Annotated in this window: 105 protein-coding genes (1 of these 105 cut by a window edge); 54 read left to right on the forward strand and 51 right to left on the reverse strand. The window is 69.7% G+C overall.

Features of this window, described 5'->3' with window-relative positions:
* From ACYVGI_RS02660 to ACYVGI_RS02695, 8 genes are all read right to left on the reverse strand, one after another.
* On the reverse strand, window positions 1-883 hold the 5' end (the start) of the coding sequence (locus ACYVGI_RS02660; protein WP_460631105.1) for an FAD-binding and (Fe-S)-binding domain-containing protein. It extends 1,910 nt beyond the left edge of the window; only the first 883 of its 2,793 coding nucleotides appear in the window; it begins with the start codon at window positions 881-883; its stop codon lies beyond the left edge, outside the window.
* Window positions 880-1,569: a PIG-L deacetylase family protein gene (locus ACYVGI_RS02665; protein WP_460631106.1), complete on the reverse strand. Its 690-nt coding sequence runs from the start codon at window positions 1,567-1,569 to the stop codon at window positions 880-882. The genes ACYVGI_RS02660 and ACYVGI_RS02665 overlap by 4 nt, the downstream gene beginning before the upstream one ends.
* Before the next feature lie 48 nt (window positions 1,570-1,617).
* On the reverse strand, window positions 1,618-2,502 hold the full coding sequence (locus ACYVGI_RS02670) for a carbohydrate ABC transporter permease (RefSeq protein ID WP_055898708.1): 885 nt from the start codon (window positions 2,500-2,502) through the stop codon (window positions 1,618-1,620).
* Window positions 2,502-3,470, reverse strand: coding sequence for a carbohydrate ABC transporter permease (locus ACYVGI_RS02675; protein ID WP_082581583.1), 969 nt, complete (start codon window positions 3,468-3,470; stop codon window positions 2,502-2,504). Before ACYVGI_RS02675 ends, ACYVGI_RS02670 begins: the two co-directional genes overlap by 1 nt.
* 97 nt (window positions 3,471-3,567) lie before the next feature.
* Complete coding sequence (locus ACYVGI_RS02680) at window positions 3,568-4,872, reverse strand: extracellular solute-binding protein (protein ID WP_460631107.1); 1,305 nt, start codon at window positions 4,870-4,872, stop codon at window positions 3,568-3,570.
* A 32-nt stretch (window positions 4,873-4,904) separates the two neighbouring features.
* Window positions 4,905-5,879, reverse strand: a complete 975-nt coding sequence (locus tag ACYVGI_RS02685) for a GNAT family N-acetyltransferase (protein ID WP_460631108.1) — start codon at window positions 5,877-5,879, stop codon at window positions 4,905-4,907.
* A 132-nt stretch (window positions 5,880-6,011) separates the two neighbouring features.
* Window positions 6,012-7,214: an exo-beta-N-acetylmuramidase NamZ family protein gene (locus ACYVGI_RS02690; RefSeq protein WP_460631109.1), complete on the reverse strand. Its 1,203-nt coding sequence runs from the start codon at window positions 7,212-7,214 to the stop codon at window positions 6,012-6,014.
* Window positions 7,215-7,280: 66 nt separating this feature from the next.
* Complete coding sequence (locus ACYVGI_RS02695; protein WP_460631110.1) at window positions 7,281-8,150, reverse strand: MurR/RpiR family transcriptional regulator; 870 nt, start codon at window positions 8,148-8,150, stop codon at window positions 7,281-7,283.
* Window positions 8,151-8,308: 158 nt separating this feature from the next.
* Here ACYVGI_RS02695 and ACYVGI_RS02700 point away from each other — a divergent pair, with 158 nt between their 5' ends.
* The 9 genes from ACYVGI_RS02700 (at window position 8,309) to mgrA (ending at window position 16,414) form a co-directional block, all read left to right on the forward strand.
* Window positions 8,309-9,229: an N-acetylglucosamine kinase gene (locus tag ACYVGI_RS02700; protein ID WP_460631111.1), complete on the forward strand. Its 921-nt coding sequence runs from the start codon at window positions 8,309-8,311 to the stop codon at window positions 9,227-9,229.
* On the forward strand, window positions 9,222-10,163 hold the full coding sequence (murQ, locus tag ACYVGI_RS02705; protein ID WP_460631112.1) for an N-acetylmuramic acid 6-phosphate etherase: 942 nt from the start codon (window positions 9,222-9,224) through the stop codon (window positions 10,161-10,163). Before ACYVGI_RS02700 ends, murQ begins: the two co-directional genes overlap by 8 nt.
* Window positions 10,164-10,311: 148 nt before the next feature.
* On the forward strand, window positions 10,312-10,896 hold the full coding sequence (locus ACYVGI_RS02710; RefSeq protein ID WP_460631113.1) for a GNAT family N-acetyltransferase: 585 nt from the start codon (window positions 10,312-10,314) through the stop codon (window positions 10,894-10,896).
* Window positions 10,897-10,976: 80 nt separating this feature from the next.
* The gene (locus ACYVGI_RS02715) at window positions 10,977-12,248 is read left to right on the forward strand and encodes a sensor histidine kinase (RefSeq protein WP_460631114.1); all 1,272 of its coding nucleotides are present in this window, start codon (window positions 10,977-10,979) and stop codon (window positions 12,246-12,248) included.
* Window positions 12,245-12,919, forward strand: a complete 675-nt coding sequence (locus ACYVGI_RS02720) for a response regulator (RefSeq protein WP_460631115.1) — start codon at window positions 12,245-12,247, stop codon at window positions 12,917-12,919. The genes ACYVGI_RS02715 and ACYVGI_RS02720 overlap by 4 nt, the downstream gene beginning before the upstream one ends.
* A gap of 91 nt (window positions 12,920-13,010) precedes the next feature.
* A complete protein-coding gene (locus ACYVGI_RS02725; RefSeq protein ID WP_460631116.1) occupies window positions 13,011-13,895 on the forward strand; it encodes an ABC transporter ATP-binding protein in 885 nt (294 codons plus the stop codon).
* The gene (locus ACYVGI_RS02730) at window positions 13,892-15,016 is read left to right on the forward strand and encodes an ABC transporter permease (protein ID WP_460631117.1); all 1,125 of its coding nucleotides are present in this window, start codon (window positions 13,892-13,894) and stop codon (window positions 15,014-15,016) included. Before ACYVGI_RS02725 ends, ACYVGI_RS02730 begins: the two co-directional genes overlap by 4 nt.
* A 24-nt stretch (window positions 15,017-15,040) precedes the next feature.
* Window positions 15,041-15,301 carry a LapA family protein gene (locus ACYVGI_RS02735; protein WP_460631118.1) on the forward strand — a complete coding sequence of 87 codons (261 nt, stop codon included), beginning with the start codon at window positions 15,041-15,043 and terminating at the stop codon, window positions 15,299-15,301.
* 75 nt (window positions 15,302-15,376) lie between these two features.
* Entirely contained in the window at window positions 15,377-16,414 is a 1,038-nt protein-coding gene (gene mgrA / locus ACYVGI_RS02740; protein WP_460631119.1) for an L-glyceraldehyde 3-phosphate reductase, read from the forward strand.
* A gap of 261 nt (window positions 16,415-16,675) precedes the next feature.
* Here mgrA and ACYVGI_RS02745 read toward each other — a convergent pair whose 3' ends face one another.
* Window positions 16,676-17,383, reverse strand: coding sequence for an SOS response-associated peptidase (locus ACYVGI_RS02745; protein ID WP_460631120.1), 708 nt, complete (start codon window positions 17,381-17,383; stop codon window positions 16,676-16,678).
* A gap of 525 nt (window positions 17,384-17,908) precedes the next feature.
* Here ACYVGI_RS02745 and ACYVGI_RS02750 point away from each other — a divergent pair.
* From ACYVGI_RS02750 to ACYVGI_RS02770, 5 genes are all read left to right on the forward strand, one after another.
* The gene (locus ACYVGI_RS02750; RefSeq protein ID WP_460631121.1) at window positions 17,909-19,429 is read left to right on the forward strand and encodes a sugar transferase; all 1,521 of its coding nucleotides are present in this window, start codon (window positions 17,909-17,911) and stop codon (window positions 19,427-19,429) included.
* 62 nt (window positions 19,430-19,491) lie between these two features.
* Entirely contained in the window at window positions 19,492-24,210 is a 4,719-nt protein-coding gene (locus tag ACYVGI_RS02755; protein WP_460631122.1) for a PKD domain-containing protein, read from the forward strand.
* Window positions 24,211-24,218: 8 nt separating this feature from the next.
* The gene (locus ACYVGI_RS02760) at window positions 24,219-25,370 is read left to right on the forward strand and encodes a glycosyltransferase (protein WP_460631123.1); all 1,152 of its coding nucleotides are present in this window, start codon (window positions 24,219-24,221) and stop codon (window positions 25,368-25,370) included.
* Between the two features lie 73 nt (window positions 25,371-25,443).
* On the forward strand, window positions 25,444-26,787 hold the full coding sequence (locus ACYVGI_RS02765) for a hypothetical protein (RefSeq protein WP_460631124.1): 1,344 nt from the start codon (window positions 25,444-25,446) through the stop codon (window positions 26,785-26,787).
* 121 nt (window positions 26,788-26,908) lie between these two features.
* Window positions 26,909-28,453: a tyrosine-protein kinase domain-containing protein gene (locus ACYVGI_RS02770; protein ID WP_460631125.1), complete on the forward strand. Its 1,545-nt coding sequence runs from the start codon at window positions 26,909-26,911 to the stop codon at window positions 28,451-28,453.
* A 294-nt stretch (window positions 28,454-28,747) separates the two neighbouring features.
* Here the strand turns inward: ACYVGI_RS02770 and ACYVGI_RS02775 are convergent, their stop codons facing one another.
* The 4 genes from ACYVGI_RS02775 to ACYVGI_RS02790 all read right to left on the reverse strand — a co-directional run bounded on the left by ACYVGI_RS02775 (window position 28,748) and on the right by ACYVGI_RS02790 (window position 32,600).
* Window positions 28,748-29,434 carry a DUF4352 domain-containing protein gene (locus ACYVGI_RS02775; protein WP_460631126.1) on the reverse strand — a complete coding sequence of 229 codons (687 nt, stop codon included), beginning with the start codon at window positions 29,432-29,434 and terminating at the stop codon, window positions 28,748-28,750.
* Entirely contained in the window at window positions 29,431-30,276 is an 846-nt protein-coding gene (locus tag ACYVGI_RS02780) for a CDP-alcohol phosphatidyltransferase family protein (protein WP_460631127.1), read from the reverse strand. Before ACYVGI_RS02780 ends, ACYVGI_RS02775 begins: the two co-directional genes overlap by 4 nt.
* Window positions 30,276-31,496 carry a DUF1972 domain-containing protein gene (locus ACYVGI_RS02785; protein WP_460631128.1) on the reverse strand — a complete coding sequence of 407 codons (1,221 nt, stop codon included), beginning with the start codon at window positions 31,494-31,496 and terminating at the stop codon, window positions 30,276-30,278. Before ACYVGI_RS02785 ends, ACYVGI_RS02780 begins: the two co-directional genes overlap by 1 nt.
* Before the next feature lie 198 nt (window positions 31,497-31,694).
* Window positions 31,695-32,600, reverse strand: coding sequence for a glycosyltransferase family 2 protein (locus ACYVGI_RS02790; RefSeq protein ID WP_460631129.1), 906 nt, complete (start codon window positions 32,598-32,600; stop codon window positions 31,695-31,697).
* A 72-nt stretch (window positions 32,601-32,672) separates the two neighbouring features.
* On the opposite strand from ACYVGI_RS02790, the gene ACYVGI_RS02795 reads away from it, so the two are divergent.
* Both ACYVGI_RS02795 and ACYVGI_RS02800 read left to right on the forward strand, forming a co-directional pair.
* On the forward strand, window positions 32,673-33,614 hold the full coding sequence (locus ACYVGI_RS02795) for a glycosyltransferase family 2 protein (protein WP_460631130.1): 942 nt from the start codon (window positions 32,673-32,675) through the stop codon (window positions 33,612-33,614).
* A complete protein-coding gene (locus tag ACYVGI_RS02800) occupies window positions 33,611-34,339 on the forward strand; it encodes a polysaccharide deacetylase family protein (protein ID WP_460631131.1) in 729 nt (242 codons plus the stop codon). Before ACYVGI_RS02795 ends, ACYVGI_RS02800 begins: the two co-directional genes overlap by 4 nt.
* On the opposite strand, the gene ACYVGI_RS02805 is transcribed toward ACYVGI_RS02800, so the two are convergent.
* Window positions 34,336-35,400 carry a glycosyltransferase family protein gene (locus tag ACYVGI_RS02805; RefSeq protein ID WP_460631132.1) on the reverse strand — a complete coding sequence of 355 codons (1,065 nt, stop codon included), beginning with the start codon at window positions 35,398-35,400 and terminating at the stop codon, window positions 34,336-34,338. The genes ACYVGI_RS02800 and ACYVGI_RS02805 overlap by 4 nt on opposite strands.
* Window positions 35,401-35,548: 148 nt before the next feature.
* Here ACYVGI_RS02805 and ACYVGI_RS02810 point away from each other — a divergent pair, with 148 nt between their 5' ends.
* Complete coding sequence (locus ACYVGI_RS02810) at window positions 35,549-36,685, forward strand: glycosyltransferase family 4 protein (RefSeq protein WP_460631133.1); 1,137 nt, start codon at window positions 35,549-35,551, stop codon at window positions 36,683-36,685.
* Complete coding sequence (locus ACYVGI_RS02815) at window positions 36,682-38,043, forward strand: oligosaccharide flippase family protein (protein WP_460631134.1); 1,362 nt, start codon at window positions 36,682-36,684, stop codon at window positions 38,041-38,043. Before ACYVGI_RS02810 ends, ACYVGI_RS02815 begins: the two co-directional genes overlap by 4 nt.
* Before the next feature lie 171 nt (window positions 38,044-38,214).
* On the opposite strand, the gene ACYVGI_RS02820 is transcribed toward ACYVGI_RS02815, so the two are convergent.
* Window positions 38,215-40,683 (reverse strand): right-handed parallel beta-helix repeat-containing protein, encoded by a 2,469-nt coding sequence (locus ACYVGI_RS02820; protein ID WP_460631135.1) that lies wholly within the window; start codon window positions 40,681-40,683, stop codon window positions 38,215-38,217.
* A gap of 534 nt (window positions 40,684-41,217) precedes the next feature.
* On the opposite strand from ACYVGI_RS02820, the gene ACYVGI_RS02825 reads away from it, so the two are divergent.
* On the forward strand, window positions 41,218-41,802 hold the full coding sequence (locus tag ACYVGI_RS02825; protein WP_460631136.1) for an arsenate reductase/protein-tyrosine-phosphatase family protein: 585 nt from the start codon (window positions 41,218-41,220) through the stop codon (window positions 41,800-41,802).
* Between the two features lie 111 nt (window positions 41,803-41,913).
* On the forward strand, window positions 41,914-42,336 hold the full coding sequence (locus ACYVGI_RS02830; RefSeq protein WP_460631137.1) for an adenylyltransferase/cytidyltransferase family protein: 423 nt from the start codon (window positions 41,914-41,916) through the stop codon (window positions 42,334-42,336).
* Between the two features lie 91 nt (window positions 42,337-42,427).
* Here the strand turns inward: ACYVGI_RS02830 and ACYVGI_RS02835 are convergent, their stop codons facing one another.
* From ACYVGI_RS02835 to ypfJ, 3 genes are read right to left on the reverse strand one after another with little or no spacing between them, the layout of a single operon-like run.
* A complete protein-coding gene (locus ACYVGI_RS02835) occupies window positions 42,428-43,612 on the reverse strand; it encodes an amidohydrolase (RefSeq protein ID WP_460631138.1) in 1,185 nt (394 codons plus the stop codon).
* 5 nt (window positions 43,613-43,617) lie between these two features.
* Window positions 43,618-44,574, reverse strand: coding sequence for a prolyl aminopeptidase (pip, locus tag ACYVGI_RS02840; RefSeq protein WP_460631139.1), 957 nt, complete (start codon window positions 44,572-44,574; stop codon window positions 43,618-43,620).
* Between the two features lie 41 nt (window positions 44,575-44,615).
* Window positions 44,616-45,506 (reverse strand): KPN_02809 family neutral zinc metallopeptidase, encoded by an 891-nt coding sequence (ypfJ, locus tag ACYVGI_RS02845; RefSeq protein ID WP_460631140.1) that lies wholly within the window; start codon window positions 45,504-45,506, stop codon window positions 44,616-44,618.
* A 46-nt stretch (window positions 45,507-45,552) separates the two neighbouring features.
* On the opposite strand from ypfJ, the gene ACYVGI_RS02850 reads away from it, so the two are divergent.
* Window positions 45,553-46,563 carry a malate dehydrogenase gene (locus tag ACYVGI_RS02850; protein ID WP_460631141.1) on the forward strand — a complete coding sequence of 337 codons (1,011 nt, stop codon included), beginning with the start codon at window positions 45,553-45,555 and terminating at the stop codon, window positions 46,561-46,563.
* Between the two features lie 96 nt (window positions 46,564-46,659).
* Here the strand turns inward: ACYVGI_RS02850 and ACYVGI_RS02855 are convergent, their stop codons facing one another.
* On the reverse strand, window positions 46,660-48,765 hold the full coding sequence (locus tag ACYVGI_RS02855; RefSeq protein ID WP_460631142.1) for an acyl-CoA dehydrogenase family protein: 2,106 nt from the start codon (window positions 48,763-48,765) through the stop codon (window positions 46,660-46,662).
* 196 nt (window positions 48,766-48,961) lie between these two features.
* Between ACYVGI_RS02855 and ACYVGI_RS02860 the strand changes: the two genes are divergently transcribed.
* From ACYVGI_RS02860 to ACYVGI_RS02870, 3 genes are read left to right on the forward strand one after another with little or no spacing between them, the layout of a single operon-like run.
* Window positions 48,962-49,390, forward strand: coding sequence for an SRPBCC family protein (locus tag ACYVGI_RS02860; protein WP_460631143.1), 429 nt, complete (start codon window positions 48,962-48,964; stop codon window positions 49,388-49,390).
* 31 nt (window positions 49,391-49,421) lie between these two features.
* The gene (locus ACYVGI_RS02865; RefSeq protein WP_460631144.1) at window positions 49,422-50,030 is read left to right on the forward strand and encodes an ArsR/SmtB family transcription factor; all 609 of its coding nucleotides are present in this window, start codon (window positions 49,422-49,424) and stop codon (window positions 50,028-50,030) included.
* A complete protein-coding gene (locus ACYVGI_RS02870) occupies window positions 50,027-51,373 on the forward strand; it encodes an MFS transporter (RefSeq protein ID WP_460631145.1) in 1,347 nt (448 codons plus the stop codon). Before ACYVGI_RS02865 ends, ACYVGI_RS02870 begins: the two co-directional genes overlap by 4 nt.
* Window positions 51,374-51,532: 159 nt before the next feature.
* On the opposite strand, the gene ACYVGI_RS02875 is transcribed toward ACYVGI_RS02870, so the two are convergent.
* Window positions 51,533-52,003, reverse strand: coding sequence for a DapH/DapD/GlmU-related protein (locus tag ACYVGI_RS02875; RefSeq protein WP_460631146.1), 471 nt, complete (start codon window positions 52,001-52,003; stop codon window positions 51,533-51,535).
* Window positions 52,004-52,151: 148 nt separating this feature from the next.
* Here ACYVGI_RS02875 and ACYVGI_RS02880 point away from each other — a divergent pair, with 148 nt between their 5' ends.
* Window positions 52,152-52,721 carry a YdeI/OmpD-associated family protein gene (locus ACYVGI_RS02880; protein ID WP_460631147.1) on the forward strand — a complete coding sequence of 190 codons (570 nt, stop codon included), beginning with the start codon at window positions 52,152-52,154 and terminating at the stop codon, window positions 52,719-52,721.
* A 310-nt stretch (window positions 52,722-53,031) separates the two neighbouring features.
* Window positions 53,032-55,515: a lamin tail domain-containing protein gene (locus tag ACYVGI_RS02885; RefSeq protein ID WP_460631148.1), complete on the forward strand. Its 2,484-nt coding sequence runs from the start codon at window positions 53,032-53,034 to the stop codon at window positions 55,513-55,515.
* 338 nt (window positions 55,516-55,853) lie between these two features.
* Here ACYVGI_RS02885 and recQ read toward each other — a convergent pair whose 3' ends face one another.
* Entirely contained in the window at window positions 55,854-57,923 is a 2,070-nt protein-coding gene (gene recQ, locus ACYVGI_RS02890; RefSeq protein ID WP_460631149.1) for a DNA helicase RecQ, read from the reverse strand.
* A gap of 100 nt (window positions 57,924-58,023) precedes the next feature.
* On the opposite strand from recQ, the gene ACYVGI_RS02895 reads away from it, so the two are divergent.
* The 8 genes from ACYVGI_RS02895 to ACYVGI_RS02930 all read left to right on the forward strand — a co-directional run bounded on the left by ACYVGI_RS02895 (window position 58,024) and on the right by ACYVGI_RS02930 (window position 65,723).
* On the forward strand, window positions 58,024-58,587 hold the full coding sequence (locus ACYVGI_RS02895; RefSeq protein ID WP_460631150.1) for a dihydrofolate reductase family protein: 564 nt from the start codon (window positions 58,024-58,026) through the stop codon (window positions 58,585-58,587).
* Window positions 58,587-59,462: an EamA family transporter gene (locus tag ACYVGI_RS02900; RefSeq protein WP_460631151.1), complete on the forward strand. Its 876-nt coding sequence runs from the start codon at window positions 58,587-58,589 to the stop codon at window positions 59,460-59,462. Before ACYVGI_RS02895 ends, ACYVGI_RS02900 begins: the two co-directional genes overlap by 1 nt.
* Window positions 59,463-59,511: 49 nt before the next feature.
* The gene (locus ACYVGI_RS02905; RefSeq protein WP_460631152.1) at window positions 59,512-61,092 is read left to right on the forward strand and encodes an amino acid permease; all 1,581 of its coding nucleotides are present in this window, start codon (window positions 59,512-59,514) and stop codon (window positions 61,090-61,092) included.
* 114 nt (window positions 61,093-61,206) lie between these two features.
* The gene (locus ACYVGI_RS02910) at window positions 61,207-61,905 is read left to right on the forward strand and encodes a helix-turn-helix transcriptional regulator (RefSeq protein WP_460631153.1); all 699 of its coding nucleotides are present in this window, start codon (window positions 61,207-61,209) and stop codon (window positions 61,903-61,905) included.
* Window positions 61,906-62,039: 134 nt separating this feature from the next.
* A complete protein-coding gene (locus tag ACYVGI_RS02915; RefSeq protein ID WP_460631154.1) occupies window positions 62,040-62,429 on the forward strand; it encodes a VOC family protein in 390 nt (129 codons plus the stop codon).
* Between the two features lie 32 nt (window positions 62,430-62,461).
* Window positions 62,462-63,085 carry an ECF transporter S component gene (locus ACYVGI_RS02920; protein WP_460631155.1) on the forward strand — a complete coding sequence of 208 codons (624 nt, stop codon included), beginning with the start codon at window positions 62,462-62,464 and terminating at the stop codon, window positions 63,083-63,085.
* A 5-nt stretch (window positions 63,086-63,090) separates the two neighbouring features.
* Complete coding sequence (locus ACYVGI_RS02925) at window positions 63,091-64,929, forward strand: ABC transporter ATP-binding protein (RefSeq protein ID WP_460631156.1); 1,839 nt, start codon at window positions 63,091-63,093, stop codon at window positions 64,927-64,929.
* The gene (locus ACYVGI_RS02930; protein ID WP_460631157.1) at window positions 64,926-65,723 is read left to right on the forward strand and encodes an energy-coupling factor transporter transmembrane component T family protein; all 798 of its coding nucleotides are present in this window, start codon (window positions 64,926-64,928) and stop codon (window positions 65,721-65,723) included. The genes ACYVGI_RS02925 and ACYVGI_RS02930 overlap by 4 nt, the downstream gene beginning before the upstream one ends.
* 196 nt (window positions 65,724-65,919) lie before the next feature.
* Here the strand turns inward: ACYVGI_RS02930 and ACYVGI_RS02935 are convergent, their stop codons facing one another.
* The 3 genes from ACYVGI_RS02935 to ACYVGI_RS02945 all read right to left on the reverse strand — a co-directional run bounded on the left by ACYVGI_RS02935 (window position 65,920) and on the right by ACYVGI_RS02945 (window position 68,716).
* A complete protein-coding gene (locus tag ACYVGI_RS02935; protein ID WP_460631158.1) occupies window positions 65,920-66,372 on the reverse strand; it encodes a DUF1801 domain-containing protein in 453 nt (150 codons plus the stop codon).
* A gap of 145 nt (window positions 66,373-66,517) precedes the next feature.
* Window positions 66,518-66,973, reverse strand: coding sequence for a MarR family winged helix-turn-helix transcriptional regulator (locus tag ACYVGI_RS02940; RefSeq protein WP_460631159.1), 456 nt, complete (start codon window positions 66,971-66,973; stop codon window positions 66,518-66,520).
* Window positions 66,974-66,988: 15 nt separating this feature from the next.
* Window positions 66,989-68,716, reverse strand: coding sequence for an MFS transporter (locus ACYVGI_RS02945; RefSeq protein WP_460631160.1), 1,728 nt, complete (start codon window positions 68,714-68,716; stop codon window positions 66,989-66,991).
* Between the two features lie 63 nt (window positions 68,717-68,779).
* On the opposite strand from ACYVGI_RS02945, the gene ACYVGI_RS02950 reads away from it, so the two are divergent.
* A complete protein-coding gene (locus ACYVGI_RS02950) occupies window positions 68,780-69,052 on the forward strand; it encodes a hypothetical protein (RefSeq protein WP_460631161.1) in 273 nt (90 codons plus the stop codon).
* Here ACYVGI_RS02950 and ACYVGI_RS02955 read toward each other — a convergent pair.
* The gene (locus ACYVGI_RS02955) at window positions 69,013-69,771 is read right to left on the reverse strand and encodes an esterase/lipase family protein (protein WP_460631162.1); all 759 of its coding nucleotides are present in this window, start codon (window positions 69,769-69,771) and stop codon (window positions 69,013-69,015) included. The genes ACYVGI_RS02950 and ACYVGI_RS02955 overlap by 40 nt on opposite strands.
* Before the next feature lie 84 nt (window positions 69,772-69,855).
* Here ACYVGI_RS02955 and ACYVGI_RS02960 point away from each other — a divergent pair, with 84 nt between their 5' ends.
* Window positions 69,856-70,626 carry an alpha/beta hydrolase gene (locus tag ACYVGI_RS02960; protein WP_460631163.1) on the forward strand — a complete coding sequence of 257 codons (771 nt, stop codon included), beginning with the start codon at window positions 69,856-69,858 and terminating at the stop codon, window positions 70,624-70,626.
* 90 nt (window positions 70,627-70,716) lie between these two features.
* Here ACYVGI_RS02960 and ACYVGI_RS02965 read toward each other — a convergent pair whose 3' ends face one another.
* Window positions 70,717-71,694, reverse strand: a complete 978-nt coding sequence (locus ACYVGI_RS02965) for an aldo/keto reductase (protein ID WP_460631164.1) — start codon at window positions 71,692-71,694, stop codon at window positions 70,717-70,719.
* 163 nt (window positions 71,695-71,857) lie between these two features.
* Between ACYVGI_RS02965 and ACYVGI_RS02970 the strand changes: the two genes are divergently transcribed.
* Window positions 71,858-72,298 (forward strand): MarR family winged helix-turn-helix transcriptional regulator, encoded by a 441-nt coding sequence (locus ACYVGI_RS02970; protein WP_460631165.1) that lies wholly within the window; start codon window positions 71,858-71,860, stop codon window positions 72,296-72,298.
* A gap of 43 nt (window positions 72,299-72,341) precedes the next feature.
* Here the strand turns inward: ACYVGI_RS02970 and ACYVGI_RS02975 are convergent, their stop codons facing one another.
* On the reverse strand, window positions 72,342-73,283 hold the full coding sequence (locus tag ACYVGI_RS02975; RefSeq protein ID WP_460631166.1) for a diacylglycerol/lipid kinase family protein: 942 nt from the start codon (window positions 73,281-73,283) through the stop codon (window positions 72,342-72,344).
* Between the two features lie 134 nt (window positions 73,284-73,417).
* On the opposite strand from ACYVGI_RS02975, the gene ACYVGI_RS02980 reads away from it, so the two are divergent.
* Window positions 73,418-74,149, forward strand: coding sequence for a GNAT family N-acetyltransferase (locus ACYVGI_RS02980; protein ID WP_460631167.1), 732 nt, complete (start codon window positions 73,418-73,420; stop codon window positions 74,147-74,149).
* Window positions 74,150-74,188: 39 nt separating this feature from the next.
* On the opposite strand, the gene ACYVGI_RS02985 is transcribed toward ACYVGI_RS02980, so the two are convergent.
* Window positions 74,189-75,520: a serine/threonine-protein kinase gene (locus ACYVGI_RS02985; RefSeq protein ID WP_460631168.1), complete on the reverse strand. Its 1,332-nt coding sequence runs from the start codon at window positions 75,518-75,520 to the stop codon at window positions 74,189-74,191.
* 108 nt (window positions 75,521-75,628) lie between these two features.
* On the opposite strand from ACYVGI_RS02985, the gene ACYVGI_RS02990 reads away from it, so the two are divergent.
* The 3 genes from ACYVGI_RS02990 (at window position 75,629) to ACYVGI_RS03000 (ending at window position 76,673) form a co-directional block, all read left to right on the forward strand.
* Complete coding sequence (locus tag ACYVGI_RS02990) at window positions 75,629-76,111, forward strand: MarR family winged helix-turn-helix transcriptional regulator (RefSeq protein ID WP_055898551.1); 483 nt, start codon at window positions 75,629-75,631, stop codon at window positions 76,109-76,111.
* A gap of 123 nt (window positions 76,112-76,234) precedes the next feature.
* Complete coding sequence (locus ACYVGI_RS02995; RefSeq protein ID WP_387237647.1) at window positions 76,235-76,399, forward strand: hypothetical protein; 165 nt, start codon at window positions 76,235-76,237, stop codon at window positions 76,397-76,399.
* A 16-nt stretch (window positions 76,400-76,415) separates the two neighbouring features.
* A complete protein-coding gene (locus ACYVGI_RS03000) occupies window positions 76,416-76,673 on the forward strand; it encodes a DUF6458 family protein (protein ID WP_055898548.1) in 258 nt (85 codons plus the stop codon).
* Window positions 76,674-76,754: 81 nt separating this feature from the next.
* On the opposite strand, the gene ACYVGI_RS03005 is transcribed toward ACYVGI_RS03000, so the two are convergent.
* On the reverse strand, window positions 76,755-78,140 hold the full coding sequence (locus tag ACYVGI_RS03005) for a pyridoxal phosphate-dependent decarboxylase family protein (protein WP_460631169.1): 1,386 nt from the start codon (window positions 78,138-78,140) through the stop codon (window positions 76,755-76,757).
* Between the two features lie 131 nt (window positions 78,141-78,271).
* Between ACYVGI_RS03005 and ACYVGI_RS03010 the strand changes: the two genes are divergently transcribed.
* The gene (locus ACYVGI_RS03010) at window positions 78,272-78,790 is read left to right on the forward strand and encodes a hypothetical protein (RefSeq protein ID WP_460631170.1); all 519 of its coding nucleotides are present in this window, start codon (window positions 78,272-78,274) and stop codon (window positions 78,788-78,790) included.
* A 16-nt stretch (window positions 78,791-78,806) separates the two neighbouring features.
* On the opposite strand, the gene ACYVGI_RS03015 is transcribed toward ACYVGI_RS03010, so the two are convergent.
* From ACYVGI_RS03015 to ACYVGI_RS03025, 3 genes are all read right to left on the reverse strand, one after another.
* Entirely contained in the window at window positions 78,807-79,718 is a 912-nt protein-coding gene (locus ACYVGI_RS03015; RefSeq protein WP_460631477.1) for a nucleotidyl transferase AbiEii/AbiGii toxin family protein, read from the reverse strand.
* 5 nt (window positions 79,719-79,723) lie between these two features.
* Complete coding sequence (locus tag ACYVGI_RS03020) at window positions 79,724-80,257, reverse strand: type IV toxin-antitoxin system AbiEi family antitoxin domain-containing protein (protein ID WP_460631171.1); 534 nt, start codon at window positions 80,255-80,257, stop codon at window positions 79,724-79,726.
* 189 nt (window positions 80,258-80,446) lie between these two features.
* Window positions 80,447-80,887, reverse strand: coding sequence for a MarR family winged helix-turn-helix transcriptional regulator (locus ACYVGI_RS03025; RefSeq protein ID WP_460631172.1), 441 nt, complete (start codon window positions 80,885-80,887; stop codon window positions 80,447-80,449).
* 63 nt (window positions 80,888-80,950) lie between these two features.
* Here ACYVGI_RS03025 and ACYVGI_RS03030 point away from each other — a divergent pair, with 63 nt between their 5' ends.
* Window positions 80,951-81,319, forward strand: a complete 369-nt coding sequence (locus tag ACYVGI_RS03030; protein ID WP_460631173.1) for a VOC family protein — start codon at window positions 80,951-80,953, stop codon at window positions 81,317-81,319.
* Window positions 81,320-81,327: 8 nt separating this feature from the next.
* Here ACYVGI_RS03030 and ACYVGI_RS03035 read toward each other — a convergent pair whose 3' ends face one another.
* From ACYVGI_RS03035 to ACYVGI_RS03060, 6 genes are all read right to left on the reverse strand, one after another.
* A complete protein-coding gene (locus ACYVGI_RS03035; RefSeq protein ID WP_460631174.1) occupies window positions 81,328-83,628 on the reverse strand; it encodes an exo-beta-d-1,3/1,6-glucosidase in 2,301 nt (766 codons plus the stop codon).
* A complete protein-coding gene (locus ACYVGI_RS03040) occupies window positions 83,625-84,725 on the reverse strand; it encodes an ABC transporter permease (RefSeq protein WP_460631175.1) in 1,101 nt (366 codons plus the stop codon). Before ACYVGI_RS03040 ends, ACYVGI_RS03035 begins: the two co-directional genes overlap by 4 nt.
* 2 nt (window positions 84,726-84,727) lie before the next feature.
* A complete protein-coding gene (locus tag ACYVGI_RS03045; RefSeq protein WP_460631478.1) occupies window positions 84,728-85,750 on the reverse strand; it encodes an ABC transporter permease in 1,023 nt (340 codons plus the stop codon).
* Window positions 85,751-85,788: 38 nt separating this feature from the next.
* Window positions 85,789-86,601 (reverse strand): ABC transporter ATP-binding protein, encoded by an 813-nt coding sequence (locus ACYVGI_RS03050; protein ID WP_460631176.1) that lies wholly within the window; start codon window positions 86,599-86,601, stop codon window positions 85,789-85,791.
* The gene (locus ACYVGI_RS03055; RefSeq protein ID WP_460631177.1) at window positions 86,598-87,422 is read right to left on the reverse strand and encodes an ABC transporter ATP-binding protein; all 825 of its coding nucleotides are present in this window, start codon (window positions 87,420-87,422) and stop codon (window positions 86,598-86,600) included. The genes ACYVGI_RS03050 and ACYVGI_RS03055 overlap by 4 nt, the downstream gene beginning before the upstream one ends.
* 87 nt (window positions 87,423-87,509) lie before the next feature.
* Complete coding sequence (locus ACYVGI_RS03060) at window positions 87,510-89,171, reverse strand: ABC transporter substrate-binding protein (protein ID WP_460631178.1); 1,662 nt, start codon at window positions 89,169-89,171, stop codon at window positions 87,510-87,512.
* A gap of 169 nt (window positions 89,172-89,340) precedes the next feature.
* On the opposite strand from ACYVGI_RS03060, the gene ACYVGI_RS03065 reads away from it, so the two are divergent.
* Both ACYVGI_RS03065 and ACYVGI_RS03070 read left to right on the forward strand, forming a co-directional pair.
* Window positions 89,341-89,991, forward strand: a complete 651-nt coding sequence (locus ACYVGI_RS03065) for a TetR/AcrR family transcriptional regulator (RefSeq protein WP_460631179.1) — start codon at window positions 89,341-89,343, stop codon at window positions 89,989-89,991.
* 16 nt (window positions 89,992-90,007) lie between these two features.
* Window positions 90,008-90,913: an aminoglycoside phosphotransferase family protein gene (locus ACYVGI_RS03070; RefSeq protein WP_460631180.1), complete on the forward strand. Its 906-nt coding sequence runs from the start codon at window positions 90,008-90,010 to the stop codon at window positions 90,911-90,913.
* Between the two features lie 74 nt (window positions 90,914-90,987).
* Here ACYVGI_RS03070 and ACYVGI_RS03075 read toward each other — a convergent pair whose 3' ends face one another.
* The 11 genes from ACYVGI_RS03075 to ACYVGI_RS03125 form a co-directional block, all read right to left on the reverse strand.
* Window positions 90,988-91,848 carry a patatin-like phospholipase family protein gene (locus ACYVGI_RS03075; protein ID WP_460631181.1) on the reverse strand — a complete coding sequence of 287 codons (861 nt, stop codon included), beginning with the start codon at window positions 91,846-91,848 and terminating at the stop codon, window positions 90,988-90,990.
* Between the two features lie 80 nt (window positions 91,849-91,928).
* Window positions 91,929-94,175 (reverse strand): DEAD/DEAH box helicase, encoded by a 2,247-nt coding sequence (locus tag ACYVGI_RS03080; RefSeq protein ID WP_460631182.1) that lies wholly within the window; start codon window positions 94,173-94,175, stop codon window positions 91,929-91,931.
* Between the two features lie 271 nt (window positions 94,176-94,446).
* Window positions 94,447-94,950, reverse strand: coding sequence for a hypothetical protein (locus ACYVGI_RS03085; protein ID WP_460631183.1), 504 nt, complete (start codon window positions 94,948-94,950; stop codon window positions 94,447-94,449).
* Between the two features lie 97 nt (window positions 94,951-95,047).
* Window positions 95,048-95,401, reverse strand: a complete 354-nt coding sequence (locus ACYVGI_RS03090; protein ID WP_460631184.1) for a VOC family protein — start codon at window positions 95,399-95,401, stop codon at window positions 95,048-95,050.
* Window positions 95,402-95,446: 45 nt separating this feature from the next.
* Complete coding sequence (locus tag ACYVGI_RS03095; protein ID WP_460631185.1) at window positions 95,447-96,304, reverse strand: MurR/RpiR family transcriptional regulator; 858 nt, start codon at window positions 96,302-96,304, stop codon at window positions 95,447-95,449.
* On the reverse strand, window positions 96,301-97,152 hold the full coding sequence (locus tag ACYVGI_RS03100) for a metallophosphoesterase (protein ID WP_460631186.1): 852 nt from the start codon (window positions 97,150-97,152) through the stop codon (window positions 96,301-96,303). The genes ACYVGI_RS03095 and ACYVGI_RS03100 overlap by 4 nt, the downstream gene beginning before the upstream one ends.
* Before the next feature lie 9 nt (window positions 97,153-97,161).
* Window positions 97,162-98,082, reverse strand: a complete 921-nt coding sequence (gene phnE / locus ACYVGI_RS03105) for a phosphonate ABC transporter, permease protein PhnE (RefSeq protein WP_460631187.1) — start codon at window positions 98,080-98,082, stop codon at window positions 97,162-97,164.
* Entirely contained in the window at window positions 98,079-98,879 is an 801-nt protein-coding gene (gene phnE, locus ACYVGI_RS03110; RefSeq protein WP_460631479.1) for a phosphonate ABC transporter, permease protein PhnE, read from the reverse strand. The genes phnE (ACYVGI_RS03105) and phnE (ACYVGI_RS03110) overlap by 4 nt, the downstream gene beginning before the upstream one ends.
* Window positions 98,880-98,884: 5 nt before the next feature.
* Window positions 98,885-99,685: a phosphonate ABC transporter ATP-binding protein gene (gene phnC, locus ACYVGI_RS03115; protein WP_460631188.1), complete on the reverse strand. Its 801-nt coding sequence runs from the start codon at window positions 99,683-99,685 to the stop codon at window positions 98,885-98,887.
* Window positions 99,686-99,769: 84 nt separating this feature from the next.
* Window positions 99,770-100,801 (reverse strand): phosphate/phosphite/phosphonate ABC transporter substrate-binding protein, encoded by a 1,032-nt coding sequence (gene phnD / locus ACYVGI_RS03120; RefSeq protein WP_460631189.1) that lies wholly within the window; start codon window positions 100,799-100,801, stop codon window positions 99,770-99,772.
* A gap of 68 nt (window positions 100,802-100,869) precedes the next feature.
* Window positions 100,870-101,613, reverse strand: a complete 744-nt coding sequence (locus tag ACYVGI_RS03125; protein WP_460631190.1) for an HAD family hydrolase — start codon at window positions 101,611-101,613, stop codon at window positions 100,870-100,872.
* Window positions 101,614-101,711: 98 nt separating this feature from the next.
* Here ACYVGI_RS03125 and ACYVGI_RS03130 point away from each other — a divergent pair, with 98 nt between their 5' ends.
* From ACYVGI_RS03130 to ACYVGI_RS03155, 6 genes are all read left to right on the forward strand, one after another.
* Complete coding sequence (locus tag ACYVGI_RS03130) at window positions 101,712-102,095, forward strand: hypothetical protein (RefSeq protein ID WP_460631191.1); 384 nt, start codon at window positions 101,712-101,714, stop codon at window positions 102,093-102,095.
* 103 nt (window positions 102,096-102,198) lie between these two features.
* Window positions 102,199-103,740, forward strand: a complete 1,542-nt coding sequence (locus ACYVGI_RS03135; RefSeq protein WP_460631192.1) for a phytoene desaturase family protein — start codon at window positions 102,199-102,201, stop codon at window positions 103,738-103,740.
* 4 nt (window positions 103,741-103,744) lie between these two features.
* Window positions 103,745-104,185, forward strand: a complete 441-nt coding sequence (locus tag ACYVGI_RS03140) for an SRPBCC family protein (RefSeq protein WP_460631193.1) — start codon at window positions 103,745-103,747, stop codon at window positions 104,183-104,185.
* A gap of 109 nt (window positions 104,186-104,294) precedes the next feature.
* Window positions 104,295-104,567 carry a DUF2277 domain-containing protein gene (locus ACYVGI_RS03145; protein ID WP_055898457.1) on the forward strand — a complete coding sequence of 91 codons (273 nt, stop codon included), beginning with the start codon at window positions 104,295-104,297 and terminating at the stop codon, window positions 104,565-104,567.
* Window positions 104,568-104,642: 75 nt separating this feature from the next.
* A complete protein-coding gene (locus ACYVGI_RS03150; RefSeq protein ID WP_460631194.1) occupies window positions 104,643-105,119 on the forward strand; it encodes a GNAT family N-acetyltransferase in 477 nt (158 codons plus the stop codon).
* 53 nt (window positions 105,120-105,172) lie between these two features.
* The gene (locus ACYVGI_RS03155; protein ID WP_460631195.1) at window positions 105,173-106,339 is read left to right on the forward strand and encodes a S1C family serine protease; all 1,167 of its coding nucleotides are present in this window, start codon (window positions 105,173-105,175) and stop codon (window positions 106,337-106,339) included.
* A 9-nt stretch (window positions 106,340-106,348) separates the two neighbouring features.
* On the opposite strand, the gene ACYVGI_RS03160 is transcribed toward ACYVGI_RS03155, so the two are convergent.
* Window positions 106,349-107,107 (reverse strand): IclR family transcriptional regulator, encoded by a 759-nt coding sequence (locus ACYVGI_RS03160; RefSeq protein WP_460631196.1) that lies wholly within the window; start codon window positions 107,105-107,107, stop codon window positions 106,349-106,351.
* Window positions 107,108-107,300: 193 nt separating this feature from the next.
* On the opposite strand from ACYVGI_RS03160, the gene hutH reads away from it, so the two are divergent.
* From hutH to hutI, 3 genes are read left to right on the forward strand one after another with little or no spacing between them, the layout of a single operon-like run.
* Entirely contained in the window at window positions 107,301-108,848 is a 1,548-nt protein-coding gene (hutH, locus tag ACYVGI_RS03165) for a histidine ammonia-lyase (protein ID WP_460631197.1), read from the forward strand.
* A gap of 40 nt (window positions 108,849-108,888) precedes the next feature.
* Window positions 108,889-110,544, forward strand: a complete 1,656-nt coding sequence (gene hutU, locus ACYVGI_RS03170) for a urocanate hydratase (protein ID WP_460631198.1) — start codon at window positions 108,889-108,891, stop codon at window positions 110,542-110,544.
* A 2-nt stretch (window positions 110,545-110,546) separates the two neighbouring features.
* Window positions 110,547-111,782 carry an imidazolonepropionase gene (hutI, locus tag ACYVGI_RS03175; protein ID WP_460631199.1) on the forward strand — a complete coding sequence of 412 codons (1,236 nt, stop codon included), beginning with the start codon at window positions 110,547-110,549 and terminating at the stop codon, window positions 111,780-111,782.
* Between the two features lie 141 nt (window positions 111,783-111,923).
* Here the strand turns inward: hutI and ACYVGI_RS03180 are convergent, their stop codons facing one another.
* Window positions 111,924-112,835: an arginase family protein gene (locus tag ACYVGI_RS03180; protein ID WP_460631200.1), complete on the reverse strand. Its 912-nt coding sequence runs from the start codon at window positions 112,833-112,835 to the stop codon at window positions 111,924-111,926.
* Window positions 112,836-112,881: the final 46 nt, after the last annotated feature.

Consider the following 112,881-nt stretch of genomic DNA (forward strand, 5'->3'; position numbering starts at 1 on the left):
CGGTGGCGAACCCGGCGGCGGCCAGGACGCTCGTGGCGGCCGCCGCGTCCGCGAGCGTGCGGAAGACGGCGAGCCCCGTGGCGACCGAGGTGAGTACCGGAACGGTGCGGAACGTGGCGGACGAGATGAAGCCGAGCGTGCCCTCGCTGCCGATCAGCAGGTGCGCGAGGATGTCGACGGGACGCTCGAAGTCGAGCAGCGCGTTCACGCCGTAGCCCATGGTGTTCTTCCGGCTGAACAGCCGCTCGATGGTGGCGACGGAGGCGGGATCGCCGAGCACCCGCTCGCGCAGCCCCGTGAGACCGGCGTGCAGCTCGGGTTCGGCACCGGCCAGGGCGGCGTCGGCGTCCGGCAGGGCCGTGTCGACCACCGTTCCGCTCGGCAGCACCACGACCATCGACTCCACCGTGCGATAGGAGTTCTGAGTGATGCCGCACACCATGCCGCTTGAGTTGTTGGCGAGGACGCCGCCGATGGTGCACGCCACCTCGCTCGCCGGATCTGGGCCGAGTTTGCGGCCGTGCCTGGCGAGGGAGGCGTTGACCTGCCTGACGGTGGCTCCTGGTCCGACGCGCACGCGCATCCCGTCGTCGAGCACCCGGATGGCGCGGAAGTGCCGGCGAGTGTCAGCCAGCACCCCCGCGGTCGAACCCTGTCCGCCGAGGCTGGTTCCGCCGGAACGGAAGGTGAGTGATGCGCCCGATGCGCGCACCCTGCGCATCAGGTCGACCACCTCCCCCACCGTCTCCGGCGACTCCACCGACGACGGGATCAGAAGATAGTGCGACGCGTCGTGCGCGATCGCGTGCCTCCTGGTCGCGCCGGTCGCGCCGGTCGCGCCGGTCGCGCCGGTCGTGCCCTCGGCAGGGGCTGCGACGCTCACGGCCCGGCGAGCTCGAACTTCGAGCTGCCGCCGACAGTGAAGCCGCAGGCGCGCTCTGTGCCGACGAGGCAGCCCTTCGCCGACATCATCGCCGTGTAGTAGTCGATGTAACGGAAGCCGTACGTCTCGCCGCGCGCGAACGCCTGGTTCTGGATGGCGGCACGCCAGATGTCGAACGCCTCCTGCGGGATCGGGACGTACAGGTCGGGCTGGAAGCCTTCCGCGTCCTCCCAGTTGTCGGCGTGCAGGACCTGCTTCACACCGTGACGGCCCAGCGGGCTGTCCAGCGGGAGCGAGGCGAGGAACCTCGCGCGCTCGGCGAGGATCGCCGCACGCTCGTGGTCCCTGTGGATGCTCGTGGTCCAGTGTGTGATGATGATCTCCGGCTTCTCCGCCCGGATGATGTCCGCCAACTGCTCGGCGGCCTCGTCGTCGTCGGGCAGGAACCCGTCCGAGTAGTCGAGCACCCGGAACTCCGCGCCGATGTCGGCGGCGAACTGCTCGCCCTCGCGCACCTTCTGAACGCGGTACTCGTCCGGGCTGAGGGTGGGGTGGCCGCGCTCGCCGTACGTGCACGCGACGATGATCGCGCGGTCGCCGTCAAGCACCATCTTGGCGAGGGTCGGCCCCGCCGTGAGGTCCATGTCTCCGATGTGCCCGCCGATGGCGAGGACTGTCCTGCTCACGTAGTGCTCCGTTTCTGGTTGGTCCTGCGAGTCGAGGTGCGCATCCCGCTATTTCATGCCGCTGAGCATCACGCCGCGCACGTAGTACTTCTGGAAGAACAGGAAGATGATCAGCACGGGGATGGTGCTGATGACGATTCCGGCCATGACGATGGGCATGGTGCGGTTGGGGTCGATGAAGCTCTGCAAGAGCTGGATGCCGACGGGCAGCGTCATCAGGTCGGAGTTGGTCGACGCGATCAGCGACGTCCAGATGTAGTCGTTCCACTGGCCGACGAAGGTGATCAGGCCGAGGGTGATGGCGACCGGCTTCGCCTGCGGAAGCACGATGTTGTAGAACAGGCGCCACTCGCCTGCACCGTCGATGCGCGCCGCCTCCAGCATCTCGTTCGGCACGCTCACCATGAACTGCCGCATCAGGAAGATCCCGAACCCGCTCACCAGGAACGGGAGCATCAGCGAGACGATGTTGGTCGTCATACCGCCGTCTCCGCCCTGGCCCAGGATGTTGTTGCCGCCGACGAGCGGCCAGTTCACCATGATCAGGAAGTCGGGGATCAGCAGCAGGAACGGCGGGAGCATCATCGTGGCCAGGATGAACCGGAAGATCACATCCCTGCCGCGGAAGCGCAGCTTGGCGAGGGCGTATCCGGCCATCGCCGAGGTGATCAGGACGGAGACGGTCACCACGACGGTGACGATCACGCTGTTCATGAACAGGCGCCCGAGCTGCAGCTGGTCGAACGCGGCGCTGTAATTGCTCCAGGTGAAGTCCTCCGGCAGGAAGTGGTACGGCAGCACGCCATACTCGCCAGGACCCTTGAAGGAGCTGAACAGCATGTCGAGGAACGGCAGCGCCATCACCACGCCGCCGATCGCGACGAGGGCGTAGGAGAACCAGGGGGTGCGGACTCGTTTGTTACGCGCGGCCATCAGTCGTCGTCTCCCGAACGTCGGCTGACCCAGAGCTGGATCAGCGTGATGATGAAAATGATCACGAACAGCACCATGGCCATCGCGCTCGCTGTTCCCCACGCACCGAACTTGAAGGCCTGCTGGTACATCTCGAATGCCGCGACGTTCGTGGAGTTGACGGGCCCGCCGTCCTTCGTCATCACGATGATGAGGGCGAACGACTGCAGTCCGGCGATCACCTGGGTGATGAAGACGAAGACCAGGGACGGCCGGAGCAGAGGGAGCGTGATGCCCCAGAATGTCTGCCAACTGTTGGCGCCGTCGATCTCCGCCGCCTCGTAGACGGTGCGGTCGATCGACTTGATGCCGGCGGTCAGGATGAGCACCGCGGCGCCGATGGATGCCCACGCCTGCACCACGGCGACGGACGGAAGCGCGATCTTCGGGTCGGAGAGGAAGCCGATCGAGTTGATGTGCAGCGCATTGAGCAGGCCGTTGATGAGGCCGGACGGCTGGTACATCATCTTCCAGACGTTGCCGATGGCGACCACGGTGGCGACGACAGGCAGGAAGTAGAGGAACCGCCAGAATCCCTGGAACTTGAGCCGCTCGATGCACTGGGCGACGAGAAGGGACCCAGCGACGGCGAGCACGACGGACATCGCAGCGAAGACGAGCGTGTTCACCAGGATCGGCGACAGGAACGTGCTGTTGAAGTTGAGGATGTCCGAGTAGTTCTCCACCCCGATGAACTTGATCTGGGTGAGGTCGTACCCTCCCCACTGCGAGAGCGAGAGGAAGATCGCGAAGAACGACGGCAGGATCAGGAAGATCAGGAAGAAGAGGAGGGACGGCGCCAGGAACAGGTAGCCTGCGCGGCCCTCCCTCCTGAACCGCCTGGATCGTGTCTTGGACGGCGCTGACAGCTCCGTCTGGCCGAGTTGGCTCGTCGCTTCGCGCGTCGCGCTCGCGTACATTCCAGTCATATGTCGTCTCCGCCTGTCGGGGCTGGGTTCGCCCGGTGGGCTGTTCGGGGGTAGAGGCCGGGCAGGGCGGCGGGGGCCGCCCTGCCCGGCCGGATTGCTACTTGCGGTCGATCTCGGCGTTCAGGTTCTTGAAGGTCTGATCGACGGGAGCGTTGTTCACAAGAATCTCGTTGAGCGCGTTGTGCAGCGAGGTCTTCGCCTTATACGCGTTGGCGGCGTTGGACTCCGCCATCGCGTAGCTCGCCGCGTCGTAGATCGGCGTCAGGTTCGCATCCTCTGCCTGCAGCTTCGGGCCGAGGATGTCGGCGTCGGCCTTGCGCGGCGGGATGAGGCCGTTGGTGGCCAGGAAGTCGCCCATCTCCGTGACGCCCTCCTTGTTCTTGTTCGAGTTCAGCCAGGTCAGGAACTCCCAGGCTTCCTTCTTGTGCTTGCTGCCGGAGTTCACGCCGGTGAAGAAGGAGTACGCGAGCGAGCCCTTCTCACCCGCCTTCGGGCCGGGAACAGGTGCGGTGCCGACGTTGGAGTACTCATCCTTCATCTGGGCTTTGAGGCTGCCGATCCACCAACCGGCCTGGATCGCCATCGCGACTCCGTTGCTCGGGAAGGTCTTGGTCGGCATGATCGACGTCGTCGTCGCGCCGGACTTGGCGAGGTCGGCCTCAAGCTGCATCGTCTCCTTGGCCTTGCTGTTCAGCGCGGAGTCGCCCTTGTCGTTCAAGAACTTCCCTCCCGCCGAGTCCAGCAGAGACAGGAACGGGTGAGCCGTCTGGTTGTCGCCGTCCTGGATGAGGGAGATGCCGACGACCTGGTAGTTGCCGGAGCTGTCCTTCTTGGTCGTTTTGTTCGCGATCTCCTTGAGCTCGTCCCAGGTGGCGGGCGGCTTGTCGTAGCCTGCGTCGGCGAGGATCTTCTTGTTGTAGTACAGGACGTAGGTGTTGAACTCGGTCGGGTAGCCGAAGACCTGGCCGGTGCCGCCGGTGACCGACGCAGCAGCCGCGGTGCTGTAGTTGTCTGTGATGTCTTTCGCGACCTCGGCTGACGGCTTGTCGAGCACGCCGTTCGCGGCGAGCTGGCCGCCCCAGAGCGAGTACGAGCTCATGATGTCGGCGCCCTTGCCGCCTGTCTGACGCACGTTGAGCGTGGTGAGGAGATCGTCGAAGTTGACGGTCTGCTGCTTGACCTGGATGTTCGGGTGGGATGAGTTCCACTCGTCGATCATCTTGGTCATGCCGCTCTTCATCGGGTCTTGGCCGTAGTGGCTCAGAAAGGTGAGCGTGACCTTGCCGTCGTCGCTGCCGGACGAACCGGTACCGCTGCAGGCGGACAGCGCGAGCGCTGCCGCCCCGACGACGAGCGCCGCCTTGGCGATTCGGCCTCGACGGCCGAACAGTGCTGTTCTCATGGTTTTCCTCTCGGTGGTGGTGACGCTGCTGTTCAGGCAGCGAGCGGCGCGTGCAGGATCGCGAATGAGCGAGTGATGGTGAAGCCGGTCTTCGTGTACAGGTATCCGGCTGCGGAGGTCTCCTCTGTCCAGAGGAACCAGGCGCTGTGGGCGCCGAGGGCGCGCATCCGTTCGAGTGTGAGGTGCAACAGGATCTCGCCGAGGCCGGTGCCGCGGCTCTCCGGCAGCACGCCGAACGGGCCGAAACGCTCAAGCACGTTCTCGTAGGTGCCGTGCATCGCCCAGCCGAGCATCACGCCCTCCGGGTTGCGAACCGTGACGATCCGCTCGAGCGACTGACCGCCGAGCACTCCCTCGCGGATGCCGCGGGACCAGTCGGGGTTGAAGCGGGAGCCGGCGATGTCGATCAGGTCGACGAGGTCGTCTCCGGTCGGGGACCCGAACATCCAGCCGTCCGCCCGCATCGTTGCGACCTTCTCGCGGATGCGCTCCGGCAGCTCGTAGTCGTTGAGCGTTCGATCCATGGCCACCGACTCGTACTGCGTGGTGAAGCCGAGCGAGGCGAGCAGGCGGGCGGCCTCCGGATAGCGGGCTGCGTCGAGGCCGGGGAGGAAGTAGTTGGGTGTGTACGAGGAGAAGTAGACAGTCTTCGCTCCAGTGCCCGCGAGCCAGTCCATGACGCTGCGGACGAGGGCGGTGCCGAGACCCTGCGTGCGGTGGCCTGGCGTGACGAAGAAGAAGGGGATCCAGCCGGAGTCCGGTTCGAGGTCGGCGCCGTCGGCGGCGATGAGGCGGCGGACGCCGTACGCGGCTCCGACGATCTCGCCGTCCGCCTCCGCGACCAGGAGGCCGGCAGCGTCGAAGTTGCGGTCGAGGAGGAACATGTCGCGGAACCGGGCGTATGTGATTCCGTCTGCCGATGCCGCGGCCGTCCAGGCCTGGGCGATCTGGGGGCCGTCGCCACTCTGGAAGGGTCGGATCGTCGCGGTGGACGTGGACTGCTGCATCGAATCTCCTCGTGCCTTTTCACTTCGGTGTGCTGGCGCATCCTGGCCTTGGACCGAAATTACCTTCATTGATAGGACTATGTCAAGTATTTTCAACCACCGCTAGCAATGCGGTAATCATTTACGCGCCCGTTACACGGCGGAAACGCGCGGATACAGCAGAACGTCGTCCCCGTAGACGTCCTGGACCGGCACGACGCCGGGATTCAGGGCAACGGTCGGCTCCCCCGCTCGCACCGCGTCGCGCAGAGAGGTCGACCCCCAGAGCCGATCGATGGCGTAGCCGTGCTCGCCGGACTCCACCCGCTGGCCTGGCTCGAGGAAGCGGAACTGGTCGGGATAGAGCTCAGCGAAGGCGTCGAGCACGGTCAGCCCGGCCGACACAGGATCGAACGCCGAGCGATCGACGATGTGGAGCTGCACGCCCCGCAGGGTCTCCCCCGCGTACTTGTGGAAGGTCGGCGTGAACCAGATCTCCCTGAACAGCACGCCGGGGACACCGGCATCCCTGAGCCGCGCGGCGAGCCTGCCGTCGACGTACGGCGCCCCGAGCATCTCGAAGGGACGCGTCGTCCCCCTGCCCTCGCTGACGTTGGTGCCCTCGAAGATCCCGGTGCCCGTGAACGCGTACGCGGTGTCCAGGGTCGGCATGTTGGGCGACGGCGGCACCCAGGGCAGACCGGTGGCGTCGAAGTCCGCCGCCGCATCCCAGCCGGTCATCCGGATGACGTCGAGGTCGGCGGAGATCCCGCCCGCCGGCAGGTCGCGCGCGTTGAACAAGCGAGCCAGCTCGCCGGCGGTGAGACCGTGGCGCTGGTGCACGTCACTGCGCCCGACGAAGCTGCCGAACCCGGCGACGTCGAGGCCCGGCCCGGAGACCACAGCACCGCCCAGTGGATTCGGGCGGTCGAGCACCACGAATCGCACCCCCGTGCGAGCAGCGCTCTGCAGGCAGTCGTAGAGCGACCAGACATACGTGTAGTACCGGACCCCGAGGTCCTGCATGTCGAACACCACGGTGTCGACGCCGGACTCCTCGATCACCCGGTCGAGTTCGTCGCCGCTCTTCAGATACGTCTCGACGATCGGCAGGTCGGTCCGTGCGTCGTGCGTGCTGCTCTCCGTCTCACCGGCCTGCACGGAGCCGTTGAGACCGTGCTCAGGGCCGAACAGCGTCGTGATCGGAGCGCCTGCATCCATAAGGGCGTCGACGGTGCGGCCGAGATCGCGGGTCGTCCCGGTGAAGTTGGTGAGCAGACCGATTCTGCTCCCGCCGAGAAGCCGGGGCTCCTCCGCGACGATGTCGATGCCCGTGCGGGCGCGCTGCGATGCCATGCCTATCCTTCCGTGGGCGCGCGGCATCGCACCGGCGCACTCATGCGCACCCGGCGGAGTCGGCGCTCAGTGTTCTTCTCGGAGTTCCCTGACGATTTCGTATGTGCTCTTCAGCGCCTGCACCGTGCGGTCGTACCGACCGCGGGCGACGCCGACGAAGATGTAGTCGACGAGCGTGAGCTGTGCGATCCTGCTCGCCATGGCGCCGGAGCGGAACGTCGTCTCGCGCACGGCCGTGCGGAGGACGTCGTCCGCGTGCTCGGACAGGGGCGAATCGGGCACGTTCGTGATGGCGACCGTGTACGCCCCTCCGTTGTGCGCTCCGCGCAGGAAGGCGTTGGTCTCCTTGGTCTTGCCGTTGTGCGAGAACCCGATGGCCACATCCCCGCTGCCGATCAGCGCCGCGGAGACGAGGGCGTCGTGCGCGTCGGTGAATGCGAGGGCGATATGCCCGATCCGCAGCAGCTTCTGCGCGAGGTCCTGGGCGCCGGCGTTGCTCGCGCCGACACCGAAGACCACGACCCGCTTGGCGCGCTCGACCTTGCGGACGACGCGTTCGAGCACGGCGAAGTCGATGCTGTCCGCCGTCTCCCTGATCCCGAGGATCTCGCTGCTGGCGATCTTCGACACCATCTCGGCGAGCGTGTCCGTCGGGCTGATGTCCGCACCGTACGTGCCGGTGCCGTTGCCGCCGAACTCGGCGGACTCCTTGCCGAGCTCGGCGGCGAGTTGCAGCTTGAGCTGCGGGTACCCGGTGAGGCCGAGCGACTGGCAGAAGCGCACGATCGACGCCTCGGAGGTGTTGCACGCCCTGGCGAGTTCGGTGATCGTGTTCTCCACGACGATCTGCGGCCGCTCGAGGATCGCGTCTGCGACGCGACGCATAGTCGGCGGGAACGATTCGACGTGCGCCTGGATGTTGGTCTGGATGCTCACAGGGAAGACACTAATGACACCGTTCGCCATGTCGGCTCCCTCCGCTCGTTTTGGTGCTTGGCGAGTCACGCTATCGACGCGCCGAAGCATTTGTCAATCATTTACTTTGGATTGATGATCCATGTAAATTGTCTCTATCACCGACGGATAAGGACCACGTGAGCACAGAAGCCGTACCGAGCCACATCGCGGTCGACCTCGGCAAGACCAACTGCCGGGTGCGGATCGACGACGGCCGCGCATCCACCGAGCTGCGCGGTGCAGGATTCCCCGGACTCGCGGCAGCGGGAGGGGCCGCGCTCGCCATCGACGCGATCGCACCGCTGGTCTCCTCTCTCGGCCAGGACAGGCTGTCCGGGGTCGCCGAGCTGGCCGTCGGCGCAGCAGGGGCGGACTCCGATCGGGACGCGGCCAGAACCGCCGCCCTGCGCGCCCGCGAACTCTGGGGGTTCGGTGTCACCATCGCCTCCGACGTGCTCACCGCCCACATCGGCGCTTTCGCCGGGGCGGCCGGAACCGTGCTCATCGCCGGGACGGGAGCCGTGGCCTTCCACGTTGCAGCGCACGGAGCAGCAGAGCGATCGGACGGCTGGGGTCCGTGGCTCGGCGACGAGGGCAGCGGACGCTGGATCGGCCAGGCAGGACTCATCGCCGCCCTCCGCTCCTCCGACCGCCGGGGACAGCGCACCGCACTCGAAGAGGATGCACGCGACATCGCGGGCGACCTCACCGGCCTCCCCCGCACGATCATGGGCGGTCACGACGTCGCCAGGTCGCTCGCATCGTTCGCCCCCACCGTGCTGAGACGCGCGGCAGCAGGCGACGAGGTGGCGCAGGCGATCGTCGACGCCGCTGTCGGCCACCTGGTGACCACCGCGTCCTCTGTCGCCGCTCCAGGCTCGCCGGTCAGCGTCATCGGCGGCCTCACCGACGACCCAGAATTCCTCCGGCTGCTGCTCGACGAGCTGGCCAGCCGCGAACTGTCCCCGCGCCGTCCAGCCGGATCGTCGCTGGACGGAGCGGCGATCCTCGCCGTCCGCCGCGACCTTCCCCACGAAAGGTATGCCATCCGTGTCTGACATCCTCAACAGAGCGAGGCGCCCGCGCGATCTCCTCCGTGCCGAACTCTCCACGCTCACGACCGAAGCGGTCGTGGACGACGAGCGCGACCTCGACACCCTCAGCACGTCCGACCTCGTCGCGCTCATGAACAACCACGACGAGAGCGTGCCGCCCGCCGTCGCCGCCGTGCTGCCCACGATCGCCGCATCCATCGACGACATCGCCGACCGGATGCGCGAAGGCGGCCGTCTCATCTACATCGGCGCCGGCACGCCCGGCCGCCTCGGCATCGTCGACGCGAGCGAGTGCCCGCCGACGTTCAACGTCGACCCGTCCCTCGTCGTCGGCATCATCGCAGGAGGCGACGGCGCGATCAGGACCGCCGTGGAGAACGCGGAGGACGACCCGCAGGGCGGCGCGGACGCTCTGACCGAGATCGCGCTCACGCCGCTCGACATCGTCGTCGGCATCTCCGCCTCCGGTCGCACCCCGTACGTGGTGGGTGCGCTGGAGCACGCGTGCGGCGTCGGCGCCCTCACGGTCGCGATCGCGTGCAACAGCAACTCGACGATCGGCGGCATCGCCGACCACGCCATCGAAGTGGTCGTCGGTCCCGAACTGATCGCCGGTTCGACCAGGCTCAAGGCAGGCACGGCGCAGAAGCTCGTGCTCAACATGATCTCGACCATCGCGATGGTCCGCCTCGGCAAGACGTACGGAAACATCATGGTCGACCTGCGCGCCACCAACGAGAAGCTCCGCGCGCGCGCAGAGCGCACTGTGATGCTGGTCACCGACTGCAGCCCGGCGGAAGCCGCAGAGACCCTCGCCCAGAGCGACGGCTCGGTCAAGATCGCGATCCTGATGCTGCTGCGCGGCCTCAGCGCCGACGACGCCCGCGCCTCCATGGAGACCGCCCCGAGCCTCCGCGCCGCCCTCGGCGCCGCCTGACCGTGGCGACGCTCGTCCGGGTGCTGCGAGCGGTGCTCGACGCGCATCGCCCCGGTGTCAGCCTGGGGAACGTCATCGCACCGCTGCCGACGGATGCCCTGCCGAAGGGTGAGCGTGCGTGATCCGGCCGTTCACACCGGATGACGCGGTGTCACTGTCCAGAGTCTGCCTCCTGACCGGCGACTCCGGCGGCGACGCCACAGGCAAATATGAGGACGACACCCTCCTGGCGGACATCTTCCTGCTGCCGTACCTCCGGCTGGAACCCGCGTACGCCCACGTCGTCGACCTCGGCGGCCGCGCGGTCGGCTACCTCGTCGCCACTCCGGACAGTGCGGAGTTCGCCGAGCGCTACGAACAGGAGTGGCTTCCGCGGTTCGCGGCCGCGCATCCACTGGTGGAACCCGCCGTCACCCCCACACAGGCGCTCGTGCGGCTCGGCCACTCGACAGCGCATCTGATCGGCCCCGACCACGCCCTGTATCCGGCGCACCTGCACATCGACCTGCTGCCGGAGGCCCAGGGCAGCGGCTGGGGCAGGAGACTCATCGGCGCGCTGCTGCAGCAGCTCCGGGATGCGGGCGTCCCCGGCGTGCAGCTCGGCGTCGGCGAGCGGAACACCGGCGCGCAGGCGTTCTACCGGCGGCTGGGGTTCGCGCCCCTGCCGTCCGCGCCGGACGACGGGCTGCGGCTGGGGATCCGGACGGACGCGCCGCTCGCCCAACATCGCTGACCCAGCACCGGCGGCCCACCGCTGCCCGCCTCCCCCGCGCGACGGATCCGCGCCGGCGCATCCACCAGTAGCGTTGACGCATGACCAGCGCCCCTGCGACCGAGTGGCACCGGCCAGCCCCCGATGCGCGCGGCCTCCGCCGGGACGTCGTGCTCGCCGGGGTGATGACGGTCGCCATGATAGGCTCCGTGTTCCTCTATCAGCGCACGGGGCTGTACGGGAGCGCCGAGGTCTGGGTCAGCATCCTGTGGGCCGTCGTCAGCGGGGGGATGCTCGCCGTGCGGAGACGCTGGCCGGAGGCCGTCGCGCTCGGCTCCGCTCTCGCGTTCTGGTGGGGTGGGGAGTTCCGGATCGGGGAGTATCTGTTCTCGAACATCGCGCTGTTCATCGCCGTCTACACGCTCGGCGCCTGGGGGCGCAGGCGCACCCTGGCGACGGTGCTGCGGCTGGCGATCATCGCCGCGATGTTCGTCTGGCTGTTCTGGAACCTGATCGTCACGGCCGGGATGACCTCGCTCGTCCCCGAGCTCTCGCGGGAGGGGACGCTGTCGCCGTATGTGGCATTCGGGCTCATCCAGATCATCATCAACCTGCTCTACTTCGGCGGCGCGTACTACTTCGGCGAGGCCGCATACCGGTCGGCGCGCGGACGGTTCGAGCTGGAGACGCTGACCCGCGAGCTGGCGGAGGAGCGCGAACGCACCCAGCAGCAGGCGATCGCGCTCGAACGGGTGCGGATCGCCCGCGAGCTGCACGATGTGGTGGCGCACCACGTGTCCGTCATGGGGGTGCAGGCCGGGGCGGCACGCCTGGTGCTCGACCGCGATCCGGATGCGGCACGCGCGTCCCTGCTGAACGTGGAGTCGAGCGCCCGGACGGCGGTAGACGAGCTGCGCCTGCTCCTCGGCGCCCTGCGCGACGACGAGCACGCGCCGACGGACAGGACCACGAGCACGCGCGGCGTCGAACACCTGGACGAACTCGTCGGAGACGCGGCGGACGCCGGACTCCCCACCCGCCTCCAGGTGATCGGGACCCCGAGGACGATCCCTGCGACCATCGGGCTCTGCGTGTACCGCGTGGCGCAGGAGGCGCTCACCAACACCAGGAAGCACGGTGGCGCCGGCGCGACAGCAGAGCTTCGGCTCAGGTACGAGGATGACGGCCTGGAGGTCGAGGCGTCGGACACCGGGCTCGGCCGTCCCGGCCCCGTCGCTCCGAGCTCAGGCCTCGGCCACCTCGGGATGCGCGAACGCGTCGCCTCCGTCGGCGGAAGCATCGACATCGGGCCGCGCAGCCGCGGCGGCTACCTGGTGCGCGCCCGCTTCCCGCTTCCCGCGGAGGCGCGATGAGCATCCGGGTGCTGCTGGCCGACGACCAGGAGCTGGTGCGCGCCGGCTTCCGGATCATCCTGGAGACGGACCCGACGATCGAGGTGGTCGGCGAGGCAGGGAACGGCCAGTCCGCCGTTCGGCTCTGCGAGGAACTGCGGCCGGATGTGGTCTGCATGGACGTGCAGATGCCGGGCGTCGACGGGCTGGAGGCGACCAGGCAGATCGTCGCCAGAGACGACCCGGCCACGAGCGTGCTCGTCCTCACCACGTTCAACCGCGACGACTACCTGTTCACCGCCCTGCAGGCCGGCGCGAGTGGGTTCCTGCTCAAGAACTCATCGCCGGAGGAACTGGTGAACGCCGTGCGGGTGCTCGCCAGGGGCGACGCACTCCTCTCACCGGACGTGACCAGGCAGGTGATCAGCCGGTTCAGCACGGCACCGGATGCGCACCGCGGGGCCGATCCGAGGGCCGCGGCGGACGGCCCGGTCGACGACCTCACCGACCGGGAGCGCGAAGTGCTCGGCCTGCTCGCCGCCGGCCTCTCCAACGCGGAGATCGCGGGCAGGCTCTGCCTCGGGGAGGCGACGGTCAAGACGCACGTCTCGAAGGTCTTGCTGAAGCTCGGGCTGCGCGACCGCATCCAGGCGGTCATCTTCGCCTACGAGAACGGGCTCGCCGGGCGCTGAGCCTCCCCCGCTCGGCGGACGACGGCCGGTGGATGCGCGGCACGCGTCGCCCTCCGTAGCGTTGAGACCACCACGAAAGGGGAGCGCGACCATGCTCGAGATCCAGAACGTCGAGAAACGCTACGGAGAACGCACCGTGCTGCGCGACGTGAACTTCACGGTCCCGCGGTCGCGGATGACAGGCTTCGTCGGCGGCAACGGCGCGGGGAAGACCACGACCATGCGCATCATCCTCGGTGTGCTCGCCGCGGACGGCGGCACGGTGCTGCTCGACGGCGACCCGCTCACCGCCGACGACCGCCGCCGCTTCGGCTACATGCCGGAGGAGCGCGGGCTGTACCCCAAGATGAAGGTCGCCGAGCAGCTCATCTATCTGGCGCGGCTGCACGGGCTCACCCCCACCGCCGCCCGCAGGAACGCGGACGCCCTCCTCGACCGGCTCGGCCTCGGCGAGCGCAGCAACGACCTCGTCGAGAGTCTCAGCCTCGGCAACCAGCAGCGGGCGCAGATCGCCGCGGCGCTGGTGCACGACCCCGAGGTCCTGGTGCTCGACGAGCCGTTCTCCGGCCTCGACCCTCTGGCCGTGGATGTGGTGGTCGGCGTGCTGCGCGACCACGCAGCATCCGGCGCCCCCGTCCTGTTCAGCTCGCACCAGCTCGACATCGTCGAGCGGCTCTGCGACGAGCTGGTGATCATCGCCGACGGAGAGGTCAGGGTCGCCGGCGGCACGGACGCGCTGCGGCGGGAGCACGGCGGAGGACGCTTCGAACTGCTCGTCGCAGGCGACGTCGGCTGGCTCCGCGGCGTCGGCGGCGTCTCCGTCCTCGACTTCGACGGCGGCTACGCGCTGTTCGAAGCGGACGAGGCCACGGCGCAGGCCGTGCTTCGCCGCGCGACCGCCGACGGCGGCGTCGTCAGTTTCGGACCGCAGAACCCGTCCCTTGCACAGATCTTCCGAGAGGCCATCGGCAAATGAGCGCAACACCGTCACGCGACACCGTCCCCACGCGCACCACTCCGCCCACGCCGAGCTTCGCATCCGGTGTCTGGCTCGTCGCCCAGCGAGAAATGGTCACCCGGCTGCGCAGCAAGTCGTTCACGATCTCGGCGGCGATCCTCGTGCTCGGCGTGCTCGCCGCCGTCCTGCTCGGCGGGATCTTCGGCGGGAGCACCGAGAGCACCAAGGTCGCGGTGGTCGGCTCGGCTGCTCAGGTCGTCGGCTCGGCGGACGGCCTCGAATCGGTGGACGTCGCGACCAGGGCGGAGGGCGAGAAGCTGCTTCGCTCCGGCGACGTCGCGGCGATCGCCGTTCCCTCGTCCGGCACCCCGCCCGTGACGGTCGTCGGCCTGGACAGCCCGCCGCAGGGCGTGCTCGCCGCGCTGAGCATCCAGCCCGACGTCGAGCTGCTCGACCCGGCGTCGCAGCCGACAGGACTCATCTACATCGTCGCTCTCGGGTTCGGGATCGTGTTCATGATGTCGGCGCTGACGTTCGGCACGATGATCGCGCAGAGCGTCGTCGAGGAGAAGCAGACCCGCATCGTCGAGATCCTGCTGTCGACGGTGAGCGCGCGCGTGCTGCTCGCCGGGAAGGTGGTGGGCAACAGCCTGCTCGCGCTCGGCCAGATCGCGGCCATCGCGATCGCCGCCGTGCTCGGGATGATGGTCACCGGCCAGAAGGTCCTGCTCGGCACGGTCGGCCCGGCCGTCGCCTGGTTCGTGGTGTTCTTCGTGATCGGCTTCGTGCTGCTCGCGGCGATCTACGCCGCCGCGGCCTCGCTCGTCTCCCGCTCGGAGGACATCGGCTCCGTGACCTCCCCGGTGATGATCCTGATCATGGTGCCGTACTTCCTGGTCATCTTCTTCAACGACAACCCCACGGTCATGGCGATCATGAGCTACGTGCCGTTCTCCGCGCCGGTCGGGATGCCCGTGCGCATCTTCCTCGGAACAGCGCAGTGGTGGGAGCCGATCCTGTCGCTCGCAGTGCTCGTCGCATCCACTGCCGTGGTGATCGTGCTCGGTGCGCGGGTGTACTCGAACTCGCTGCTGCGCACGGGCGCCAGGGTGAAGGTGTCGGACGCGCTGCGCGGATGAGCCCGCTCGCGGCATACTGAGCGCATGAGTGCTGAGGATGCTGGGGGCCAGGACAACGCCGTCGTCCGGTTCCTGAAACGGAAATGGCTGGCGATCGTCCTGGTGGTGCTGCTGCTGGTTGTCGCGATCCAGAACGGCGTCGGAAACGACCAGGCGACCATCTACCTGCTGTGGGCGCAACTGCGGATGCCGACCTGGCTGCTGGTGGTCGCGGTGTTCCTGGTGGGCGGCGTCGTGGGGTGGGTGCTCGCCAGGAACCGGGCGGCGCGCAGGGCGAAGCGCTGATTCAGCGGTCGCATCCCTGAATCGGATCGCCGCCGCCTGTTGGACAGGACGGGCGCGACGCGGGAGGGTGGAGGCATGGCGTACCAACCCCTCCCCGAGCGCTACGACCGGATGCAGTACCGCCGCACCGGCCGCAGCGGGCTCGACCTCCCCGCCCTGTCCCTCGGCCTCTGGCACAACTTCGGCGACGACCGCCCGTTCACGACGCAGCGCGACATCGTGCTGCGCGCGTTCGACCTCGGCATCACGCACTTCGACCTCGCCAACAACTACGGGCCGCCGTACGGCTCTGCCGAGGTGAACTTCGGCAGGATCGTGCGCGACGACCTGAAGCCGTACCGCGACGAGTTCGTCGTGTCGTCGAAGGCCGGCTGGGACATGTGGCCCGGACCGTACGGTCAGGGCGGCGGCGGACGCAAATACATGCTCGCCAGCCTCGACCAGTCGCTGACACGGCTCGGCCTCGACTACGTCGACATCTTCTACTCGCACCGCCCGGACCCGTCCACGCCGCTGGAGGAGACGATGCAGGCGCTCGACACCGCCGTCCGCTCCGGCAAAGCGCTGTACGTCGGCATCTCGTCATATGGCGCCGAGGATGCACGCCGCGCGGCGGAGATCCTGCGCGACCTCGGAACGCCGCTGCTCATCCACCAGCCGTCGTATTCGATGCTGAACCGCTGGATCGAGACGGAAGGGCTCCTCGACACGGCCGGCGAGCTCGGCGTCGGCGTGATCGGCTTCACCGCGCTCGCCCAGGGGATGCTCACCGACAAGTACCTCGACGGCATCCCGGAGGGCTCCCGCGCCGCAGCGGGCAGCTCGCTCGACGCCGACTGGCTCACCGACGAGGCGGTCGGGCGACTCCGATCGCTCAACGAGATCGCGCAGCGCCGAGGGCAGTCTCTCGCGCAGCTCGCCCTCGCCTGGGCACTCCGCGACGAGCGGGTCACCTCCCTGGTGATCGGCGCGAGCAGCGTCGCCCAGCTCGAGCAGAACGTCGGGGCGCTCGACAACCTGTCGTTCACGGATGCGGAACTGGCCGAGATCGACGAGCTGGCCGTGGATGCGGGCGTCGACCTCTGGGCGGGAGCACGGCGAGGCGAAGTCTAGGGATACCACCGCATCCGGCGGCTGTCAGCCCCTGCCAGGAGGCGGGAGGTCGGGGATACATTCGCCTCAGCGCGCTGGATGCGGCCCGAACGCTATCACGGGCGGTCGCGGCCTTCCCGGCGCGTGCTCGACGGGTCCCGGGTGACGCGGCGTGAGTTGCCGCGGCGCCCGGGGCTCGACTCTGCTCGGCTCCGGCGCTGCGGCGTCGGCGCTGCCGGGTCGGCGCTGCGCCGTCGGGTCTCCGCCGTCGGTGCTGCGCCGTCAGTCGACCGGCTGGATGAGTTCCGGCCCGTCTCCCGTCACCGGCCCGACGCGGTCGAACGCCAGCGACTCCGCCACGCCCACGGCCGCGCGCACGGCCTCGTCGAGAAGCGCCTGGTCGCCGACGACCGTCGGGTCGACCCAGTGGTCCCACAGCTCGCGCGGCAGCGGCACCGGGTTGCGGTCGTGGATGTGCTCCAGCGTCTGCACCGCATCCGCCGTGAGGATCGTGGCCGTCAGGTGCCAGCGCTCAGGGTCGCCCTGCTCCTTCGCCGGGTCGGCCCACCACGCGTACAGCCCGGCGAACCCCATCAGCTCGCCGTCCGGCAGGTGGATGAAGTACGGCGTCTTCTTCTTGGTGACCGGATCGGTCTGCCATTCGTAGTATCCGATGGCCGGGATGATCGCCCTGCGCGAGGCGACGGACGCCTTGAACATCGGCTTCTCCGCAGCGGTCTCCGCGCGGGCGTTGAAAGTGGGGACCTTGGTCTTGAGCTCCTTCGACCAGGAGGGCACCAGCGACCAGCGCGCGAGCTCCAGCCGCCGCACGCTCGGCACGTCCTTCTTCTTGCTCTCCAGGAAGATCGGGATGGGGTCTGTCGGCGCGATGTTCCAGCTCGGCCGCCACTCCCGGAAGTCGCCGCCCTCGGCCACGAACTCCTGGATCATGTCGTCCGTCTCTTTGTCCATAGCGAACCGTCCACACATACCCCGACCATACTGCGCACCCCAGACACCCGCGCCTGCCGCCACGAGATGCCAGTAACTGTGGCAAAACGCCCGGGATGCGGCACAGTTACTGGCATCTCGGCGACGGAAGGGCGTGCCGAAATCGGCCAGAACACAAAAGTGAGCAATAATCACCCCCATTGAGGGCTCACGCCAAGCTGGGAAAACGATGTAATCTCACTTTTGTGAATAGGTGAGAAACAGTCACTTTCCGTTCGTTGAACAGCTCGTCGGTCTCGCGAGTGCGACTCTCCGGTTCACGCCACCCGAAACAGCACCATCCCGACACACGCAGGGACGACCCGTGAACCCGCATCCGCCACGTCGAGCGACCCGTTCGCTCAACCCCCTTGACCCGAGGGTCACCCGGCGTGCGCGGAGCAACGGGACGACCCTCATCAGCGGGGCCGGCGGCGGTGAAGCCGTTCGAGACCACGGCTTTCCCCCAGCCGTCGTCGGCTCTTCGGTCGGAACCGACATCAGCAGCGCGGGGAGGGCGCTCCGATGACCGTCATCAAACCACGCCTGGCCACCATCGGCCATCCGGCCGCACCGACGCACCCACGCAGCTCTGAGCGCACCTGGGCCCGTCAGTACCGCGCACGCCTGTTCATCACCGACACCGCCATCATCCTGGCGTCGACCCTGTGCGCGATGTTCCTGCGCTTCGGCCTCGACGACTCCGGCACCCAGTTCGCCGGCTTCCGCACCGACTACTTCACGCTCTCGATGCTCATCGCCGTGACCTGGATGTTCGCCCTCGCCGTCAACCACTCGCGCGACCCGCGCGTGGTCGGCGTCGGCGTCGCCGAATACAAGAGGGTCGTCAACGCGAGCGCCCTCACCTTCGGGCTGCTCGCCATCGTCTTCCTCGTCGCCAAGGTCGACATCGCCCGCGGCTACTTCGTGCTGGCGCTGCCGCTCGGCGTCGTCGGCGTGCTGTTCTCCCGGTGGCTGTGGCGGCAGTGGCTCATCCGGCAGCGGATGTTCGACCACTACCTCTCCCGCGCTCTCGTGGTGGGAGGGTTCTCCGATGTCGACTACGTCGTTCGGCAGATCCACAACAAGTCCGGCGCCGCCTACCACGTGGTCGGCGCCTCCCTCGACACGGGCAAGCGCAAGGGCGCCAAGAAGGACGCCGCGATGAAGAAGCGCATCGCAGCACCCGACCGCGAAGTCCCCGTCGTCTCCGACCTCGACGGTGTCGCGGAGGCCGCAGCGCGGCTCGGCGTCGACACCGTGATCGTCGCCGGTCAGTCGCTGACCGGTGGCGATTTCGTGCGCACGCTGGCCTGGAAGCTGGAAGGGACGGCGACAGAGCTCGTGCTCGCGTCGCGCCTCACCGACGTCGCCGGACCGCGCATCCACTTCCGTCCGGTGGAAGGGCTGCCGCTCATCCACGTGGAGATCCCGCAGTTCGAGGGCGGCAAGCACGTCCTGAAGCGCGCGTTCGACTTCTTCGCCTCCGGCCTCGCCCTCGCCCTGCTCTCCCCCGTGTTCCTCGCCGTCGCGCTGTTCGTCAAGCTCGACGACAAGGGGCCGGTGGTGTTCAGCCAGGAGCGCGTCGGCCGCAACGGCGAGACGTTCCGGATGTTCAAGTTCCGTTCCATGTGCGTCGACGCCGAAGCACGCCTCGCCCAGTTGCAGGCGAAGAGCGACGGCAACGGCGTGCTCTTCAAGCTCAAGGACGACCCGCGCGTCACCCGCGTCGGCCGCATCCTGCGCAAGTACTCGCTCGACGAGCTGCCCCAGCTCGTGAATGTCTTCCTCGGCGACATGAGCCTGGTCGGACCGCGGCCCCCGCTGCGCTCCGAGGTCGAGGGATATGAGAACCACGTCCATCGCCGCCTCTACATCAAACCGGGACTCACCGGGATGTGGCAGGTGAACGGCCGCTCCGACCTCTCCTGGGAGGAAAGCGTCCGACTCGACCTCTACTACGTGGAGAACTGGTCGCTCACCGGCGACCTGGTGATCATGTGGCGGACGGTCAAAGTGCTCACGCATCCCGTGGGGGCGTACTGATGCGCCCCCGACCTGCTCTCACAACAACCCCCACCCCGACCCGAACAGACACCGAGGTTGTCATGACCACAGAACTCCGCCCTCGCGCTCGCTCGCTGGGCATCCTGACCGCGATCATCACCGCGGTGGGCCTGGTCTTCGGAGGCCTGGCGATCGCATCGCCCGCCTCCGCGGACAGTGCGCCGCCCGACCCGACGAATCCGGCGACACCGACCACCGTCACCGACGACGTCCTCCCGACCCCGCAGATCAACGGCGTCGTGTGGGCGCAGGTCGTCGTCGGCAACACGGTGTACGTCGCGGGCAAGTTCACGTCCGCGCGGCCGTACGGCTCGCCTGCCGGAACGAACGAGACCCCGCGCAACAACCTCCTCGCCTACGACATCACGACGGGCACCCTGCTCCCGTTCGCGCCGAACCTGAACGCGCAGGCCCTCGGGATCACAGCATCCCCCGACGGGTCGCGCATCTACGTGGTCGGCGACTTCACCTCGATCGACAGCAAGGGCTACTACCGGCTCGCGGCGTTCTCGACGGCGACGAACACCATCGTGACCTCGTTCAAGCCGATCATGGAGAGCCAGACCCGCGCGGTCGCAGCCTCCAACACCACGGTGTACACCGGCGGTGACGCATCCAGCATCAACGGCGTCGCCCGCGCGTACGTCGGCGCGGTGAGCGCCGCGGACGGCTCGACCCTCAACTGGCAGGCCAACGCCGACGCCCCCGTGGATGCGCTTGCCCTGACCAAGGACGGCTCCAAGCTGATCGTCGGCGGCCGCTTCCAGAACCTCGGCGGCGTCGCCAACTACGGCCTCGGCGCCGTGGATGCGAGCACAGCGGCGATCCTGCCGTTCGCCGCCAACCAGACCGTGCGCAACGCGGGAACGCAGGCGAGCATCACCTCGCTGTACACGACCGCCGACCGCGTATACGGCTCCGGCTACGTCTTCGGAGCAGGCGGCAACCTCGAGGGCAGCTTCTCGGCCGACCCGAACACGGGCGCCATCAACTGGATCGAGGACTGCCACGGCGACACATACTCGATCTTCGCGCAGAACAACGGCCCGCTGTACGTCGCAGGTCACCCGCACTACTGCGGCAACATCGGCGGCTTCCCGCAGACCAGCCCGACGTGGACGTTCCACAACTCGATCGCCTTCAGCAGGGCGGCGACCGGCACCATCACGAACGACCCGTACGGCTACTTCAACTGGGCGGGCAACCCGTCCCCGTCGCTGCTCGACTGGTTCCCGAGCTGGACGGTCGGCACCTTCACCGGCCAGAGCCAGGCCACCTGGAGCGTCTCCGGCAACGACAAGTACGTCGTCTACGGCGGCGAGTTCCCGACAGTGAACGGCATCCAGCAGCAGGGCCTCACCCGGTTCGCACTGTCGAGCGCCGCGCCGAACAAGGTCGGCCCGCAGGGCATCCCGCTCGTCCCGACCGCTGCGTCCTTCAACGCCGGCCAGGTGCGCGTGAGCTTCGCAGCCACCTACGACAACGACAACGGCTACCTCACATACAAGGTGTACCGGGATGCGGGCACGACGCCCGTCTACCAGACCACCGTGCGCTCCAACTTCTACACCAGGCCGATGATCGGCTTCGTGGACAGCGGGCTCACACCGGGGTCGCATCCGATCTACCACGTGAGGGTCTACGACCCGTTCGGCAACACCACGTCCCGTGACACGAACGCGGTCACCGTCGCCGCCACCAACAGCGGGGGCGCGTACTCCGACTCGGTGACGCAGGCAGGAGCATCCAGCTACTGGCCGTTGGACGAGGCGAGCGGAACGGTCGCGTTCGACCACATCGGCTTCAACGACCTGCAGGAGACCGCGGTCACCCAGGGCGCGGCCGGCCCGATCGCGGGTGTGAACGCATCCACCTTCAACGGAACGACCAGCCTCGCAGTGACGCCGACGGCCATCCAGGCTCCCGACACCTACACGGCGTCCGCCTGGTTCCGCACGACGTCGACCAGCGGCGGCAAGATCCTCGGCTTCGGCAACACGAACACCGGGACGTCCGGCAGCTACGACCGCCACGTCTACATGGACAACAGCGGCAAGATCTGGTTCGGCGTATACCCGGGCGGCGTCGCGACGCTGAACAGCTCCGGCTCGTACAACGACGGGCAGTGGCACCAGGTCGTCACCTCGCTCGGCGCGAACGGGATGCGGCTGTACATCGACGGCAAGCAGATCGGCAGCAGGACCGACGTGACCAACGGTCAGTCGTACGCCGGCTACTGGCGCGTCGGCGGAGACAACCTGGGCGGCTGGCCGAACCAGCCCGCCAGCAACTTCTTCGCCGGTGACATCGGCCAGGTGTCGATCTACCCGACCGTCCTGGACCGCACCACCGTGGTGAACCAGTTCGTCGCCTCCGGTCGTCCTTCGCCCCTCGCCCCCGCACCAGCGGATGCATACGGAGCTGCCGTCTACAACGGCAACCCCGACATCTTCTGGCGCCTCGACGAGACAAGCGGCTCTGTTGCGAACAGCGCGGACGCGTACACCAACAACGGCACGTACTCCGGCACGGCGACGACGAAGAACCAGCAGGGTGTTCTGCCTGGCACCGCCGACAAGGCGGTGAGGTTCAACACGAACAACTCCGGGTCCTCCGGCGGCATCGTGTCGAGCAACCAGCAGTTCGCCAACCCGACGGTCTACACCGAGGAGATCTGGTTCAAGACCGCGACCACCAAGGGCGGAAAGCTGATCGGCTTCGGCGACCAGCAGACCGGCCTGTCGAGCAACTACGACCGTCACATCTACATGCAGGACGACGGACGCATCGTGTTCGGCACGTACACCGGCCAGACCAACACCATCACGTCGCCCAACCCGCTGAACAACAACCAGTGGCACCAGGCAGTGGCGACGCAGGGTCCTGACGGCATGAAGCTGTACGTCGACGGCCAGCTCATCGGGACCAACCCGCAGACGCAGGCGCAGGCATACAGCGGATACTGGCGCATCGGCGGCGACAACACCTGGGGTTCCACCGGACCGTACTTCAGCGGAACGCTGGACGAGGCCGCGGTCTACTCCAGCGTGCTGAGCGCTCAGGATGTGGCGAACCACTACTCGCTCGGAACCTCCGGAACGCTTCCCAACCAGTTGCCGACCGCGTCGTTCACGTCGTCCGCGACGTTCCTCAACGCGAGCTTCGACGGCTCGGCTTCGACTGACCCGGACGGCACGATCGCCTCGTACGCCTGGGACTTCGGAGACGGGGACACCGCGACGGGAGCCACGGCCACCCACACCTTCCTCCAGAGCGGCAGCTACCCCGTGAAGCTCACCGTGACGGACAACCAGGGTGGGACGGGAACCGTGACGCAGGTCGTGGCCGTCCAGGCCGCACCGCCGAACCAGCCGCCGGTGGCCGCGTTCACGTCCACCGCGACGTTCCTCGACGCGAGCTTCGACGCATCCGGTTCGTCAGATCCTGACGGCACCATCGCCTCGTACGCCTGGGACTTCGGAGACGGAGCGACCGGCACGGGCGCGACGGCGACGCACTCGTTCCCCGCGACAGGCACATACCCGGTGAAGCTGACCGTGACCGACAACCAGGGCGCGACCACCAGCATCACCAAGGGTGTCGCCGTGACGGCCGCACCGCCGAACCAGCCGCCCGTGGCAGCGTTCACCTCCTCGGTGACGAACCTCGGCGCATCGTTCGACGGCTCGACCTCGAGCGACCCGGACGGCACCGTCGCCTCGTACGCCTGGGACTTCGGAGACGGAGCGACAGGAACGGGAGCGACAGCGACCCACACGTACGGCTCGGCAGGCACCTTCACGGTGACCCTGACCGTGACGGACAACCAGGGCGCGACCACGTCGATCCAGCACCAGGTGACGACCACCGTCCCGCCGAACCAGCCGCCGACGGCGTCGTTCACCGCCACGGTGACGAACCTCGGTGTCTCGGTCAACGGGTCGGCGTCGAGTGACCCGGACGGCAGCATCGCCTCGTACGCCTGGAACTTCGGAGACGGAGCGACAGGAACGGGAGCGACCACCGCCCACACATACGCAGCAGCGGGCCCGTACACGATCACCCTGACCGTGACGGACAACCAGGGCGCGACCGCCAGCACCACCAAGGCGATCACCGCGACCAACCCTGCGCCCAACGCCCTCGCCCAGGATGCGTTCGAACGCTCCGTGGCGAACGGCTGGGGCTCTGCCGACAAGGGCGGGGCGTGGACGCTGTCCGGCGGCGCGACCAGCTTCAACGTCGCCAGCGGCGTCGGCCAGCAGGTCACGCCCGCCGGGATGACGAAGACGGCCACCCTGCAGACGGTCACCCAGACGAGTGCCGATGTCACGGTCACCGTCTCCGCCGACAAGGCGGCGACGGGCGGCGGCATCTACTACTCGGCGATCGGCCGCATGATCGGGTCGAACGACTACGAGGCCAGGGCGTGGGTCAAGTCGACCGGCGCCGTGCAGCTCCAGCTCATGCAGGGTTCGACGACCCTGTCCGCCCTCAACGTCGCCAACCTCACGGTCGGCGCCGGTGACAAGCTGAAGATCCACCTGCAGGTGTTCGGCACGTCGCCGACCACCATCAGGGCCAAGGTGTGGTCCGCATCCACCACGGAGCCCGCTGCCTGGCAGTTGAGCACCACGGATGCGACGGCAGCCCTCCAGGCGGCCGGGTTCACCGGACTCCGCACCTACGTCTCCGGCACGGCGACCGACATCCCGGTCACCACAAGGTTCGACGACTTCGTGGTGGTGCCTGCACAGTGAACGACAGGATGAACCGCACGCGGCGCACGGTTCTCGTGGCGCACCCGAGCTCGGAGCTGTACGGCTCCGACCGGGTGCTCCTCGAGAGCGTCACCGCCCTCGTGGACGACGGCTGGGATGTGGTGGTGACGGTGCCGGACGACGGCCCGCTGCTGCCAGAGGTCGTCGCCCGCGGGGCGAGGGTCAGGAGGTGCGCAGCGCCCGTCGTGCGCAAAAGCGCCCTCCGTCCCCTCGGCTTCGTGCGGTTCATCGGCACGGCCGTCCGCGGCCTCGTCGACGGGATGCGGCTGCTCCGCCAGGAGCGCCCCGCCCTCGTCTACGTGAACACGGTCACTGTGCCGCTCTGGATCGGCCTCGGACGTCTCGCCCGCGTGCCCGTGCTCTGTCACGTGCACGAGGGCGAGAGCTCCGCATCCCCGCTGCTGCGGCGCATCCTGGCGATGCCGCTGCTGTTCGCGAACACCATTGTGGCCAACAGCAGGTTCAGCGTGGGGGTTCTCGGCGGGTCGTTCGCGTCGCTGGAGCGTCGCGCGGAGGTCGTGTACAACGCCGTCCCGGGCCCGCCGGAGCAGCAGCCCGTCCGGTCGCACATCGACGGCGACCTCCGGGTCACGTACATCGGGCGCCTCTCTCCCCGGAAGGGCGTCGACGTCGCCATCGACGCGATCGCCGAGCTCGACCAGCGCGGCATCGGGGCGAGCCTCGACCTCGTCGGAGCCGTCTTCCCCGGCTACGAGTGGTACGAGGAGGCGCTGCGCGAGCAGGTCACGAAGAACAACCTCGGCGACAGGGTCCGCTTCCGCGGTTTCCAGCCGTCCGTGTGGGAGTACGTGCACGACGGAGACGTCGTGCTCGTGCCGTCCCGCGCCGACGAGCCGTTCGGGAATACCGCCGTCGAGGCGATCCTGAGCGGTCGCCCGGTGATCGCGAGCGCCACCAGCGGGCTGCTGGAGGCGACAGCCGGATACGCGTCGGCGACCACGGTCGTCCCCGGCAGTTCGGCGTCGCTCGCGGATGCGCTGGTCGGCACGATCGCCGAGTGGGAGGGCACACGCGCGAACGTCGGCTCCGATGTCGCGGCGGCCGAGCGCAGGCACAGCCCGGACGCGTACCGCCGAAGGATCGCGGCCATCGTGCGCAGCAACGCGCGCACGCGCTGACGGCGGCCGCTCTGAACAGGAACGGTCTCCGGACCGCCCGCTGGCTTAACATGGGCGGAAGGGGGTGATGAGGATGTTTCACACGCTAACGCTGACCGGCCCGGCCGTCGACAAGACGCTCCCGCTGATCCTCGCCGCCGTGCTCGCGTTCGCCGGCTTCCTGGTGCTCAGACGCTCCCCCAAGCTGGCGGTGTCCGTGTGGATCTGCGTGCTCTCGTTCGTGCCGATCTGGCTGGGCGTCGGAGTGGGCTTCAACGGCAACTACTACCTCCCTCCCGCGACCGCTGCCGGGCTCCTCGTCATCGCCGCGCTCATCCCCCTTCCCCGGATGCGGCTGAGCTGGCTGGACGGGCTGCTCGTGCTCGTGGTCGTCGCCGCCGTCTGCTCGCTGTACACCGGCAGCGCATCCATCGCGATGAGCGCGCTGTTCAGCATCGTCACCTACTACGTCATCGCCTACCTGATCGGCCGGTTCGCCCCGATGCGGGTGGATGCGCGGTGGCTGCACGGCGCGATCGCCGTCGTCTTCACCTGTGTGGCCGTGCTCGCCATCATCGAGGGTCTGACGCACTGGAACCCGTTCGTCGAGATCCACGCGAGCAACGCCATGTACACGATCTGGGGCAGCATCCAGGAGCGCGGTGGCGTCCCCCGCGCCGAGGGCGCCTTCGGTCACTCCATCGCCCTCGGCTCGAGCCTCGCCCTCGCCATCCCGCTCACCCTCGCAGCGCCGTTCCGGCTCTGGGTGCGCGCGGGCATGGTGCTCCTGATGCTGGTCGGCACGGTCTTCACGTTCAGCCGCATCGGGATGGTGTGCGCGCTCCTCGGTCTCGTGCTGAGCATCCTGTTCATGCGGGACGCCATCACCAAGAAGGCCCGCATCACGCTCGTCGCGGCGATGCTCGCCGTCTCCGCCGTTGTGTTCCCCCTGGTCACCGCCGTCTTCGACGATGCGGGGTCCGAGGCGAGCGACAGCGCGAACTACCGCGGAGACCTGATTTCGCTGATCGGCACGATGAACCCGATCGGCGTCGCATCGTCCGCCGAGAAGAACTCGGCAGGCAACCTCTACTTCGGCGACTTCCGCTCGATCGACAGCCAGCTCATCCTGACCGGCCTCACCAACGGCACCATCGTGCTCATCGGCATCGTGGTCGCCCTCGCCGGCGGCATCATCCTGCTCGTGCGGAGGAAGGCGAGCCCGGCGACGATCGCGCTCGTCGCGCAGATCCCCGCCTTCGCGACCGTCGCGCTCATCACCCAGTACTCGATCTTCGTGTGGTTCGTCGCCGGGCTCGCAGCCACGACGCAGCTCATCCCGCTCAGCACGGCGGGCGTGATGCTGAACACCCGCGCAGTGGAGCACCCGCGCCATACTCGCAGTGACGCGCGTCCTCCGGTGAGGAGTGCCGCCTAGAATGCCTTCAACGACGCCCGACCGCGTCCGCCGTACGCCCGACATCCGAGCGATCCACCGCTCGCTGCCCGGCGAACGACCGGCGCCTGCCATCACATCCGACTCCCCGGGAGGCCCGACCATGAACACGCACCAGTACCTCACCGCTTTCCGGCGGTTCTGGTATGTGATCCTGATCGCGACCATTGTCGGCGGCGTCGCCGGTTTCGGTCTGTCGCAGATCGCGAAGCCCGTGTACACGGCCACCTCCGGCCTCTACTTCTCCCTGAACTTCGGCGGGTCGGCGAGCGACCTCAGCCAGGGCTCGACGTACACCCAGAACCAGATGCTGTCCTTCGCCCAGCTCGCGGAGTCGCCCGTCGTGCTGCAGCCCGTCGTCGACGACCTCGACCTCGATGTGACGGCCAAGGGCCTGGCGGACGCGATCACGGTGAGCACCCCGCAGAACACCGTCATCCTCGAGCTCGCGGTCACCGACCCTGACCCTGCCCAGGCCGCGAAAGTCGCCAACGCCGTCGCCGCCAGCCTCAGCAAGACGGTCGAGCAGATCGCGCCCAAGAACGCGGAAGGCCAGACCACGGTCTCGGTCCGCGTGATCGAGAACGCGAGCGTTCCCAAAGACCCGTCCTCTCCGAACACCCGCCTCAACGTGGTCACCGGGCTGCTCCTCGGCCTGATCGTCGGCGTGCTCTTCCTGGTGCTGCGGGCCACCCTGGACACCCGTGTGCACAGCGCGGAGATCGCCGCCGCCGTCACTCAGGCCCCGCTGCTCGGCTCGATCCAGAAGGAGAAGGGCAAGCATCCACGGCCCGTCCTCGCCGTCGAACCGCTCTCCAACGCGGCGGAGAACTACCGGCAGCTCAGATCGAACCTGGAGTTCGTGACGATGGGGTCCGCATCCGGTGGCATCGTGGTCACGTCCTCCATCCCCGCCGAGGGCAAGTCGATGATCGCCACCAATCTCGCCCTCGCGCTCGCGGAGACGGGGCAGCGCACCCTGCTGATCGACGCCGACCTGCGCCGCCCGATGGTCGCCTCGTACTCCGGCCTCGTCGGAGACGCCGGCCTCACCTCCGTGCTCGCCGGCCGCGCCGAGTTCTCGGATGTGGTGCAGCGCTGGGGCGAGGGCAGCCTCGACGTGCTCACCTCCGGACCGATCCCGCCCAACCCGAGCGAGCTGCTGTCGTCGCGCGCGATGACGGAACTGCTCGGCAGGCTGGTCGCCGACTACGACGTCGTGGTGATCGACACGGCGCCGCTGATCGCGGTGGCCGACGCGGCCATCCTGGCCAGGCAGGTCGGCGGCGCGATCGTGGTCGTCGACCGCACGCACGTGCGTCGCCAGCAGCTCAGCCAGACGATGGACTCCCTCGAGAAGTCGGGCGTCACGGTCCTCGGCGTCGTCCTCAACCGGGTCAGCGCGCAGAAGAACCGCGACGTGTACTACCCGGCGTCCAAGCAGCCCCCGCGCCGCTTCGGCCTGCCGGCCCGCGCATCCACTGCCGCCCCCGTTGCCACCTCCGCGGCGCCCGCCGCCGCCCCCGTTGCCACCTCCGCGGCACCCCCCGCCGCGCCCTCCGCGGCGCCCACCACAGCCGCGCCCACCACAGGCCCAGCGACCACCGACAGCGCCGACTCCCCCGAGTCCCTCCCCACCCACCAGTAACCGTCACACTCCCCCGCCCTTCCCCCATCCCCCATCCCCCCATCCCCAAATCTCCGTCCGAACGGAGAAACCGTGGGATGCACGCAGGTTCTCCTTCCGAACGGAGAAGTCAGCGGCGTGGCGCCCGCATCCTCCTGTTTTGCGTAACGCAGGAGGAGGGACGCGACACGCCGCCGCGATCTCCTTCCGAACGGAGATCGCGGCGGCGGCGTCTGGGAACTCCGTCGGAACGGAGATCGCGGGCTGGGTTAGGGCTGGGGCTGGGCTGGGCGGGAGTGGGAGCGCCGGGGTGGGTCAGGGAGCGCCGGTGAACGTGACGAGCTTCGCGCCGGCCGCGTCGGCCAGCGTGATCGTGACGGTCTTCGCGTCAGCAGGCACGGAGAACACGTACGTGGCCGTCGCCGTTGCGCCCGGCGCGAGCTCCGCGGCGAACGGCTTCGTCGCCTTGTCGCCGTCGACCCTGGATGCCGGCGTCGCGTCGTCTCCGTAGTATCCGTTGACCGTGACCGCCGTCAACGGCACCGCCGATCCTGTGCCGTTCGTGAGGGTGAGTGTCGCCTTCACGGCGGGACCGCTGACCTCTCCCGCGCGGGTCGCCGTCGCGGTGTACGACGCGAACGTCGTGACCGCGGCCGTCAGCCCCGCCGGCGTCTTCGCCTCCTGCTTCGTGCTCACGCTCTGGGCGACCTGCTGGCCGTATTTGACCGCGTCCGTGCGTTCGGCGGGCGTCTCACTCTTCGTGCCGGGGGTCGGCTTCGCGCTGCTTCCGGAGCTTGCCGGGCTGTCGGACGGCGCTGCCTGCTGCGTGGCCACCGGCTGCAGCGCGTTCGGGATGGGTCCTCCCGGTTTGGCGCCGTGGATCCCGGCCACGATGAGCCCTGCCGCCACCGCGACGACGGCGACACTGCCGACGACGATGAGCAGGATGCGGTTGCGGACGTGGTGGTCTGGGCCGCGAGGAGCCTCTGTTGCTTCGGTCATGATCGTCCTTCTTGGGTGCTCTGGCGCTGGTCGGTGGCCAGATGGGTGTCGGGGGTGGCCGGGGCGCGCAGCTCCCGGAACCAACTGGCGGCGGCCAGCAGGAGGAACGCGGTCGTGGCCGCGAAGAGCAGGGTGTACACCACGAGGAACACAGGCAGCGCACCGAGCAGCACGAACGAGAGGCAGAGCACGCCGTAGTCCATCGGCAGCACGGCGATGGCGCGCATCCACGACGGACGGCCAGGCGCATCGGCCGCGATGGATGCACGCCCGCGCTGACGACGAAGCTGCTCGGTCAGGATCATGCCGAAGAACAGCACGGACGAGACGATCGAGAACGCCACAGGGATGAGCAGCCACCAGGTGGGAACCGAGTCGTGCAGCCAGAATCCCACGGCGAGCGCAAGCGGCATCGTGACCACTTTGAGCGAGTCGACCATGTGGTCGAGCCATTCGCCTGCCGGGCTGCTGAGCCCGGTGAGGCGGGAGACCTGGCCGTCGGCGCTGTCGAACGCGTAGCCGACGAGCAGCATCACGGCGACGGCGATGCCCGACCACCAGGAGGGAGGGAAGACCACGAGGATGGCGATGGCCGCGAACGTCCACACCGCACTGATCGCGGTGACCGCGTTCGGGGTGAGACCGGCGCGGTACGCCCAGGCCGCCAGGTAGCGCCCGATGCGGCGGTTGACGTAGCGCGAGTACGCCGGCGCGCTTCTGGCAGCCGGTTTCTGCGCCGCGGCGAGGCGGTGCACGACGTCCAGGTAGCTCTCGCGGGCGGCGGGCGCGCCCGTCGGCGCCCCCGCAGCGGCTCCCGCCGCGCCTGCCGATTCGGTGCTCATCAGCTTGTCCGCTCGGTCGCGACCGGCACGGCGGCCAGTCTGCTCTGCCCGTTGACGCGCTGTCCGAAGAACGGCCGTTTCGGCTTGACTGCCCGGCGTTCCACGAGGTCGGCGCAGAGCAACTCGTATGCGTCGGCGACCGCATCCCAGTCGTAGTCTTTCGCGCGTTCCCGCGTCGCCCTGCTGCGGTTGGCGTGCTGCTCGACCGCGGCCTCCGCGAAGCCGATGGTTCCGGCCAGGTCGCTGGCGGCCGTGAAGTAGAGGCCGGCGTCGCCGAGGACCTCGCTGTTGAACGGCACGTCGTACGCGATGGTCGGCGTACCGGCCCCGACCGCTCTGAGCAGCGACGGGTTGGTGCCGCCGACGGAGTGGCCGTGCAGGTAGGTGAAGGCGGACGAGTAGAGCTGGTCGAGGAGTTCCTGATCCCAGACGCCCCCGAGGAACCGCACCCTGTCGTCCGCGAGCGCGCGCACCCTGCGGGTGTACTCCTCTGCGTATGGAGCGGAGCCGACCACGACGAGCGGCAGCTTCGCGTCGCTCCTCCGGTAACCGTCGACGATGGTGTCCACGTGGTTCTCCGGCTCGAACCGGGCGACCACGAGGTGGTAGCCGCGCGGCTCCAGCCCGAGCTCGCTGAGCCGGTGGGTGGTGGATGGCACAGTCGGCGCCCCGTATGCGATGAGCCTGGTGCCGACCGCGAACTCGGTCGTGTAGTAGTCGGCGATGCCCTGCGCGTCGGCGATGAGGGCATCCGACCAGCGCACGGCGGCCGACTCGGCGAAACGGTAGTACCGCCTGCCCATCGCGCCCCACTTGGCACGCTGCCACTCCAGCCCGTCCACGTGGGTGGCGACGGGGATGCGGGCTGCGCGCAGCATCGGGAGGTACATCGAGTTGGCCGCGTTGAAGACGATGGCGGCGTCGGTGCGGTGACCGAGCAGGTGGCCGACGGAGAGTCCGGTGTGGCTGAGGGTTTCCAGTGACCTGCGGCGCATGGCGCCCTGGTGCACGAGCGTCATGCCTTTGTAGGTGGGGAGCTCTTCCTGCGGCGCGACGCCGTCGGCGGTCTCGAGGCGGCGGCAGTAGACGCGGACGTTGTGGCCGCGGTCGGCGAGCCGGCTTCCGACTTCTTCGACGCAGGTCTCGAACCCGCCGTATCTGGCGGGCACGCCGCGCGTGCCGACCAGTGCGATGCTGAGTTGCTTTCCCCCTGCGCCCATCGGATTTCCGCTCCCCGTCTCTCGGGCCGTCTGTCCGGCCGTCGGTCAGCCGACGTCGGCACGGTCCGCGCTCCGACCGGACCGAGTCGGGACGCACCAGGGTGGAGAGGATCGCTTCAGCGTCGGGTACTGCTGCCCCGCCAGTCTAATCCGAGAAATCCTCACTGAATGCCCCCACTTTCGGGGGCGCGTGTTTCCCTAGCGTTTCCGCGACGCGCGCAGGCCGTCCCGCACCCCGGTGAACGCCGCCCGCAGAGGAGCGACGGGATGCGCGAACTGCCGCCGCCCGCCCTGCAGCAGCACCTCCCACGCGATGGGCAGGCTCGCCCGCCTCCACCTGCGGACGGTCGCCGCATCCAGGTTGCGCGCCGCGAACACGAGTCGGTTGCGGATGTTGAAGTAGTAATACCCCTCGGACTTCGCCGCCCCCGCCGTCTCCAGCCCGTCACCCTGCGTGCCGCCCTCCGCGTGCACGGCGGTCGCCGCATCCACCACCCGGACGCTCGCCCCCGCGCGCCGAGCCCGGTAGGACAGCTCGACATCCTCCCAGTACAGGAAGTAGCCGTCGCCGAACCCGCCGATCCGCTCCCACAGCTCGGCGGACACCATCAGGCACGCCCCGGACAGCCACTGCTCCAGCCGCGGGTCGTCGGCGACCGCGCGCTTGCGCGTCGCGGTGATGCGCCCGTCGCCGAGATTCAGGTCGGACCCGTCGAACCACACCGACCCGTCGGGCCTCAGGATGCGCGGGGCCAGCAGGGCGAGCGGCTCGGCGGCGACGACGGCGGACAGGGTCTCGACCGCATCCCGCGCGATGGTCGCATCCGGGTTCAGCAGCAGGAAACGGGTGGCGCCGTTCGCGACGGCCGCGTCGACCCCGGCGTTCATCCCGAGTCCGAAACCGAGGTTGTCGCCCGGCGTGACGACGACCCAGCCGCGCTCCGCCCCGAGTGCCACGACCGCGGCACGCTCGGCGTCGCCGGAGAAGTTGTCGACCACCACGATGCGCGCCTCCGGCAGCGCGTCGGCGAGCGGCGCGAGATTCGCGCGCAGCAGCTCGGACGAGCCGTAGTTCACGACGACGACCGCCAGCTCTCCGACCATCCGCGGATGCTATCACGCGCTCTTCTCCCGCCGAGTTGCGCAGCAGCGGCGACGGGTGGGTAGGTTGTGCATGTGCCGAACCTGACGATCGCGGTGCCCACATACCACCGCCCCAACGACCTGCGCGAGCTGCTGCCCGCGCTCGTCGCGCAGGGCCGCGCCCTCGCGGACGAGGCGGACAGCGACTACACCGTCGAGGTCCTCGCGGTCGACAACGACCCGGACGGCAGCGGGCGGGACGCTGCGGCGGAGGTGGATGGCGTGCGCTACGTCGTCGAGCCGCACCCCGGCATCGCCGCCGTGCGCAACAGGGCCATCGACGAGGCGGCCGGTTCGCGGTTGCTGGCGTTCATCGACGACGACGAGCGACCGCATCCCGGATGGCTGCAGCACCTGGTGCGGGTGTGGGAGGCGTCGGGCGCCTCTGCCGTGTCCGGCCGGGTGGTGGCCGCGTTCGAACGGCCGCTTGACCCGTGGCTGAAGGCAGGGGACTTCTTCACGCGGCGGTCGCTGCCGACCGGAACGGGCATCGACGTCGCCGCGGCGGGCAATCTGCTGCTCGACCTCGACCAGGTGCGGGCGAGCGGCGTGCGGTTCGCCCTCGACCTCGGGCTGAGCGGCGGCGAGGACACCCTGTTCAGCAGGCAGTTGCATCGCGATGGCTTCCGGATGGTGTGGTGCGACGAGTCCGTGATCACCGACCTGGTCCCTCCCTCCCGGCAGAACAGGCGGTGGGTACTCCGCCGCGCGTGGAGCCACGGCAACTCGGCGGCCGTGGTGCGCCTCCGACTGGCCGACGGGGTGCTCGGGATGCTCGCCGCCCGCGCCTGGGCGATCGGTGGCGGCGCTGCGCGCGTCGTCGGCGGAGTGCTCAGGGTCGCGTTCGGACTCGTCACCGGCTCGCTGCGCCACCAGGCGCGGGGCTCGCGCGCCGCCTATCGGGGGCTCGGGATGATCTGGGCGGCGTTCGGCGGCGTCTACCAGGAGTACGCGCGGACGGAGGCACCGGCATGAGCGCGCTGCGAACGCTCCGCACCGGCGCTGTCACGGCCGTGCGGCGCGCCGGCGCCCCGCTCGGCGCAGTGATGCGGGTGCGGACGGATGCCCCCGTCGCCGCCCTGACCTTCGACGACGGGCCCGTCGACGGCGACACCCAGAAGATCCTCGGAGCGCTCGGCGACGCGGGCGCGACCGCCACGTTCTTCGTGCTGCTCAGCCGGGTGCGCCGCAACCCGGCACTGCTGACCGAGGTCGTTGCGGCCGGGCACGAGATCGCCCTGCACGGGCTGGACCACCGGCGCCTCACCGATCTCCCGCCCGACAGCCTCGGCTCCCGGATGCGCGACGGTCGCGCAGAGCTCGAAGACGCCGCCGGCGTCCCCATCCACTGGTTCCGGCCGCCGTACGGCGTGCAGAACCTGCGCGTCTGGCGCGCGACCAGGGCGGCGGGGATGACGCCCGTTCTGTGGGGGCCGACGCTCGCCGACTGGCGCACCGCGTCGACCGAGGAGCGGCTGCGGCTCGCCCTGCGGGGCGAACGCGGCGCGATCATCCTCGGCCACGACGGGTTCGCCGACGCGATCGACGGCGTCGACGACGGACCGGCGCCGGTGCTCGACAAAGCCGGCCTGGTGGATGCGGTGATCTCCGGCTACGCGGACAAGGGCCTGCGCCTGCGCTCGCTCGGCGAGGTCGCCGCGAGCGGGAAGCTGGTGCGGGAGGCGCGCTTCACGCGCTAGAGCTGCGCGGTCGCGTGCTGCTCCCGCGCTCGCCTCCGAGCCGCTGTGCTCCCGGCGAGCGCGATGGCGTGACGGTACGCCTCCGCGTGCTGCTCCCCCGCCTTCGCCCAGTCCCGGTCGCTCAGGTCTGGTCGTCCGCCCGGCGCGGATGCCGTGACGCCCTCGACCGCGGCGGCCAGCGCATCCGGGGTCAGCTCGCCGGAGTACCGGTGCACCCAGGCGTGCCCCACCTCGTCGGCGAGCGCCTCGGTCGTGGGGTTGTCCGGCACCAGGATCGGCCGGTCGAGCGACAGCGCCGTGAGCGCGCCTCCCGAGTTGTGCATCTCGCGATAGGGGAGCGCGATGAGCGCAGCCCCTGTGACGAGGTCGACGATCTCCGCGTCGTCGAGGAAGGCGAGCGTCACGGCGACGCGCTGGTCGCGCCCGGCGCGCTGGAGCACGGAGGCGGCGAGCTCGTCGCTTGACGGCTTGCCTGCGACGTCGAGGCGGAGGTCGTCGCCAGGGACGGAGCGGAAGACATCCAGCAGTTCTTCGACGCCCTTGTAGCGGCGGATGAGGCCGAAGTAGCCGATCCTGCCCTGCTGGGCCGCCCGCTTCGGGTATGCGGCGAACCAGTCCCGGTAGTGGCCGTGCAGGATCGTGGCGAATTCCACACCGGGCGCGAACTCGGTGGTGGGGTTCAACCGGATGCGCAGGGTCGTCCTCCGGTCGAACCAGCGCAGCAGGGCGCGCTCGCGGCGGGAGATGCCTGTCGGAAGCTGGAGGTTGTGGGTGGTGCGGACGATGGCCGTCCTGGTGAGCGCGAGCTTCCACATCAGCAGGACGAACAGCCCCTGGCGGACGAGCGCTTTGAGCTTGCTCTGCCCGGCCACGAGGATCTCCGGCCAGTGGGCGTGGAAGACGTCGTAGCGGCCGAGCAGCGCCCTCTTCCAGGAGAAGGTGCGCAGTTCGAGTCCCGGGGTGGAGCGCAGACTGTCGCGCAGCATGATGATGTACGGGTTCGTGGTCGGCCGCGGGTCGGGGAACGACTGCTGCACGACGATGCGCTCTGCGGCTGTCATGGTGCCACCCAGGATAGGCCAACGACGTCGCGGCCCCCACAACCGGGGGCATTTGATGAGAAATACTCGTTATTGCTCGAATTTCGCCCTAAGCTCGATGGACAGAGCCAGCGAACCGACCCTCGCGGGCTGAAGGACGTTCGACGAGATGGCCACCGCAACCAGCCTGCAGCACCCCCGTGTGCGGCTCTACGACCAAGTGCGCAGCGTGCACCTGGAGCGTGCGCGCGAGCTCGAACCCGCCGCGATCGTCTTCCGAAGCAAACGATACGACTTCGACGAGAACCTCACAGACGGCCTGGAACTCGCACAGGCAGGCACGCTCGCCGCGGCCCGGCTCGCCCTCACCAGCAGGATCACCCACCTCGAGATCAACGAACCCCTCTACCTGGATGCGCTCCCCCGCACCGCGGTCACCCTCTTCGCCATCGGCCTTCGCCGCATCGTCGGCGCCCGCCGCGTGACCGTCGCCACATACGCCATCGAGAACCTCGACCCGTTCGAGGCGACGCCGACACGGTTCAAGACACGCATCCGTCGCCGCATCGAACGCCTCCTGGCCGAGTACGTCTGGCGCAGGGTCGACAACGCGGTGTTCGGCACGGCGGGCGCGCACGGGCTGTACGCGCAGTCCTTCCGCAACCAGCCGCGGCGGCACTCCACGGTCGAGGCGCTGCCCAGCCCGTGCCCGTGCACCGCTGCGGCACTCGGCGAGCAGGGTGCGCTCGGCTCCGTCGTCGATCCGCACCGCGTCGTCTTCCTCGGCAACTTCGGCCCGCGCAAGGGCTTCAGCGATGTGCTCGCCGCCTGGCCGCTCGTGCGGGAGAGCCGACCGGATGCACGACTCACCCTCCTCGGCACCGGCAGCCAGCTCGACGACGCACGGGCCGCAGCGGCAGGAGACCCGTCGATCACCCTCGTCGTCGACCCGCCGCGCTCCGCGATCCACGACCACCTCCGCGCCGCCCACGCACTCGTGCTCCCCTCGCGCAGAATGCCCGGCTGGCGCGAACAGGTCGGCCTCCCGATCGTCGAGGCGCTCGCGCACGGCTGCGAGATCGTCACGACGGACGAGACCGGCATCGCCGACTGGCTGCGGGAGACGCGCCACAGGGTGCTGCCGTCCGACGCGAGTCCCGCCCGGATCGCCGGGGCGATCGTCTCCGCCGTCGACGCCGAGCGTTCCACGGCCGACATCCTCGCGACGCTCCCCGCCGTCGACGGGCGGATCGCGGCCGGACGGCTCCTCTTCGACGACTCCGAGCATCCGGTGGCAGCCTCATGACCCACGCACGGGCGGCGCGCGGCGGGATGCTCAGATCGGTCGGGTCTACGGCCGTGATGAAGGTGCTCGTCATGGGCATCTCCGGCATCATCGGCATCGTCAACAGCCGGCTCATCATCCAGAACTTCGGCACGGACGCCTACGCGCAGTACGGCCTGCTCGCCGCGCTGCCCGCCCTGCTGCCGTTCGCCGACCTCGGCATCGCCGCTGTGGCCATCAACGCCGTCGCCGGCTCGTCCGACCCGCGCAGCGACCCGGTGGTGCGGCGCACGCTGACCACGGCGTTCCGCATCCTGCTGCTGTCCGGTGCGACGATCATCGGCATCGGCATCGTGATCTCGGTGCTCGGCTGGTGGCCGCTGCTGCTCGGTCAGGGGCTCCTCCCCGACGGCGGCAGCCTGGCCGCGATGCTCTGCCTCGGCACATTCGGGCTGGTGCTTCCGCTGAGCGTCGGCTCTCGCATCCTGGTCGGGCTCGGGAAGACGAGCACGCAGGTGGCGAGCCAGGCGGTCGTCGCGCCCGCGATGTTCCTCGGCATCGCCACCCTGGTCGCACTGTCTGCGCCCGCTGGCAGCTTCATCGCGATCCTGTCGTACATCGCCAACGGGCTCGCCTCGCTGATCTGCCTGCTGATGGCCGCACGGATGATCAAGCCGCAGGTGGGTGCCGCGCTGCGCGAAGTGCCGTTCCCCCGCCGCTACCCCGGCGTCCCCGCGATCGGGGTGGCCTGGCCGATGCTCGTGCAGATGGTGGCGCTGCCCATCGCGATGCAGACCGACCGGCTGCTGCTCAGCCACCTGACCACCGGCACGGAGCTCGCCCAGTACAACCTCGCATCCCAGTTGTTCGGGCTCGCCGTGCAGACGATCGCCGCTGCGGGTGTCGCCCTCTGGCCGATCTACGCCCGCGCCCGCTCCGAGCGCAGGGTGGAGTCCCCGCTGAAGCCGACGATCTGGTTCCTCGCAGGCGGCCTCGCGATCGGCCTGGCGCTGGCGGTCCTGTCACCGTGGCTGACGAAGTTCATCGCGGGCGACGCCCTCACCCTCGACCCGTGGCTGATCGGCGGCTTCGTGGTCTTCGTGGCGCTGCAGGCGGCGAAATACCCGGTCGGGATGTACATGACCGACCAGCGCGGCCTCACCTTCCAGGTCTGGCCGATCCTCGCCAGCATCCCCCTCAACCTCGGCCTCTCCTGGTGGCTGATCGGCGTCGTCGGCGCTGGGGGCCCGATCATCGGCTCGGCGGTGAGCGTGCTGCTCTGCCAGGTCATCCCCAACCTCTGGTTCGTCTCCCGCGACCTCCGCCGCCGCCGCGCCGAGCTCGCGGCCGACCCCGACCCGGCGCCCGCCACCCTCTAGCCCGTCCCCCGCCCCCGCCCCCGAGCAATCGAGCCCAGGGTTTTTCACCTTAAGACGCGTTCTTAAGCTGAAAAACCCTGGGCTCGATTGCTGGGGTGGATGCGGAAGACCGCGAGCGCCGGGACGGGTGGGTCTCGGCGCTCGCGGTTTGGGGGGAGGGGGGTGGCTGGGTTACCAGGCGCCGAGGTGGACGGTGCCCGCCGCCTTGCCCGTGAGGGAGGCGAGCGACGACGGGATGCCCGTCGGCACGCTGCTCACGGAGGACGCGATGCTGCTCAACTGGGTGGGAGCAGCGGCTGCCGCGCCCTCCTGGAGCACACTGTGCGCATCCTGACCGGTCGCCGCCGTGAAGGCGGAGAAGGTCGGGTAGATGGCCGGGTCACCGGCGCCGCGCGACCAGATCACTGCCCAGGACGGCGCGTTCGCCGAAGGGCGTCGGTACAGGTTGTGGTCCGACGTGATCTTCATCTGCGCCGCCGAGAACTGGTGCGAGTAGTCCTCGACACACAGCAGGCAGTTGCCGGTTCCGCCCGAGATCACGTTGTTGCTGATCTGGATGGGGCCCGTGATCCAGGTCATCGTCGGGTCGGGGAAGGCCTGGCGCTGGTCGTGGCCGGCGTCCGACGCGTTCGCTCCGCGGCGCGCATCCTGGGTGATGTCGAGGTTGCGCACGTTGTTCGCGATCGTGTTGTTCCAGACCTGCACCGAGCTCACGTTGTTCAGCTTGATGCCGGACTTCGCGTTGCCGGAGACCACGTTGTTGACGATGTTCGCCGTGGACGAGATCTCGATCACGATGCCGTTGCCCGCGTTGTTGAGCGAGTCGTTGTTGGCGACGGTCATTCCGTACACCGACTCGTCGAACCAGAGGCCGTGGCTGGCGTTGTTGAGGAACGCGCTCGACTGCACATCGATGCCGCGCGAACGGGTGATCTTCACGCCGCCGCTGACGGGCGAGGTGTTGAAGTGCTCACTGTTGTCGTTCGCCGCGAGCACGCCGGACAGCTTCAGGTTGTCCGAGTTGTTCGCGTGGATGCCGAGGAGGCCGTTGCGGGCCGCCGTCACCTGGCGCATCGTGTTGCCGGAGCCGCCGACGGAGACGCCGGTGGTCGCGTTGTCGAGGAACGAGACGTTCTCGAACGTCGCGCCGCCCTTGTAGTCGGTGACCGCAGCCATGTCGGGGACCGACGGCGCGTAGCGGCGCACGCCGACACCCTTGAGGGTGAACCCGGTGCTTCCGACCGAGATCGCCTTCTGCAGGTCGCTGGCGCGGATCTCCTTGCCGGTCGGGTCGGAACCCATCACGAGCTGCTTGGCGGCCGTGTCGTAGAAGAAGGTGCCAGGCTTCACCGCGGCGCGGCTCGAGACCTGTGTCTGTGCGACCCCGCCGATGAACAACTGGTCGGGATGCGCGGCCATCGGGTAATCGGGGTTCAGCCACTGCCAGCCCGCCGACGTTCCGTCAGGAGCGCCGCGCGTGTACGTCGGGCTCGAGTCGAACACGTGGTTCCAGCCGGAGGCCACCCAGGTGGCGCCGGACTTCGCCCAGCCGCCGACCACGGAACTGCCGTCGAGCCAGGCAGCTTCCTTCGGGTACGACTGGATGGTCACGGCCTTGCCGGACGGCACGTTGAGCGACTCGTGGTAGTTGCCGCCGCGCAGAACGATCGTGGCTCCGGAGGGGGCGACGTCGAGTGCGTGCTGCACGGTGCGGAACGGTGCGGCGACCGATCCGGCTGCCGAGTCCGAGCCGGACGGCGACACCGCGATGGCGTTCGCCGGCACAGGGTACTGCGTGGTGCCGATGGCCGCGGCGCCTGCTGCCACGCGCATCCCGGTCGTGTCGATCGACGGGTCGGGCGCTGGAGCGGGCTGGGTCGGCGTCGTCGGCTGCGTCGGAGTGACAGGAGTCGTCGGCGCGGTGGGCTTCGGAGCCGGGGTCGTCGGCGCCGGGGTGGGCGTCGCGACAGGCGGCTTCGTCGGCACCGGCACAGGAGCGGTCGTGGTGACGGGCACCAGCGTGCTCGCGGTCAGGTTGTCGAACGCGACGTTCTGCGTCGCGGTCGAAGCGGAGAGGTACGACCACGCGGCGATGGCGCCAGAACGCTGGAGACGCTGGGCGCTCGCGTCGTTCGCGGTGGCCTGCCAGTTCGGCTTCGCCGCACCGTTCTGCCACGCACGCGCCGACAGTGCGACGGGGTTGCTGCCCGTCGCCTGGAACTCGAGCTGCACGCTGGCGCCCGGCTTGAGGCCGGTGGCGACGCGCACCTCGGGTGCGACGGTCGTCTGGTTGGCGGTCGAGCCGTTGACGCGCACGATCGTGAGCGTGAGGTTGCCCCCGGCTCCGACGCGGACGTTCGCCTGGTAGTACGACCCGGATGCGACCCGGAGCTGCAGCCCGGCGAAGACGCCGTTGCCGCTGGTCGGGATGCGCGGAACGTCGATGGTCGTCGACGCCGTCAGGTCGGATGCGCTGACCGCGGGAAGGGATGCGGTGAGCGACGCTCCAGGACGGGGGAGCGCCATGACGCCCGTCTTCCCGTCTGCGGAGAAGGATTTGCTGCTGCTGAGCGAATAGGTGCCGCCGACCTGGGCTGCGCCCCAGCCGTTCGGCTGTGTGCGGTCGAGGGAGTCGGTCACGATTCGCTGACCGACTTGATAGGTGATCGGGGCAGCGGTCGCCGCGAGTGCGGGCAGACCTAAGGCCGCGACGGCCACCACGGTGGCGCCTCCGGCAATGCCGAATCCGAGTCTGTGGTTCTTCTTCTTGGGGGTTTCGTTTCTGTGTGCGGGCTGACGAACCATATATACGTCTGTCCAAACTTTCGTCGTTGCGGGGGTGGAACAGTAGGTGAGACCAACGACTACTGAAATGCTGAAATGCTGCTGAGCACGCTAGCAGACCGATTACCCGGTCGCGAAACATAAATGGACAAGCGTACCGCGCGCCCGCTTGGGCTTTTCTCCAACAGCCACCCCCCATTCGAGTGGCAAGTTCCGCATGATCGCGGGCCGCACAGATTGGCCAACACCCGTGATCTTGAGCAAAACACAGGTTGAAAGCGCTCTCAAAGCAGGCTCGAACCGCGTCCCCCTCTCAGGGGATTGCCAGGCTGGACCGGAGCTGTCGGCCTGGTAAGCGCATCCATCGTCGTCGTCCGGAAGAATAGCGGAGTGCCTGACGCAACTTTCCGCATTCTGACCCTCTGCACGGGGAACATCTGCCGCTCCCCCGCCGCCGACCTGCTGCTCGCGCACGCCCTCTCCGGCGACACGCGGTTCTCCGTGGGCTCTGCGGGGACGCACGCGATGACGGGATGGGGGATCTCCTCACCCATGGACGAGCTGCTGGCCGAGCGCGGCATCACGAGCGACCAATTCGTGGCGCGCCAGGCCGATCACCGGATACTCTCCGGCTCCGAGCTCGTGCTCACGGCGACGCGAGAGCACCGCGAGTGGTCCGTCGGAACGGCGCCGGGGGTGGTGCGGAGGGCGTTCACCCTCACCGAGTTCGCGGATGCGGTGGCCGCGCATCCAGAGCCCGCCGCACTGACCGCGCGCGAGCTGACAGCCTGGGCGGCATCGCACCGGCCGAGTGCCGCTGTCGCGAACCGCGGGACGGCGACGAAGCGCGGGTATGTGGAGGGCGACATCCTCGACCCGTACGGGCGCGGACGGTCGGCGTACGTGGCGTCGCTCGGGCAGATCGAGCCGCTCACGGCACGGATCGCCGCGGTGCTGCTCGCCACGCGGCCGTAGCCGGAGCGGCGAGTTCTCACGGAGTTCATCGAGTTCTCACCACAGGGGTGACAAATTCTCACTTATTCGACAGAATAGGTGAGGATATCTCAACCCCGAAAGGTGCAGCCCGTGACCCGACGCGTCGGCTATGCAGCAGGGGCGTTCGATCTGTTCCACATCGGACACCTCAACATCCTGAAACACGCCAAGAGCCAGTGCGACTACCTGATCGCTGGCGTCGTCTCCGACGAGATGCTGCGGCAGGTCAAGGGCATCGACCCTGTCATCCCGCTCGCCGAGCGCCTGGAGATCGTGCGCAGCATCGGCTTCGTCGACGAGGCGGTGGCCGAGACGGTTCCAGACAAGCTGGACACCTGGCGCGAGCTGCAGTTCGACGTGTTCTTCAAGGGCGACGACTGGCGCGGCACAGAGAAGGGCCTCCGCCTCGAGCGCGAATTCGCCGCCGTCGGCGTCGAGGTCGTCTACTTCCCCTACACGATGACCACGTCCTCCACGACCCTCCGCCGAGCCCTGGCCGTCCTCGCCGGCTAACGTCCCGAAGCCATCGAGCCGGGACTTATGCACGCTCACGCCCGGCGTGTCGCGTGCATAAGTCCCGGCTCGATTGCTTGGGGACCGGGGGTCAGGCGGGGAACTCGTGGCCGGCGACGAGGACGAGGGCGCGGGGCGGAGCGGCGACCAGCGCCGCAGGGACGTTCTCGGCGTCGAGGAGGACGACATCGGCGATGGAGCCGACCGTGAGGTCGTGGGTGCCGCGGCCGACGAACGAGGCGGCGGCGCTCGTCGCGACGCGCACCGCATCCACCAGGTCGTCGTCGCGCCGGAAGCCGGAGAGCTGGGCGAGCCGCGCCGCCAGGCGCAACAGGTCGCCGTCGCCGTACGGACCCCACAGGTCGCGGATGCCGTCCGTTCCGAGTCCGACAGGCACGCCAGCAGCCCGCAGTTCGGCGAGCGGCAGCCGCGGCGCGTTGATCGGCGCGACGGTCGTGATCGAGACGCCGGTCTCGCGCATCCCGTCGATGAGCGCGCGGCGTCGTGCCTCCGGCAGCTCGCCGATCGCGAAGCCGTGCGCCACGTTCACACGCCCCGCGAGACCCGTGGCGCGGGTGCGCTCGATGATGAGCTCGTACTGGAAGGCGCCGAGCTCCCCTCCGTCGTGCAGGTGGATGTCGATTCCCACGCCGCGGCGGTCGGCGATGTCGAACAGCGCGTCGAGCTGACCGACAGGGTCGCGGTCGATCGATGCGGGGTCGAGCCCGCCGATGTGCTCAGCGCCCTCCACGGCCGCACGGTCGAGCAGGTCGAGCACGCCCGGCCTCCGCAGCACGCCGTCCTGCGGGAACGCCACGACCTCCAGCGCGACCGGCACGCCGAGCGCCGCCACCGCATCCCGAACCACGTGGATGCCGTCGAGCCCCACCCCGAGGTCCACGTCGACGTGCGAACGGAACGCCGTGGTCCCCTGGGCCACCAGCGCCCGCAGCAGCGCCAGGGTGCTGTCGCCGCTCGGGATGCCCAGCTCGCCCCGGTGGGCGCGCTCGTGCTCGATGCGACCCTGGGTGGTGGCCTCTCCGCCGTACGACACCCACGGCTTGCCCCACCAGCTCTTGTCGAGGTGCGCGTGCGCGTTCACCAGGCCGGGCAGGGCGAGCAGGCCGTCACCCTCGATGAACCGGGTGCCCGGGTCGCCTGACACTGCTTCGGCGGACCGATCGTGCGGCTCGACCGCGACGATCACGCCGTCGGCGATGCGGAGATCGGACGGGGAGCCTCCCCACGGCCGCACGTTGCGGAGAACGGTCTGCATCGCACTCACTCCGCGAACCGGTCGGTGGCCTCGATCAGTGCATCCAGGATGCCGGGCTCGTCGAACGCGTGGCCGGCGTCGGGGATCAGCCGGAACTCCGCTTCCGGCCACGCGCGATGCAGGTCCCAGGCGGTCATCGCCGGAGTGCACGCGTCATACCTGCCCTGCACGATCACGGCGGGGATGCCCGCGAGCTTCGGAGCATCCCGGATGAGCTGCTCCTCCTCGAACCAGCCGCCGTTCATGAAGAAGTGGTTCTCGATGCGCGCGAACGCCACCGCGTACTGCTGCTCGGTGAAGCTCGCCACCACATCCGGCCGGGGCAGCAGCGTGATCGTCGACGACTCCCAGCGCGACCACGCGACACCGGCCGGGATGTGCACGGCGGGGTCCGGGTCGTTGAGCAGCCTGCTGTACGCCCGGATGAGCCTCCCGCGCTCTGCGACGGGCACGGGCTCCACGAAGCCCTCCCACAGGTCGGGGAACAGCGCCGCCGCCCCTCCCTCGTAGAACCAGTCGAGCTCGGCGGGCCGCAGCGTGAAGATGCCGCGCAGCACCAGCTCTGTCACCCGCTCGGTGTGCGTCTGCGCGTACGCGAGGGCGAGCGCGCTCCCCCAGGAGCCGCCGAACGCCATCCACTTCTCCACAGCCAGGTGCTCGCGCAGCTTCTCGATGTCGGCCACGAGATGCCAGGTGGTGTTGGTGCTGAGGTCGGCCTCCGGCTCGCTCGCGTGCGGCAGGGACTTGCCGCAGCCGCGCTGGTCGAACAGGACGATGCGGTACTTCTCCGGGTCGAACGCGCGCCGCTGGTTGGGGCTCGTGCCCCCGCCCGGTCCGCCGTGCAGGAACACGACCGGCTTGCCGTCGGGGTTGCCGCTGGTCTCCCAGTAGAGCTGCTGGCCGTCTCCGACGTCGAGCAGGCCAGAGTCGTACGGCTCGATCTCGGGGTAGAAAGTGCGCATACGCCCGAGGTTACCCGGCGAGTGCGGTATGGGCACAGTCGCTACAGCGACCCCGCACGCACCGAGAACGTGTCGCACGCCCCGGCACCGTTCTGGAACCCGGTGAGGAACCAGCGCTGCCGCTGCTCGGAGGAGCCGTGCGTCCAGGTGTCCGGCCGGATGCCGCCGGTGGACGCCTGCTGGATGCGGTCGTCGCCGACCGCGGAGGCCGCGCTGAGCGCGTCCTGGATCTGCGACTGGGTGATCGGCTGCAGGAACGGGACGCCGTTCTCGTCCTTCGTGCTGGAGGCGGCCGCCGCCCACGACCCGGCGAAGCAGTCGGCCTGCAGCTCCAGCCGCACGCTGTCCGAGGCAGCGCCTGTCGCCCTGCTGGGGTGCGCATCCATGATCCCGCCGATGTTCTGGATGTGGTGCCCCCACTCGTGCGCGACCACGTACATCTCGGCCAGGGGCCCTCCGCTCGACCCGAAGCGGCTGCGCAGCTCGTCGTAGAACGCCGTGTCGACATAGATGGTCTCGTCCGGCGGGCAGTAGAACGGGCCGGTCGCGCTCGACGCGGTGCCGCATCCGGTGCTGGTCTGACCGGTGAACAGCACGGACTGGGGCGAGGAGTACGTGCCGCCGAGGGCCGGCATCTCCGTGGCCCAGTACGCCTCGATGGATGCGGCCGCCCCCTTCATCCTGCAGTCGATGTTCGCGTTCGCGTCCGCGCCGGTCACACAGTCGGTGAGTTCGGCGCCGGTGCCGATCTGCTGCGTCTGGCTCTGCGGTGCGCCGCCGTCGACGAACGCGCTGAGGTCGACGCCGAAGAGCTGCGAGACGAGCAGGATGACGATGGCCCCCACGCCGACGCCTCCCGCAGCGATCCCGGCCGTTCTGCCGCGCCGCTTGGCTTTGCCTCCGCTGATGTCGGCGTTCGGGTTGAAGGTCATGCCCGACACGGTAGTACGGCTCTGCGCCCCGTCATAGGCTGGCGGCATGAGCGCCGACAGCACGACAGACAACCACGCACGCACGCCCGTCACCGTCACCGTCACCGGAGCGGGAGGGCAGATCGGCTATGCGCTGCTGTTCCGCATCGCGTCCGGGCAGCTCCTCGGGCCGGACGTTCCTGTGCGGCTGCGGCTGCTCGAGATCCCGCAGGGCAGGGCGGCGGCAGAGGGGACGGCGCTCGAGCTTCAGGACGGCGCGTTCCCGCTCGTGCACGACCTGACCGTCACCGAGGACGCGACCGCCGCGTTCGACGGCGTCAACGTCGCGCTGCTCGTCGGGGCGCGGCCGCGCGGACCCGGCATGGAGCGCGCGGACCTGCTGGAGGCGAACGGCGCCATCTTCGGGCCGCAGGGCGCGGCGATCAACGCGGGTGCCGCATCCGATGTCCGGGTGCTCGTGGTGGGCAACCCGGCCAACACGAACGCACTGATCGCGAGCGCCAACGCCCCGGATGTGCCGGCGGACCGGTTCACCGCGATGACCAGGCTCGACCACAACCGCGCTGTCGCTCAGCTCGCGGTGAAGCTGGGCGTTCCCGTCTCGGCGATCGACGGCGTGATCGTGTGGGGCAACCACTCGGCCAGCCAGTATCCCGACCTGAGCCACGCCACCGTGAACGGGCGGCCGGCGACCGAGCTGGTGGACGAGGCGTGGCTGGCGAACGAGTTCATCCCGCGGGTCGCCAAGCGCGGCGCGGAGATCATCGATGTGCGCGGATCGTCGAGTGCTGCCTCTGCGGCGAGCGCCGCGATCGACCACGTGCGCGACTGGGTCGACGGCACGGGGTCGCGCTGGACGTCGGCCGGTGTCGTGTCCGACGGGTCGTACGGCGTGGATGCGGGGCTGATCTCGTCGTTCCCGGTGCGCTCGGTCGACGGCGCCTGGCGCATCGTCGACGGTCTCGCCGTCGACGCGTTCTCCCGCGCTCGCATCGACGCGTCCGTCGCCGAGCTCCGCGACGAGCGCGACGCCGTCCGCGCCCTCGGCCTCCTCTAGCCCGCCCGTCCCGTCCCCAAGCAATCGAGCCGGGACTTATGCACGCCTGACCGCGGCGTGTCGCGTGCACAAGTCCCGGCTCGATGGCTGCGCGGGTCAGCGCTTGGGGGACTTGAGGGACTTCTCGGGGGTGGGGGCGGTGCCGGAGGCGCGCTGGGCGGCGTAGTAGTCGCGGGCCTCGGCCTGGCGGGCGGCCTCTGCCCCGGTCGCGATCTTCGCGCGGACGAGCTCTGGGCCGTATCCGAACGCATCCACCAGGTCGACGGCGTGCGGCCGGATGCGCGTGAGCAGCCGGTCGATGTACGCCGTCACGGCCTGCGCGCGCTGCGGCGACAGACGACCGTGGATGAGGTACCAGGCCAAGTGCTTCTCGATCAGCCCGAAGCCGAACAGGTCACGCAGCCAGGTCAGCACCTGGCGCGTGCCGGCATCCGGCGCCTTCTCGAGCGCGTCGGTGAACGCCTCCCACTGCAGCAGCTCGGCGTGGGCGCGCGCTGCCTCGATGAGCTCGTTCTGCTGCGAGTTGAACAGGTCGGCAGCGGCCTTCTTGCCCAGCTTGGATGCGGGACGCAGCTTTCCCGCGACCTCGCCGATCATCGACTCGACGCGGTCGGTCAGCAGTTCGCGCTGCGTGCTCGGCTCCTGCAGCCAGTTGACGGCACGGGCCGTCGAGCCGAAGTCCTTCACCGTCTGCGCGACCGAGCGGAGCCCGGAGCCGTGGTACGCCTTGCCCGCCGCCTGGGTGACGACGTAGCGGGCGAGCGCCCCGGCGTCCGCCTTGGCGAACCTGCGGGAGAAGTCGGTCAGCAGACGCTTGGCGACGAGCTGCAGCAGCACGTTGTTGTCGCCCTCGAAGGTGACGTAGATGTCGAGGTCCTGGCGCAGCGACGTGAGCCGGTTCTCGGTGAGGAAGCCGGAGCCTCCGCAGGCCTCGCGCGCCTCCTGCAGAGTGTCGAGCGCGTGCCAGGTCGACAGCGGCTTGAGCGCGGCCGCGATGGTCTCGAGGTCTTGGCGGTCGGTGTCGGAGTCAGCGCGTCCGCTGAACACGTCGTCGAACTTGTGCAGGAACACCTCGTGCGCGAACCCGGCCGCATACGTGGTCGCCAGCAGGGGGAGCAGGCGGCGCTGGTGGCGCTGGTAGTCGAGGATGACCTCCTCGTCCGTGTCGCTGCCCGCGGTGAACTGGCGGCGCTCGTTGCCGTAGGTGATCGCGATCTTGAGAGCGATCTTGGCGGCGTTCACCGCCGAGCCGTCGAGGGAGACGCGGCCCTGCACGAGCGTGCCGAGCATGGTGAAGAAGCGGCGGCCGGGGCTGCCGATCGGCGACGAGTACGTGCCGTCTTCCGCGACGTCGCCGTACTTGTTCAGCAGGTCGGTGCGCGGCACCCGCACGCCGGTGAAGTGCAGCCGGCCGTTGTCGATGCCGTTCAGGCCGCCCTTGAGGCCGTCGTCCTCTCCGCCGACGCCGGGCAGGAACGCGCCGTCCGCATCCCGGATCGGCACATAGAACGCGTGCACGCCGTGGTTGACGCCCTTGGTGATGAGCTGGGCGAACACGACGGCGGCGATGCCGTCTTTCGCCGCGTTGCCGAGGTAGTCCTTCCACGCCCCTCGGAACGGGGTGTCGATGACGAACTCCTGCGTCTCCGGGTCGTAGGTGGCCGTGGTGGCGACGCTCGCGACGTCCGAGCCGTGCCCGGTCTCCGTCATCGCGAACGCGCCAGGCACGTCGAGCGACATGATGCCCGGCAGGTACTTCTCGTGGTGCGGGGCGGTGCCGAGCTGCAGCACGGCGGCGCCGAACAGCCCCCACTGCACGCCCGACTTGATCTGCAGCGACGGGTCGGCCGCGACCAGCTCCTCGAAGCCGGCGATGTTGCCGCCGTTGTCCTCTTCGCCTCCGACGCTCTTCGGGAACGCGCGGTGCACCTGGCCGTTCTGCACGAGCAGCTTCAACTGCTCGAAGGTGCGTGCGCGCTGGTCGTCGAGGCTGAGCCCCTCGACCTTCTGCATCTCCGGACGGCTCGACAGCTCACGCGACCTGAGCCGGATCTCCGCCCAGTCGCCGAGCAGTTGCCGCCCGAGCGCCTCGACGTCGACGCGCGCCCGCGCGTCACCGGGCGGGGTGGTCGTGGATCGGGTCTCCGTCTCGGCGGACGGGGCTTTCTTCGTCGGAGACGTGCGCTCGGCGGTATCGACCATCAGGGTTCCTCTTCGCTCTCGTGCGGGATATCGTCACGCTACGACGCGCATCCTGGTTCGCGAAGTCATCGGTGTGCGGCCTACAAACCACACCCGGATGCACGCCGGGCGGTTTGCGGAATGCTCCAATCGCGGGGGTGGTGAGTGTGCCCCTGTCCACAAGAACGACAGGAACGGCGAGCGAAGGCGGGATGGGATGGGCGAGCACACGGCACGGGTGAAGCAGGCGATCGGGGCAGACAGGGAGCGGGTGTGGCGGGCGTTCACCTCCCCGGAGGAGCTGGCGTCGTGGTTCTGGCCGCCGCGGTTCCAGACCGTTGCGACCGTGGATGCGGTGGCAGGGAGCGCGTGGAGCATCCGCTCCGCGCCGACCGCAATGGGCGCATCCGGTGTAGTGACCGAGGCGGAGGAGCCGTCGCGACTCGCGCTTACGTGGCAGTGGGACGGCGAGGAGGAGGAGACCCGCGTGACGCTGGAGCTGGCGGAGGCCGGGAGCGGCGGCACGGTTCTCACCGTCGTGCACGAGGGCTTCGACACGGCGGAGGCGGCTGCCGATCACGTCGAGGGCTGGGAGGACTGCCTGACGCGCCTCGACGCGTTGCTCGACTCCCAAAGAACCGTTTGACAGTCGCGGCGCCACCCGCCACACTGGGACGGTGACGGAACAGACCACATCCACGCGGGAGGCGCGCGAGACGCGGGAAACGCGCGAGACGCGGGAGGCGCGGGAGGCGCGCGATCTGCGTGACCTACGCGTCCTCGCGCATCCCCTGCGGTTGCAGTTGCTCTCGCTGCTCGGCGGCTCAGCGCTGAGCGCGGCGGAGGCCGCCCGCGAGCTCGGCGAGAGCCAGGCGAACGTCAGCTACCACCTCCGCCGACTGCGCGAGGCCGGGCTGGTGGATGTGGTGGAGGAGGTCGCCATCCGTGGCGGCAGAGCGAAGCGCTACCGGCACGATCCGGCGAGCGGCGCGCTGCTCGGGATGTCCGGGGCGCCGGAACTGTTCGTCGCGATGAGCTCTGAGCTGGCCCGCCGGGCAGCGCTGCAGGCGCCGGGCACGCGATCGACGTTCACGGACGCCGAGTTCTACGTCGACGACGCGGCGTACCGCGAGGTGGAACGGCTCGTGCGGCAGGCGGGCATCCTGCTCGCCGACGCGGCGCAACCGGCAGGAACGCCTGGCACGCACCGGGTCGCCGCGACGCTCGCCCTGTTCGAGCTGATCCGGGAACCAGCGGCGACCAGCGCATCCGGGGCTGCATCGTGAAGCGCGAGTCGTACGCCGACGTTCTCCGCCTGCCCGGCGCCGCCGCCCTGTTCGGCTCCGCGCTGATCGGGCGGCTCGCGTTCGCGACCGTCTCGCTGTCGCTGCTGCTCAGCGTGCAGGCGTCGACCGGCACGTTCGCGGCCGCAGGCGCCGCGACGGGCGCGTTCGGCATCACCAACGTGATCGCGTCTCCCGCGCGTGCGCGTGCAGTCGACCGTTTCGGGCCGACCCGCTCGCTCCTGGTCATGGGCGTCCTCTTCTCCGCCTCCCTCGTCGCGACCGCGATCGGCTGCCTCGCCGATGCCCCGCCCTGGCTGCTCATCGGCCTCGCCGCCGTCGCCGGCGTGTTCGCGCCTCCACTCGGGTCGACCATGCGCGTGATGTGGGCCGCCATCGCGCCCGACCCGCGCATCCTCCCCCGCGCATACAGCCTGGATGCGGTGGCGGAAGAACTGCTGTTCACCACCGGCCCGCTGCTGGTCGGCCTGATCGTGCTGGTCGCGAGCCCGGTGGCGGCGCTGTTCACCACGGCGGCCGTCGCGTTCGCGGGCACGGCGCTGTTCTGCCTGCACAGGCACGTGCGCGCGAAAGGCCCGGCCACCACCACGGCGCACGCGCACGAGCGGCCGCTGCGGCAGCGCGGCTTCCCGACGGTCCTTGTCGCGCTGACCGGTGTCGGCCTGGTGATCGGGACCGTGGAGACGGCGGTCCCCGCGTTCACGGCGGAGCGGTCGATGGCGGCGGTGTCCGGCATCCTGCTCGCGCTGCTCGCCGCGGGAAGCGCCGTCGGCGGACTCGTCTACGGCCACCGCACCTGGAAGCCGGCGCTCGCGATCCGGCTGGTGGTGCTGAGCATCGCGTTCGTCACGGTGAGCGCCATCGCGGCGCTCGCGCCGGAGCAGATCACTCTCGGCGTCATCCTGTTCGGCCTCGGCCTGTTCCTCGCGCCGACGGTCATCACGGCGTATCTGCTGGCCGATGCTCTCACCGCCGAACACGTACGCACGGAGGCGACCACCTGGACCAACACGGCCGTGAACTTCGGCGTCGCGGTCGGCGCGGCGGTCGCCGGTCTGCTGGTCGACCACGCGGGCACCACCACGGCGTTCGCGGTCGGCGCAGCCATCGCCGGGGTGCTGGTGCTTGCGGCAGGAACGCGCACCCGCGTGCTCAGGGAGGCGAGCACGCAGCCGGTGGACGCGGGCGATTCGGTGGATGCGGGCGGCGCAGTGGATGCGCTGCCCCTGCCTCCAGAGCCCTTCGACCTCGAGAACGGGACGACGCCCACCGCCGCCTCCGCGCCCGGCGAGCTGCCCGCATCCCGTGGCGCGGGCGACGACTGACGGCCCGTCGGCCCCCAACGACGAGATACCGGTAACTGTCGCGAAACGCCGGGCGTGCACGACAGTTACTGGCATCTCGTCGCTCGCCGCGCATCCGGTGGATGCACGAACGCCCTGAGCCGAAACCGGCTCAGGGCGTTACGTCTACGCGGAGGTCGGTCACGCCGCGCGGCGCGATGCGTCCCTCCTGGCGTGCTGATTGGCGGGGCGCACTGGCGCGCTCAGCGCCGCGCGGGCAGCCGCAGAGCCGCGAAGCTCGATGACGGCACCGGGGTCCACCTGGGCGTCGCGCTCGATGCGCGCGCCGTTGCCCACCATCACGGCGCGGCCGAGCTTGGCGTTGCTGCCGATGCGCACGCCGCTGCCGATCACGGAACCGGCTCCGATGTGGACGTTGGCGCCCACGAACGTGCGGTCGCCGACCGTCGCCCCTGTGTCGATCCAGCTTCCGGCTCCGACGTATGCGTCGAGTCCGACGCGGGCGTCCTTCTCCACGTATGCGGTCGCGTCGATGAACGCGGACTCCGCCACACGCGCTGTCGGTGCGACGAGGCCCCGCCCGTTGGCGTGCCTCTTGTACTTGATTACGGCGCCGGTCTCATCCTCGAGCTCTTCGATCATTCGTGCCATCGCGTCCTCCTTCGAGATCGTCGCAAATATCCACATTCCAATAACACGAGACGGGGGCAAAAGATTCCCTGATCGTCCCGCAGAACCGCGACGGTACACCGTCGCGTTCGTTACATCCACCCCGTACATTTCGGGGCAAGATCGAGGTATGGCCGAACACAGCATCCTGTACCTCCCCGACGCGGCTGCCTGGCGCGCCTGGCTGGAGCAGAACCACGAGACAGAGGCGGGTGTCCGGCTCGCCATCGCGAAGAAGAACTCCGGCCACTCCAGCCCGACGTACGCGGAGGCGGTCGACGGAGCGCTCTGCTTCGGCTGGATCGACGGGCGACGCAACAGCCTCGACGAGACGCACTTCCTGCAGATGTTCACGCCGCGCGGACCGCGCAGCATCTGGTCGCAGCGCAATCGTGAGCTGGTGGCGGCGCTGATCGAGTCCGGGGCGATGACCGACGCGGGGATGCGCGAGATCGAGCGCGCGAAGGCGGACGGCCGGTGGGAGGCGGCGTACCAGCGCCAATCGGACAAGACGGTGCCGGACGACCTCGCCGCGGCCATCGCCGCCAACCCCGCGGCCGCAGCGTTCTTCGAGACGCTGAGCGGCCAGAACCGGTTCGCGATCATCTTCCGCACCACCACGGCCAAGCGTGCGGACACCCGCGCCCGCCGTATCGCCGCGTTCGTCGACCAGCTCGCCCGCGGCGAGACCATCTACTAGGCGCGGAGCCAGCGCTCCCCTCTCCCGGGGCACTCCGTTGAGTGGTCCCGAATTGCCGCGTGGTCGACGGTCGACACGGCAAGTCGGGACCACCCCGCGGCGCGCGGCTCCGCCCCGATGGATGCGCGTCATCCGCCGTTGGCGCGCCGTTCACCGCGTGTTCCCGTGGCGTCACGAAGCTGCGAATGTTCGCATCTTTGCCTGGGTCGCCGCGTCGTGGGCGCGCATCCACCTGGCCGGCGCGCCGCATCCACCGATTCGGCCTGTCTGCGATGCGCTCTCCCCCCGTCGTCGCAGAAGGAGAACACGCTTGCGCACTCATTGGCGAGGAACGGTGGCGGCCCTGGTGGCCGCAGCGTTCGCCACAGCTTCCCTGGTCGCCGTCGCGGCCCCGGCGTCGGCGGTTCCGGCGCCGACGTCCGTCGTCATCAACGAGGTCGAGTCGAGCGGCGGGACCCCTGGCGACTGGATCGAGCTCATGAACACCGGCGGCACGGCCGTCGACCTCACCGGTTGGTCACTGCTCGACAACGACGACACGCACACCGCCGTCCCGCTGCCGTCCGGCTCGACCATCGCGGCCGGCGGCTTCTTCGTCGTTGACGAGTCCACTCTCAGCTTCGGGCTGGGCGGGGCGGACTCCGCCCGCCTCTACGACCCGTCGCACACGCTGGTCGACTCGTACTCGTGGACGGCGCACGCCACCACGACGTACGGCCGCTGCCCGGACGGGACAGGCGCGTTCACCACGACCACCTCATCCACGAAGGGCGCGGCCAACGACTGCAGCGTCCCCGTCGCGATCAACGAGGTCGAGTCGAACGGCGACGCCACCGACTGGATCGAACTCATCAATAACGGCACAGCGCCGGTCGACCTGTCCGGTTACATCCTGCGCGACAACAAGGACAGCGACGCCTTCCCCATCCCCACCGGCACGGTCGTCGCTGCCGGCGGCTACTACACGGCCGACGTGGATGCGGCGTTCGGCCTCGGCGGGGCGGACTCGGCCCGCCTGTTCGCACCGGACGGCACCACGCTGATCGACTCGTACGAGTGGACGGCGCACGCGGCCACCGCCTACGGCCGCTGCCCGAACGGCACGGGCGATTTCGCCACCACGGCGGCCTCGACCAAGAACGCTCCGAACGCCTGCGCCGGTGATGTGCAGCTCACCCCGTGGCCAGGCGGCTCGACCATCGCGACCGCCGACGACGCCAACCTGCTCGGCGGCAACATGAGCGGCCTCTACTACCAGGCGTCCGGCACGAGCGCGCCCGGCGTGCTCTGGGCTGTGAAGAACGGGCCAGGCACGCTCTACCGTCTGCTCTGGAACGGCACCGTCTGGGCCCCGGACACCGCGAACGGCTGGGGCGCCGGAAAGGCGCTGCACTACGCGGACGGCACGGGAGACCCCGACTCCGAGGGCGTCACCATCACGGGCACCGGCCCGGACGGCGGCATCTTCGTCTCCACGGAGCGCAACAACTCCAACAACGGGGTGAGCCGCCCGGCGATCCTCCGGTTCGACGCGAACGCCACGGGAACCAGCTTGAACGCCACCGCCGACTGGAACCTCACCGCCGACCTGCCCGTCGTCGGCCCGAACCTGGGCCTCGAGGCGGTCACCTGGATTCCGGATGCGTACCTCACGGCCCACGGTTTCGCCGACCAGCACACGGGCGCGCCATACGACCCCGCGTCGTACCCCGGCCACGGCGACGGCCTGTTCTTCACCGGGCTGGAGGCGAACGGCAGCATCTACGCGTACGCCCTCGACCAGTCCGGCGCCGGATTCACCAGGGTCGCGACGATCTCCAGCGGCATGACCGGCGTGATGGAGCTGCAGTTCGACCAGGAGACCCAGAAGCTGTGGGCGGTCTGCGACGACACCTGCAACGGCCGGCACGAGACGCTGAGCATCGCAGCCACGGGCGCCGACGCCGGCAGGTTCACGGTCGACGCGACGTTCGCGCGCCCGGCCGGGATGCCGAACCTCAACAACGAGGGCTTCGCGATCGCCCCGCAGGCGGAGTGCGTCGGCGGCCACAAGCCGGTGATCTGGTCGGACGACACGAACGACGACGGCCACGCGCTGCGCACGGGCACGATCGAGTGCACCGTCGCGACGGAGCCAGGCGGGCCGGGCGAGCCGGGCGGACCCGGCGAGCCAGGTGGACCAGGCGAGCCCGGCGGCCCCGGCGAGTCCGGCGGCCCCGGTCAGCCCGGCGGACCCGGTCAGCCCGGCGGACCCGGCGAGCCCGGCGGACCCGGCGAGCCCGGCGGACCCGGCGAGCCCGGCGGACCCGGCGAGCCAGGCACCACTCCGGCGACCGTGACCCTCTCGGCTGGGACCGTTGCGGCCGGCGGTCAGGTGAGCGTGAACGCCTCCGGCTTCACGGCGGGCGAGACCGTCGAGGTCTGGCTGCACTCCACGCCGGTGAAGCTGGCGTCGCTGACCGCGTCCGGCACGGGCACGATCAGCGCTGCGGTGAGCATCCCGAGCAGCACCCCGGCCGGTGCGCACACCGTTGTGGTGACGGGCCTGACGTCGGGCGTCACCGGCTCGATCGCCATCACGGTGACCGCGGCCGCCGCCCCCGGTGGCACGGACCCCGGAACCACGCCGCCCGGAACCACCCCTGCCGGCACGGCACCCGCCGACAACACCCCGGCCGGTCTCGCGGCGACGGGCTCGTCGGTGACGGTCCCGCTCCTCGCCGCACTGGCGGCCGCCCTCCTGGGCGCGGCGATACTGCTGCTCAGGATGCGCCGCCCGGCCAGCCAGCAGTAGCCCCCAGCAGGAACAATCCCGCGCCACGCCGCCGCTTTCTCCGTTCGGAAGGAGAACGGAGCGGCGAGGCGCGGGACCTCCTGCTTTACGCCGCGCCCACCGGCCAGCAGGAACGGCCCCGCGCCAGCCGCACGCCCAGCAGGAACGGCCCCGCGGCAGCCGCACGCTCTGCAGGAACAGTCCCGCGCCACGCCGCCGCTTTCTCCGTTCGGAAGGAGAACGCGGCGGCGAGGCGCGGGACCTCCTGCTTTACGCCGCGCCCACCGGCCAGCAGGAACGGCCCCGCGGCAGCCGCACGCCCAGCAGGAGCGCTGCCGAGCGCGCGCCGGAGCTCGCGCCTACGCCGACGCCACCACTTCGAGGAGCGCCTCGCCGTAGGCCTCGCGCTTCTTCGCGCCGATGCCGGTGATGCCGTCGAGGTCGCCGAGGGTGGCCGGCTTGGCGGCGGCGACTGCGCGGAGGGTGGCGTCGCCGAAGACGATGTACGCCGGGACGCCCTGCGACCGCGCCGCCTCTGCGCGCCAGGCGCGGAGCGCCTCGAACAGCGGGTGGTCGGCCGGCTCGAGGTCGGCGGCCGCGGCGGCCGAGCGCGCAGCGCGGGCCGGGCGCTCCGGGCGGTCCGGCTCGCGGCGGAGCACGACGGGACGGTCGCCGGCCAGCACTGCGGCGCTCTCCGGCGTGATCGCCAGGACGCCGTACTCGCCCTCCGGCTTCAGCAGTTCCTGCGCGATGAGCTGGCGGACGACGCCGCGCCACTGGCTCTCGCTCAGGTCGGCGCCGATGCTCCAGGTGGCGAGTGCATCGTGGCCGTACTGGTCGACGCGCGGCGTGCGCTTGCCGCGGAGGATGTCGACGAGGTGGCCCGCGCCGAACTGCTGGTTGCGCTCGCGCTTCAGCCGCACGACCGTGGAGAGCAGTTTCTGCGCCGGGATCGTGCCGTCCCAGCTCTCCGGCGGCGTGAGGCAGGTGTCGCAGTTGCCACAGGGCTCGGCGCGCTGGCCGAAGTAGTTGAGGAGGTTCACCCTGCGGCACTGGACCGTCTCGCAGAGGGCGAGCATCGCATCCAGGTGCTGCGTCATGCGGCGGCGGTGGGCGAGGTCGCCGGGCGAGTCGTCGATCATGCGGCGCTGCTGCACCACGTCTTGCAGGCCGTAGGCGAGCCAGGCCGTGGACGGCAGGCCGTCGCGGCCGGCGCGACCGGTCTCCTGGTAGTAGCCCTCGACCGACTTGGGGAGGTCGATGTGGGCGACGAACCGCACATCCGGCTTGTCGATGCCCATGCCGAACGCGATGGTGGCGACCACGATCACACCCTCTTCGCGGAGGAAGCGGGACTGCGTCTGGGCGCGCACCCGCGCATCCAACCCGGCGTGGTACGGCACGGCGTTGAGGCCGCGGGCGCTCAGGAATTCCGCCGTGCGCTCGACCGTGTTGCGCGACAGGCCGTAGACGATTCCGGCGTCGTTCGGGTGCTCCGTGGTGATGAAATCGAGAAGCTGCTTGCGCACCTCCACCTTGGGCACGATGCGGTACTGGATGTTGGGCCTGTCGAAGTCGGCGACGAACTGCGCCGCCTTCTGCAAACCGAGCCGCTCGGTGATCTCGCGGTGCGTGGCCTCCGTCGCCGTGGCCGTGAGGGCGATGCGCGGCACGTCGGGCCAGCGCTCCCCCAGCTCGGACAGGGCCAGGTAGTCCGGCCGGAAGTCGTGGCCCCACTGCGACACGCAGTGCGCCTCGTCGATGGCGAAGAGCGCGATCGTGCCGCCGGACAGGAATCGCTTGGTCGCCTCGGACGACAGCCGCTCCGGCGCGACGTACAGCACGTCGAGCTCGCCAGCCAGGTATGCGCTCTCGACCCTGGCGCGCTCCGCCTGGTCTTGCGTGGAATTGAGGAACGCGGCGCGCACGCCGACCGCCGTGAGCGCATCCACCTGGTCTTGCATGAGCGCGATGAGCGGGGAGATGACGACGCCGGTGCCCTCGCGCACGAGTGACGGGATCTGGTAGCAGAGGCTCTTGCCTCCACCCGTGGGCATGAGCACCACGGCGTCTCCGCCCGAGACGAGCTGGTCGATGATCTCGGCCTGCTCTCCGCGGAACGAGTCGTAGCCGAACACCGTGTGCAGCGCCTCGGCCGGGCTCGCGAACTTGGCCGTGGATGCGCGGGGTTGCCGCCGCGCAGCCGTGGCGGTCGCCGCGCCGCGCGATGCCGATGCGCCGGAACCCCGTGCGCCAGAGGTCGGAACGGAACCGGCGTCGCCGAACTCCACCGCCCCGCCCAGGTACGCGTCGTCTGGCGGGAACATCTCCTCCTGGTCGCTCGGATAGTCGGGGAACGGCGGTTCCACGTCGGCCGGGGGCGCGTCGCTCTCGTCGGGCTCCCAGGGGTGTTCGGCGTTCCAGCTCATTCCTCGATCGTAACGAGCGGGACCGACGAAAACCTGGCCGCCGCCGATCTGTGGAGAACCGGCGAGCAGGTGCAGCCTGTGGACGGGTACCATCAGCGACATGCGCCGATTGATCGTGACCGAGTTCATGACCCTCGACGGCGTCGTCGAGGCGCCGGGCGGGGAGCCGACGCATCCGCACGCCGGGTGGACCATGCCGTACGGCACGGACGCCCTGTACGCGTTCAAGCTGCGCGAGACGCTGGAGGCGGAGTCCCTGCTGCTCGGCCGCAAGACCTTCGAAGGCTTCAGCGCGGCGTGGCCGGAACGCGACGGCGAATTCGCCGACAAGATGAACGCCATGCCCAAGCTGGTCGCGGCGAGAGGCACCGGTGAGCTCGGCTGGAACGCCACCCGCATCGTCGGGGATGTGCGCACCACCGTCGCAGACGCGAAGGCGGCCGACGGCGGCCCCATCCTCGTCGCCGGCAGCGCCACGCTCGTTCGCTCGCTGCTGGTCTGGGGGCTCGTCGACGAACTGCGCCTGCTGACCTATCCGGTGATGGTCGGGGGCGGCCTGCGGATCTTCCCGGACGACAGGGAGAAGTGGTCGTTTGAGCTCACCGAGCTCGAACGGTTCGCCAGCGGCGCGGTCCTGCACGTCTACCGCCTCGCAGGGAGCTGATGCTCACCGCCGTCCTCGGGCTGGTCGGTGCGTTCGTCTACGGCTCAGCGGACTTCCTCGGCGGGATCGCCGCGCGCAGGATCAGCGCGATCAAGGTCACTGCGATCGGCGCGCTGTCCGGGCTGGTGCTGCTGCTCGTCGCGCTGCCCTTCGCGGGAGGGGAGTGGTCGGCGTCCGCTGTCGGCTGGGGCGCGCTCTCCGGAGTGACCGGCGCCGTCGCCATCTCACTGCTGTACGCGTGCCTCGCGATCGGGCCGATGAGCATCCTGTCTCCGCTGACGGCTGTGGTCTCTGCTGTCGTGCCGATGACGTGGGGGCTGATCGGCGGCGAGCAGTTCGCGCCGATCGGCTACGTGGCCCTCTGCCTGGCGCTCGTGGCCGTGGTGTTCGTCGGGTTCGTGCCGGAGAAGGGCGCCGTGCGGCCGAGCCTCCGCGGCATCCTGATGGCGGTGGGGTCCGGCGCGATGATCGGGGCGTTCCTGATCATCATCGACCAGACCCCTGACTCGTCCGGGCTCGTGCCGCTGGTGCTGAACCGCGGCGTGAACGGCGTGATCATGCTGGCCGTGGTCGGGGTGCTCGCGCTGCGTGCACGGCGGGTGCAGCGGGTGCGGCAGCCGCAGCCCCGCGCATCCGCCTGGCTTCCCGGGCTGCCGTTCGCCCTCGCCTGCGGGGTGCTCGACGCGGCGGCGAACATCGTCATGCTGTTCGGGCTGCGGCTCGGCGACCTCGCCGCGTTCTCTGTGCTGATCGCGCTGTACCCGGCCGGGACCATCGTGCTCGCCGCCATCGTCCTCCGGGAGCGCATCGCGCCCATCCAGTGGGTGGGGCTGGCGCTCGCCGTCGCGGCAGCGGGGATGCTCGCTGTCGCCTGATCGCGCATCCTTCACTAGTGTGAACAACTGGAAACACGAGGGGGCTGACATGACACAGCACGATCCTGCCGACGATCTCGAGAACAGTCGCGAGCACATCGGAGACATGAGCCAGGCGGTTCAGGACTTCGCCAGCGAGCAGGAGGGCTACCACAAGAGCCTCAAGCCCCGGCAGGTGCAGATGATCGCCATCGGCGGCGCGATCGGCACCGGCCTCTTCCTCGGGGCGGGCGGCCGCCTGGAGCAGGGCGGCCCGATCCTGGTCTTCGTGTACGCGCTATGCGGCTTCTTCGCCTTCCTGGTGCTGCGCGCTCTCGGCGAGCTGGTGCTGCACCGCCCGTCGTCCGGCTCGTTCGTCTCGTACGCCCGCGAGTTCTACGGCGAGAAGATGGCGTATGTCGCCGGGTGGATGTACTTCCTCAACTGGGCCATGACGGCCATCGTCGACTCCACCGCCATCGCCCTCTACGTGAAGTACTGGAGCATCTTCTCCGCCGCACCGCAGTGGCTGCTCGCGCTGATCGCGCTCGTGGTGGTGGTGAGCCTCAACCTCATCTCGGTGAAGGTGTTCGGCGAGATGGAGTTCTGGTTCGCGCTGATCAAGGTGACGGCGCTCGTGCTGTTCCTCGTGGTGGGCATCGTGGTGCTCGCGTTCGGCTGGCCCACCGACCAGGGGCCGACCGGGATCGCGATGCTCCAGGCGAACGGCGGGCTGCTCCCTCACGGTTTCGCGACCATCGGCATGGCGATCGTGCTCGTGCAGGGTGTGGTGTTCGCGTACGCGGGCGTCGAGCTGGTGGGCATCGCGGCCGGTGAGACGGAGCATCCGGAGAAGATCATGCCGCGCGCCATCAACAGCGTCGTGCTGCGCATCGCGGTGTTCTACTGCGGGTCGGTCCTGCTGCTCGCGCTGCTGCTCCCCTCTGATGTCTACAGCGGCGATGAGAGCCCGTTCGTCACCTTCTTCAGCCACCTCGGCTCTCCCGAGCTGAGCGCCGTCATCGGCTCTGTCATGAACTTCGTCGTGCTCACGGCCGCCCTCTCCAGCCTCAACGCCGGGATGTACTCGACTGGGCGCATCCTGCACTCGATGGCGCAGACCGGCGCAGCGCCGACGTTCACCGGCAGGATGAACAGGCGCGGCGTGCCGTACGGCGGAATCCTGCTCACCGGCTGCATCGGCGTGCTCGGCGTCTTCCTCAACCTGGTCGTGCCGGAGGAGGCGTTCAACATCGTGGTGAACGTGGCATCGCTCGGCATCGTGACGAGCTGGGGGATGATCGTGATCTGCCAGATGCAGCTTCGACGGTGGGCGCTGCAGGGCAAGCTGGAGCGCCCGGCGTTCCGCCTGTTCGGAGCGCCGTTCACTGCGTATCTGACGCTGGCGTTCCTGGCGGCCGTCGTGGTGCTGATGGCGTTCGATTACCCGACGGGCACGTTCACCGTCGCGTCGCTGGTGATCATCGTCCCGCTGCTGGTGATCGGCTGGTTCGCGAGCCGCACCAAAATCCTCGCCATCGCGCAGGAGCGGCAGGGGTACACGGGCGCGCATCCGGTGATCGCCGCCCGCCCAGGCTTCGACTCCGCCAAGCAGCCCTCCGACGATGACCCGCCCACCCCACGCCCCTGACGCGACGCCATCGAGCCCAGGGTTCTTCACGGTATTCGGCGGTCTTAGCGTGAATAATCCTGGGCTCGATGGCTTCGGGAGCGGGCGTGGGCTGGGACGGGGACGGGGACGGGAGTGAATCGCACGGACCGGCTGTACGCGTTGGTGGAGGAGCTGCGCGCGGTGGCACCGCGACCGCGGAGCGCCAGGTGGCTGGCCGCGCGGTTCGAGGTGAGCTCGCGGACGATCGAGCGCGACCTGTCCGCCCTGCAGCAGTCCGGCGTCCCGATCTGGGCCGAGTCAGGACGCACCGGCGGCTACTGCATCGATCCTGCACACACGCTCGCGCCGCTCGGTCTGACGCCGGACGAGGCGCTCGCGGTCACGGTCGGGCTCGGGATGCTCGCGTCGAGCCCGTTCCGCGAGGCTGCGGCGTCCGCCGTGCGCAAGGTCGCCGCGGTGATGGATGCGCGCAGCCTGCAGGCGACCGCGGAGCTGGAGGCGCGCATCCACTTCCTGGACGATGGCCAGGCACGGGATGCGCCCGCCGCTCTCGGGGACGTGCTCGGCTCCGGCCGCGTGCTCAGGATCGTGTATCGCGACCGCGCCGGGGCCGAGACGGTGCGCGACGTGGAGCCTCTCGGCTATGTGGGCAAGGCGACGGACTGGTATCTGATCGCGTGGTGCCGGTTGCGGGAGGGGGTGCGAGCGTTCCGGGGCGACCGCATCGTGAGCGCGGAGGCGACAGGCGAGCGCGCGCCGCGGCGGGAGTTGCGGGCGGAGGATCTGGACATCGCGTACGGGGAGCTGCGGGCGGTGAGCATCGGGCGGTGAGCATCGGGCGGTGAGCTGCGGGCGGTGAGCATCGGGCGGTGAATCGCTAAACACCGACAGGACGGTGTCGCGCACGCGCCCGACCATGGAACCGGCGGGCGGAAGTGCCGCCCGCTGCCCCCGAAAGGACCACCATGGACTTCGCCTCGATCAGGATCATCACCGACGACGTCGACCGCCTCGCCGGCTTCTACGAGCTCGTCACCGGCTCGGAGGCGGCGCGGCCGGCGCCCGTGTTCGCCGAGTTCCGCACGGCGTCGGCGACACTCGCCATCGGAAGCACGGCCACCGTCGCCATGCTCGGCGAGCGCGCCCCTGGGCCGGGGCGGAACGACTCCGTCATCGTCGAGTTCCTGGTGACCGACGTGGATGCGGAGTTCGCCCGCATCCGCGCATCCATCGGGGAGGACGCCGACGTCGTGCTGGAGCCGACGACCATGCCGTGGGGCAACCGCTCCGCGCTGATCCGCGATCCGGACGGCAACGTCGTGAACCTGTTCTCTCGCCCGGCGACGCGCTTGTAAGGCAACCCTTACCCATCTACGCTGGTGGGGACATGAAGAACACCAGCACCCGACTCCTCCTCACCTGCGCCGCGATCGGTGTCGCCGGTGGCATCGTGTTCTCGATCAGCGCGTACGTCTCCGGAACGCTCGCCGCGGCGGCTCCGATGTTCTACGGCGCTGTGATCGGCGTGTACTTCCTGCCCGGCGTCATCGCGCAGGCGCTGCTGCGTCGCGGCGGCGTTGCGCTGATCACCTCGGTGATCGCGGGACTGGTGTCCGTGCCGTTCCAGCCGATCGGGTTCGCGGCGGTGATGGCGGCGGGGTCGATCGGGCTGCTGCAGGAGCTGCCGTTCGCGGTCACGCTCTACCGCTACTGGCGGGCGTGGCTGTTCTACGCCGCCGTGACGATCGCCGGACTGGTGTTCGGGATCGGCGTGTTCGTCGCCCAGGGCGCCGAACAGACGCAGCCGTGGGTGCAGGTGGTGCACATCGGGCTGTTCGTGGCGTCGCCGATCCTGTTCACCTGGGCAGGCCGTGCCGTTGCCGCCGGGCTCGACCGCACGGGAGCCGGTCGCGGCCTGCAGCTTCCGATCGTGCGGACGAGGCGCGGGCGCGACGGCGGCGCAGGCTCCGACGCGCTGCCGATGGTCGCGGCGCCGACGTTGCAGCTCTGAGCACCGTGGCAGCAGAGCCCGCGCCGCTCTCGGTGCGCGGGGTGCGCATCCGGCACGACGGCGCAGACCAGTGGACTCCGGACGGCGTGACGTTCGAGCTCGTCCCCGGCGACGTGCTGCTCGTGCTCGGCCCGAGCGGCTGCGGCAAGTCGACGCTCGCGCTCGCCCTCAACGGACTGGTGCCGCACGCGGTTCCGGCCAGTCTCGACGGCTCTGTCCGCGTGGCGGGCGTGGACACGGTGGATGCCAGGGTCGCCGAACTGAGCGAACACGTCGGCACCGTATTCCAGGATCCGGATGCGCAGCTCGTCACCGCCACCGTGCTCGACGAGGTCTGCTTCGGGCCGGAGAATCAGCTCGTTCCCGCGCCCGCTGTGCTGCGGCGGGCAGAGGCGGCGCTGCGGGCGGTCGGGCTCTGGGAGCGCAGGGCCGACAACCCGGACACGCTCTCCGGCGGAGGGAAGCAGCGACTCGCCATCGCGTGCGCACTGGCACTGGAGGCTCCTGTGCTCGTGCTGGACGAACCGACCGCGAACCTCGACCCGGCGGGCGCGGAGGAGGTCTACGCGGTCCTCGGTGCGTTGACAGGGCCGGGATCGACGCGGTCGGTGGTGCTGGTGGAGCACAACCTGGATGCGGCCCTCCCTGTGGTCGACACGGTACTGGTGCTGGACCGCGACGGTCGCCAGGTGGCGCACGGCCCCGCTGCCGAGCTGTTCCGCGAACGCGCGGAGGAGCTGGCGGCGCTGGGCGTCTGGCTGCCGGTCGCGACGCTCGCGGGGCTGCGGTTGCGCGCGGCAGGGTGGGAGGTGGAGCGGCTGCCGGTGACGATGGACGAGCTGAGCGAGTTGGCGGCAGGGCTGGATGCGGGGGTGGCGGCGGGGGCGGATGCGGGGGCGGACGCGGACGCGGGGGCGGACGCGGCGCGAGACGCGCATCCCGATTCCGTCGACGCCGCAGCGGCCGTGGAGGTGCGCGGCCTGGACGTGCTGCGCGGCACGCGGGAGGTGCTCCGGGAGGTGAGCCTGCGCGTCGGGCGGGGCGACTTCGTCGCCGTGCTCGGGGCGAACGGGGCGGGGAAGACGTCGCTCGTGCAGGCCATCGCCGGCGTGGTGCGGCCTCCGCGCGGGACCGTCTCGGTCGGCGGCGTCGACCCGGCGCGGGCGAGCGTTTCCGCGCTCACCGCTGCCGTTGGCTTCGTGTTCCAGAATCCCGAACACCAGTTCGTGGCCGACTCGGTCGAGGACGAGCTCGCGTACGGTCTGCGGGTCCGGCGTGCACCGGCCGACGAGATCGCCCGCCGTGTCGACGCGATGCTCGCCACCCTCGATCTTTCCGGCCAGCGCGACGCGCATCCGTACCTCCTCTCCGGCGGCCAGAAACGACGGCTCTCGGTCGGCACCGCGCTGATCGCCGGCGCTCCCGTGCTGGTGCTCGACGAGCCGACGTTCGGGCAGGACCGCGCACGCGCCACCGAACTGCTCGGGATGCTCGCCCGCCTCAACGCTGCAGGGACCACGGTGATCATCGTCACCCACGACCTGCAGCTCGTCGCCGAGTACGCCACCCACGCCGCGGTGCTCGCCGACGGAACGCTCGCCGCATACGGGCCGACCGCGCACATCCTCAGCGACGTCGCCCTGCTGGAGCGCAGCGGTCTGCGACAACCGCCGCTCGCTGCCGCGTTCAGCGGCGTGCCAGGGTGGGGTCACGTGACCAGGCTGGCCGACCTGCCGGGCGCGGAAGGGCGCGAGACCGGCACCGGCACCGATGCCGAGTCCGACACCGACGCCGACACCGGCACCTGGACCGACGCGGCAGGCACAGGGGCCGACCCGGCATGACCTTCCTCTCCCCCGACCAGCACGGCGCCTCCGCCACCGCATCGCGCGGCCGGTTCCTGCATCACCTCAACCCGCTGGCGAAGGTCGCCGCCGTGCTTCCCGCGTGGGTGGCGCTGCTGTTCACGCGGGACATCGTCACGCCGCTGGTGTTCGTCGTGCTCGGCGTCCTGCTCATCCTGGTTGGCGCTCGGTTGCGACCGGCGATCGTGGTCGGCTTGCTCGTCGTGCTTCCGGCCGTGGTGCTGGTGATGGCTGTGAGTTTCGGATTCTGGACGGACGCATCCAGGGTCGCCGACCAGCGCATCCTGTTCTCGGTCGGCGCGTACGACTACACCGTCGGCGCGTTCGCGGTGGGGCTGGCGACGTCGCTGCGGCTCGGCGCTCTCGTGACGCTCGCGCTGATCGGCGGCCTGACGACCACCGGCCCCGACCTGGCCCGCGCGCTTGTGGCGCAGCTCCGCATCCCGTACCGGATCGGGTACACCGCCATTGCCGCGTACCGCTTCCTCCCCAGGTTCGGCAGCGAGCTGACGCTGATCCGGCAGGCGCAGCGGGTGCGCGGGGTGGCAGGTGGATGGGGTCCCGTCGCGGCCGTTCGGCGTGCGTTCGCCTCCGTGGTTCCCCTGCTGGCGTCGTCGATCAGGCACGCGGAGCGCATGGCGCTGGCGATGGAATCGCGGGCGTTCGGCGCGCATCCCACCCGCACCGAGCGCACGCCGTCGCGGTGGCGGGTGCGGGACACGGTGTTCGTCGCGGTGGCGGTCGTCGTCACCGTGGCGGTCTTCGTCCTCTGACCCACCCCGCCCGCCGCACGACTCGTGCCGAACGTGCGGTGCCAGCGCCCACGACCGCACGACACGCACGAGGCGTGCGCGGTCGCGCGCGCACGACTCGTGCCGAACGTGCGGTGCCAGCGCCCGCGACCGCACGACACGCACGAGGCGTGCGCGGCGGCGCAGCGCGGCGCGGCACCATGAGGAAGGGCGACGGTCAGGCGGCAGCCTTCGCCACGAGTGCGGCGATTGCCGCAGCCGTCTCGTCCGTCACCTGTTCCAGCGCGTACGAGGTCGGCCAGAACCCGTCTGGTTCGTCGAGGGCCGCGCTGACGCTGAAGCCCAGGGTCGAGTAGCGCGTCTTGTCCATCAGGCCGCTGCGGAAGAAGACGATGACCTTGCCCGCCTTCGCCCATCCAGGCTGGGCGTAGTAGAGCCTCGGCTGCAGCTCAGGGGCCACATCGGAGACGATCGCGTTGACACGCTCGGCCATGGCGCGGTCGGATTGCGGCATCTCCGCGATCTTCGCCTCGAATTCTGCCCGCTCGGCCGCCGCCTTCTCCTCTGCGCTCGCCCGACGGGCCTGCGCCTTCAGCTCGGCCGCGCGAGCCTTCATGGCGGCTCGCTCCTGAGCGGAGAACGTTCCCGCATCCGCTGATGACGTATCCATCGCGCGCTCCTCGCGTCTCGGCACGGCCAGTCGATTCGCTGACCTGGCGCCACGCTAACACGAGCCCCAGCGCTGATCGGCGGCATCCCGAAATACAATTCCGGCCCTGCTCCCGCGCCCGGGCAACCGCCCACAGCGGGGCCGCCTAGGACACGTGCGCGGCGGACTCCAGGGCGGGCAGCGCCGCAGCCAGGGCGGCGACCTGCTCGGGCGTGAGCTCGGCGAGGATCGACTGGACCGTCCGGGCGCGGTCGGAGCGGGCGCGCAGCAGGAGCTCGATCCCGGCCTCCGTGCCGCTGACGAACGAGGAGCGGCCGTCGTCCGGGTCCGGTTCGCGCTGCACCAGGCCGCGGGCCTCCAGGTCGGAGACGACGCGGGTGATGGTCGGTGCGGCGACCACCTCGATCGCGGCGAGCTCGCCAGGCCGCAGCGGCCCGCGCCGCACGATGGTGGACAGCGCCGAGAGCTGGCCGTGGCTCAGGTCGCCGGTGGAGGAGCGCATCCGGCGGTTGAGGCGGCCGACGGCGAGCGCCAGCCGACCGGCCAGATCGTCGTCCGCGAGCGTGGAGCGGCCGTCGCCCGCATCGCCGTCTGTCACCATGAACGCTCCTGAACGCTATGCGCGGCTCGCACCGACTTCCTCGCCTTCTTCGCTGACCGCCTGCGATTCGGCGATCTTCTCCTCATGAACATACTTGCCGCCGCCTGCGAATGAGGCGATAGCTCCGATGATGCTCATGATCGCGGCCGCGACGAACACGACCACGAGGCCGTCGTGGAACGGTCCGGAGATGAGCTGGGGGAAGAACTCCTTGCCGGTGAGGGTCGCCGCATCCACGTGGGGGCTGCTGAGCACGCCGGTGGGGCCGAGCAGGCTCGCGATCGGGTTGTAGCCGAGGAACGCGGCGAACAGGCTGCCGACCGGGGGCGTAGCGCCGATCTGCGTCGCGACGGCGTGCGGAACGCCGTGGGTGGTGAGCCCGTTGGTCAGCGCGGTCGGAAGGGCGACGGACAGGCCGGCGATCATCAGCGAGAAGAAGATGCCGATGGACAGCGAGCTGCCCGCGTTGAGCGCGACGCCCGCCATCCCGGATGCGGCCCCTCGCTCGTTGGCAGGCACGCTGTTCATGATCGCCGTGCGGTTCGGCGACGAGAACAAGCCGGAGCCGATGCCGTTCAGACCGGTGAGCACGGCGAACTGCCAGTAGTCGAAGTTGACGGGGATGAACAGCAGCCCGATGAACGTCAGAGCGACGAGGGAGAGACCGACCGTCGCGAACGCACGGGAGCCGAACCGGTCGGAGAGCGCGCCGGAGATGGGACCGGCGATGAGGAAGCCGATCGTGATCGGCAGCATGTAGATGCCGGCCCAGAGCGGCGTCGACTCGTAGCTGTAGCCGTGCAGCGGCAACCAGATGCCCTGCAGCCAGATGATCAGCATGAACTGCAGACCGCCTCGCCCGATCGCGGCGAGGAACCCGGCGAAGATTCCCGACGAGAACGACCGGATGCGGAACAGGCGCATGTCGAACATCGGCGACGTCACCCGCAGCTCGATCAGCACGAACGCCACCAGCAGCAGGATGCCGCCGATGATCGCGCCGAGCACCCACGGGTTTCCCCAGCCCTGCGAGCTGCCGCCGTACGGCTGGATGCCGTACGTGATGCCGGTGAGCAGGGCGATGAGGCCGACGGCGAACGTGGCGTTGCCGAGCCAGTCGATGCGGCCCGGGTTCTTCTGGCCGACCTCGTGCAGCGACTTGTACGACCAGATCGTGCCGACGATGCCGATCGGCACGGACACGAAGAACACGGCCCGCCAGTCGATCTCGGCGAGGATGCCGCCGACGATCAGGCCGATGAAGCTTCCGGCGATGGCGGCGACCTGGTTGAGACCGAGGGCGAACCCGCGCTTGTTGGCGGGGAACGCATCCGTGAGGATGGCGGTCGAGTTCGCGAACAGTGCCGCGCCGCCGATGCCCTGCACGAACCGCCAGACGATCAGCCACATGGCGGCCGGTCCCCCGGTGAACGGGTCGAGCGACAGCGCGATGGCGGCGACGGTGAAGATCACGAACCCGGCGTTGTAGATCTTGACCCTGCCGTACTGGTCGCCCATGCGCCCGAACATCACGACGAGCACGGCGGTGACGAGCATGTAGCCCATCAGCATCCAGAGCAGGTAGGAGACGTTGCCCGGTTCGAGCGGGTTGAGCTTGATGCCGGTGAAGATGGCGGGGAGGGAGATGATGACGATCGACGAGTTGATCGTCGCCATGAGCATCCCGAGCGTGGTGTTGCTGAGTGCGACCCACTTGTAGTGCGGGTGGTCTTTGCTGAACATGCCGGTGCGAGGCAAAAGAGGGCATCCTTCGAGTTGGTTTATATGCATTAACTATATAACTCGATGGATGCGAAAGGAATCAGGGCGTTCGGCGACCGGATCACATCCCTCGTCTCACGCCTCGAGAACGCGCGGCTGGAGACCTGGTTCGACGACAGGGACGGCTTCGGTTCGATGCGGCTCTCCGACGTCTCTATCCCGACGGATTGCTCCGTCATGCTGTGCGGACCGCTGCCGTTCATGAAGGCGATCATGAACCAGACACGCGAGCTGAACCTCTCCGCGAGTCGCGTCTCCTACGAGGTCTTCGGGCCGGACTCGTGGCTCGCGCACTGACGGCCCTCCACGAACTCGTCCACGACCTCCAGCAGTTCCCTTCTCGCCAGGATTCGGAAATGGCCGCCGACCGGCAGTTCGATGTTCTTCGCCCCGTCGAGTTCGCTTCCGCCTGGGATGTGCGGATCGAACCACCCGTAGACCGAGACGATCCGCGCGTTCGCCGCGCTCTCCGCAGCGAGGCGCACCAGTGCCTCGTCGGTCGGCGCGAGTGCGCGCAGGCTGCGCGTCGGGAGGAAGCGCGCGTACACCGAGCCCGAGAACGGCGTGCTCACCGCGACTGTCAGGCGCACTCGCGAGCCGGCATCCGACGACATCAGGCGCTTCGCCACCAGACCGCCCTTGCTGTGGGCGACGATGGTTACCTTCTGCAGACCGTGCTCAGCGAGATAGCCGGCGGCCAGCTCTGCCGCATCGTCGATGGTCGACCCGTTGCGGCCGAGCGCGGTGACGACGTGCACGGAGTGTCCCCGGTCGTGCAGGTGGCGGGCGAGCGGCAGCATGAATCGCCACGTCTCGAAGATGCCAGGAAGCAGAAGCACCGTGGATGCGTCGGGTCGCCCGACTGCGAGCACGGCCGGATCGTCGCGTCGGAAGGCGGAGCGCACCTGCTGGCGCACGGCGTACACGTAATCGAGCGCCCAGATTCCGGCTTGGCGGAGGACGGTCCCGGCCGGGCCGAGGACGCCGCCTGCTGCACGGCGGGTGTGGGCGCTCACCCTTGATTCCTACACCTCCGCACTGCCACCTGGATAGTCAGCCTGCTTATAATCGGTGCAGTCAGAGCCCACAGAGGAGTCCCGATGCCCCCCACCCGCCGCCCCTGGCTGCGACGCACCGCGCGCATCCTGATCTCGGTCATCGTCGTCATCGCACTGGTGCTCGTCGGCTTCCTCGCCTGGGCGAACACCCCGATGATGGGTGTGCGCGCCAGAGCGATCGACGTGTGGACCAACCCGGCGGTGAGCATCACAGACACGGGAGACTCCGTGCTGCTCGCCCCGACCGGCACTCCGTCCGGTCAGGGCCTGGTCTTCATCCCCGGCGCGCTGGTCGACCCGTACGCCTACCTCTACAAGCTCGCAGGGACGGTGGAGGACACCGGTCTGACCGTCGTCGTGACCAAGCCCACCCTCAACCTGGCGTTCTTCGACCAGCGGCCGCTGTCGACTTTCACCGCGCACGCCCCCGGCGTCTCGTCCTGGTTCGTCGGCGGCCACTCCCTCGGCGGCGTCCGCGCGTGCCAGCTCGCCGACGACCCCGGGGCGGGCAGCCCGAAGGTCGACGGCCTCATCCTGTTCGGCAGCTACTGCGCCAACGACCTCAGCGGCACCGGTCTGCATGTGCTGTCGATCGGCGGAGGAGACGACGGGCTGAGCACCCCGGCGAAGATCGCCGCCGCCAGACCGCTGCTGCCGCAGAACGCCACGATGGTGGAGATCCCGGGGATGAACCACGCCCAGTTCGGCGACTACGGGCCGCAGCCAGGCGACAACGAGCCGGGGATCACGAACGCGCACGCCCGCGACCGGCTGACCACGGCGCTCACCGCGTTCCTGACCAGCACCTCCTAGCGGCCGCCAGCGGACGAGATACCAGTAACTGCGCCGAAATCACCCGATCGCGGCGCAGTTGCCGGCATCTCGCAGTCCGGGCCGGCGCGCTTAGAAACCCTCCGCGCGGCGCGGCGTGTACGGGGCTTCGATGGCCGCGCACTCCTCCGCCGTGAGGGACAGCTCCACCGAAGCGACCGCATCCACCAGGTGCTGGTGTTTGGTCGCGCCGACGATCGGTCCCGTCACCGCGCCCTGCTGGCGCACCCACGCCAGAGCGACCTGCGCCCTGGAGACACCGCGCGCCTCCGCGACCCCGGCGACCGCCGACACGATGCGGCGGTTCGACTCTTCCTCTGCGCGGTACAGGGTCGCACCGAACACGTCGCCGGCCGAACGCTCCGTCGCCGTGCCCCACTCGCGGGTCAGCACCCCGCGGGCGAGCGGCGACCACGGGATGACGCCGACGCCCTGGTCGACGCACAGCGGATGCATCTCCCGCTCCTCCTCGCGCTGCAACAGGTTGTACTGGTCCTGCATCGAGACGAACCTCGCCCATCCATTGGCCTGGGCGACCTGCTGCGCCTTCGCGAACTGCCACGCCCACATCGAGGACGCGCCGATGTAGCGGGCCTTGCCGGAGCGGACGACGTCGTTCAAAGCCTCCATCGTCTCCTCGATCGGGGTCGACGGGTCCCACCGGTGGATCTGGTACAGGTCGACGTGGTCCGTTCCGAGCCGGCGGAGGCTGTCGTCGATGGCCGACAGGATGTGCGCCCGCGACAGGCCGGCGCGGTTCGGGCTCTGCCCCATCCGGCCGTGGACCTTGGTGGCGATGACCACGTCGTCGCGCTCCGCGAAGTCGGCGAGCGCCCGGCCGACGATTTCCTCGCTGGTGCCGTCTGAGTACACGTCGGCCGTGTCGAACGTCGTGATCCCCGCCTCAAGAGCACTCCGGATGAACGGCCTGCTCGCCTCCTCGTCGAGGCTCCAGGGATGCGCGCCCCGCTCCGGCACGCCGTAGCTCATGCAGCCGAGGACGACCGCCGAGATCTTCAGGCCGGTGCTGCCGAGGTTGACGTACTCCATGTGTGCTCCTCACTCTCGCGCTCACTCCGCGCTCACTCCACGCCCGCCTAACCGTACCCCCGCCCCGCAGCCATCGAGCCCAGGCTTTTTCACGCTAAACCGCGCTCGAACGGTGAAGAAGCCTGGGCTCGATGGCTGCGGGTGGCGCGCTTAGGATGAACCGGTGGACAGGGAGCGCGTGGACGCGGACGAGCAGCGGCCGGAGAACTGGCCGATCGGCCGACTGCTGGGCGTCGCATCCCGAGCGGTGGAGCGAAGCTGGGCGCAGGCGCTCGAACAGCGCGGGCTCACCCACGCCGGGCTCATCGTGCTGCACTTCCTGGATGCGGGCATCACGTCGCAGGCCGACCTCGCACGTCTCGCCCGGGTGGAGGCGCAGACGATGTCGCGCACCGTCGACCGCCTCGAACGGGAAGGCCTGGTCGCGCGCTCGCCCCACCCAGGCGACCGGCGCAGGCACGCGCTCAGCATCACCGCCGCCGGACGCGAGGCGTTCGCCGGGGCGAAGGACCTGGAGCAGGACGTGTTCCCCGCCGTCGACGATCCGGATGCGTTGCGCGCGGCACTGGTGCAGATCGTCGCCGCGGTGGGCGAGCGGGAGTGAAGAGAGGCGACAGCGCTCGGTGCGCCGCTCAGCCCTCCGCCGTTCAGCCCTCCTCCGGCACCTTCACGATCAGGCTCTTCGGGTCGATCCACGTCTTGATCGCCGTGGCGCTGCCGAACAGGTCGCCGTCGAGTTCCACGTCTTCCGGGCGGCTCAGGCGCAGGATGAACTCGCTGCCCTTCAGATAGTTGAGGGCGCGCACCTCCTTCGACATGCTCAGCAGCCGACGTCCCGCCGAGGTGCGGCGCAGCACGCCGTTCTCCCAGAAGACTTTCGCGACGATCTGCACCCAGCCGATGAAGCCCTCCGGGCGCAGGACCACGATGTCGAACTCGCCGTCGTCGACCGCGGCGTCCGGCAGCAGCAGGATGTTGCCAGGCAGCGAGCCGCAGTTGCCGATCATCACGGTGTGCGCGCGCAGCGAGTGCGTCCGTCCGCCGTCGAGCTGGTAGCGCAGGTGCAGTTGGTTCTTGTCGCGGAGCACCGTTCCGATCGCCCGGACGTATGCGAGCCAGCCCGCCTTCTTCTTCAGGTCGTCGTCGGTGGCCGCCAGCATCTTAGCGTCGATGCCGAGCCCGGCCATCACCAGGTAGGAGCGCCTGCTCACCGTGCCGTCCGCATCCCGGATGTCGGCGACACCGACATCGATCGGCCTGTCGTCTCCGTCGAATGCGGTCTGCAGGGCGTTCTCGACGTCGTCGAGGGTGAGGTTCAGGTTGCGGGCGAGCAGGTTCCCCGTGCCGGACGGGAGCAGGGCGAGCGGCGTGTCCGAGCCCTGCAGCACCTCGGCGACCGTGCGGACCGTGCCGTCGCCGCCCGCCGCGATGACCACATCCGCCCCGCGTTCCAGCGCTTGCTTCGCCTGGCCGGTGCCGGGGTCGTCCTCGGTCGTCTCCAGCCAGATCGTCTCCCCCCAGCCGTAGCGGGACTCTGCCGCCTCCACGACCGCGCGCACGGCGGGCAGGTCGACCTTGATCGGGTTCACGACGATGGCTGCGGTCTTCAGGGAGTCCTCCTCGAACGGCGACGCCGAAAGATCGGGTCACGCGCGACACTACTGGCGCACGGGGCCAGGCGGAACCGGCGCACGGCACATCCACGGCATGAAAAGCTGGGTGGATGCACGTTCTCGACAATCCCGCCTGGCACGCTCTCATCGGGGCGCAGCGCTCTCTGGCCATCGGAACACCGGACGCGAAGCGCTTCCGCACCGACGTCTCCCCGTTCGCGGCCGTCGCCGACCCCGACGGGCCGCTGGATGCGCTGGGCGGCCTGATCGGGCTGGGCGCGGCCGGGAGCGACGGTGATGGCGACGGCGACGGCGACGGTGACGCTGACGACACGCTCGGCGTTTTCGGCGCATCCACCGGCCCGGACGGCTGGGAGACGCTCGGCGCATACGACTGCTGGCAGCTCGTCTACGAGCACGACACCGTGCCGGAGCTGCGGCCGCTCGGCGACGACGCTGCGCTGGTCGAGCTGGACGACGCGGACGTTCCGGATGCGCTCGACCTGGTGGACCGCACCAGGCCGGGGCCGTTCCTGCCCCGCACCATCGAGTTCGGAGGCTACCGCGGCGTGCGCGTCGGCGACCGGCTCGCCGCGATGGCGGGGCAGCGGATGCGGCCGGACGGGTGGTGCGAGGTCAGCGCGGTCTGCGTCGACCCTGAGTTCCGCGGGCGCGGCTTCGCGGCGACGGTGATGGTCGAGGTGATGCGTGGCATCATCGCGCGCGGCGAGCGCCCCTTCCTGCACGTCGAGGCGACGAACGAGCGGGCGATCGGCGTGTACGAGGCGCTCGGCTTCACGCGACGGCGGCGGGCGAACATCCTGGTCTGCCGCCCGCGCTGAGCTGCAGCCGGTTCGCGCGGTCTCGGGCGGGGCCAGCGGCTACTTGTTCTTGCCGTTCCCGTTCCCGTTCCCGTTGTTGTTGCCTTTGCCCTTGTTCCCGTTCCCGTTCCCGTTCCCGTTGTTTCCCGGCGTCGGCGCAGGCGTGGTCGCCGGTGGAGAGGTGGTCTCCGCTGGAGGCGTCGTCGCCGGAGTCTGGGTGGTGACAGGGGCGACCGTCGGCGCGAGGCTGGGAGTCGTCGACGGGGAGTGCGTGGCCGGGACCGTCCCTGGCGAGGTTCCGGACGGAGCGAGCAGCGCGCCGAGGCCGATGCCCCCGGCGACGAGCACCACCACCACGGCCCCGATCACTGCCGCGACGACTCCGCGGCGACGCTTCGGGGGCTCCAGCAGGGCGGTCGGCGCGTCAGCGGCGTCCCCTGCCACGGCGCTCCCGTGCAGTGCCACGGTCGGCGCCGGCGGCCTCGGAGGCTCCGAGGCGTCCCGACGCGTCATGGCGACCGTCGGCACATCCTCGGCGCCCGCATCCGCCGCAGCACCCGCATCCCACCCCGCCAGTTGCGGCGCCAGCTCCCTGGCCATCACGGCGGTCTCCATCGCCGTTGGCCGCAGCGTCTGGTCGCGCGCCGTCATGGCCGCGAGCATCCCGCGCCAGTCGTCCGGCAGGGTGCTCGGGATGCGCGGATCGTGCGCCGCTCGCGCGCTCACCGACTCCACGGGCGTGCCGGGGTACGAGCGTCGGCCGGTGAGCGCTTCGAGCAGCACGAGGCCGAGGGAGTAGATGTCGGCGGGCGCTCCTGGCTCCGCGCCCGCCACCTGCTCCGGGCTCAGGTAGGCCGCCGTGCCGATGACGGTGCCGTCTGTCGTGAGGCGTTCCGCGCCGATCAGGTGCGCGATGCCGAAGTCCGCGAGCTTGGCGTGCAGCCGACCGCCTGGCACCGTCGAAGCCGGCAGCAGGATGTTGGCGGGCTTGAGGTCTCGATGCACCATTCCGGCGTCGTGCACCACCACCAGCCCCTCGGCGATCTCCGCTGCCAGCTCGGCCGCCTCCGCGCCGGTCAGAGGTCCGTCGTCCAGACGTCTGCGGAGGTCCGTTCCGTCGACCAGCTCCATGACCAGGAAGCTCGGTGTCGCATCCCCCTCGACCGCCAGGTGCGCGTCGTGCAGGGTCACCAGGCTCGGATGGCTGAGCCGCGCGAGCAGCGTCGCCTCTGCGCGACGGCGCGCGTCGTCGACCGCGGTCCCCGGCGCGAAGAGCTTGACGGCGACGAACCGGCCGAGCTGGCGGTCGAGCGCGCGGTACACCGTCGCCATGCCCCCTCGGCCGAGCGCATCCCTCAGCTCGTAGCGGTCCAGCAGCACACGATCGTCCACCGTGCGAGCATACGCGCGACCCTCACCCTCGCGGCCCTGGCCGTGAATCAGCCGAAAGTGTCGGCGTCCTCCCTTGTCAGATCCGCGAACGTGGGTTGAGTGAGAGCTGTGAGTGACGAGACCGAGGTGCCTGACCGCCCAGAGACGGGCGTCCTCGAGGCGCTCCAGGTCTACCGGGCTGCGGAAGCGGCGATGCGGAGGCGCACCGGCGCCGCGATGGGCATCGGCGACAGCGACCTGCTCGCGCTGCGGTTCATCCTCGACCGGCGCGCGGTCGGCCGGGTGACCGCATCCAAGGATGTCAGCGCCTACCTCGGCATCTCCAGCGCATCCACCACCGCCCTCATCGACCGGCTGGCCAAGGGCGGATTCGTGGAGCGCAAACCGAGCACCGTCGACAAGCGCTCCATCGAAATCGTGCCGACCGCGGCTGCGCTCGGCGACACAGGTCCGATGCTCGAGGCCGCGCAGACGCAGATCGAGGCGGCGACGGCGGAGCTCAGCCCGGAGGAGGCGGCGACCATCACGCGGTTCCTCACCAAGATGCGCGAGACGGTAGACCGCATCTCGACCAAGCCCCGGCATTCCTGACGCGCGGGCAGGCGCGCCAGGCGGCTCGCGCGAGTAAAGCAGGAAAATCCGTCAAGTCAAGGGGATTGCTAGGCAACTGAACTAGTAGTTCTGTGGTGTCGTCAAGGAAAGGACACCTCTGCCATGAACATCCTGCTCATCGTGATCGCCATCATTGCGATCATTCTTCTGCTGACCGGCGGATTCGTGCAGTCTCTGAACTTCCTGCTCTGGGTCGGCATCGTCCTGCTCGTCATCGCCGTGATCGTCTGGCTCGTCAGGATGCTCACCGGCAGCCGACGCGCCTGACCGGGAGGGAGACACTGTGAGTCTCGGAACCGGAATCGTCCTGTTCGTCATCGGCGCCATCCTGGCGTTCGCGCTGAACCTGCAGGTCGCCTGGATCGACCTCCATCTGGTCGGCTACATCCTGATGGCCGCCGGCGCGATCGGCATCATCATCGGCATCGTGCTGCTGACCCGCCGCCGCCAGTCGGTCGCGACCACGCGCACCGCTGTCGACCCCGCCTCCGGCGAACGCGTCACCCGTCGCACCAGCGACACCGACGACCCCATCGTCTGAACCCCCAAGTAGTAATCGAGTCCGGAGTTATGCACGCTCGCGCCCGGCGCGTCGCGTGCATAACTCCGGACTCGTTTGCGTCTACATGGTGTCGAGGATGGACGTGAGGTGGGCGAACGTCGTGGTCGGGTTGACGATGGCGAACCGGGTGTTCGGCCGTCCGTCGTGCGAGCTGGGCGTGACGAACGCGCGCTGCTCGTCGAGGAGCCTGGCCGACCAGCGGGCGTAGTCGTCACGGGTCCAGCCGTCGCGCTCGAACACCACGACGGACAACTGCGGCTCCCGCACCAGCCGGAAGCCGTCGCGCGACTCGATCTCGCGGGCGATCCGCTGCGCCAGGTCGAGGGATGCGGTCACCGCCTCGCGGTACGCCGCGGCGCCGTACGTGGCGAGCGAGAACCACAGCGGGAGCCCGCGCGCCCTCCTGGTGAGGTGCGCCGCGTAGTCCGACGGGCTCCACTCTGTGGTCTCGGTGAGAGTGTCAAGATACTCGGCGTGCTGGGTGTGCGCGCGACGACCAGCCTCCGGGTCGCGGTAGATCAGCGCGCACGCGTCGAACGGCGCGAACAGCCACTTGTGCGGGTCGACGATCGCCGAGTCCGCCCGCTCCACCCCGGCGAACCGGTGCCTGGCGGCCGGCGACAGCATCCCGGCCAGCCCGTACGCGCCGTCGACGTGCAGCCAGAACTCGTAGTCGTCCTTCAGCGCTGCGATGGATGCGATGTCGTCCACGATGCCGAAGTTGGTCGACCCTGCCGTGGCGACGACGGCGAACACGGATGCGCCGTGCTCGTCGAGCGCTTCCCGCACGTTCGCGCCGGTGAGCATCCCGCTGTCGTCCGGTCGCACGGGCACGACCTCCACATCCATCACCCGCGCCGCTGACGCGATGGAGGAGTGCGCCTCTGCGCTGCAGACGATCTTCCAGCGGCCGTGGCCGAGCCGGTCTCCGCGCTCGGCGCGCGCGTGCTCGCGGGCGGCGACGAGCGCGGAGAGGTTGCCGAGCGTGCCGCCCTGCACGAACACGCCGCCAGCGGTCTTGGGGAGGCCGAATTCGGCGGCGAGCCAGGCGAGCACCTGGTTCTCGGCGAAGACCGCCCCCGATCCTTCCAGCCACGAGCCTCCGTAGACGGCGCTCGCGGACACGACCAGGTCGAACGCGGTGGCCGCTTTGGTCGGCGCCGTCGGGATGAACGACAGGTACTGCGGGTGGTCGGTGGTGATGCACGCGGGAGCGAGCACGTGCTCGAACAGCGCCAGTGCGCGCTCGGCGCCGATCCCGCCCTCGACCACGGTCTGCCCGGCCAGCCGGTTCAGCTCCGCCTCGGAGAGCGGCTTGTCGAGCGGGGTGTCCGTGCTGAGGATGCGCCGCCGCGAGTAGTCGAGCACGAGGTCGACGAGCCCGCGGGTCTCGTCGGAGACGGCGTGCATCCTGGTCGGCGTGGCGTCGGCGTTGCGTGTATCCATGTTTTCCTCTCGGGCCCCCAGCAGACTCTCACAACACTTCGGCACTCTTTCGCCGCTGCGCGCAACGATCGGGCGCATCCACCCCGTAGTACGCAACACTTCGCCGCACCCTCGTGCGGTTGACTGGTCGGATGCACGACCACGCCCTGTTCTTGAACGGTACCGTCGGCGTCGGCAAGTCCGCCACAGCCGACGCTGTCAGCACGCTTCTGATCGAGCGCGGCGTGCCCCACGCGATCATCGACCTCGACGCCCTGCGCGCCGGGTGGCCGGCTCCCTCCGGCGATCCGTTCAACAGCGCACTGGAGCTGGCGAACCTGAGCGCGGTCGCCGCGAACCACCTGGCGGCCGGGGCTCGCATCCTGGTGCTCGCCGGGGTGATCGAGGACGCAGCAGCTGTGCGGCACTACGAAGACGCGATCGGCGACCTCCCGCTGACCGTCGTCCGACTCACGGTCGACCCCGACGTCGGCGCGGCCAGGCTGCGCGTCAGGCACCGAGACGACGCGGCGGGTCTCGCCTGGCACCTGCACCGCCACGGAGAGCTGGATGCGGTGCTCGCCTCCGCGGGCATCCCCGGTCCGACGGTCGACACCACCACCGCATCGCCGCGACAGGTGGCCGAGACGATCCTGACGCTGGTCGGCTGACCGCGGCGTGAAAGTGTCAATCGAGGACGGGTGACGACGTGATGATGCCGATGATCCGGCTCAGCCACTCGCGCGCCGCGACGATGTCCGGAAGCATCGGGGTGTGGCCGTCGACCTCGGTCTCGGCGCGTGCGTCTGCGTAGGCCAGTTCCCACCCATCCATCGGACGCAGCGAAATCGGCGGCCACTCTTGCTGGCGGCGCCAGCGAAACGTGTCCACGCACAGAGTGTGCAACGTCCGCAGATCGGGGCCGGCATTCCAGAGCAACTGGAGGTCGACCAGATCGTGCGCTCGCGCATAGGCTGGATCGGTGACGGCGTGGAGCTTCTGCGCGATCTGGTACTCCAGGTCGACCAGCTCGATCGGTCGCAGCTCCCCGAAGCCAAAGTAGGCGCCGAACTGTGCGAGTTCCCCGTCGATCTCCCTCCTTGTGTGCGCATACGGGTCGATCTCGGGATCGGAGACCTCGACATCGAGCGCGCCCCAAGCGTTGCCGAGGAACGCTAGCGACACCCGATACGGGTGCATCACGTACTCCGGACGAGCGAGCCCTGGATCGTGAAGCTTTACGGCGCGCACCGTCCCGGTGAACGCGACGCGATCCGGCGCGCCCGGATTGCGGCGCCGTTCGCCTTTCGACGGCGGCACCGTTCCCCACCCCTCGGCCAGCCGCGCGCGAAACGCCCGCTCGAACTCTTCACCGCGGACGCGGGTGGAAACGTCCAGGTCGGACGTGGCGCGCGTGCCACGCTCTCCGAAACGCAACTTCACGCCCATGCCGCCCTTCACAGCGACGGCGTCGGGGAGCATCTGCGATGCGATCAGCGTGCACAGCATCACTCGCGCACGAGCGACGGGAATGCCCAGCGCTGCCGCGATCTTCGCGAGCCGAGCATTGAGCTGAGTCACGTTCAGGGGCTGAGTCATCTCGCTCACGGCGAAACCGCCTTTTGCGCAATGGTGTCGCGCTCTTCGATCAGGTCTCGCCGCCGCGCCTCGTCGACCAGTGCTTCCCATCGGTCGGGGGGCATCCGATGCCGCATGTCCTCCAGCGCCCGCCGGACGGTCGTCGCCAAAACGCCCTGGTAATGAATGAGATCCTCATCGGGCACATCGGGCCGGTTCTCCAGCTCCATCCACTCCGGGAGAGCGCGTCGCACTCGACGACGTGTACCCACGCGCACCCTCGGCGGGTTGAACTGCCCGAGCCCGTGCAGATCGAGCACGGATTCACGACGCAGGAACGCGCCTTCCCCCGCGAGGGCCACAGCGATCGTCGGCTGGGTAAGCAGCGTCGTCGGCACGTCGCGGTGCGTGTAGACGCCCTGCCCGAACGCATGAAGCGCGCCGCGGGCAGCGAGCTTCCGCACCTCGACGGCTGGCACGCCCGCATCCTCCGCCTCGGCAACGGTCACCACGCCGTTGCGCGACGCGGCGATCTCCCAGAGGTCATGCCGATAGGTCATCACCCCACCTCCTTGCCAATAAGGTACCAGAAACGGTACGCTATTGACAATGGATTGCATCCGGATGCACGGCGACAAGTCTCGCGCGACGCCGCCACCGCCACCGCCACCGCCACGGAGAAATGGATGCGGTCCTCGCCGGCAGGCACTCCCGGCTCGCCGCGCCGGCCTCCCCACACTCTCTCCCGCTCAGCGCAGGCGCTGGATCATGCCCTGCAGGGTCCGGAACGCACTCGCCTGCTCCTCGCTTGTCATGTCCCCCAGCATCCTGAGCTCGACACCGCGGACGGCGGCTGTCGCCTCTTCGAGGCTTCGCCGGCCGCGGGCGGTGAGCTGCGTGGGCAGGACCTTCCCGACCGGCGCCTCCGACGGCCGCACCACGTAGCCGTCGCGCTCGAGGTTCTGCAGCAGCACGTTCATCGACTGCCGTGTCACGAACGTTCCGCGCGCGAGTTCGGAGTTGGAGAGGCCGGGGCGCTGGGCGAGCAGTTCGAGACACGAGTAGTGGGTGATGGTCATCCCGAGCGGGCGCAGCACGGCCTCCATGGCGGCACGGAGCGCGCTCGACGCCTCTTTCAGCAGGTATCCCAGCGAGGTTTCCAGGTCGATACCGGCGCCGTCTTGACTCATGTCAGTATTCTGACATAGGTTGGTGCGTGTCAGCTAACTGACACATCACGAAGGAGCACCATCATGCCCGTCACCGGCCCCGACTTCATCTCTCTCCAGGCGCGCGACCTCGATGCCTCACAGGCGTTCTACGAGCAGTACCTCGGACTGGTCCGCTCGCAGGCGGGTCCCCCGCACGCCGTCGTCTTCGAGACGACGCCGATCGCGTTCGCACTCCGCGACGTCGTGCCCGGCACCGATCTCGTCTCCGCCGCCCAGCCGGGCATCGGCGTCGCGCTCTGGCTGCACGCCACCGACGTCCAGGCCATCCACGACGCGCTCGTCGCGGATGGCCACACGATCGTCTCAGCGCCGATCGACGGCCCGTTCGGCCGCACGTTCACCTTCGCCGATCCGGACGGCTACCAGATCACCCTCCACGACCGCGCCTGAGGCGGTCGCTAAACGACCTCGAACCCGGCCGTGAGAAGCGCAGCCTCGCGCGAGGACGGGCCGACGAGCAGCTCGAAACCTCCCTCTTCCACGCGGCGGACTCCCGCGGCGTCCACGATCGAGCACTCCCGGACGGGAAGCTCGATGCGCACCCGAGCCGTCTTGCCGGGGGCGAGGTCGATCTGGCGATACGCCTTGAGCTCCTTGTCCGTCCAGCTCACGCTCGTGACGGTGTCTCGCACGTAGACCTGGACCGTCTCACGCACAGGGCGTGCGCCGGTGTTGCTCACGGTGACCTCGGCGACGATGGTGTCGTGCGCGCCGAGCTCCGTGCGCTCGAGTGCCAGCTCGGCGTACTCGACGGTCGTGTACGACAGGCCGTCGCCGAACGCCCACGCGGACTCCTGGGTGAGGTCGGCGTAGCGGTCTCCGTGCTGCCCGCGGATCTGGTTGTAGTACGTCGGCTGCTGGCCGACGTGCCTGGCGAACGAGATCGGAAGACGACCGGAAGGCTCGACGCGACCGGCGAGGATCTCGGCGAGCGCCTGCCCGCCCAGCATCCCCGGGTTCGCTGCCCAGATCACGGCGGCGGCCTTCGCGACCGATGGCGGAAGGACGAGCGGCTTCGAGGCGAGGAGCACCACGACGACGGGTTTTCCCGTCGCGATCATCGCGTCGAGCAGCGCGGTCTGGCCGCCGATCAGTTCGAGCGTCGCGGTGGAACGTCCCTCGCCGACGAGCTCGATCCGGTCGCCGACCACGGCGACCACCACATCGGACGCCTCAGCGGCTGCGACGGCCTCGGCGATCAGCACCGGGTCGGATGCAGCTGGCACGACCACGGCGGGCCGCGGCTGCCCGTCCTGGAACGTCTTTCCGCGCGGGTCGTCCTCGAGGGTGAGGATCTCGGCGCCCCTGGCGTGCCGGACGCTCCAGCCGTCGATAGCGTGCAGACCGTCGAGCACGGTGGTGATCATCTCGCGCGGCTGGCCGTCCAGCCAGCCAGCCTGTCCAGATCCGCCTGCCCAGTCGCCGAGCTGGCTCTGCGCGTCGTCCGCGAGCGGGCCGACGAGCGCGACCCTGAGCTGCCCGGCGTCGGAGCCGGACGCATCCCGCGACGCACCAGGCGACGCCAGCGGCAACGTCCCGTCGTTCTCCAGCAGCACGATCGAACGCCGCGCGATCTCCAGGTTCAGCTCGGCGTGCGCCGCGCTGCCGACCACGGCGTCGAGTTCGGCGGAAGGGAGGCGGGGGTTCTCGAACAGTCCGAGGTCGAACTTCAGCGTGAGGATGCGCGCGACCGCGGCGTCGAAGGCATCGTCGGCGAGCATCCCCTTCTCGACGGCTTCCAGGGCGCCCTCGTAGAAGAGCGGCGTGGTCATCACCATGTCGTTTCCTGCCGTGACGGCGGCAGCGGCGGCGTGCGCGTAGTCGGGCTGGACCTTCTGTTCCCAGACCATGCGGCCGACGTTGTCCCAGTCGGTGATGAGCGTCCCCGTGTATCCCCACTCGCCGCGCAGCACCTCGCTGAGCAGCCAGTCGTTCACCGTGATCGGCACACCGTCTGTGCTCTGGTAGCCGAGCATGAACGTACGGCATCCCTCACGCGCCACGCGCTCGAAGGGCGGCAGGAACCAGCTCCGCAGCTTGCGCCTGGAGATGTCGGCCTCGCTCGCGTCGCGGCCGCCCTGCGTCTCCGAGTAGCCGGCGAAGTGCTTCGCGGTGGCGAGGATCGCCGTCGGATCGTCGAGCCCGTTCCCCTGGTAGCCGCGCACCATGGCGCTCGCCAGCTCGCCGATGAGGAAGGGGTCCTCGCCGAACGTCTCGCTGATCCGACCCCAGCGGAGGTCCCTGGCGATGCACAGCACGGGAGAGAAAGTCCAGTGCACGCCGGTCACGGCGACCTCTTCCGCGGTGGCGCGGGCGACCCGCGCGATCAGTTCCGCATCCCACGACGCGGCCATACCGAGCTGGGTGGGGTAGATCGTGGCGCCCGGCCAGAACGAGTGCCCGTGGATGCAGTCCTCCCCCACGAGGAGGGGGATGCGCAGACGGGTCTTCGCAGTGAGCCGGTTCGCCTCCAGGATCCGCTCCGGGGAGGTGTGCAGGATGGAGCCGACGTGGCGTCGCAGGATGTGGTCGCGCAGGTCGTCGCGTGCGTCGAGCTGCAACATCTGCCCGACCTTCTCCTCCACGGTCATGCGTGCGAGGAGATCAGCGACACGTTCGGCTGTCGTCAGCGATGGGTCCTGGTACGGAAGGGTTCCCGATGCCAGAACCGGGGATGCTGATGGCAGTGTTGAGGTCATTCGGTCTTGACTTCCCGTGATCGTTCGGCCGCAGCGGCGGCGGGCGGTTCCGTGCGCACCTGCGTGACGGCGTTGTTGATGTTGATGCCCTTGCGCTTCATCGCACGGGCGCGCTCTCCGGCGGAGCGCAGGCGAGGGTTGACGTACTCGTCGATGCCGAAGTTGATCAGCGACAGAGCGACGCCCAGCAGTGCGATGCACAGACCGGCCGGCACGTACCACCACCAGTACTCCGGGAACGCGTTGTTCTGCTGCGCCCAGAACAGGATGGTTCCCCAGTTCAGGTTCGACACCGGGATGACGCCGATGAACGCGAGGGTGGTCAAGCCCAGCACCGCGGCCGTCATGGTGCCGACGAAGCTCGACGCGATGATCGCCAGCAGGTTCGGCAGCATCTCCACCAGGATGACGCGGCGAAGCGGTTCGCCGTTCGCCCTCGCCGCCTGGATGAAGTCGCGGTTGCGCAGCGACATGGTCTGCGCGCGCAGAACGCGCGCGCCCCAGGCCCAGCCGGTCAGGCCGAGCACAGCGGCGATGAGCCACAGCGGCGGGTCGTCGAACTGCGAGGCGACGATGATCATCAGCGGCAGTCCGGGGATGACCAGGAACACGTTCGACAGGGCAGACAGCGACTCGCTCTTCCAGCCGCGCAGATAGCCGGCGGTCACGCCGACGATGATCGCGACCACGGTGGCCATGATCGTCGCCAGGAACCCGACCACGAGCACGCCGCGCGTTCCGAAGACGAGCTGGCTGAACACATCCTGGCCGATGTGGGTCGTGCCGAGGAGGTGCTCGAACGACGGCGGCTGGAGGGTCTCGTTCAGGTTCTGCGCGTTCGGGTCGTACGGGGCGATCCACGGGGCGAAGATCGCGACGAGCACGAACACGCCCATGATGATCAGGCCGGTCGCGGACTTGGGATTGCTGAACATCGCGAGCGATGCCTTCAACTGCGACCAGAACGTCGCCTTCGCCGGGCGCCGCCTGTCGGCGACCGCGACCGCGAGGGTCTCCGGTGCGCCGACGCCTGCTGGCTGAGCGAGACTCTCCGAGCCTGGGGTGAGCGTCTGCGATTCTTGAGCGGGGGTTGTCATGATCAAGCCTCCGTCTGACGGGTGCGTGGGTCGAGGATGGCGTAGGCGATGTCCGCGAGGATGTTCGCCACCAGCACTGCCAGGACCAGGACGAGGAAGATGCCCTGCATCAGCGCGTAGTCCTTCGCGCTGGTGGCGTTGAGCAGCAGCAGGCCGATGCCGGGATAGGAGAACACCATCTCCATCACGATCGTGCCGCTGACGATGAAGCCGAGGGCGAGCGCGAAGCTCTGGATCTGCGGCAGCACCGCGTTGCGCGCGGCGTAGCGCCAGAGCACGCGACGGTTCGGCATCCCCTTGGCCTGCGCGACGGTGATGTAGTCCTCGTCGAGGACGGTGAGCATCATGTTGCGCATACCGAGCACCCAGCCGCCGATCGAGACGATCACGATGGTGATCATCGGCAGGGCCGCGTGGGAGATGACCTCGCCGATGAAGTCCGCGTTCCAGCCAGGCTCGACGCCCAGCTCGTATGCGTGCCCGGCGGGGAACCAGCCGAGCGTCGTCGAGAACACCGCGATCAGGATCAGTCCGACCCAGAAGTACGGAACGGTGCCGAGGAACGTCGTGATGGGAACGAACACATCCAGTCGTCCGCCGCGTTTCCAGCCGATCACCGCGCCCAGGCTCGTCCCGATCAGGAACGAGATCACCGTCGCGAAGCCGACCAGCCCGAGCGTCCACGGCAGGGCGGAGGCGATGGCCTCGCCCACCGGCGCCATGCCGGTGGAGATGGAGACGCCCAGATTGCCGTGGAACAGCATGTTCCAGTAGTCGAGGTACTGCTGCCAGAGCGGCACGGAGGTGTCCAGGCCGAACATGGCCCTGAGCGCCTTCTCCGCATCCGGGGTCAACTGACCCTGGCTGCGCGCCATGTACGACGAGACGGCGTCGCCCTTCATCATGCGGGGCAGGAAGAAGTTGATGGTGATGGCCGCCCACAGCGTGAAGGCGTAGAACGCGGCTCGTCCGCCGATGAAACGCCACGGGACACGGATGCCTCGGCGTTCCGCCCTGGTCGCCATCGTCCCGACCAGCGTGGGATCAATGGGAGTCTCGGTGCTCACAGCACACCTCCTGACGTCTGTGCGGCCAGCGATCCGAAGTGCTTCTCCGGGTCGGGGGACGCGGCGCGAAGCTCGCGCGTGTACGGATCCTTCGGACGGAGGATGACATCGTCCGCCGTTCCGTGTTCGACGATCCTGCCCTGGTTGAGCACGATGATCTCGTCGCTGAAGTGCCTGGCCGTCGCCAGGTCGTGGGTGATGTAGAGGACGCCGAGGCCCTCCTGGGTCTGCAGCTCTGCGAGCAGGTTCAGCACGCCGAGGCGGATCGACACGTCGAGCATCGACACCGGCTCGTCAGCGACCAGCAGCGCGGGGCGGGATGCCAGCGCGCGGGCGATCGCGACGCGCTGTCGCTGGCCTCCGGAGAGCTCGTGCGGGCGCCGGTCGATCACCGCATCCGCATCCAGTCGAACGCGCTGCAGCAGTCGGCGCACCTCGTCGTCGACCTCAGAGCGCGGGACGACGTTGTCCAGTCGCAGCGGGCGCTCGATGTGGTGGCGGATCGAGTGGGACGGGTTCAGCGAGGCGAACGGGTCCTGGAAGACCATCCGCAGTTGCTGGCGGTACTTCCGCAGTCTCTTGCCCGACCGCGGGACCGGGGCGCCGTCCAGCAGCACCTCTCCGCTGGTGGGCGTCTCGAGCTGGGTGAGGATCTTCGCGATGGTCGACTTGCCACTGCCGGACTGGCCGACCAGGCCGATGGTCTGCCCGGGGCCGAGGGTGAAGCTGACGTCGTCGAGCGCCTTGAGCTGTCCCGCTCCGCGCACGTTGTAGATCTTGGTGACGTTCTTGAACTCGAGCGTGGTCATCGGACGACCACTCCTCTCTCGCCCGTGAGGCGGGGAAACGACCCGAGCAGCTTGCGCGTGTACTCGTGCTGGGGGTTGGTCCAGATCTGCTCCGCGTCGGCGAGCTCGACGATCTCCCCTTCGCGCATGATCGCGATGCGGTCGCTGATCTCCAGCAGCAGCGGGAGGTCGTGGGTGATGAAGACGACTGAGAAGCCGAAGTCGTGGCGGAGCTGGGAGATCTGCTTCAGGATCTCGCGCTGCACCAGAACGTCGAGCGCGGTCGTCGGCTCGTCCATCACCATCAACTGCGGGCGAAGCGCCAGGGCCATGGCGATCATGACGCGCTGGCGCATACCGCCGGAGAGCTCGTGCGGGAAGGAGCGCAGGCGCTGCGCGCCCACCTTGACGATCTCGAGGAGCTCGGCGGCCTCCGCGCGCCGCTGCGCCCTGCTCATCCCCGGGCGGTGCACCAGGAACACGTCCTCGAGCTGCGCGCCGATGGTGGCCACCGGGTTGAGGGCGTTCATGGCTCCTTGGAAGACCATGGAGACCTTGTTCCAGCGGAAGCGGCGCATCTCCTCCGCGTCGAGGGAGTTGATGTCGATGTCGTCGCCGCCTTCGTCGTGGAAGACGACGCTGCCGCTGCTGATGACGGCCGGCGGCTTGAGGAGCCGCTGCACGCCGTAGGCGAGGGTGGTCTTGCCGCAGCCGCTCTCACCGGCGAGGCCGACGATTTCGCCGCGCTTGATGTCGATGGTGACGTTCTTGACCGCCTCGACGGGCGGATCCACGTCGTACACGACCGAGAAATCGCGCACAGAAAGAAGGGAGTCTGTCATAGGGATGTCGCTTTCACGCTGACCGCGGACGATCCGGGGTGGACGCGGGCTCGAAAGCCCCTCGCCCACCCCGGACGCGCAGGTTGCTTACTTGCTGGCCGGCTTCAGGTTCATGAGCACCTGGACGGCAGACGGCTGAGTGGGGTCAGCAGTCGCGTACTGGTTGCTCTCGCTCGGCCACCCCGTGAACTTGCGGGTGTTGTACTCGGCGAGCTGCGGGTGCGTTCCGATCGGGATCGCCGGGACGTCCTCCACGAAGATCTTCTGCAGCTTGTTCAGCGCAGCGGTGCGTGCGCTGTCATCGGATGCCTGTGCGTACTCCTTGAGCAGCGCGGTCGCCTCCGGGTTGTTGTAGCGGCCGAAGTTGTCCGCGACCTTGCCGTCCGCTGCCTGCTCGAGGTAAGCACCGTTCATGACGTCGTCGTAGATGTGCCACGGGTTCGAGCCGGAGCCGGTCCAGTGCAGCACGGCGTCGAAGTTGCCGGAGGCAACGTTCGCGGTCCAGGTGTCTGCGTCGGGCGTGGCGACCTTCGCGTCGGCGCCGAGCGTGTTCTTGATCTGCGTCGCGACGAGCTGGATGCCCGTGACGTAGTCGTTCCAGCCCTGGGGGTCGGACAGCGTGAACGAGACCGGGTTGCCGGACGGGTCGATCAGGGCGCCGCTCTTCCAGGTGTACCCGGCGTCGGTGAGCACCTTCTTGGCGCCGTCGACGTCGATCTTGAACGTCTGGTCCTTGTACTCGGGAGCGATGTACTGGTCACCGGTCGGCTGCGGGATGCCGGTCACGTTGGTCAGCTCCGGGCCGGCGTTGCTGCGCGCCTTCTCGGCGTGCGCCTTGCGGTCGATGACCATGTTGACGGCCTTGCGGAACGCCACGTCGTTGAACGGCGCCTTGGTGTTGTTGACGAGGATCATGTCCGGGCTGAGGACGTTGGCGCCCCAGAACACGTTGTGCTTCGGGTCCTTGTCCACGTAGTTCTTCTGGTAGTCCGTGATGAAGATCTGCGCCCAGTCCGTCTCGCCGCTCTGCAGAGCACGGAGGAGGCCGGTGTTGTCGTTGTACTCGAGGTACTTGAGCTCGCCCACCGGGACCTTGCCGCCCCAGTAGTCGGTGCGGGCCTTCAGCACGACGCCCTGCGACGAGAAGGTCTTGACCGTGTACGGGCCGGTGCCGATCGCGTCCTTGACCGCATCCTTGGTCGGGTCTGCGATGCCCTTCCACTGGTGCTCGGGGACGATGGCCACCTGCAGCACGTCGCCCTGCTTGACGAACTTCGACTCGCTGAAGTTCAGGACGACGTTGTCGCCGTCCTTCTTGACCTCGTTCAGCTTGAGCCCGGCCAGGTCGAGAGCCGGGGTGTTCTTGATCAGGTTGTACGTGAAGACGATGTCGTCTGCGGTGAAGGGCTTGCCGTCGCTCCACTTGACGCCCTTGCGCGGGGTCACGGTGAGCTGCGTGTAGTCCGAGTTCCACTCGACCTTGGAGGCGAGCCACGGGGTCGTCTCGTTCTTGCCGACCGGGTTGACGATCGCGAGGGGCTCGTAGATCATCCGGTCATAGCCGAGGGACATGCCGGAGCCGGTGGTGATGAACGGGTTGTTGATCTGGGTCGCCAGGACGGCTGCGCCGTCCGGCTTCGCGACCGTGAGCGAGCCTCCGCTCGCGCTGCTCGCCCCTGATGAGCCGCTCGACGAGCAGCCGGTGAGCGCGAGTGCGCCGATGGCCATGATCGCGGATGCCGTGATCAAGGTTTTCCTAAGCCTCATTGCTTCTCCTTCATGACGGGCACACTCGTTGTGCCCTCTTGGTGCGGGTGTCGGCTGACGATAACTTGCTTACTGGTCAGAAAGCAAGTTGGTCCGAGGTTACTGAGTGGTAAGCTCGCACGCAAGCAGCACGAGGCAGAGGACGGCACGCATGGTCACGACGGGCGCTAGCACCAGTCCTCGCCCGGAGACCGAGCGCAAACGCACCAAGATCCTCCGGGCGGCGATCGAAACCTTCGGTGCCAAAGGCTCCACCAACGGAACCCTCTCCGACATCGCCGAGCAGGTCGGGATGACCCACGCCGGCGTGCTGCACCACTTCGGGTCGAAGCAGAACCTGCTCCTCGAAGTGCTCGAGTTCCGCGACCAGGACGACGTCGCGCACCTGGCCGACCGCCACATCCCCGGCGGCCCCGCCCTGTTCGCGCACCTGGTCGGCACGGCGTTCCGCAACTCGCTGCGCCCCGGCATCGTGCAGGTCTACACCGTGCTCTCCTCCGAGTCGGTGACCGACGACCACCCAGCGAAGGCCTACTTCCACGAGCGCTACCACACGCTGCGCGAGGAGATCGACGATGCCTTCCGCGAGCTGTGCGCCCAGGAAGGCGTGAGCGACCCCGACACGATCGACAACGCAGCGGCCTCCATCCTCGCCGTCATGGACGGGCTGCAACTGCAGTGGCTGCTCGAACCCACGGCGATCGACCTCGCGAAGGCCAGCGAGTTCGCCATCGAGGCGATCGTGAACGGTGTGCTCCATCCGGGACCGGCGGTGTCGTCGTACGTCCGCGACGCGAGCTGAGCTGAAACGCGAACGCGTGCACACCCCGGAAGCCGACATCGCCAGCGACCCCGACCTCGTCGCGCGACTGATCGCCGCGCAGCATCCCGACCTCGCCGGTCCGCTGACACTCGTCTCCGACGGCTGGGACAACCTGATCTACCGGCTCGGCGACGCGCACGCGGTGCGCATCCCGCGCCGTGAGGTCGCCGCGCACCTGATCGAGCACGAGCAGCAGGTGCTGCCGGAGTTCGCGGCGCGCGTCGCCGTCACGATCCCCGCGCCCGTGCGCGTCGGCGTGCCGTCGGAGCTGTTCCCGTTCGCGTGGAGCATTGTGCGGTGGGTCGACGGGATCGACGGGGCGGACGTGACGGCGGAGGAGCGCGCATCCATCGCCCTGCCGTTGGCGGCGTTCGTCGCGGCGCTGCACGAGCCGGCGAGCGGCGACATCCCGGCCAACCCGGTGCGCGGTGTGCCCCTGGCGACGCGGGATGCGGCAGTGCAGGAGCGGCTGCGTCACCTATCTGAGCGGATGGAGGTGGCCGACCTCGCCGACGCGTGGCGGGATGCGCTCGACGCGCCCCCGTGGGACGGGCCGCCGATCTGGCTGCACGGCGACCTGCATCCGGGCAACCTGGTCCTCACGCCGGACCTCTCCCGGCTCGCCGCCGTGATCGACTTCGGCGACGTGACCGCGGGCGACCCCGCGACCGACCTTGCGACGGCGTGGCTGACGTTCGGGCCGGATGCGCGGGCCGTGTTCCGCGCCGAACTCGCCCGCCTCTCCCCCGCCGCCCTGGTCGACGACGCCACCTGGCGCCGCGCCCGCGGCTGGGCGGTCACCATGGGCTCCGCCCTCGCCGCCAACTCCGACGACAACCCCCGCATGGCCGGGCTCGCCGCCCACGCCCTCGCGCAGCTCTCTGCCTCCCCCGCCTCCTGAAACTCGAGCCGGGAGTTATGCACGCTCGGCGCGGCGTGTCGCGTGCATAACTCCCGGCTCGATTGCGTCGGGGGTCAGTGGGTGCGGTCGAGAGCGGCGCGGATGCGGTGGGCGGCGGCAGCGCCGACGGCGCGGCCCGCCGCGGCGGACGCGGGGCGGGTCGCTGGGTCGAGCGGGTTGGCGCCGAAGGCGGCGACCGAGGCGTCGTCGGCGTAGACGACATGCACCGGAGCGGGAGCGAGCGACTCCAGCTCGCCCGGCGGGATCTGCCCGAACCCGGCGACGCCCTCCAGGACGGGCGCAACGACCAGCACCCAGTCCGACCCGGCGGCGAGGTCGGCGTTCGCGAGCGAGCGCATCCCGCCGTCCATGTACCGACGGTCGCCGATGGTCACAGGCGGCCACACGCCTGGCACCGCACAGCTCGCCGCCACGGCCTGGCCGAGGCGCACCCCGGAGGCGGCGTCGAAGACGCGGAACTCGCCGCTGACCGCATCCACCGCCGTGATCAGCAGGCGCCGGTCCGGCCACTCCTCGTACGGCAGGCGCGCCTCGATCGACACCATGCGCTCGTCCTCGGCGACCGTATCCGTGTCGAGGGCGAGTCGTCCGATCGCCTGCAGGCTCGCCACCGTGGATGCGTCCGGCTGGGCCGCCGCCATGAACCGCTCCATCAGGGCGGCGAGGTCCACGCGCGGGTCGAATTCGGCGGTGTCGTCGGAGACCTGGGCGGCGTACAGCGTGTCGAGCCCGACGCCGCTGGCGAGCTGGGCTGCCACCGCGGAGCCCGCCGATGTGCCGATGAACGTGACCTCCGGTGCGAGGAGGTGTTCGGCGAGCTGCGGGTCTGCGTCGGCGATCCCGGCGATCACGCCGACCTCCCACGCGATCCCGGCCACCCCGCCGCCAGCGAAGACGAGCGAACCGTTGGTCATGGCCAGACACTACCCCCGGCTGACGACAAAGGCCGCACCGGATGCATCCGGTGCGGCCATGTCGCGCGTTCGCTGGGGCGTTATGCCTGCGCTGCCGCCTGGGCCAGGTCGGTGATGAGCTGGTCGCCGGGGATCGCGGGCACGAACTCGGCCTCGATCTCCGCGCGGCCGAGCAGCTCGGTCATGCGACGCTGACGCTGACGCGGGATGAGCGTGACGACCGTGCCCTGCTTGCCTGCGCGGCCGGTGCGGCCGGAGCGGTGCAGGTAGGTCTTGTATTCGTCGGGTGCGTCGGCCTGGATCACCAGGTCGATGTCGTCCACGTGGATGCCGCGGGCCGCGACGTCGGTGGCGACGAGCACGTTGACCCGGCCGCTGGTGAGCTGACCGAGGTTGCGCGTGCGGCGGGACTGGTTGAGGTCGCCGTGCAGGCTGACGGCCGGGATTCCGGCGTCGTCGAGCTGGTCGGCGAGCATCTCGGCGAACGCGCGGGTGCGGGCGAAGACCAGGGTCTTGCCGTCGCGGTCGGCGAGCTGCTCGATGATCGCGGCCTTGTCGCGGTGCTCGATGACGAGAACGCGGTGGTCGATCGTGGAGGACGCCTGGTCTTCACCGGCGACCTCGTGCACGGTCGGGTTCACCAGGAACTCGTCGACGAGCTGGGCGACACCCTTGTCGAGGGTGGCGGAGAACAGCAGCTTCTGCCCGCCATCGGACGTCTCGCGCAGGATGCGCTGCACCGGCTCCAGGAAGCCGAGGTCGCACATGTGGTCGGCCTCGTCCAGGACAGTGATGACGACCTCGCTGAGGTCGAGACGACCCTGCTCGATGAGGTCCTCGATGCGGCCGGGGGTGCCGATCACGATGTCGACGCCGCGCTGCAGCGCGCCCACCTGGCGGGCCTGCGGCACGCCGCCGTAGATCTGCGTGGTGAACAGGCCGACGCTGCGGGCGATCGGCTGGACGGTGCGGTCGATCTGCAGTGCGAGCTCGCGGGTCGGGGCCAGGATGAGGGCGCGCGGCTTGCGGCCCATCTGGCGCTTTCCGCCGGACTTGCCTGACTCGGCCCAGAGGCTCATCAGTCGCTCGACCATGGGGGCGCCGAACGCGATGGTCTTGCCGGAGCCGGTGCGGCCACGGCCGAGGACGTCCTTGCCTGCAAGCACATCCGGGGTCGTCGCCGCCTGGATGGGGAACGGCCGGTCGGCGCCGAGCTCGGCGAGCGCGCGGACGATGTTGCCGCCGAGGCCGAGGTCGCCGAAGGTCACGCCGTCGACGTCCTTCGCCTCGATGGCGTCTGCCTCAAGACGCTCGAGCACGACGTCGTCGTTCGCCGTGAACGCGGGCTTCTCGTCGCGCGACGGGTAGAACGAGGACGAGCTGTCGCGGCGCGGTGCACGGTCGGCGTCGAACGAGCGGCGGGGGCCGCGGTCGTTGTCGAAATCGCGACGCGGGCGGTCGTTGTCGAACGAGCGGCGCGGGCGGTCGTTGTCGAAGTCACGACGGGGGCGGTCGTTGTCGAACGAGCGGCGCGGACGGTCGTTGTCGAAGTCGCGACGGGGTGCGCGGTCGTCGTTTGCACGACGCGGACGGTCGTTGTCGAAATCGCGGCGGGGAGCGCGGTCGCCGTCGAACGAACGACGGGGACGGTCGTTGTCGAAGTCGCGACGGGGGGCACGATCCTTGTCGAACGAGCGCGGGGCGCGGTCCTTGTCGAACGAGCGCGGGGCGCGGTCCTTGTCGAACGAACGCGGGGCGCGGTCCTTGTCGAAGTCGCGACGCGGGGCGCGGTCGTCGTTTCCGCGACGCGGGCGGTCGTTGTCGAAGTCACGACGCGGGGCGCGGTCGCCGTCGAACGAACGACGCGGACGGTCGTTGTCGAAATCACGACGCGGAGCGCGGTCACCGTCGAACGAACGACGCGGGCGGTCGTTGTCGAAGTCGCGACGCGGAGCGCGGTCACCGTCGAACGACCGACGCGGGCGGTCGTTGTCGAAGTCGCGACGCGGGGCGCGGTCGTCACGGCCGCGCGAGCGGTCGCCGTCCGGCTGCCAGGTGCGGCGCGCATCCTTGCCGCGGGGCTCCCAGTTCGGGCGCTCCTTGCGGGCGCCGGTCGAGCCTGCGCCGTCACGGCCGCCGTCGCGGCTTCCGTACGTGGCGCGTCCGCGGGCGGCGCGCTCGTCCTCGGACCAGCGGGCCTTCTTCGGGGCGGCACCCTCTTCGGCCGCGCGGTATCCGCGGTGGCTGGGGCTGCGGCTGCCTGCCTTGGGGGCACCCTTGCGGGCGCCGGGAGCGCTGTTGTTTCCGTGCTTCTTGAATCCGGGCATGGATGTCTTCCTGGGTTGTTCTCGTTATGCATGACGAAGCACGCGGATCGTTACCGCGCTTCAAAGGAGAACCCGGGCAGTCTTTGGCCGGGGCCGTTCACATACAGTGATCATTCGCCTGCCGAACGGCAGCGAAACCGGCCCACCTGACTTACAAACCCATCCGCACGAACGTGCGGTGTCAAGAGCCGACCTATCTACGATACAGGAACAAGCCTGAGCGTGGGCGGTGACTTTTCGCCACCGCCCACGCTCAGGCGTGTCAGGGCCGTCAGACCCGCTTGCTCGCCTTCACGGAGGCGAAGTACTCGTTGGCCGGCTTGAGGAAGATCAGCACGGTGGCGATCACGCCGACGATCACGCGCGCGGCGCCCAGACCGTAGCCGCCGAGGATGCCGAAAAGCGAGAGCACGGTGACAATTGTCAGCACGATGCGCGCCCAGTTGGCTCCCCGGCGCATGAAGAACGCGAACAGCACATACGCAGCGATGTAGAGGATGCCGAACACGACGGCGAGCGTGACGGACACGCCGACGGTCGCGTTGAGGGTCGCGTCGGAGATCTGCTGACCCTGCCTCGCGAGCTGCTTCTGCACCTCGTCCTTCAGCGACCCGATCGTCGCGAGCGAGACGATGAGGGCGATGAGGCTCAGCGCGGCGCCGACGATGTACAGCCAGAACGCGATGTTCACCTGCTGCGGTGGAGCGACGGGCGCGCCGCCTCCCGCAGGGGACGACGACGCGGGGTAGCTGGCCGGTGGGGTGCGATCACTCATTGTGTTCTCTCCTAGAACGTCGATGTTGCACACGGACGCTGGTCGGCGAAGACCCAGCCTGTCGCACGGTAGTCCTCGGCCCGCAGTTGAGCAATGGTCAGTTCGGAGGTTGCCACAACTCGATCGGGAGCCCCTCCGGATCGTGGATGCGCGCAAAGCTCCCATACTCCGTGTCTGTCCACTCGTCCCTGCGCTCCACCGGAACACCCGCCGCGTCGAGGCTCGCGACCAGCGCATCCAGCTCGGTGACCCGCAGGTTGAGCATGAACGCCTGGTCGGCGGGGAAGTAGTCGCTGTCGGCCGGGAACGGCGCGAACACGGTCATCCCGCCCTCCTGCTGCCAGACGGAAGCCTGCCCGGCGTCGATGCCGAGGTGCTCCCTGTACCAGGCGGCGCGCGCATCCGGGTCGCTGCTGCGGAAGAAGAGTCCGCCGATTCCTGTCACGGGCATGGTGCGCCTCCTCTGGTCTCTGCGCCCATTCTGTCGTCGTTGCCGCTACTCCGCCAGGTTGTCGCTGATCGCGTCCAGCGCCAGGGACTTCGCCGTGGTCGCCGCGTCTCCGAGGCGCTGCGTCACCGCAGCGACCAGGCCTTCGATGAGGATGGCCTGCGGCAGACGGGAGGCGAGGGTGATCTCGTCGCGGAAGGTCAGGTCTGGCATCGTCACGACCAGCGCGATGTCGGCCGCCTGCGCGATCGGGCTGCGCACGAAAGCGGTCACCGCTATCACAGTCGCGCCCGCCGCCGTCGCCGCGCCCGCCGTGCGGAGAGTGGATGCGTTCGACCCGCTCCCGCTGACCGCCAGCAGCGCGTCGCCCGGCGAGAGCAGCCGCGCGGTGATCTGCTGGCCGATCACGTCGAGCGGGGACTCCGCTGCGCGGCCGACGCTGGTGAGGCGGGCGGCCGCATCCAGGGCCAGAGGGGCGGAGAGGCCGTTGCCCACGGCGACCACGCGGCGGGCGGCGACCAGCGCCTCGACGGCGCGCTCCACCGCGTCGGCGTCGAGGAGGGCGACCATGTCGTCGACCCGGCCTGCGATGTGGGTGAAGGTCTGCGTGACGATTCCGGCCGACCCGACAGGCGCGGTGGTCTTCGCTGCGACAGGACGGTAACCGGCGTCCCTGGCGAGCAGCACGCGCAACTGCTGGTATCCGGTGAAGCCGAGGCTCTGGCAGGTGCGCACCACGGTGGCTCTGGATGCGCCGGCCAGCTCGGCGACCTGCTGCGAGCTGAGCTCGACGATCTCCGCCGAACGCTCCAGCAGCACGGCGGCGACGGCCTGCTCCGTCGGCAGCAGCGACGGGAGGACGGAGCGGATGGTCGCGATGACCTCGCCGGGGCGGTGGTCGATCATCTGGGCTCCTTCGGGCCTGCCGCTGCGGCGATGCGCTCGACCTCCGCCGCGTCAAGGTCGAAGATCTCCGTGCCGTCGTCTGCGCTCGGCGCGGCGACGAACACGACGGTCGGCTCGCCCGTCAGCGGGAGGTCGATCACGGCGAAGCCCGAGCCGACAGTCGCGCGCTCCGTGCCTTCGGCCGCGATCGGGTCGGAGCTGTTCGCCGTGCCAGGGGCGACGACGACGGGGATGCCGCCCGCGACCGCGCTGAGGGCGTGGTGGTAGTGCCCGGCCAGCACGAGCCGCACGTCGCCGGAGGAGCACGCCTCCAGCACACCGGATGGGTTCTGCAGCTCCAGAGCGGCCAGCAGTGCGCTCGCGGCAGGGACGGGCGGGTGGTGCAGCACCACGACGGTGCCGTGGGCGGATGGAGCGGCGACGATGCCGCGCAGGCGGTCGAGCGCTGCCGCATCCACGGCCCCGTAGCCGGCGCCCGGCACGGAAGTGTCGACGGTGACCACACGGAATCCGGCGACGTCCACGACCGTCTCTCGCGCGCCGAGCACGCTTTCGAAGCCGTCGCGGAGGTCGTGGTTGCCCATCGCGTAGACCACAGCCGCTCCGTGCTCGGCCGCCCACGGAGCGATCCGGCCCGCGAGCAGCGTGTACGACTCCTGGCTGCCGTCGTCCGACAGATCGCCGGACACCGCGACGAGATCGACGGCACCGAGGGACGCCGCGCGGGCCAGGACTCTGTCGAGCGCGGCGAGCGTGTCGACCATCCCGTAGTGCAGGCTGCCGTCGCCGAAGAGGTGGGTGTCGGAGATGTGCAGGATGCGCAGGCCGCGCTCGGCAGGGAAGCTCACGAAGTCACCCTATTCCGTCGCCTTCAGCTCGATGCTCTCCGCGCGCACCCGACGCGCCGACCGCCGCCGCACGGCCGTGACGACCGGCAGCTCCCAGTGCCCGGAGATGATGCGGTGCCGCACGAGGCCGGAGAGCTGGTCGATGATCATGGTGACGACGATGACCACGATCATCAGCATCCCGACCACGTCCCAGACACGGAACTGGATGTTGTCGACCAGCATCTTGCCGATGCCGCCTGCGCCGATCAGCCCCAGGATGGCGGACGCGCGCACGTTGATCTCGAACCGGTACAGCCAGAACGCGAGCACGTCCGGCTTGGCGTTCGGCCAGACGCCCCAGCGCATGATCTGCACCCGGGAGCCGCCCGCCGCTGTGGCCGCCTCGATCGCGCCGCGGTCGACGGACTCGAAGCTCTCGTAGCCCCACTTGCCGAGCGTGCCGATCGAGCCGATCGCGATGGCCAGCGCGCCGGTGTATGCGGTGAGTCCGGTGACCGACAGCATCAGCACGGCGATCACCACCTCCGGCACGGCGCGCAGCACGGCGAACACCGCACGGAGCGGCCAGCGCACCACCGCAGGGGTCAGCCCCCTGGTGGCGAGCAGACTGAGCGGGAACGACACGATCACGCCGATCACGGTGCCGAACCAGGCCATCGCGACGGACAGCATGGTGGCGGAGAGCGCATCCGGCAGCTTGTCCCAGGCGGGAGGCAGGAACATCAGGCCGAGGTAGTGGGCGAGCTTCTGCGGGAGCTGCCACAGCGCATCCCAGGAGATGTCGACACCCCAGAACGCGGCGACCACCACGACGGTGACGACCACCCACACGATCGTGCGCGCGATCCGCAACGGCTTGCGCGGCCGCTGCCGGCTCGGGATGCGGGTGGCAGGGCTGGTGCGGTCGGCGAGCGTCTGCGCGGTCATCGGATCAGCCTCCGCCTGGTGTACGAGCTGAGCAGTTCGAGCAGCACGACGAGGATGAGGATCTCGAAGATGATCATGCTGAGGTAGTGGTACTGGTAGAACGTGCGGACCTTGTCGATCAGCATCCCGAGGCCGCCTGCGCCGACCAGGCCGATGACGGTGGATGCGCGGATGTTCAGCTCGAGCACGTAGATCGCCTGCGACAGATAGGTGGGCGCGACCTCCGGCACCATCGCGGCGCGGTTGGCTTTGAACCAGGTGCCGCCCGCGGCGAGCGCCGCCTCCTGCCCTCCGCGGTCGAGGCCGTCGAGCGCTTCGGAGATGAGCTTCACGATGATGCCGACGTTGAACAGCACGAGCGCCAGGATGCCCGACAGCGCTCCCGTGCCGACCACGGTGACGAACAGAGAGGCGTACAGCAGATCCGGCACGCTGCGCACGATGTTCATCACGAACCGCACGATGCCGAGCACCACGCTGTTCGGGTTGGTCGCGCGGGAGGCGAGGAACGACAGCGGAAGGGCGATGATCACGCTGACGGCCGTGGAGATGATCGCCATCTGCACGGTCTGCAGCAGCCACGGCAGCGTCTCGGGGAAGAAGGTGTAGTCCGGCTGGAAGAGCTGGATGAGGGTGTTGGACGCGTTCTGTGCGTTGGCGAACAGGGCGCCGACGTCCACCTGCACCGCGATCGCGGACCACACCGTGATCGCGGCGAGCACGGCGAGGGTGACGACGACCTTCCACGCCGAGCGCGGCCTGACGGGGCGGGCGTTGCCGACCGGGCCGGTCGTCATGCTCGTCACGGCAGCACCGCCGGGGCGTCGAGCACGTCCTCCGCGGTGAGGGAGCGGCCGTAGATCGACTCGAACACCGACTCGTCCGCGCCGGCGCCCGGACCGTCGTAGACGACCTCGCCGTTGCGCAGCCCGATCAGGCGGGTGCCGTAACGGCGGGCGAGGTCGAGGAAGTGCAGGTTGACCACCACGGTGATGCCGAGTTCGGCGTTGATCCGCTGCAGGTCGCGCATCACCACGTGGGAGGTGGGAGGGTCGAGAGAGGCGACCGGCTCGTCGGCGAGGATCACCTTGGGCCGCTGCGCCAGGGTGCGCGCGATGGCGACGCGCTGCTGCTGACCGCCGGACAGCTCGGAGGCGCTGGAGTACGCCTTCGACACGATCTCCACGCGCTCGAGCGCCTGCATGGCGAGTTCGATATCGTCGGCCGACCACGCTGCGAGCAGCGTCCGCCAGGCCGAGGTGTGGTGCAGGCGGCCCATCAGCACGTTGTTGAGCACCGTGGTGCGCTTGGCGAGGTTGAAGCTCTGGAACACCATCCCGACCTCGCTGCGCAGAGTGCGCAGCCGCTTGCCGCGGAGCCCGGAGAGCTCGTAGTCGCCGACGGCGATCTCGCCGGACGTGATCGGGACCAGTCCGTTGATCGTGCGGATGAGCGTCGACTTGCCTGCGCCGGACAGCCCGACGACGGCGACCATCTCGCCCGGCTCGATGGTGAGGCTCACGTCCCGCAGCCCGGAGAACCCGTTGGGGTACGTGACGCCCACCTTCTCGAACCGGATGCGCGCTCCTGACGACTCCGTCATCTCGTCTGTCCTTCCCTGCCGTCGATACTGTCGATGCGGGGCGGCGGGCATGTTCCGCCCGCCACCCCGCTCCTGGTCGTGCGATCAGCCGAGGCCGATGGATGCTGCCGCGTCCTGCGTCTTCTTCAGGCTCGCGGGGTCGGCGTCGACCAGGCCGGTGATCTGGTAGATCGCGGTGAGCGCCTTCACGCCCTCCGGGGTGCCCGCGTAGTCCTTCATCGCGTCGGCGATCTTGGTCTGCCAGGTCTTGCTGAGCTTGCTGCTGATCGAGGCGCCGTCGTTCGGGATCTCGTCGGTCAGTGCGAAGACCACGACCTTCTCACCCACATCCGGGGTGTCTTTCTGCACGACGGAGCGCGCATCCCAGTAGCTGGTGCCGACCTCGGCGTCGCCGTTGTAGACGGCGAGCACGCTGGCGTCGTTGGCTGTGACCTGGACGGTCTTGATGTCTTTGTCGACGTCCAGGCCGGCCTTCTTCATCGCCGCGACGGGGAAGATGTAGCCGGCAGGGGATGCGGCCTGGAGCAGCGAGACCGTCGCGCCCTTGATCTTGGTGATGCTGTCGAGCCCGGCAGGACCGGTGCCCTTCTCTGTGCCGTTGCAGTACAGCATCCCGTTCGCTCCCTTCACCGGGGTGTCTGAGCAGTACTTCTTGGGGTCGTTGGTGAAGAACTGAGCGGCGTAGGAGCTCTTGCCGTTGCGCTGCGTCTGCAGGGCGGGGACGGCACCGTACTTGTCGCAGGCCTGGCTCATCTGGAGGCTCGGGAGCATCCCGATCTGGGCCTGGTTGCTGCCGATCGCCTCGACGGCGGCCTGGTAGTCCTGCGTGATGACGCCCTTCACCGGGATGCCGAGACGCGAGGTGAGCGCCTCTTCGAGCGGCTTGACCGTCTCGACCAGCTTGGCCGCGTCGCCGGAGGGGACGAGGGCGAGGGTGAGAGAGGTGGGCGCCTTGGCCGAGTCGTCCGAGGTGCCCGTGCAGGCGGCGGGAGCTGCCGTGCCGGACGCGGTGGAGCCGGATGCGGTCTGCTGCTGCACACCGCATCCACTCAGCGCGAGCGCGGCGAGGATGGCGAGGCCAGAGGCGCTCGCGACAGCGATCTTCCGGATTTTCATGACGTTCCCATTCTGTGCGGAGGTGAGGACTGCGAGTGGTGGGTGGTGCTGATCTGTGGAGAGAGAGGTCAATGGGCCGAGGTGTGAAGGGCGGCGGTGAACCCGGCGGGGTCGGCCGCCCAGCGGCGGATGCCGTCGTACAGGCCGGGGAAGTCCGCCGCCACCAGGTGCGCAGGTCCTGCGCGATGGCCGAAGCGGTCGATGAGGGCGGTGGCGCATCCGGCGGCGAGCGGCTGGGCGAGGTCGTTGCCCCAGATGTCGCCCACGGACAGGAGCTGCGACGGCTCCCTGCCGTCGAGCAGCATCGGAAGGAGGCTGGTCCAGCCGGCGGGTTTGTCCGCGTCGGTGACGATGCGGTCGATCGCGTCGGCCACCCCGATGGCCGCGAGCGTCTCCCGCACCCCGTCGAGCGGCGCGTTCGTCACGAGCACGCGCTCGACGCTTCCCCCCAGGCCGCCGAGGAAGTCGGCGAGCCCGGCCGGCGCGGACACTGCGACGGTTCCCCCGGCGAGCGCCCGCCGGCTGGTCTGGTACGCGCTCTGCAGCAGGCCGTCGCCTGCGTGCCCTGCTGCGAGCGCCGCGACGGCCGCGTAGCCGTCGATGTATGCGGGCGAGCCTGGCTCCCCGTCGAGGAACGCGCCGAGGCGGGCGCGGAGCGACGCATCCAGGTCGGTCTGTCCGGTCGATCCGGCGTCGAGGATTCCAGCGATCACGGCCTCCGCGTACTCCCACACGGGGGCGTCGCCGATGCACACGGTCCCGTCGAAGTCGAGGACGATGGTCGGTCTGCTGGGGGTCTGGCGGTCGTTCACGAGTGCAGCTTATGCGCTCATGAACGCTCTGTTCATACTTTTCTCTGTCATGAAACAAGTGTTCACAACGCGTTAACCTCTGGCGATACGCTGACCCCATGGCCAAAGCGCACGACTTCTTCATCCTCGGCGACCACGAGAACGGCAGGCGCATCGTCGCGACCGCGCTCCAGAGCGAAGGGTTCGCCGTCACGGCGACCCCGGCGGGCGGTCTGCTCGCCAAGCGCGGGAGCACCGCCATGACCGTGCTCCTCGGCGGTCTGGCCGGCAACAGCTTCCAGCAGACCTTCCTCGTGGACTTCATGGTCGATCAGCACGGACGGCTCGTCGCGCGCCTCAACAGGAACATGGCGGGAGGCGCGCTCAAGGGCGGAGCCATCGGAGCGGCCAAGACCGACAGCGCCTTCCAGCAGACCGCGAACGCCATCGCCGCCACCCTGCACGGAGCAGGCGCTCTCTCCGATAGCGTCGCGCAGCTCTGAGCCGCCCGGCTCTGAGCCGCGCACCTCTGAGCCGCCCTGCCCTGAGCCGCCCGGCTCCGCGCATCCCGGCCGAATTGGACGATAACGGGGTATACAGGGAGGCATGAGCTCCACCACTCCGGACGCGATCGTCATCGGCTCGGGCCCCAACGGGCTGTCGGCCGCTGTCACCCTCGCCCGCGCAGGGCTCTCCGTGCGCGTCTACGAGCGCAACGCGACCGTCGGAGGCGGCACCCGCACAGAAGAGGTGACGCTGCCCGGGTTCCGGCACGACATCTGCTCGGCCGTGCATCCGCTCGCTTTCGCCTCCGGGTTCTTCCAGCGGTTCGGCATCGAGCAGCGAGTGCCGTTCGTCGTCCCCACCGCGTCGTACGCGCATCCCCTGGACGGCGGGAGGGCGGCGATAGCGTACCGCGACCTCGACCGCACGGCCGACGCGCTGGGCGTCGACGGGCCCGCGTGGCTCCGGACGCTCGGGCCGCTCGTGCGAAACGCGGATGCCGTCGCCCAGTTCACCGGCTCGCAGCTCTTCCAGGTGCCGCGGCACCCGCTCGTCGCCGCGCGGCTCGGCGCGACCATGCTGGCCCAGGGCGGCCCGTGGTGGGATGCGTTCTTCCGCACGGACGCACCAGGCGCCATGCTCACCGGAGTGTTCGCGCACTCCACCCTCGCCCTGCCGAGCATCGCCGGGGCCGCGGCCGGACTGACGCTCGCGACATACGCGCACGCCCGCGGCTGGCCGATCCCGGTCGGCGGGAGCCAGGCCATCGCCGACGCGATGGTGGCCGACATCGTCGCGCACGGTGGAGAAGTTGTCACCGGAACGGAGATCACTTCGCTCGCCGAGCTGCCGGATGCACGCGCCATCCTGTTCGACACCGGCGCGGAGGCCGCCGCCCGCCTCGGCGAGGACAGGCTGCCGCCCTCCTACCTGCGCCGCATCTCCGCCTTCCGGAACGGGAACGGGGTGGCCAAGGTCGACTTCGCCCTCTCCGGCCCGGTTCCGTGGTCGAACCCGGAAGTGCTGGAGTCTGCCACCGTGCACCTCGGCGGCACCCGTGCGGCCGTCGCCCGCTCCGAGCGCGAGGTCGCCGCCGGACGCCACAGCGACGACCCGTACGTGCTCGTCTCCCAGCCGTCGCTGTTCGACCGCACCAGGGCTCCGGCGGGCACGCATGTGCTGTGGGCGTACACGCACGTGCCGGCGGGCTCCCCCGTCGACCAGACGGAGGCGATCACGCGGCAGATCGAACGCTTCGCGCCCGGCTTCCGGGATGTGGTGCTCGCGAGCACCCACAAGACGGCCGTGGAGATGGCCGCGTACAACCCCAACTATGTCGGCGGCGACATCTCGGCGGGGGCGCCGAGCCTCCGCCAGCTCATCGCGCGCCCCGTGGCGTCCGCCGACCCGTGGCGGATGCCCGGCCGCGGCCTGTACCTCGCCTCCGCCTCCGCCGCGCCGGGCCCGGGAGTGCACGGGCTCGTCGGCTACTACGCGGCGCGCAGCGCGCTGCGGCACGAGTTCGGGATGCGCGTGATGCCGTCGCTCGCACCGGACGCGTCCGTCATCCCCGGCGCAGGCGCGCATCCATCCATCGACCCGGCCGAGGCGTCGCTGCGCCCCGACGGCCTCCCGGAGCAGTGACCGCATGTCTGTGACCGTCCGCGAACTGGAGTGCACGCCCGAGCAGGTCTTCGTCGCCCTCGCGGACCCATGGGTGTACCCGACCTGGGTGGTCGGGGCGTCGCGGCTGCGAGCCGCAGACCCTGGCTACCCCCGTCCAGGCTCCAAGCTGCACCACTCCATCGGCGTCTGGCCGTTCGTGCTCGACGACGAGACCGTGGTCGACACCTGGGATCCGCCGCGGCGGATGGTGCTCGACGCGAAGACCCGCCCGGTCGGCAAGGAGCGCGTCATCGTCGACGTGAAGCCCCGCGGCGCCGGATGCGTGGTGCGGATGGAGGAGTACCCCGTCAGCGGCCCCGCCCGCCTCATCCCGAAGCCGATCGCCGACATCATCCTGCACATCCGCAACGTGGAGACCCTGCGCCGTCTCGAGCACGTCGCCCGGGGCCGCGCCGCCGAATAGTCGAGCCGGGACTTGTGCACGCGACACGCCGTCCAGCGTCGGCGTGTCGTGTGCACAGGTCCCGGCTCGATTGCTGCGGTGGACGGCGGGGCGGCGTACCCTCGGTGGCATGTGCAGGAACATCCACACTCTCCACAATTTCGAGCCGGCGGCGACGAGCGACGAAGTGCACGCGGCGGCGCTCCAGTACGTGCGCAAGATCAGCGGAACGACGAAGCCGTCCAAGGCCAACGCCGAGGCGTTCGACCGGGCGGTCGCCGAGATCGCCCACCTCACGCAGCACCTCCTCGAAGACCTGGTCACCACCGCACCGCCCAAGAACCGCGAGGAAGAGGCGGCGAAGGCGAAGGAGCGATCGGCGCGGCGGTTCGCTGCGGCATAGCGCCGTCCGGCGCGACCTGGCGAACGCGCCGGGCGTGAAACATCCTCGCAACGACCGCTCGCTACGATCGTCGCCATGCACACCGCCATCGCCGCAGAGCCGCCGCGCAACCCCGACGTCGAGGAGCTGCTGCGCCTCGGCGACGAGTTCACCTTCGCGCTCTACCCGGCTGAGAGCTGCTACCTGCTGGATGTGTCCGAGCTGGAGATGCCCGGCGTGACGGTTTTCGTCGGCCGCGACGAGTCCGGTCGCGCCCTCGGCATGGCGGCCCTCGTCACCAAGGCGGACGGCTCTGCCGAGGTCAAACGGATGTTCGTGCACGAGGATGCGCGGGGCCGCGGCCTCGCGTCCTCCCTGCTCGGCGCGGTGGAAGCCCAGGCTTCGGCGTCCGGCGTCGCCACGCTGCAGCTCGAGACGGGCCCGCTGCAGCACGCGGCCATGGCGCTGTACGAGCGCAACGGATATGCGCGCATCCCGAACTTCGGGCCATACATCGGCGACCCGCACTCGGTCTGTTACGCGAAGAGGCTCGCCGAGACCGGCGCTCTCTAGCGTCGGCGGCGCGCGAGCCACTAACCTGACGCCATCGGCGGAAAGGGCCAGCGATGAGCGACGACACGAGTGCAGCCAGGCCATCCGGCGAAGCGGCGGAGCCAGTGGATGCGGTCCCCGCGGCCCCCACGACCCCAGCGGCCCCTGCGGCCCCAGCCCCGTCCACCAGCGGCCGCGCCTGGCTGATCGCCGGACTCGCCACCGCTGCCGCCCTCATCCTGATCGCGGGCGGCTTCATCGCCGGCACGATCACCACCGTTGCTCTGTCGGCCGGTTCCAGCGGAGCCTGTAACGCCGTCAACGTCGCCGACCGGGTGCTGCCGAGCATCGTCACCATCAACGTCGTCGGCCGAACGGGGACAGGCAGCGGCAGCGGCCAGGTCATTAGCAGCGACGGCTACATCCTGACCAACAACCACGTGATCTCCCCCGCGGCATCGGGCGGCACCCTCTCCGTGCGGTTCAGCGACGGCCACACCGCGGACGCCACCCTCACCGGCCGCGACCCGAAGACCGACCTCGCCGTCATCAAAGTGTCCAACGAGAAGTCGCTGTCGGTGATCGACGTCGGAGACTCGCACTCCCTCGTCGTCGGCGAACCGGTCGTCGCCCTCGGCGCCCCGCTGGGCCTGTCGAGCACCGTCACCGCCGGCATCGTGAGCGCGCTCGGCCGCACCGTCCCCGTCCCGAGCGACGATGACCGCAACGCGATCCTCGTCGGAGCCATTCAGACCGACGCCTCGATCAACCCCGGAAACTCCGGCGGCGCGCTCGTCGACTGCAGCGGCCGCCTGGTCGGAGTGAACACGGCCATCGCGACCGTCCCCGGAGACAACGGCCAGCGCAGCACGGGCAGCGTCGGCATCGGGTTCGCCGTCCCCCAGGCGATGGCCATGCCGATCGCGCACGAGCTCATCGACACCGGCACCGTCAGCTACCCGACGGCGGGGGTGGATGCGGTCCCCATCCCGCACGCGGTCGCCCAGCACTACGGAGTGAGCGACGGCCTGTTCGTCCAGTCGGTCACACGGGGTGGGCCGGCGGCGAGCGCTGGCATCCGGCCGGGCGACATCATCACCGCGATCAACGGGTCGCCGGCGGTCAGCATCGACGTGCTCACCGCCATCCAGGTCACGAGCAAGCCCGGCGACGAGGTGAAGGTCGAGTACGAGCGCGGCGGCCAGCGGCACACCACCACGGTGACCCTGGCCGAGGGGTAGGCCTAGGCGTCAGCTCCCCCGGATGCGCCTGGACAGTTCCGCCGCCGCCGCCGCCACTCGCTCCGCCAGCGCATCCCAACGTTCCTGCGCAATATTCTCCCGCGGGAATGTGACGGCGATCCCGGCCGCTGGCCACCCTGCGTGGTCGCGCACCGGCACAGCGACCGACGCGAATCCGGGCGTCACCTCGCCGTCCTCTGTCGCGTATCCGCGCTCGCGCACCTCGGCCACCACCCGTTTCAGCTCGCCGTAGGTGTGCGGTCCGGAGCCGGTGCGGTCTTCGAACGCCGCCGCATCGGGGTAGAGAGCGCGGAGCTGACCGGCCGGGAGCGTGGCGAGCAGCGCCCGGCCGCTCGCGGTGAGGTGGCTCGGCAGACGGACCCCGACGTCCGTCACCAGCCTGGGTCGCCGCGGTGCCCGCTCCTCCACGATGTAGACCACGTCCCGCCCGTGCAGCACAGCCACGTGACCGGACTCCCCGATGCCGTCGACCAGCGCAGCGAGGATCGGTCTCCCCAGCCTGCTCAGCGGCTCCTGCCGCGAGAACGCCGAGCTGAGCTCGTACGCCGCGACGCCGAGCCCGTACCGCTTCGCCTCCGGGAAGTGCAGCACGAACCCGTGCTCCCCCAGCACCGCCAGCAGGTGGTACACCGTCGACCGTGGCAGCCCCAGTGCCGCCGCCACGTTCGCCGCCGGCACCGGGCCGCGCTGCGCGCTCAGGTACTCCAGTACTCGCAGCGTGTTCTCCGCCGCCGGAACCTTGCTCACCACGCTCCCGCCTCCCTCTCCCCCTCCGGCCCTCCCGCCGAAGCAATCGAGCCGGGACCTCTGTACGCGACACGCCGCGTCGAGCGTGCATAAGTCCCGGCTCGATTGCTTCGGCGGGCGCATGTCTGGGATACCGGACGGGGATGAGTCTAGACGCGCGACGCGGAGCGGCGCGAGGGAGTGTGATCGGACCATGGCCACCACCACGCACGCCGTCACCGTCGGCGCCCACCCGCTCAGCGTCGCGGACGTCGTCGCCGTCGCCCGCCACGACGCCCTCATCGAACTCGACAGGGCTTCGCTCGACCAGGTCGAGGCATCCCGCGCGATCGTCGAAGCCCTCGCCGACGACGTCGAGCCGCACTACGGCATCTCCACCGGGTTCGGCGCGCTCGCCACCACGTTCATCCCGAGCGACCGGCGCGCGCAGTTGCAGGCGAGCCTCGTCCGCTCCCACGCGGCCGGCTCCGGTCCGGAGGTCGAGCGCGAGGTCGTCCGCGCACTCATGCTGCTCCGCCTCTCCACCCTGATGACCGGCCGCACCGGCGCCCAGCGCGCGACCGTCGAGACCTACGCCGCCCTGCTCAACGCGGACGTCACCCCTGTGGTGCGCGAGTACGGCTCGCTCGGCTGCTCCGGAGACCTCGCCCCGCTCGCCCACTGCGCCCTCGCGGCGATGGGCGAGGGCGAGGTGCGGGTCGGCGGCGAACTGGTCGACGCATCCACAGCTCTGGCTGCGGCCGGCATCGCCCCGGTCGTCCTCGCCGAGAAGGAGGGCCTCGCGCTCATCAACGGCACCGATGGGATGCTCGGGATGCTCGCCATCGCCATCCACGACCTCGCCGCCCTGCTGAGCACGGCCGACATCGCCGCGGCCATGAGCGTCGAGGCCCTCCTCGGCACCGACGCGGTGTTCGCCGACGACCTGCAGCGGCTGCGCCCGCAGCACGGCCAGGCCGTCGCCGCCGCCAACCTGCGCACGATGCTCGCCGGGTCCCCGATCGTCGCGAGCCACAAGGGCCCGGAGTGCACCCGCGTTCAGGACGCGTACTCGCTGCGCTGCGCCCCGCAGGTGCACGGCGGCGCACGCGACACGCTCGCGCACGCGACCATCGTCGCCGAGCGCGAACTCGCCTCCGCCATCGACAACCCCGTGCTCACTCTCGACGGACGGGTGGAGTCGAACGGCAACTTCCACGGCGCCCCCGTGGCGTACGTGCTCGACTTCCTCGCGATCGTGGCCGCCGATGTCGCCAGCATGTCCGAGCGCCGCACCGACCGGTTCCTCGACCCTGCCCGCAACCAGGGGCTCACCCCGTTCCTGGCGCACGAGGTCGGCGTCGACTCCGGTCTGATGATCGCGCAGTACACGGCTGCCGGCATCGTCTCCGAGCTCAAACGGCTCGCCGGTCCAGCCTCTGTCGATTCCATCCCGTCGTCGGCCATGCAGGAGGACCACGTCTCGATGGGCTGGGCCGCCGCCCGCAAGCTCCGCCGCTCGGTCGACGGGCTCGGCCGGGTGCTCGCCATCGAGGTCATGACCGCTGCGCGCGGGGCGGACCTGCGCGCGCCGTTACAGCCGGGAGCGGCGACCGGCGCCGTCATCGCCGAGGTGCGCTCTGTGGTCGCAGGTCCCGGATCGGATCGCTACCTGTCCCCCGAGATCGAGGCCGTGGTCGCGCTCGTGCAGTCGGGCCGCGTGCTCGCCGCCGCAGAACGCGTGACCGGACCGCTCGGCTGACCGCGGCCACCTATTCACTCACCGAAGAGGAGAACACCACATGCAGGGAGCACGAGAGGTCCGCGCCCCGCGCGGCACCACCATCAGCGCGAAGAGCTGGCAGACCGAGGCACCGCTCCGGATGCTCATGAACAACCTCGACCCCGACGTCGCCGAGCGTCCCGACGACCTCGTGGTCTACGGCGGCACCGGCCGCGCCGCCCGGAGCTGGGAGGCGTTCGACGCGATCGTCCGCACCCTGCGCGACCTCGAACCGGACGAGACGCTGCTGGTGCAGTCCGGCAAACCGGTCGGCGTGTTCCGCACGCACGAGTGGGCGCCGCGGGTGCTCATCGCCAACTCGAACCTCGTGGGCGACTGGGCCACCTGGCCGGAGTTCCGCCGCCTCGAAGCGCTCGGGCTCACCATGTACGGCCAGATGACAGCGGGGTCGTGGATCTACATCGGCACCCAGGGCATCCTCCAGGGCACATACGAAACCTTCGCGGCCGTCGCGGCCAAGCGGTTCGGCGGCACCCTCGCCGGAACGATCACCCTCACCGGCGGCGCCGGCGGCATGGGCGGAGCGCAGCCGCTCGCGGTCACCATGAACGAGGGCGTGGTGCTCATCGTTGACGTCGACCAGACCAGGCTGCAGCGCCGCATCGACCACGGCTACCTCGACGAGCTCGCCGACGACCTGGACGACGCTGTCCGCAGGGTGCTCGCCGCCAAGGAGGCGCGCATCCCGCTGTCGGTCGGCCTCGTCGGGAACGCGGCGACGGTCTTCCCCGAACTGCTGGCCCGCGGAGTACCGATCGACGTGGTCACCGACCAGACCAGCGCACACGACCCGCTCAGCTACCTGCCGGAGGGCTGCTCGGTGGCGGAGTGGCACAATGCGGCCGCCGCCGACCCCGAGGCCTTCACCGCCGCATCCCGTGCGTCGATGGCGAAGCACGTCGAGGCGATGGTGGGATTCCAGGATGCGGGCGCCGAGGTGTTCGACTACGGCAACTCCCTCCGCGCAGAGGCCGAGCTGGGGGGCTACGAGCGCGCGTTCGACTTCCCCGGTTTCGTGCCCGCATACATCCGGCCGCTGTTCGCCGAGGGCAAAGGACCGTTCCGCTGGGCAGCACTGTCCGGCGACCCGGCCGACATCGCGGCGACCGACCGCGCCATCCTGGAGCTGTTCCCGGAGGACGAACACCTGCGCCGCTGGATCACCCAGGCGCGCGAGAAGGTGCACTTCGAGGGTCTTCCCGCCCGCATCTGCTGGCTCGGATACAAGGAGCGCCACCTCGCAGGGCTGAAGTTCAACGAGATGGTCGCCAGCGGCGAACTCTCCGCCCCGATCGCCATCGGCCGCGACCACCTCGACTCCGGCTCTGTCGCGTCGCCGTACCGCGAGACCGAGTCGATGGCGGACGGTTCCGACGCGATCGCCGACTGGCCCCTCCTGAACGCCCTGCTGAACACGGCGTCCGGCGCCACCTGGGTGTCCATCCACCACGGGGGCGGCGTCGGAATCGGCCGCTCCATCCACGCGGGCCAGGTGATCGTCGCGGACGGCACCCCGCTCGCGGCGGAGAAGATCGAGCGCGTGCTGATCAACGACCCCGGCACCGGCGTGATGCGGCACGTGGATGCGGGCTACGAGCGGGCGGTGGAGGTCGCGGAGGAACGCGGGCTGCGCATCCCGATGCGGGAGGGGTGAGCGTGGACGCGGATCGGGGTCGCGCCGAGCCGACGAGTCAGGCTCCCCTGCTCGTGACCGGGATCGGCGAACTCGTCACCAACGATCCGGCCCGGCCCGGCACGCTCGGGCTGGTGTCGTCGGCGTCGCTGCTCGTCGCGGACGGTCGCGTGCTGTGGTCGGGTGAGGCCTCGGCGCTGCCCGCCGAGCTCGCGGCGACCGCCGCGCTGGCAGAGGTCGTTGATGTTGGAGGCGCGGCGGTCATCCCCGGTTTCGTCGACAGCCACACGCACCTCGTGTTCGGTGGCGACCGCGCGGCGGAGTTCGAGGCACGGATGTCCGGCCAGCCGTATTCCGCCGGCGGCATACGCAGCACCGTCGCTGCGACCAGGGAGGCGACGGATGCGTTTCTCGCCGCCCGCCTGGACGGTTTCGTCGCCGAACTGCACGCCCAGGGCACCACCACCTTCGAGGTGAAAAGCGGCTACGGCCTCACCGTCGACGACGAGGCCAGGCTGCTGCGCCTGGCCTCGCGGGTGACCTCCGAGACCACCTTCCTCGGCGCGCACGTCGTCCCCGCCGAGTACGCCGGCGACCCGGACGCCTACGTCGACCTCGTGGTCGGCCCAATGCTGGATGCGTGCGCGCCGCACGCCCGCTGGATCGACGTCTTCTGCGAGACCGGCGCCTTCACCCCGGAGCAGTCGCACCGCATCCTCTCGGCCGGTGCGGCACGCGGACTGGGCGTGCGCGTCCATGCCAGCCAGCTCGCGCCCGGCCTCGGCATCGCCCTCGCCGTGTCGCTGGACGCCGCGAGCGTCGACCACTGCACCTACCTCACCGACGACGACGTCTCCCGCCTCGCCGCCTCCGACACGGTCGCCACGCTGCTCCCCGGCGTCGAGTTCTCCACCCGCCAGCCATATCCGGATGCGCGCCGCCTCCTCGATGCAGGGGCCACCGTCGCCCTCGCGAGCGACTGCAACCCCGGCTCCTCGTTCACCTCGTCGATGCCGTTCTGCATCGCGGTCGCCGTGCGCGACATGGGCATGACGCCCGCCGAAGCGGTCTGGTCTGCGACGGCGGGCGGGGCGGCGGCGCTGCGGCGGACCGACGTGGGGCACCTCGCGCCGGGGGCGCTGGCCGACTTCGCCGTGCTGCGAGCGCCGGGATACGTGCACCTCGCATACCGCCCGGGCGTGCCGCTGGTGGATGCGGTCTACCGCGACGGCGCGCGCGTGAGCCCGCCGCGCGCGTGAGCCCGGCGCGCTGGCGGGCGCCCGCCGCGACTAAGACAGGAGCGCCACCACGACACGCCGCCGCGATCTCCTTCCGAACGGAGTTCGCGCGCGAACCCAGAGAATTCTCCTGCCGAGCGAGCCCGCGAGCGGCCACCCGCGTCAGCCGCGGGCGGCGAGTCCCGCCGCCACCTCCAGCACCAGAAGTGCCGCGAGCCGCACCGTGCGTCCGTCGGCGACGTCGGCCGTCGCATCCACTTCGGCGATGTCGACCGATCGCACCGCCTCATCCGCGCCGGCCAGCCGCGCGAAACGGCGGAGCTCCCACGCGGCCAGCCCGCCAGGAATCGACGCGGGGCAGCCCGGCGCCACCGACCGGTCGCACACGTCGACGTCCAAGTCCACATGGATCGGCCCGTCTGCCGCGCCTGCGCCTTCGAGCGCTTCGGCCATCACGTCGTCGATCGGACGGTGGTGCAGCGCATCCCGGTGCACGACTGTGATGCCGTACTCCTCCGCCCGCGCCGTGTACGCGCGAGAGTTGGCGAAGTCGGCGATCCCGATCTGCACCACCCTCCGCCCGGCGAGACCGGCCTCCACCAGCCGTCGCACCGGCGACCCGTTCGAGACGCCGTCGCGCAGATCGTGGTGCGCGTCGAGGGTGATGAGCCCGGCAGTCCCCAGGTCGTCGCCCCACGCGCCGAGCGCCGCGGGAACGGTCAGCGCGTTGTCGCCGCCGACCGCCACGGTCACCCGCGAGCGGGCGACCCCATCCGCCATCGCCGCGATCGCGCGCGCCTCGCCTTCCGGCCCGTCCGGCTCGCGCACGTCTCCGGCGTCCGCACAGACCAGCCGTTCCGTCTCCAGGCCCTGCGCGAACGTCGAGTAATACCGCAGCGCCGAACGCACCGCCTCGGGAGTCGCGCCGGCTCCGGTCGCCGACAGCGAGGTGCGCCAGGTCGGGATGCCCAGAAGGGCCAGGTCGACGTCAGCGTCTGCAGGGAGCTCGGCGATCGACGGCCAGCTTCCCGCGCGCGGCCACAGCGGATCGACGGACAACGCACGAGTGCTCATACCGCGACCGTAGCAACTGCACCGGATGCGCGGCACCCGTAGCGGC

It is taken from the genome of Leifsonia lichenia, assembly GCF_054780215.1.

What these genes read in the sequence shown, in the direction of transcription:
- ACYVGI_RS03055 (WP_460631177.1), bottom strand. Translation starts at nt 87,422, where the DNA reads ATGACAGACTCCCTTCTTTCTGTGCGCGATTTCTCGGTCGTGTACGAC.
- ACYVGI_RS03085 (WP_460631183.1), bottom strand. Translation starts at nt 94,950, where the DNA reads ATGAGTGATCGCACCCCACCGGCCAGCTACCCCGCGTCGTCGTCCCCT.
- ACYVGI_RS02775 (WP_460631126.1), bottom strand. Translation starts at nt 29,434, where the DNA reads ATGACCGAAGCAACAGAGGCTCCTCGCGGCCCAGACCACCACGTCCGC.
- ACYVGI_RS02945 (WP_460631160.1), bottom strand. Translation starts at nt 68,716, where the DNA reads ATGTTCAGCAAAGACCACCCGCACTACAAGTGGGTCGCACTCAGCAAC.
- ACYVGI_RS02715 (WP_460631114.1), top strand. Translation starts at nt 10,977, where the DNA reads ATGACCAGCGCCCCTGCGACCGAGTGGCACCGGCCAGCCCCCGATGCG.
- ACYVGI_RS02965 (WP_460631164.1), bottom strand. Translation starts at nt 71,694, where the DNA reads ATGGAGTACGTCAACCTCGGCAGCACCGGCCTGAAGATCTCGGCGGTC.
- ACYVGI_RS02770 (WP_460631125.1), top strand. Translation starts at nt 26,909, where the DNA reads ATGAACACGCACCAGTACCTCACCGCTTTCCGGCGGTTCTGGTATGTG.
- ypfJ (WP_460631140.1), bottom strand. Translation starts at nt 45,506, where the DNA reads ATGACCTTCAACCCGAACGCCGACATCAGCGGAGGCAAAGCCAAGCGG.
- ACYVGI_RS02980 (WP_460631167.1), top strand. Translation starts at nt 73,418, where the DNA reads ATGCACGTTCTCGACAATCCCGCCTGGCACGCTCTCATCGGGGCGCAG.
- ACYVGI_RS02995 (WP_387237647.1), top strand. Translation starts at nt 76,235, where the DNA reads ATGAACATCCTGCTCATCGTGATCGCCATCATTGCGATCATTCTTCTG.
- ACYVGI_RS02905 (WP_460631152.1), top strand. Translation starts at nt 59,512, where the DNA reads ATGACACAGCACGATCCTGCCGACGATCTCGAGAACAGTCGCGAGCAC.
- phnC (WP_460631188.1), bottom strand. Translation starts at nt 99,685, where the DNA reads ATGACGGAGTCGTCAGGAGCGCGCATCCGGTTCGAGAAGGTGGGCGTC.
- ACYVGI_RS03140 (WP_460631193.1), top strand. Translation starts at nt 103,745, where the DNA reads ATGTCTGTGACCGTCCGCGAACTGGAGTGCACGCCCGAGCAGGTCTTC.
- ACYVGI_RS02860 (WP_460631143.1), top strand. Translation starts at nt 48,962, where the DNA reads ATGGGCGAGCACACGGCACGGGTGAAGCAGGCGATCGGGGCAGACAGG.
- ACYVGI_RS02940 (WP_460631159.1), bottom strand. Translation starts at nt 66,973, where the DNA reads ATGGTGACAGACGGCGATGCGGGCGACGGCCGCTCCACGCTCGCGGAC.
- ACYVGI_RS02730 (WP_460631117.1), top strand. Translation starts at nt 13,892, where the DNA reads ATGAGCGCAACACCGTCACGCGACACCGTCCCCACGCGCACCACTCCG.
- pip (WP_460631139.1), bottom strand. Translation starts at nt 44,574, where the DNA reads ATGCGCACTTTCTACCCCGAGATCGAGCCGTACGACTCTGGCCTGCTC.
- ACYVGI_RS02960 (WP_460631163.1), top strand. Translation starts at nt 69,856, where the DNA reads ATGCCCCCCACCCGCCGCCCCTGGCTGCGACGCACCGCGCGCATCCTG.
- ACYVGI_RS02725 (WP_460631116.1), top strand. Translation starts at nt 13,011, where the DNA reads ATGCTCGAGATCCAGAACGTCGAGAAACGCTACGGAGAACGCACCGTG.
- ACYVGI_RS03080 (WP_460631182.1), bottom strand. Translation starts at nt 94,175, where the DNA reads ATGCCCGGATTCAAGAAGCACGGAAACAACAGCGCTCCCGGCGCCCGC.
- ACYVGI_RS02900 (WP_460631151.1), top strand. Translation starts at nt 58,587, where the DNA reads ATGCTCACCGCCGTCCTCGGGCTGGTCGGTGCGTTCGTCTACGGCTCA.
- ACYVGI_RS03135 (WP_460631192.1), top strand. Translation starts at nt 102,199, where the DNA reads ATGAGCTCCACCACTCCGGACGCGATCGTCATCGGCTCGGGCCCCAAC.
- ACYVGI_RS02750 (WP_460631121.1), top strand. Translation starts at nt 17,909, where the DNA reads ATGACCGTCATCAAACCACGCCTGGCCACCATCGGCCATCCGGCCGCA.
- ACYVGI_RS02690 (WP_460631109.1), bottom strand. Translation starts at nt 7,214, where the DNA reads ATGGCATCGCAGCGCGCCCGCACGGGCATCGACATCGTCGCGGAGGAG.
- ACYVGI_RS03025 (WP_460631172.1), bottom strand. Translation starts at nt 80,887, where the DNA reads ATGAGTCAAGACGGCGCCGGTATCGACCTGGAAACCTCGCTGGGATAC.
- ACYVGI_RS02760 (WP_460631123.1), top strand. Translation starts at nt 24,219, where the DNA reads ATGAACCGCACGCGGCGCACGGTTCTCGTGGCGCACCCGAGCTCGGAG.
- ACYVGI_RS03090 (WP_460631184.1), bottom strand. Translation starts at nt 95,401, where the DNA reads ATGCCCGTGACAGGAATCGGCGGACTCTTCTTCCGCAGCAGCGACCCG.
- ACYVGI_RS03005 (WP_460631169.1), bottom strand. Translation starts at nt 78,140, where the DNA reads ATGGATACACGCAACGCCGACGCCACGCCGACCAGGATGCACGCCGTC.
- ACYVGI_RS02670 (WP_055898708.1), bottom strand. Translation starts at nt 2,502, where the DNA reads ATGGCCGCGCGTAACAAACGAGTCCGCACCCCCTGGTTCTCCTACGCC.
- ACYVGI_RS02685 (WP_460631108.1), bottom strand. Translation starts at nt 5,879, where the DNA reads ATGCAGCAGTCCACGTCCACCGCGACGATCCGACCCTTCCAGAGTGGC.
- ACYVGI_RS02785 (WP_460631128.1), bottom strand. Translation starts at nt 31,496, where the DNA reads ATGGGCGCAGGGGGAAAGCAACTCAGCATCGCACTGGTCGGCACGCGC.
- ACYVGI_RS02745 (WP_460631120.1), bottom strand. Translation starts at nt 17,383, where the DNA reads ATGTGTGGACGGTTCGCTATGGACAAAGAGACGGACGACATGATCCAG.
- ACYVGI_RS03010 (WP_460631170.1), top strand. Translation starts at nt 78,272, where the DNA reads ATGCACGACCACGCCCTGTTCTTGAACGGTACCGTCGGCGTCGGCAAG.
- ACYVGI_RS02800 (WP_460631131.1), top strand. Translation starts at nt 33,611, where the DNA reads ATGAGCGCGCTGCGAACGCTCCGCACCGGCGCTGTCACGGCCGTGCGG.
- ACYVGI_RS02935 (WP_460631158.1), bottom strand. Translation starts at nt 66,372, where the DNA reads ATGGATACGTCATCAGCGGATGCGGGAACGTTCTCCGCTCAGGAGCGA.
- hutU (WP_460631198.1), top strand. Translation starts at nt 108,889, where the DNA reads ATGCAGGGAGCACGAGAGGTCCGCGCCCCGCGCGGCACCACCATCAGC.
- ACYVGI_RS02875 (WP_460631146.1), bottom strand. Translation starts at nt 52,003, where the DNA reads ATGGCACGAATGATCGAAGAGCTCGAGGATGAGACCGGCGCCGTAATC.
- ACYVGI_RS03030 (WP_460631173.1), top strand. Translation starts at nt 80,951, where the DNA reads ATGCCCGTCACCGGCCCCGACTTCATCTCTCTCCAGGCGCGCGACCTC.
- phnE (WP_460631187.1), bottom strand. Translation starts at nt 98,082, where the DNA reads ATGACCGCGCAGACGCTCGCCGACCGCACCAGCCCTGCCACCCGCATC.
- phnD (WP_460631189.1), bottom strand. Translation starts at nt 100,801, where the DNA reads ATGAAAATCCGGAAGATCGCTGTCGCGAGCGCCTCTGGCCTCGCCATC.
- ACYVGI_RS02680 (WP_460631107.1), bottom strand. Translation starts at nt 4,872, where the DNA reads ATGAGAACAGCACTGTTCGGCCGTCGAGGCCGAATCGCCAAGGCGGCG.
- ACYVGI_RS02810 (WP_460631133.1), top strand. Translation starts at nt 35,549, where the DNA reads ATGGCCACCGCAACCAGCCTGCAGCACCCCCGTGTGCGGCTCTACGAC.
- ACYVGI_RS03035 (WP_460631174.1), bottom strand. Translation starts at nt 83,628, where the DNA reads ATGACCTCAACACTGCCATCAGCATCCCCGGTTCTGGCATCGGGAACC.
- ACYVGI_RS02735 (WP_460631118.1), top strand. Translation starts at nt 15,041, where the DNA reads ATGAGTGCTGAGGATGCTGGGGGCCAGGACAACGCCGTCGTCCGGTTC.
- ACYVGI_RS03045 (WP_460631478.1), bottom strand. Translation starts at nt 85,750, where the DNA reads ATGGCGACCAGGGCGGAACGCCGAGGCATCCGTGTCCCGTGGCGTTTC.
- ACYVGI_RS02675 (WP_082581583.1), bottom strand. Translation starts at nt 3,470, where the DNA reads ATGACTGGAATGTACGCGAGCGCGACGCGCGAAGCGACGAGCCAACTC.
- ACYVGI_RS02950 (WP_460631161.1), top strand. Translation starts at nt 68,780, where the DNA reads ATGGATGCGAAAGGAATCAGGGCGTTCGGCGACCGGATCACATCCCTC.
- ACYVGI_RS03050 (WP_460631176.1), bottom strand. Translation starts at nt 86,601, where the DNA reads ATGACCACGCTCGAGTTCAAGAACGTCACCAAGATCTACAACGTGCGC.
- ACYVGI_RS02835 (WP_460631138.1), bottom strand. Translation starts at nt 43,612, where the DNA reads ATGCAGACCGTTCTCCGCAACGTGCGGCCGTGGGGAGGCTCCCCGTCC.
- ACYVGI_RS02765 (WP_460631124.1), top strand. Translation starts at nt 25,444, where the DNA reads ATGTTTCACACGCTAACGCTGACCGGCCCGGCCGTCGACAAGACGCTC.
- ACYVGI_RS03020 (WP_460631171.1), bottom strand. Translation starts at nt 80,257, where the DNA reads ATGACCTATCGGCATGACCTCTGGGAGATCGCCGCGTCGCGCAACGGC.
- ACYVGI_RS02805 (WP_460631132.1), bottom strand. Translation starts at nt 35,400, where the DNA reads ATGACAGCCGCAGAGCGCATCGTCGTGCAGCAGTCGTTCCCCGACCCG.
- recQ (WP_460631149.1), bottom strand. Translation starts at nt 57,923, where the DNA reads ATGAGCTGGAACGCCGAACACCCCTGGGAGCCCGACGAGAGCGACGCG.
- mgrA (WP_460631119.1), top strand. Translation starts at nt 15,377, where the DNA reads ATGGCGTACCAACCCCTCCCCGAGCGCTACGACCGGATGCAGTACCGC.
- ACYVGI_RS02855 (WP_460631142.1), bottom strand. Translation starts at nt 48,765, where the DNA reads ATGGTCGATACCGCCGAGCGCACGTCTCCGACGAAGAAAGCCCCGTCC.
- ACYVGI_RS03130 (WP_460631191.1), top strand. Translation starts at nt 101,712, where the DNA reads ATGGCCAAAGCGCACGACTTCTTCATCCTCGGCGACCACGAGAACGGC.
- ACYVGI_RS03040 (WP_460631175.1), bottom strand. Translation starts at nt 84,725, where the DNA reads ATGACAACCCCCGCTCAAGAATCGCAGACGCTCACCCCAGGCTCGGAG.
- ACYVGI_RS02755 (WP_460631122.1), top strand. Translation starts at nt 19,492, where the DNA reads ATGACCACAGAACTCCGCCCTCGCGCTCGCTCGCTGGGCATCCTGACC.
- hutH (WP_460631197.1), top strand. Translation starts at nt 107,301, where the DNA reads ATGGCCACCACCACGCACGCCGTCACCGTCGGCGCCCACCCGCTCAGC.
- ACYVGI_RS02790 (WP_460631129.1), bottom strand. Translation starts at nt 32,600, where the DNA reads ATGGTCGGAGAGCTGGCGGTCGTCGTCGTGAACTACGGCTCGTCCGAG.
- ACYVGI_RS02815 (WP_460631134.1), top strand. Translation starts at nt 36,682, where the DNA reads ATGACCCACGCACGGGCGGCGCGCGGCGGGATGCTCAGATCGGTCGGG.
- ACYVGI_RS03150 (WP_460631194.1), top strand. Translation starts at nt 104,643, where the DNA reads ATGCACACCGCCATCGCCGCAGAGCCGCCGCGCAACCCCGACGTCGAG.
- phnE (WP_460631479.1), bottom strand. Translation starts at nt 98,879, where the DNA reads ATGACGACCGGCCCGGTCGGCAACGCCCGCCCCGTCAGGCCGCGCTCG.
- ACYVGI_RS03075 (WP_460631181.1), bottom strand. Translation starts at nt 91,848, where the DNA reads ATGACCAACGGTTCGCTCGTCTTCGCTGGCGGCGGGGTGGCCGGGATC.
- ACYVGI_RS02880 (WP_460631147.1), top strand. Translation starts at nt 52,152, where the DNA reads ATGGCCGAACACAGCATCCTGTACCTCCCCGACGCGGCTGCCTGGCGC.
- ACYVGI_RS02720 (WP_460631115.1), top strand. Translation starts at nt 12,245, where the DNA reads ATGAGCATCCGGGTGCTGCTGGCCGACGACCAGGAGCTGGTGCGCGCC.
- ACYVGI_RS03155 (WP_460631195.1), top strand. Translation starts at nt 105,173, where the DNA reads ATGAGCGACGACACGAGTGCAGCCAGGCCATCCGGCGAAGCGGCGGAG.
- ACYVGI_RS02850 (WP_460631141.1), top strand. Translation starts at nt 45,553, where the DNA reads ATGAGCGCCGACAGCACGACAGACAACCACGCACGCACGCCCGTCACC.
- ACYVGI_RS02915 (WP_460631154.1), top strand. Translation starts at nt 62,040, where the DNA reads ATGGACTTCGCCTCGATCAGGATCATCACCGACGACGTCGACCGCCTC.
- ACYVGI_RS03015 (WP_460631477.1), bottom strand. Translation starts at nt 79,718, where the DNA reads ATGACTCAGCCCCTGAACGTGACTCAGCTCAATGCTCGGCTCGCGAAG.
- ACYVGI_RS02895 (WP_460631150.1), top strand. Translation starts at nt 58,024, where the DNA reads ATGCGCCGATTGATCGTGACCGAGTTCATGACCCTCGACGGCGTCGTC.
- ACYVGI_RS02780 (WP_460631127.1), bottom strand. Translation starts at nt 30,276, where the DNA reads ATGAGCACCGAATCGGCAGGCGCGGCGGGAGCCGCTGCGGGGGCGCCG.
- ACYVGI_RS03145 (WP_055898457.1), top strand. Translation starts at nt 104,295, where the DNA reads ATGTGCAGGAACATCCACACTCTCCACAATTTCGAGCCGGCGGCGACG.
- ACYVGI_RS02930 (WP_460631157.1), top strand. Translation starts at nt 64,926, where the DNA reads ATGACCTTCCTCTCCCCCGACCAGCACGGCGCCTCCGCCACCGCATCG.
- ACYVGI_RS03095 (WP_460631185.1), bottom strand. Translation starts at nt 96,304, where the DNA reads ATGATCGACCACCGCCCCGGCGAGGTCATCGCGACCATCCGCTCCGTC.
- ACYVGI_RS02920 (WP_460631155.1), top strand. Translation starts at nt 62,462, where the DNA reads ATGAAGAACACCAGCACCCGACTCCTCCTCACCTGCGCCGCGATCGGT.
- ACYVGI_RS03065 (WP_460631179.1), top strand. Translation starts at nt 89,341, where the DNA reads ATGGTCACGACGGGCGCTAGCACCAGTCCTCGCCCGGAGACCGAGCGC.
- ACYVGI_RS03180 (WP_460631200.1), bottom strand. Translation starts at nt 112,835, where the DNA reads ATGAGCACTCGTGCGTTGTCCGTCGATCCGCTGTGGCCGCGCGCGGGA.